The organism is Lysinibacillus sp. NPDC056185 (assembly GCF_047737915.1).
In the GTDB taxonomy this organism is placed as follows: domain Bacteria; phylum Bacillota; class Bacilli; order Bacillales_A; family Planococcaceae; genus Lysinibacillus.
In genome coordinates, this window is record NZ_JBLLLQ010000024.1 from 1 (window position 1) to 88,963 (window position 88,963).

Consider the following 88,963-nt stretch of genomic DNA (forward strand, 5'->3'; position numbering starts at 1 on the left):
GACACATATTGTTTTACCGATAGCATGAATTAGGCTATCGAACCGCATACAATATCCAATTTTCAATGAACGAGCGTGTTTTATAGACTTTTACTTGTCTATACATGAAATATAACACCCTTTCAGACAATTAAGGTAGCAATAGTTACCTCATGTCTGACCTCACTTTTATCCCATGTCTAAAGACGGGCTACACCCTGCATAGGCTTTCTCGTTCGGAAAATCTGTAACAAGCCTTCATATTTGTAAGTTGCATTTGACTAGCTTCATACATAGACAACTTTATGTTAGGAGGTTTTTAGTCTAATAGCACTTTATTATCCTGCTATGCTTATTACTTATATTGTCTCAAAATAAATAAGGAGAGCATGTAGAAAAAATGATTGATACAAAATTTTGAAACTGTACCTGTAGATTATTATTTTTTTAATCTAATTGTCAGGCATTTCACTATACAAACATAGCTACTAAATCATATTAATAATAGTGTAAAGCTAACTTAGCTTTGCACCTCCTAGTTTGTGGTTTAGGGTCACTTTGGTTCGAGTGACCCTTATTTATTTATCTTTCATTGTTATTTTCATAACTGTACTGATAAAAATATAAGCATGATCCAATGAGTTATCTCAGATTTTGTATGATGGAATTTTCTTCAATGTACTTCCCGACATAAGTTCCACATACAATAACTTTGTGGCTTTTATATCCATCCCTTCCCCTTGAAGTCTTTTTTAGATTAATGTCACTCTTATATTATTTTGTAATTCCATCGTTTAATTTGACTGTAGCGATCTTATAGACACCTTCAGTAATATTTTGGAAAACCTTTTCTTATTATATTCGTATATTTATTAGAACTAATATAAATGAGGTGACGAAAATGATTGCTGGATATATTACTTGTATTGTTCTTGCATTCATTATTATTTTCATGGGTTATCTGATCCATATAAAAAAGAAACTGTGGCTCATCGCAGGTTACCAAGAAGAAAGTTTTATTGCTGATAAAGATAAACTGGCTAAGCTATTTGGTGTTTTCTCATACATAGTAGGTATCGCTACTTTTCTATTACCTTTTGGACTAGAATTTTGGGGTCTCATTAGTGGCATTTTATATGCGGTTGGTATATGTGTAGGAACAGTAGCCACTTTGGTCTGGAAACAAATTATAAATAAGCCACTTTAAAAAGAGTCTTTAAAACGAAGACCTTTATAGAAATTATAAAAATATCCCCTTGAATTTAGACACGGACAACATTGTCTACTTCAAGGGGAACATTTTTATGCCATGTGTAATTCTAAAACATTTCGTTAGTCATTCCACCACTTTTATCTAAACGATACTTTTCTTTTATCTTTCCGAACAATGAAAAACATGTAAAGGCTAAATAATAAAATGATCATGACTGTTACTGCTAAAAAATATGTATCTTGAATCTTAAACAAGAAAGTATTCAAAGAATTTAATAATCCAGCTGACATCAACAATAACCAATAATTATTCTTTCTTTTTGATTGATCACCGTTATTTAGATAACTAGCAGAAAGCCAGATAAAGAAAGGTAAATAACAGACAATTGAAAAAGTTAGAATAGCCCATCCAATAAACGACATAGTATAAACACCTCCTAGAGCCTATCTTATTTTATACGATTGACATTTGTAATAGTTTCAATTTTATTATTCTGTAAAAATGTTACTTACAGAGTTTTCAAAATTTCGTGGAACACTATTCAAGCTATCCCTTTCCCTTTTTGAAATTGAGTAATTCCTCATCATTAATTTTCCGGATTTTTAATTCAAGCTGAGTAAAACCAAGATGAATACCTCCCCTCCATTCTAGACCTAGACATATTATAGATTGTAGAAGGGAGGGATATTTCATGGGATATTACGGCGGAAATTTTGGTAGCTGTTGTGGCGGTGGCTACGGTGGTTACGGTGGTGGCTATGGCGGCGGCGGCGGCTACGGCGGTGGCTGCGGTGGCGGTTACTATGGACATGGCGGAGGCCATGGTTCAGCATTCGCATTAATTGTAGTTCTATTCATTCTTTTAATTATTGTTGGTACAACATTCATGTATTAATTTTTCCAGTACTTTAGATTCTATTCAGATCTATAATGAATAAAGTTAATGCTATTTATCATTGTCACAATTAATCATTTCCATAACCTCTGTTACTAAATATCAAATACCTAGTAATAGTAGGATAACTAACCAGCCTAACATACTACAGTGAAAACAAAAAGGTCACTTTTGTCCGAGTGACCTTTTATTTTAGATTGTTCAACTTTTCTTTCCATTCAATATCATTTACTTAAATAATAAAATAAAACCGCTACAATAATATTTGGTAAAGCAATGTATAAGGAATGTAAAGTAATATTATTGCGTTCGTCCCGATGTTCTGTTGTTTCGGTAGCAAAATTTGCTCTCATCCGATCCCCACTAACCATGGACCCTGAAAAAATCATTGAAATGACAATGAAGATACAGCCAACCGTGCCTGAAACTAAATAAATCTTTTCCATTCCCCACAACATCATCGAGATCAAAACACCGCAAAGTGATAAGAAAACCCCAATTAGTAAATATTTCACCTCAAATCCCCCCTATCCTTATTTTACGTTTGATTACCATACTTTGTTTCACTTTTGTAATCATTGCTTAATTTTCTTTTCAATTTTAGGAGTGACAGTGTTTGGCTTTGGAGATAGTACCAGCCAAATATTTATAGTTGTATATGTACTTCTTTACGTTTTTATGCCAAAAGGATTTTTAAAATAGATTACCCACACAAAGAATAATAACCAACACAAATATCATAAATAAGGATGGTTGCTATTCAACGAACGAAGCAGGTTAGTTGAATAAGCATTTTGGCTAGTTTTAACTTGTTTTGACAGCATCAAACAAGGAAGAGCAATTAGATATTTCTGAAGGGATAATGAGTTAATCATAAGATACTTTTATTGAAAGGAAAATGAATCATGTTTTTCATAGCATATTTACCTATTTTTCTTTACTTATTATTAGAATTTTATAGAAGTTCACCTATTAAAGAAGAAAAACGAAATCTTGGTTCTAGTTTTTTTATCGGGGTAGTTTTAGCCTTGATGTTAACCATTCCAGAGATTATTTATTTCTTTACAATAAATAAGATTAATTCATTGCTGTTTTTTGGTGTTATTGTCGGGCTAGTTGGTGTATGGATAAGATTTTATTCAATGAAAATCTTAGGGAGATTTTACAGTAGGAATGTCGGAATGCAGGGGGAACATAAGTTAATTCAAAACGGTCTATATAAATATATTCGCCACCCTGGTTATTTAGGGTCTTTTTTGACCTTTTTAGGATTTGCTATATCTTCATCTTCGTTCATTGCCATTATTATAAATATCATTTTATTTTTCCTTGCGTATTCGTATCGTATAAAAATTGAAGAGAGAATTCTTGTTACATTGTTTGGTGAACAATACAAACAATATCAGTCCAATACTTGGCGAATTATTCCGTTTCTATACTAGAGATTTTAGGATAAAGTAGATTAAATCTGCCTCTTATTTTTAGGCTGTTTTCTAAAAGATTGTTGCTGTTAAAACATAAAAACAGAGTTAATCTACAAAATGTGTAGAATCAACTCTGTTTTTATGTTTGATATTTCGAAAATCGAATATTTAACTAAGCAGCCGTTAGTTGAATATAGTCGTGAATTATGTTGTTCTGTTGTTATATCTTTTTATTATAGTTACTAAAATTGCAATAATGAAAACGATGATACTATTGAATAATAAATATTGTGCTAGTTGCATTCCGTAAAATACTGCAAAAGCATCACGAATAATAAATATTGCTAATGCACCACCGATTGCCCCAAAGAAAACTGCTGATAACAATATTGTAAAAGCAGCAGAATATAAATTTTTCTTTTTTTTGTAGAATATAAAGCCAATGATATTTGCAATAACGATAAAAACTCCCATAAGTGGTAATAAAAAATTAGCCATTTAAATCCCTCCTATTATAAACATATTTTACCACTAAAACTAAAACTTTATTGAATTATTCTGCTCCGATAGTTTAATAAGAAAAAATGGGGCTGCTAATGCAACTCAATGTTCTTCAAGTAAAGCACCCCTATAGTTTAAGTAGATTTCTTCACAAACTTGTCTTTTTTAAACCTAATTAATTATTACTATTTGAGTTAATTTCATAATTCTAATCCCTTTAGCATCAGGGGTTCCGATACAATAAAAAACGGGCACCTCCCCAAATTCGGTATAATGGTAGCGTCTAAACTAAACCATACTGAATGAGGTGAATGCCCTATGACTATTGTAAAACAAATGAGCCTATTTGACATCCAAGAATTATTGAAAATGGAAAGTTCCCGTCGTTTCGATGCGATTTTTGCCACTTTCGACGTACAACCGATTTTTCAGTTGTTTTTAAAAAGGACATTGCGTGGTGCCCCACGTGAACTAAACTATGGTGCGATGATTCAATCACTGATTATTCGTATTGTCGAGCGTATTCCAACGATCAAGGATTTAATCAAACGTTTGGTCAATGATCCTTTATTCCGTTTAGATTGTGGGTTTCTTGTTTCGGATGTTGTGCCTTCTGAAGCGTCTTATTCCCGTATGAATGAAAATAAGCCTTTTCAAGATCTGATTCTTGAAAAAGCTTATTTTTTGAAGTTGTTATATACTTCCTAAATATTCTACAGCTAACTCTACCTCATTGATATCATTATCCAAGGATACCTTATATGCTTTACCATTAGGTTTTGAACTAACGATTTTATGTATTTCTTGATCGATAAAATGAACGGCTACTCCATCATCAGCGGCAATTCCAGATGAGAGTTTATTAGCTTTAACCAAATTATGATAAGCAGGTCTTCGATTGATTTCTCCATCATAATGAGGGCAATTACTTCCTGGGAGAAAACCTAAACATAATATCGGCTCTAATTCTCCTCCAAATGAATCCGTTATTCCTTCCTCGAACCAACAAATTGAACCAGCGCTTATGCCTGTTAAAAGGATTCCCTCTTGCCATGCCGTCTTAAAAATGCTATCTAACGACCACTCTTTCCATAAAGCTAAAAGGTTTTTAGTATTTCCTCCGCCAACATAAATAATATCTTTTTCCATAATAAAACTTTCTAAATCTCGAGTTGGAGGAGAAAAAAGTGATAAGTGGGACGGAATACATTGTTGTGAGTTAAAGAAAGAATAAAATTTTGCAATATAATTTTCCGAGTCTCCGCTTGCAGTAGGTATAAAGCAAATCTTTGGATTGGCTTTGTTAGATTGCTGTAAAATATATGTATCTAATAATGGATTATGAGGCTCCATAGAAAAGCCCCCTCCTCCTAATGCAATAATTTGTTTCATCTTCCCCCACCCCTTTTTGAAAATACTGTATTTTCTAATTATATAAAACTTCTAGAGGAAACGCACCCATTGGATTAAGAACTTTTTCATTTTATTATTGGTGTAGGTATACCATTTCTCCAATCCTTAATAAATGAGGATTGGTGAGGATTAAGATTTAAAGGTATTTCATCTCTCGATAAAAAGTACAATTCGCTACTTTCATCATTGATTAGTAAAGTACCTTTATAATCGCTTGAGTAAAAAATTATTTGAACACTAAATACTTTATCTCCATTTGAATACTCTGCAAAACCATTTTTACCAGAATATAATCCAAACAATGTTATATCGTTCAGAATAAGATTCGTTTCTTCAAAGACTTCCCTTTTAACGGTCTCTTCAAAAGTTTCTCCGATTTCCAAGATACCTCCTGGGATTCCCCAAATATCACCGTCAGTCCTTTTTTGTAAAAGAATACGTCCCCTATCATCTTCAATTATTGCTCCACAGCCAATAGTCAATAGAGTTTCATGCCCGATCATCTGTCTCATCGTTTTAATGTAATCATTCATAATTGATACCTTCTTTCCTTGTTGTAGATTCCTAAAACATTCTTTTTCACAATTTACTATTTCAGCCCATTAAAAAGCGAAATAACCATAAACATCCTTATTTTACATTGTTTCTCCAATTATAAATATACAGGGTTCAATAATGCAAAAAAGCAAGGCTCAGATCACATAAAAAAACTGAGCCCTGCCTATATTTATTATCCATCCTTATTACTTAACTTTTGAATCTCGAGTAGCTCAGAAATCGTTACAAATTTATATCCCTGCTCTTCAAGCTCTGGTAAGATTTTTTCTAATGCTTTCACAGTTTGCTCACGATTTCCACCGCCATCATGAAATAACACGACACTTCCAGGCTTAGCACCTTTTAAAACAGTATTGACAATTTTCTTTTCTCCAGGACTTTTCCAATCAAATGTATCTAAATGCCATGACCACATGACAACTTTATACCCTTCTTTTGCTATTGCATCAATCATGGAATCCGTATATTGGCCTTCAACTGGTCTAAATAAAACAGGGACATAACCTGTAATACCATAAATTGTTGCATGTGTTTGTTTTATTTCTTTCATCAAATTGGAAACATTCGTTCTAAAAGGATGCGTATATGTGTGAATGGCTAGTTCGTGACCTTCTTCATGTATACGTAAAGCGAGCTCTGGATTTTTTTCTGCATTTTCACCCACAATAAAGAATGTAGCCTTTGCATTGTACTTGTCTAATATATCTAAAATGTCAGGTGTGTACTTTTTATGAGGACCATCATCAAAGGTTAAGGCGATTACTTTTTCATCCGTATTAATATCCCACAAAATTTGTCCTGCCTCTTCGTAATACTTCCTTCCCTTGTCTGCAAAAGATTTTTCATTTACAAAAAATAAAAATACCCCGAAAAAGCATAAACCAATCAGCAGATAGTATTTCCTCAAGTTTTCACCTCCTGCAAATAATTATTTCTAATCATTATTATTTGAGGTTTAAAGTAAAAAATGCTTTTATTTTTGTTCTTTTAATTGTATATAAAACCAATAACAATCCAAAATGAATATAAATAACGCTGCACATTCTAATCCTAAAAATGTTATATTATTTGGAAGGAGTGTGATTATTTTGATAATAAGTGTAAAGAAAGAGGATTTAGATTTTAATTGCTCCAGTTTAAGTCAAAGGTGTTTCGAACCGCTCATTAAGATTTATAAGGTAAGAATGTCTGAAGAAACTAATATCGGTGTAAAAGAACGTTTTTATGAGGAACTTACAGAAGGTCAAAGAGCATTATTTATGTTTCATGTTTATTATAACCATATTAATAAATCTCTTATCGAATTTTATTGGTGGAGTGCTTATTTCATGGCACAGTCTAAAAAATGGGCAGCTCTCAAAGCCTGTTTTAAGTATTTTAATGATGAATCTTTTCTTTTACTCCTTGAAAATATTGAACAGGAACTAAAACAACATAATCACCCTACTACATTAGAGAATTTTACAATCACTCGAGAAGAATTAGATCAAAACAAAGAGCTCCATGCATCATTTGAATCGCTATATGCAATATTCGAAAACATTTATCCAGCTACTATAGAAAAAATAAATATTTTCATCGAAAAAAATTTACAAGACTTTATACAAATTGAAAAGTAAGGGGTATTTTTTATGGCAACTATAGAAGACTTTATAAACCTTGATATTAGAATTGGGACAGTTATCCAAGCGGAAGAGCTTCCGAAAGCAAGGGTTCCTGCTATTAAAATGATAATTGATTTTGGAGAAGATATTGGCATCAAGCAATCCTCTGCTCAAATTACTAAACGCTATACGCCAGAAGGAGTTGTTAATAAGCAAGTAGTTGCGATTGTTAATTTCCCACCGCGTCGTGTAGCAGGCTTTAAATCTGAAGTTTTAGTGATTGGCGGAGTTCCTGTAGAAGGAGATGTGATTTTATTAGCTCCTGATCAGCCTGTACCAAACGGAACTAAAATTAGTTAAGTTTAGGATTTTATGATTTAATATTAAATTTTTTTATGAATCTATTTCACAGGCACAAAATCTAATTTAAATTACATCAACATCATATATTTAATAATGTAAAGCTAATTTAGCCTTACACCTCCTGACTTGATACTAAGGGTCACGAATGTGTGGCCCTTTTATTATTTTGTAACATCTAGTACCACATGTTACAATTTTTGTTACATATAAATTGTAAGTAGAACAAATCCCCTAAATCGAGAGGATCATAGAAAATGAAAATTTATTTTGATTGGTGTTACATCATTAAAATCTTCAAATAAAAAATAGAAAGGAGCCTGATAATCAAGAGAAAAAGGAGAGAACATTATGATTAACAGACAAGCAACAACTAATGACTATGAAACTATTATAAATCTTTGGGATAGATCCGTTTCCAAAACCCACGATTTTTTAAGTTTAAAAGATAAGGAAGACATTAAACAGGAAATTCCTATGTATTTCCCACATCTTGATGTGAGACTTTGGTTTATAGAAAATGGATTGATAGGTTTTTCAGGCACCAATAATCAGCACTTAGAAATGCTGTTTTTAGAACCTACTGAAATAGGAAAAGGTTATGGAAAACAAATAATACAACAACTCATTAAAGATTTTAATATAAGGTCTGTTGATGTTAATAAAGACAATGAAAATGCAAAGATATTTTATTTAAAAAATGGTTTCACGATTGTCAGTGAAGAACCAACAGATAGTTCAGGCCGCCCTTATCCAATATTACATCTTGGATTGAAGTAACAAGAGAAATTGCCCTCCCTTCCACAGGAGCAAACTGAAATACTTAGAAACATTTCAGATAAGTTAAATCGATATAGTTAAATGTGAAATCTGACTGAAATCAAACTTATAACAACAAGTTTGACTTCAGTCTTTTTTGTAATTAAGCACGAAACTTACCTTGAATCCCCTATTTTATACAACTGATAATATCCAAATTAATTATGTACTTAAACAGAATTTTCCAATAAAATGATATGTATAAATAACGATGAAAAGAGGAATTTTTGTGGAAACTGAAAAAAGCTGTAAATCCCTACTCAGGTTAAATGCTTTGTTTGCACTTTTCTTTTTTCAATTATTTTGTGGTATTATGGCCATTTGTATGGGCATCGTTTTAAGAAGTGATTATCATGCTAAGAAGAATGGACTTGTCTTAATTATTGTAGGAATTATAGTTGGGATTGCCGGATGGGTACTCAATTATTTATTTATGTAGGCTATGAAAAGTTTTAAGCAAGAAAGCACTAACATGTATTCGTCCGTCAGTGCCTTCTCGTATCAATATGGTGCTTATTTCTTCACTTTTGAAAGTGTCATACCATCACCAATTGGAATAATGATCGACTCTAATTGAGGGTGGTTCGCTACTGCTTCGTTGAATTTCTTCATTATTTCCGTATATCGTTTTGGTTTGGCAGTTGGATCTGCCACACTTCCTGCAGCAAGCACATTGTCAGTAACTATGATCGCATCAGGATTTGCTAGTTGTACACAGTAATTTAAATAGTTTTCATAATTATCCTTATCAGCATCGATAAAGAAAAAATCGAATCGTTCATTACTTTGCACTAGCTTTTCAAGGCTTTGCAATGCAGGTCCTGTTATATATGTAACTTGTTCACCAAAACCCGCCTTCGATAAATTACTGTAAGCTAACTGTGCGTATTTTTCCTCTAATTCTAGAGAAGTTAATGTTCCATCACTGCCGAACCCTCTAGCTAAACAAATTCCACTATATCCACCGAGAGCCCCTACTTCAAGAATGTTTTTAGCTCCTGTCATTGAGACAAGCATTGTTAAAAGTTTTCCAGAGGAAGCTGAAACGGAAATGGCGGGCATTCCGTTTTCTTCAATAGATATAATGACCTCCTCTAAAATCGAGTCTTCGTTATGAAACACGGAATCAATGTAATGATTAATTATTTTCATTCAGGTTCTTCCCTTCCTCATCATGATTTAAAGATTTTTCATCATCTTCTTGACTGTCGGATGTAGCCATCGTTTCGGTTTCGTGTAATTCAAATAATTGAATGAACTCATTGATGACCATATCAATGGCTTTTAATTCACCCACTAATATTGGCTGAATAGATTGAAACTCCGGTTGTTCTAATTGCTGCTTAATCGTTGCACGCTTTAGATTCATCATTTCTAAAAAAGCAATGGCTCTTCCACGTCGGAAAGTTTTAGCTCCACGTTGTTGAGAGCCGTCTCTTCCTCTATGACGTCCTCCACGATGATGTCCCTCTTCTCTAAATTCCTTAAATTTTTCGCTTCTCATTTTTATCCTCCTCACAATGTATACATTTGCATACACTTCGTTTCAATTTGATTGTATACAAATGTATACACCTTGTCAATCATCCTTCTCTTTAATTTCCATTATTTCACCGCAAACATTTAAGAGGTTTGTAATATTTACCTCTGCCAGTTTTTCCATTAAACTGTAAATATCAGCTAAATTAATTTGGGAGTGAAATTTATTGAAGAAAAAATCCTGTTTATTATTTGTGGTATTGTTTAGTTTATTTTTAGTTGGTTGTAATGAAAAAGGCACAGTAGCTACTATTAAATCTAAAAAACCTGATGCAGCAGAAGTTTTAAGATTGGACAACCAAGCAGATATTTTTCAATGGAACGGTAACATTTTAAAAACCAATATAGAATGGATTGATGAACTTGAAGTCAATGAAGATAAAAATATTGGTGAGATAGAATTTAATGCAACTAAAGCTGAAGATTTTAAAAATGGTACAGCTAACCTTTTACCCATTGGTACAAAAATTTATTCTGTAAAAGAACGTGATGATATTTTCATCGTGAAATATGACAATGTGGTTAAACGATATTTAGTACTATCTGAGGGCTAATTTACTAGAAGGGAGACGAATATGTTCATTCATAATACAGTTACAGATTTTACCGATAATTATGTGCCTACCATTGATTATTTAAAGAAATATTATAAAAAGCATGCGAGCCATTTTGAAGAATACTTTCGATTTCATTGCCATAATGTAGATGAAAAAATGAAAATGGCTATTCCAAAGCACCAGGAAAAGATTTCAGCGTTAATTGAAATAAAAGATAAAATGCCTAAGCTTATTCGTGATATTGCAAGGGACTTTGAACAGATGTACGATATTACATTTACAAAGGATGTACATCTGATTGTAGGTTTATATGGCAGTAATGCTTTTACTTACCGACAGTTCATACCAGAAATTGCATTTTGCTTAGAGAAACTTTCCCCTCTAGATCGCCATTTACAAATTATTATTGCTCATGAGTTTGGGCACGCTGTACACCATTTATTATCCGAAAAAAGAGGTATTAATTGGGCAATGGTAGACTGGGAGAGCCCATTCACTTGGCTTTTACAGGAAGGCATTGCAACGCATTTTTCTACAAAGGTGGTAAGTGCGAGGAAAGATGAATATTTTGCATTTGAAGAAGACTTAGAGTGGCTAACATTTGCTTCAAATAATAAACAAATAATTATTGAAGAGTTTTTAAGCGATGTAACTTCGCTCGATGCAAGAGCAGTGTTTCTTGAATGGTTCTCTATTAATGGAGGTAAACGATTTGGTTTTAATCGCTTAGCTTATTTTATCGCTTATGAATTCATGCAAAGCAGCCTTCAAGAACTCACAGAATTGGATGTTATTACATTATGGCGAGACGTAAACTATCAAGATGTTATTTATCAACAATTAACCAGAATGGCAAAGAAAAATGTATGATTCGTCCATATCTTTTTGGGGAGGTCACCTTTCATTTTTGAAGGTGACTTTATTTTTTAGCCTATGGGCGAAAAGAAAAGACGTCATAAGACGCCTTTTATTCATTTAGTTTATCGTTCATCTCATTAATTAGTTGAACAGCTTCATCAATATGAGACACATCCAAAATTTTTATGTCGATATTTTGTTCCTTTTGAATCTGTGCGGCTTCTTCTGCATTTTTAGTGGGAATAATTATAAACGGTAAACCGTATTTTTCTGCGATTAGCATTTTTTCTTTTAGTACCCTTATTGGTAAGACGTCACCCGTTTCGCTTATTGCCCCAGTCACTGCAATGGCTACGTTGTTTTGTAAATCGCCTCGTATAATGAGTCCTGTTAATGCTAGCCCTAACCCAGCACTATTTCCACCAATATTATCCTGATTAAAAAATTCATTAATACGTACATCTTCTTTACCTAGATAATAATTAACGTTGTCTTTCATTTGCTCTACTTCATCCTTCTGAAGATGAAGCCACTTTAATATTTGCTGATTTTTGCTCTTGTACAGAACAAAATTCGTAATTTCATCCACATTTATAAAAGGAACTTGCTGTTTATTTAAAAGATCTTCAACAGATTGAATACTCTCCATTAATTGAAAATCTACTCTATTTACGCCTATTAAATAGATTTCACTACCTTTGGCATTTAATGGCTCAGTGTATATGTATGCGACATGAGAAGTTCCTTCATAAAATATAAGAGGCAATTCGAAGCAAAACAGCAAGAACATCATGCAAGTAGCGAGCGTGATTTTTCTTTTATATATTTTGTTTCTCAGTAAGATCCGAGCTATTAATAAGATGATAAAATTAATCAAGAGTATAGCAACAAAAGAAATTCCACCTATCACGTCTTGAAGATACAAAAATAAAATTACACCATAATAAAGAAATATTAAAAAGATAGTCACGATATAAAGCAAACTTCTTTTACGATTAGAAATATTATCCACTCCTTACTTTAATATTCGTCTATTTTCAAACTTTAAGACATTACATGTAATTTCACATCTCAGTTTATTTATTCCAGAAATACGCCGAGAATCCTTCTTATTCGAAAAATGAGTCATTTTCTATAGCTAGCATCTTTTTAACAACTGAGTCCATTAGAGCTTTAGTTTGCGTTCAATCAACATTTCTAATTGATTGTTACTTATTCCTATTTTTAGGTAATCATTCTTTCAACAAAAAAAGCGTTAATCCTTATCGATTAACGCCTCCAAAGCTCTACCAACCTTTTTTCAGTTTCTTTTTGTCCTCTTCTTATTTAAAATCTAATATGCAATACCTACACGCGATTTCACATATTCCTTACTCTGAATTTGTTGATATGCAAACTCTGCGGTATCTGCTACAGATATTTCTACCCCACCATCCGGTAAAAAGTCTCGTTCGATACGATAGCTACCTGTGTATTCACCATCAGGTAAGTATGTCGGACAGACGATTGTCCAATCAGTATTAGAGTTCTTCAAGAAATGATAAACTTTATGATGTTCCGCTGCCGCAAAAGTTGTTTTTCTTTTGGATTCGCTCGATTGATAACGTAAAATACTTGGAGTCAATCGACTTTGTAGAATACCAGCCGTTCCGACAGTTATAATTCTTTTTACGCGCTCTTTTTCCATTGCATCAAGAATTAGCGGCATACTTTCAGTTAATGTATTAGTGCCATCTGTGTTTAATGCACTCATCACAATATCAACATTCGCCATGACATTTTCTATATCTTGTTTTTCTAAAACATTTCCTTGTACAATATGTAAATTTTCATCATTTATTTGTAGCTTATTTGGGTGACGAACTAAAGCTGTAACGCTATGTTCATCTCGTAACGCTAGGGAAACAATATGGCTACCCACGCGCCCAGTGGCACCTAAAACTAAAATTCTCACTATGATCACCTCTTTTCTTGATTATAGCATACAAATTTTTTGTAACTATTTAGAAGTTTCTTAGCGTGGTTAATGAACATCAGTAAGTCTGATATTAACAAGAAACTGTTGAAGATCATTAGTTTCTGCAATACTGTTGACGATATTTTGAATTTCGCTTTCTGTACTCTTTTCAAGTTTATCCAGATTATGTAATTGTATAGTCATTACTTGATTATTTGGAGATTCAATTAAGTAGCTAATCATACTATCTGGAAAATAGCCTGCTGCTCGTAACGCTACTATAATTTTTTGTGTAAAATTCGTGCTTTGTAATTTTTCACCAATTTCTTCACTATAATTTGTATCGGGATTTTTTTGAATGGGTCTTTCATATGAAGGTTGATTATACTTAAGCAATGCTGCAGTTACTAACATCAAGGAAAATAAAATAAAAAGGCCTTTTATTAATCCTCTCATATTTTCACTCCATTTCATCTTTTTAATAGAATACGCTTATCATATTAAATAATGAATAAATCACACTGGCTCAGTATGAACTATTTGTTTAATAAACCTTATAATATTTGCCAGGCTAACATTTAGATAGCCTGACAAAGGGACAACATTCATCCTAATCGTTTATTCGTTTACGATGACTTTCACAACAGGTTCTAATTTTCCTACATATGCATCTCCAACATAATCAACATCTATTACTATAGCTCGTGGCACGAAACGTTGAATGCTTTCCAAAAGACGTGCGGTATTACGTCTTTTGACAAGCTGGAAAGGTGGAAGAGTGTCTAGTTTTAAACCAAAATCTCTGTAAAAAGGGCAAGATATTACGAAAGTAGATAGTATATAAGCTACATTTTGTAATATTTCATCAACGCCTGTAGCATTAAAATCAATATTGCTTGTGGCGGTCACTTGATGTGTCATCCTATCAACCTTTCTTCTACGATACATGGAAAGATGTCAGCAATCTTTCTTAATATGAGCTTTTCATCGAAAAAAGAGCACTTAGTTATTTATGCTAAATGCTCAAATGTTATGAATAGCACACATTCACTATTGTATGTATATGATGCAATGTATCGCTAAACAATTGCACAGCGTCAGGTTCAACTTCATCCCGCTTCTTTGATTGGATTCCACATGCTAGTCATTATTTATGTTAGTAGCGTGCTGCATAATAGATGACATACAACCAACTAAAACAACCATGTATGATTGCCCATAATATCGAATGATTAACACTCCAAGAAATAGTAATGGCCAATACGGAGCCAAAACTAATACCGCTCTTTATAACTGTTTTGTTTTCCATTTTCTTCACCTTCTTTACTCTTCTAATTTCGGAAGTTTGCCTCCTCATCATTATTCCTCCTAATCATGTCAACACGGATATATCTAAAATACTTTTACCGCTAATAAAAATCACAATGAACACGCCATTCTTTTAGTTCTGGATTAAAAAAGAAATAGAAATTTCCATTATCGACGATATTGAAATATGCCTTCTCGTCTGAGGCAATCTGTAATACAAAGGGAAAGTCCTCACCGTAATCATGACCACTTTGACAAAAAGCTGGATAGCCACCTATTTTATGTATGGCATATATTTCCTCTACGATATCATCGAAGTATTCAAAATCCTCCTCGTGCTCTAACCTCAAAATTTCATCCTCCACATCAGATGGAATCCCTCCTCCATCCCATGTCGGATAATCATTATCAATATGTTTTGGAATAAGCGGGAAAGCGCGAATACGGTCATGCTGCCAATTTTGCTGGATTAATCCTTCTATAGATGTATATGCTCTTATTTCAAAAAAACGGCTTAAATCATCTTCTATGAGGTGATCAAATATTTTTTCATTCATAAATAATGTTAGTAGCTCAATATGCTTTAGTGATGCGGGCACAAAAGAAAGGTCCTTTAAAAATAATGTCGCTAATGGCTGAAACCCTTGTGGCCTCTGTTCTCCAGGTAATGACCATCCTACATAGCCAATCCAGCTTTCTAGCATGTCATGTGTAGGTCTAACCCCACCTGTTTTAAAGATTGTTGCCTGTCTCACTAGCTGTGACTTAATTTCATCAATTTTCATTAACTGAACCCTCACTGCGACAAATACAATCTACGACATGATCATTAACCATCCCAGTAGCCTGCATAAATGAATAGCAAATCGTACTTCCAACAAATTTAAAGCCGTCTTTTTTTAATTGCTTGCTCATTCGTTCACTAATTTCTGTTGTAGCAGGTACATCTGCTATGGACGACCATTCATTGATGATCAGCTGATGATCCACAAAGCCCCAAATATATTCAGAGAAGGATCCATATTTCTCCTGTATCCGTAGAAAAGCTTGAGCATTCGTCACGACACTAGCAATTTTAAGCTTGTTACGAACGATCCGAGAATTCTGACGAAGCTCCTGTAGCTTGTCATCCGTATAGAGTATGATTTTCGAAGCATCAAATTGATCAAAAGCTGCACGATAGCCCTCTCTTTTTTGTAGAATTGTCCACCAGCTAAGTCCAGCTTGTGCCCCTTCTAGACAGAGCATCTCAAATAAATGCTGATCATCATAGACGGGAATACCCCATTCCTTGTCATGATACTCAACATATAAAGGTTCATCTAACTTTACCCAGTCACATCTTTTCATTTATATCCTCCATTTTATGTATCATTTAATCCCTGTTATACAAAGCCATCCTTTTTGTGTGTTTTCCCTTATAGTAACGGTTTGAAACCCAACACTTTCAAATAACTGCTTGATTTCAGGTTTTGTTTTATAGGCTTTCATATGATAATTAATTTTATAGAGCTCCGAAATTATAATAAACTTACCATCGTCCTTCAACACTCTAAATACTTCTTTCACATCATTTGCCAAGTCTGGCCAAAAATAATGCGTTTGGAACGCTGTAATCGTATCGAAAAACTTATCTGTGTACGGAATGCTTGAAACACTTGCTTGCGTCACGATCACTTTTCCATTTGCTACATCCATTTGATTTGTTTTTACGGAGTCTTTGACAGCCTGCGCAGAAAAGTCTATACCATAGATTTTACCACTCGGATTACTTTTCGATAAGGATTGAAGTGTTTTTCCGCCTCCACAGCCAATATCTAATACAATATCACCATCATTTATGGCTTCATATTTCATTAGCCAAGTATTCATACCACTATGTGCCTTATTCATAATTCGTAACATCATTGAGCCTACGAATCCTCTTGGGTTTTTAGCTTGCTCAATTAATCGTTGTATAAGCGTCATTTCAAATTTCCCCCTTGTCATTTTTACTTATCAATTATGCCTCGGTATAATTGCGTCCGCTTTATTTTTTTGAAAAACAGACACCATTAGATCTTAATAATCATTCATCCAATTCAGCACCTTTACTGCCTTTTAACGCAGTGAATTTTCGTAAAAGGTTGGAAAGTAATTGCATTCGCTCAAATCCATTCCTAATATAGAGGATAGGGACATTTGACTTTTCAGCTCTTTTTATCAGGTCATTAATGCAATTTATAGTTGACTCAATTTGTTGCTTGGCGATAGGCATTCGAGCTTGATCACTAAAGTAATCATTTTGAATATCAAGTATCATTAACGTTGCTTCAAAAATAGTAACCTCCCTGTATTTTTATATCTTATATTTTTTACGTTTAATAAAATCAAAAGTTTCAATTTTTACCATTTTATAAAAAGGAGACTCAATATGATTAAACAAGCCACTATGGAAGATGCTCAAACAGCAGCATTATTAGCACTACAACTTTGGCCAAATCATTCGTTAGAAGAATTTAGTGAGGAGATGACGAAACTAATTAATGCTGAAAACGCTACGATTTTCCTTGCCTACGAGGATGAGGAAGCAGTCGGTTTTGCACAATGTCAACTCCGAACAGATTATGTTGAAGGTACCCACTCTAGCCCAGTTGGCTATTTAGAAGGGCTCTTCGTAAAAAAACAATATCGACAGCAAGGCTTTGCAAAGCTGCTTATTGAGAGCTGCGAGCATTGGGCTAAACATAAAGGATGTAAAGAATTCGCGAGTGATTGTGAAATACAAAATCTCGAAAGTTTAGCAGTCCATCTTAAATTAGGTTTCACCGAGGCAAACCGCATTATTTGTTTTACGAAGGAATTGTAAAAACAAGGTCATCCTTCTATGGGATGACCTTATTCAAATGTCAATACTTATCTGTTATAACTCCGATTGAGGATGCTTTAATATAATCAAGATTTTGTAAGCTTGAAAGTGTCTTCGTATTTCCAGTTACGACAGCCCCATATATCACAAGATCTTTTACTGATAGACCATCCGCACCACCAATTTCTTTTTCTAACCGTTTATACTCATCTTGTAAACTTGATTTTTGTCTAGTTCCACTAGTTATTTCACGCACAAATAGCTCAGCTGGGTTCTCTTCTAAATCACTGTTCATGTTTAAAAGTGAAAAACCATATACATTTTGTTCTGAACGCAAAAGATAATCCCCTTTCGCAACTGTTCCATCACTATTGATAATCTTAACAATATTGTCATCTGATTCGTTAATATCCTTCACCCATAACCAAGAAGTAGTCACATTTTTCGGCAGCTTTGCAAGCGCTTCTTGCACTGTGTAGCCTTTATCAAAAGATAAAGCAATCTCCATAATTTTATCGTCACTAATTTGAGGCAACAACGCTAAATCATTTCGTGTCTTTTTATAATTTAAAAATGGATAGAAAAACAACATTTCGCGCTGTCCAAGCTCATTGTAACGTTGAACATCTAAATCTTCTTCACTGCCGCTCTTTCCAAATGGGAGAGGAGAAATAGAACCTTCATAAAGTATCTCATCTCGAAAAAGACCGTAGCCATACGTGTCATCTCCAGTAGGAACGATTTTACCTTCAATGTATTTAAACGTTTTATAATGTGTTTCACCACCTAAAAGGCCAGGGTAATTCTTCGTTGTCCCAATAAACTCATTCGCTCCTTTTACTTGATGTAGTGTATTAAAGGAATTCTGTGCATGGCTTTGCAAAAAACTAGTAATTGCATCATTAGCTATTTTCCCAGCAAACGATGTCACAATGATGACGCATAACGTAATAATGATTGTTTTCCATGTTGCACAACGTTGTGCTTTTTTCATTGTTTTTTTCATCTGTTCTGTATTAAAAAGGTTGTCCATCTTCTAACGCCTCCCATTGTTTTTTAAATGCTTTACGTGCTCGCTGTAAATAAGTTTTTACATGCGACTCACTCACCGCTAGAATCGTAGCAATTTCTTTATAGGATAACTCCATATCGTATTTCATTAAAAGCAATTGCTGAAATGTTGGCTGTAGCGCCAACAAGGCTTCATTAATCTTTGCATTTTTCTCTTTTTGTAAAAAATGTTGCTCTGCATCATCTAATACAGTTTTTAATTTTTCAATTTCATCATCACCAATTAATGTTGCGCGCTTTTGCTTGTTATACAACGTATAGTAACGATTAAGGGCGACCTTAAATAACCAAGCTCGTAAATTATCATGTCGAATTGTAGACAAACATTCAATTGTTTTAATGATTGCTTCTTGCACTACGTCCTCTGCATCTTCTTTTGTAGCCCCTATTTTTATCAAATATTTGAAAACGACTTCTGCATGCGCTAGCAATAGACGCTCCCACTCATTATTCATACTTCACCAACTTTTGGATATCCATTTCGTAGTTAACTCAACTATATAACCAATTAAACCCTAAAATGTATACAGATGTTTTTTAAAAAAAAAAAAAAATCACAAGTGCTCTTCTTTACACACTTGTGATTTATATTTTTTCAATATATGAAGGATCTATATAGAGCACAAACCTTAAAAATCCTTTTATTTTGGATACTAAATAATATGTAATTTGTCAAAAAGTTAAATTTCTTTTTCTAAGTCATTTTTAATTTAAATATGTATTGTTTGAAATATTTCTTTCGCGTTCATCAATTACTAGGTCGATAATAAATGCAAGTTGTTGCTCTATTCGCTTATTGTTAAGATGCATGATGTTCGCTATTGCATTTTTTTGTTTTTCTTCTAATCCTACCTTCTCTAGCAATAACATAATTTCTTCTTTCGAAAGCCCAAACATACTTTTTTCACCTCCAGTTCATCCATTCATTATTTCACAATCATTACTCAAGTTTCTTAAACAATTAACTAATACAGCCATTTTATGACCTATTTTCAGGATAACATATGGACTTAATTAATCCAAATTTTACTTTATTTTAATAAAATTCCAACCTCTATAAAAAATCATTATTATTCAATAATAATTTTTAATGAAGTATATGTAACGATTTTTGGTATTCACTTAATTCTATTATAAAAATAACAATCCCTTTTGTCGAATTTTCGCATTCTGCAGCACAGCTTAAAAGTCTAAATACGAAAGCATGATTGAATGAATAAAGACAACAAATAAAAATAATTATTTTTTAATATTTTTTTATATTAATGATACATTACCAGCAGTTCTCACAGTACTTTTAACTCATAAAAAAAGTAATTTCAAAATAATTGAAACTACTTATCCTACTTTATTATTCGGTTATTACATTGTTTTATTAATATTTTTCTTCAAAATATTTTTGTTAAATTTTTGTAAATTTTCAACTGGTATTCGTAATTTTACATCCAATTTTCTGATATCAACTATATCTACTTTATTTAATATTACGTTCTTTGTCTGATCACTAGTATTGACTGGCAAATTAACTATTCTCGACGTTGCATCAGTCTTCCATATTGTCTCGTTAGTGTACCCTTCGATAAATAACTGACTCTTCCCCTGTACAATAGCAGGTATTTTTACAGCAGTTAGATCAGTGTACACCATTTCAAGTAAAGATTGATTGGACATCGCTAAAAATGGACGATCTCCTTTATCAATCGTACAATGCTCAATACGCCCCATTGATTTATCAGACCATACTATTGCATATGGGCCATCATAACAGTTGTTAAATTCACTATTCACAACTTCAAAAATAGCATCAATACAAGTAATCGCATTTCCGCTAATGTGATCAAAAGTACAATTATCAGTAAATAGTCGAGCATTATTTATATAAATATGATGACTGTGAAGCTCTTGAATTATTGTGTTGTGCAGCGTAATCTTGGCGTGATCATTGCCATAAATACCACCAGCCTGTCCAAATTGGATCTTGCACTGATTGAGCTTTAACCCGCTTGAGTCGATAATAAAGTGAAATTGGGGGTGTTCTTGGAGATCACACTCAGTCATCGATACATCGGCTTCGTTGACAATCGTAACGCCTGTCGCCTTTCCCTTATCTATGCTACATGTACGAAACTCCGCTTTACTATTTTCAATTAACAACTGCGATTTCACATGTCGATGGATCTTACAATCATATAATATCGCCTTAGATTTCTCACCAAGATAAATTCCATTCCCCACGCCATCAGACAAGATAGAATCTGTCATCAACAACTCACTTTGATGAACAACCAGTTGCGCGTCTTGATGATGTTTGATTTCACAGCCATCCATCGTTAGTTTCGAGCTATCGAAAACTTGCACCCCTACATCTTGCCCTTGGTGAATAAGTGTATTGGTCATTGAAATTGTACTGGAGGCTGCTACAATTTGTGCCTTTTTATGTCCATGAATTTCACAATCCACAAGCTCCATTTTTACATCCCGTATTGCATAAATGCCATTCGTTCGCCCTTCTAACAGCATGCAATTAGTCAATGCGATTTCACTATTTTGCACATTAATTTGAGCTTTAACATGATGCTGGATCGTTGTATCCACTAGAATAACGCTTGAGCTATTATCGATATTTAGGCCAAAATGATTGATTGGGCTTGCTAAAATATCAACATTTTTCATCATTAAACTACCGAAGCTTACGGTCACTTGTGCCTGCACCATTTGTTGCTCAATAATACAGTTTTCTAGCTGTAAATCGCCCTTTACGTAAATTCCCTGCCCTTGAGTAAAACGCAGGTTTCGCATATTTACAAGTGTCTGATAGCGGATAAATACGCCACCTTTAATGATCACATTCCCCACTCCATAAAGTGTCAGCCTTTTGGAAATTTCGAAGCTTTCTTCATATATCCCATCCCGGATTTCAATGAAATCCCCCGGCTCTGCCACTTGAATCGCCTGCCCAATACTTTGGTAACGGTGCATAATACTTCTCTTTACAACAAGTGTCGCCATCTCTACACTCCTATTGTCGGTTTTCTTTTATTTATATCCCCATTGAACTTCCTATTATTCAATTTTGTACAAATAATTTACAACCGGTTTTTATTTAGAACGATGACAATACATATATCTTCTATTTCATCCTTCTAAACCAAACAATAAAAAACCAGCAATTAAACGTTTTTCTCGTCAATTGCTGGTTTAACTGATTCTTAATTTTCGATGGAGCATTTACTGTCTAATTATGATTCTGCATTAAATACATGTCCAAAATTACAATTTAAATTTCCTAACAAGGTCGTTTAAACTCTCTGCCATTTCCGCTAAATTGGATGAACTGTTTTTGATTTCATCCATCGAGCTGGCTGCTTGTTCGATCGTTGCGGAAGTTTGCTGTATGCCTGCAGCGGATTGCTCTGAGACAGCAGCAATTTCATCTACTGATTTATTAATATTGACAGTGTTTTGTACTACGTCTTCTAGCTTTGTCGTCATGCTATCAATGTTTGTTGACATCGAGTACACTGCCTCTGCAATGTGGCCGAATGTTTCGTTTGTAGATGTAATTTGATTTGTACCTTTTTCAACTTCTTCATAGCCGTTTTCCAGTGAAGATGTCACCATGTTCGATTCTTTTTGGATTTTTTGTACAATATCCGTGATATCGTCAACTGAGACTGCTACTTGTTCAGCGAGTTTACGAACCTCATCTGCAACGACCGCAAATCCTTTACCATTCTCCCCAGCTCGCGCCGCTTCGATCGCTGCATTAAGTGCCAGTAAATTCGTTTGTGCAGCAATACCCTGTATCACTGCCACGATTTTTGAAATGTCCTGAGTTTGTTTACTTAGTTCGTCCACCTTACAAACTGCATCCTTCACAATATGATGAATGGATGTCATTTGCTCTGTGGATGCGTCCATTAAATTTTGGCCCTCTTTCGTTAAAGCCATAACATTTTGGGAATATTGCTGAACATCCGTACTGCTATTATTGACATCTGTTATCTTCAACGTAAATTCTGTCATTGTTGTAGCTACATCTGATGCATTACTTGCCTGCACTTCTGTGCCACTCGCGATTTCAGTGACTGTGTCGACAATTTGTTCCGTACCAGTTTTCACCTCTGTTGCTGATTGCATGAGCTCCTCACTATGCGCAGCTACATCATTAGACACGGTTTGAATTTGCTTTAATAAACGGTTCAAAATATCGGACATCGTATTAGTCGCTTCTGTAAGCCGTCCTACTTCATCTTTTGATTTCACAACAAGTGCAGGCTCACTTAAATCACCTTCAGTAATTTGTTGCATACGTTTTGTCACAGCAATGATTGGTCTAGAAATGATTCGAGCACTTAATAATGCAATCACGATAGCAATGATAACAATCATAATACCTACGATTATACCTGTAAGCTGCTTAGTCTCGCCTGCACTGACAATGTCTGCACCAGTCGCATTAATCGATTGCTTACGATGCTCTGCTAACCCCTCAAAGCCTTCACGTATTTCCGTAGCCTTATCACTCATAGTTGCTAAATTTTTTGTTGCTTGTTCAATTTGGCCTTGGTCATAAACAGTAAATACTTCTTTTTCAACATAACTGCTCCATTCTTTAGCCATTTCCGCAAATTTGTTGAAATCACCTGTCTCTGATATTGCTAAACGTAGTTTCTCATTGTCATCAGCATGCTTGACATTATCTTCAAAAATTTTCTTATACTTTTCATCACCAGAAAGTACATACCCTCTAGCTGCTGCAATTCTTAGCCCTATCGTCTGAGCTTCCTCATAATCTGTAATTAATAATTGCATTTCTTCATCAATAATTTGTTCCGTTGCGCTGTTGCTTTGGTTGACTGCATAAAAATTGTAACCAATATATAAAACCACTACTGCTACTACAATGCTGAAGGAAAAAACGATTCTCTTACTTATTGACTTAAAATTCATTTCAAATTCTCCTTACTTTCCAAATGCAATCTAATGTGCATTGTTATAATTTGCACACCATTAGTAATTTAACACTCTCGAGCCAAGTTTGGATTGATTTGGAATTTTCCCTAGATTAAATGAAATAACTAGGTGATTTTCATGTAATTTTCAGCGGATTATTAAAGCCATAATTTTCAGACAGATGGACTACCATAAAAAAACCCAAACAGGACTTTTGACACACAAAAAGAACAGCCTCAAAAGTAAGCTGTTCCTTCTATTTAAATATTAATCCCAATAATTAAACATAACATCTCCGATTGTTTTACTATCAAAGCGTGAAATGTATTTCCATTCCACATCAGATAAACTGTGCAGCTCCTTTTCCTGCGTCAACAATGTGTTTAGTGTATCGGCAGTAAGGCATTTACGCATCGGGAAATATTTGTGTAATGGAGCTTTTGTTAAAAATTGAAAGCTTAACTCTTCATCAAACTTAGCAAACGCAATATAAGGCATCAGCCTATGATGAAGTATCGTCAAACGTTCATCTTCCAGTTGAATCACCGCTTGCATATAAACAAAATGAGGCTGATCAATAAATTGGATAGCTTTTGCTCGTTGTTCACTTGTAACTAAATGATAAACCATCGACTGGAAAGATCGCATATCCTGTTCAATTAGATGTCCTGCATCAAAACCTGAAATCCCTTTAGTTAATCGCAACGAATCACCCCTTTATTATTATGTCTATATGACCTTCTAGTAAAGATAGGCAGATTCCTTCAATAAGGATCTATTTTCTTGTTATTTGATAGTTTATTTCTAAAAAGGGAAGTCCGAAAATACGCATCTTGTGCACAGCCGTTAGTGTTGTTTCATCTTCTGCCTTTATCTTAAAATGCTCCTGTAAAGGTAGTTGAAATAAAAAACGGTTAATGGCTAAATAAATCCCAGCATCCCCATCGTAATTACTCGTTAAATATAAAGCACCATTATCTTCATGTAAATGTAACACCCCAATCATTGTTGAGAAAGGCAGTGGAAGTGCAATATTCATATAGGTGGTTTGTCCTGTTGTATGCTTTGAATAGATTGCGACAAAGGTTGTTTGTTTGTCTATTTTACGGATCCATGCACGTGGAGCTGGACGTCCATCGCGCAGCTCATCTACTTTAACAACCATTCCTGTCATCTCAATTTGCTTACTGGAGAAGGGTAAATTCAGCTGTTGCATGAAGCGACTTAAGCCTTGATAAATCAAAGCAAACGGTTTAAACCAGCTTTTCCACTTTACAGATGCCATTAAACGATACTGATTGGTTTCTTCATAAAAATGTGGAATGATGTGTGGCAGCTTTGTCGTATCCACAAAATCACTAAGCGCATCGACTAAACCAGGGTGCGGGTCTTTTCGTTCTCGCAATTTCCCCCTAATTTGGCTAACTGGAAAATGAAATGGTTGAAATTTAGTTTCCGGAATAGCTATAGCCCAAGCCAGCACCCCTACACTACCGAAGAAAATACCATTCATAAATCCATGGAATTTTAGCATTTCTGGTATCCCTACATATCCAAATGCATATATAAACGACCATAATATCGTAATACATAGAGACCCATAGGAAATGCGTAACAGTAAACCTTGTCCACGAGGAAGTTTCGTTTTTAGAGCAAGGAAAAATAAACTGTAAATCGCAGCGATATAAAGTGTCACTGAAATAATTTCTATTATTGTAGAGAACGTTATACCAATTGCAACAAGAAGTGGGCCTGTCAATAAAATAACAACGACTGCATTGTACCATCTACTATTATGTATTCGCCCAAAAAGACCTATAGAAATAGCTAATAAACAAGCTGAGTAATGAAAATGGATGGCTGTTAACCACGTTATTAACGATGAAAAACCTGTATCGATGTTTGCGATAAAAGCAAAAAACCATAGTCCACCGATCAATATATAAATAAGTCCCACATCAATCGATATCTCCGCCATGTTTGTAAAGCCTCGTTGTAAAAATCGCTTCACACCTTGTATAGCTATAAACGCCGTATAAAGAACATAAATAAGTACGAGAACGATGGCTATCCAACCTTCAGAGCACCAATGTAGCATCGTAATCGCAAGCATCATCGCGACAATAATAGCATCACCGGCTTTGTTAAAGGAAATGACCATTTTCACCATCGCAGGAACAAAGATCAGCTGTGCAACTGTGAGTAGCAACATATATCCAGGCTGCGGGCTAAACAAATAACAAACGACCGACAGCATAAGCCCTACTATTAGGACAGGACTACATAGATTGTTGCGTAAATTCACCAGCATACATCATCAGCCTCCCTATCAATGGATTATGGATGGACACATGAATCGTAAACACATTCCTTTTGTCATCAAATCCTTCCTCGACGATTACACGCCCCTCTAATATTTTTGGTATTGGACATTCCATTTTGGAAACTACAAACCGTTGGACACCAGAACGAATGATTAATCTCCCCTCCCGTGTCACTGCAAAATGTAAATCTGAATAAAAAAGAGCTGGTGATCCTAAGTAATCCTTGACTATTTTTCGGACTGGATCAATCGTCATTCTCGCATCAAAATGTCTAGTTCTGTTTGAAAAATTGAAAGTACGCTCCCATAACACTTCAAGTTCTCCACTTGGTAATACTCGACAAGTATTACAAATTGAGAATGGAACATCGTCGCTTGATTCAGGAAACAGGAATTTAGTTTTGGTAGCTATCGCATAAAAAGGACGTAGCCACTTTGTACCAGATTCAATTTTATGCATTACGCCAGTAGCATAAAAAGGTTGATCTACAGGTAACATATAACGCTTCTGCAGCATCGGATGGAGTCGAGTAAAGTCCTCGCCCAATAAAGTTTGATAAATCGTCATGTTGTTTCTCCTCGCTTTCGTTTACAGCTTTTGGCACTAGGCATATCTTTACTTAGAATCAACCCGATAATGGACAATACCCACAATGCTACATTAAGTGTTACAGGATTAAACGGAGCAGTAGCAATCGTTTTATCTGCTAGAACGGCACCCAATGTTAAAAACGGAAATAACACTATTTGCACACCAAACAATAAACGCTTTCCTCGAGGCAATAGCCAACACAGTGCAAAGATTATCTCTGCAAGTCCAATCCAGTTTACTATTTGGCTAGTGTTACTTGATCCATTCAACTGACTATAATCCCCACCTAGTAATTTCTCAATCATCATCACCTCAGTAGGATGTTGTACGATGATTTTCGGTACAAGACCGTGGTACAACCACACAAAACAAAAAAGCACACTAATGAGCATAGTTAAAAAGAAGCGACGATACTGAGAAAAAGGATTTTCTCCTTTTTCAAGCCATCTTTTTAAAACATCGAAGCTAAGAGCTGTTGCCCAGCCCATTACGGGACGAAACACAGCATCAAATAATTTCCCTAGTTTCCCGTAGCGAACATCATAGTCATACTGGGTTAAAAATGTGAGCCCCTGGTCATCAGGAATATATCGCCAGTACCCTTTCCCCTCTGCAATTGGAGATATTTTTTGGGGTGTACCAAAATGTAACGAGGATGTTTTCGTACCATCTTTTTTATGATGCTCTCCTTTACTCTCACCCCAGCCACTAACTGCTATGCCCGGCATCACCTTCGTTTCATAGGTAAAGCGCTGAGGTTCTTCAGGAGATTTTTTATCGATATAAGTAATAGAAGTAAAACGTAAATCCCATTGCTCATGCAGCTTAGGGTTTTGGGTATAATTCCAAGCCTCGTCGATAGGTGCTCGTATATCCACCTCCACATAAATAGGCTTTTTCTTCATCTTTATTTCCTCCTTAAAACAAGCTTATTAGTTATTTTAGTTTACTTTCCATGAACTTCCATAACTCCCACTCTATTAATGTTATTATAGCAATAAATTAATCTTTAACCATAAATTGGACTTTATCTATTAAATTGGAACAACACCATAACATAGGGTTATTTCCGTTCCTAACTGCGCGCTTTCGCACAGATAAAACTTTGTTGCAGCTGCTACGTTAGCTCTACGCCTTTTGCACAGAAAACACCCGCTTCGCTCCAGGGTCTTGGGCTAACACGATGTTGGTCACGAAAGCGTTATCACAGGTTTAGCCTCCTTTGCCCTATCGCTAATCCCCAAGGAGTCGCCAAGAACGAAGATCAACTGATATGCATTGTATAGTCTTTAACAAAAGTAATCTCCTGTTTCCGGAAATGACCCATTAAATTCCCATAAAATAAAAAAAGTTGAATCGAAATGATAGTTTGCCAAGTCTAATAGTCGGAAGGAGGCGTTTTTCATTACTACAAAGCAAGAATCATTGGTACAGTTAGCACAAAACGGAGATGAGCAAGCTTTTTATCAGCTTATTGAGCAGGAGCAACATAAGTTATATCGAATCGCTTATGTTTATGTCCAAAATGAAAATGACGCCGTAGAAGTTTTTCAACAGACCATTATCCGTGCATATGAGGGCTTACCTAAATTAAACGACCCTCAATATTTTTCTACCTGGTTAACGCGCATTATTATAAATTGCTGTAAAACCTACCTTGCCAAGAAAAACTCGGTACAGCTTGTTGAACCACATACATTAGAGGATCTCAATAGTACTTCACCTACATATATCGAAGAAGAACTTGATCTATGGCATTCTCTCTGCGAGCTAGAGGAAAAATACAAAACGGTTTTACTATTACGTTTTTATCAAGACTACTCGGTAAAAGATATTGCAGCGATTTTACAATGTCCTGAGGGCACTGTGAAAACGCATATTCGCCGAGGCTTACAAGCTTTACGACAACAATTAAAGGGGGCATATATAGATGAATGGGTTCAATCCGTTGAAAGGAGTTATTAATGCGATTCCGATCCCCGAAGGACGTTTAACAGAAGTGTTACGCATCGAAGGGATGTCAAAAATCTTTCAACAAAAGCATCATACGGTCAATGCTTTGAAAAATATCCATTGTACAGTTTATCAAGGTGAAATGGTGGCCATTATGGGGACGAGCGGTTCTGGTAAAAGTACACTGCTCAATATGATTAGCGCCATCGATGAACCGACTGAAGGAGCGTTATTCTTATTTGGAAAGGAAGCGCATGATATTTATCAAGAGCCAAAAGCATCGAAATTCCGCAAAGAGAATATCGGCTTTATCTTCCAATCATTCCATCTGTTAAAGGATTTATCAGTTGAAGATAATATTGCGCTCCCTCTTATCCTCAATGATGTACCAAGTAAAGACATCAAAGGACGCGTACAGCAAATGATGGAAAAGCTAAATATTGCTGCCTGGGCAAAGCATCGACCAAATGAGCTTTCTGGTGGTCAAAAGCAACGAGTGGCCATAGCCCGCGCTATTATTGCAAACCCACCAATATTGCTGGCAGATGAGCCGACTGGTGCATTGGATGTGAATACGACTGATGAAATTTTAGGGCTGTTAGTAGACTTGCAAAAAACTATGAATCAAACCATGTTACTCGTGACACATGACCCTTATGTTGCGACTTATGCAAATCGTGTATTATTTTTCCATGATGGTGCCATTGTGGATTCCTATCAAAATACGCAAACAGCGGAGGATTTAGATTGTATTTTAGCGAAGTTCAAGCTGATTACTAGAGGTGATGTGTAATGTTTACGATGCGTACCATTGCTCTGAAGCTATTTCGTGCAGCATGGGCCAATGTATTAACGAGTATTAGTATTATTACCATTTCCATTTGCCTTGTCATGACAATGAGTGTTTACATATGGAATGCCCATAGTCAAATGAAAGAAGACATACAAGCATTATATGGCGAAATGGATTTAATGGTCGGCTATAACCCCGATCAAAATAGGCTGTTAACTTCACAGCAAATCGAAAATTTCGAAGCAATGCCTGGTGTTACAAAAGTTTCGAGTGTGTCACTAGCTCAAACTAATGTTGAAAATGAGAAAAATACATCATTTTATACAGTTGGTGTGGAAAACGACGACTTAGTGAAAAGCCGCTATCATTTTAATGTCGATCTTGGCCCTAACGAAGTTGTGATTACTGAAAATGTGGCACGTCTTTTCCACAAAGAGGTCGGCGATACGCTAAACGTTACTTTCAATAAAACGATTGGAGATTCTGTTGAAGCAAATACAGGTAGCTTTACGATACAAGAAATCCTTTCACCCCTTAAAGGCACAGATAGTCCTAATTTTATCCTTATGCAAAATGATGAGTTGAAAACTTGGATGAATAATAGTAATGCACAAACGGCCGGTATGTTTGCACTCATTAAAACGGAAGATAATATGGCTACCTCAGTTGGTACAGATTTGAAACAACTTGATGAAACATTACGTGTAGATGTCATGAGTGACTATGATGAATTTAAGAGAAATTTACAAGCATTAATCATTTTTATGGTTGTACTTTCATTCTTTATATTACTTATTTCAAGTGTTTTACTGCTATCAACGTTCCAGCTATTATTTTACAAAATTAAAGAACAGCTTATGGTATTTCGTGCACTTGGCGCCTCTACCAAGCAAGTAGGACGCATTGTACAATTGCAATTATCTACAATTATTGGCGTTGGCGTATTGCTTGGGACAGCGGTCAGTTTATTGATAATAAAAAGTTGGTTACCACAGCTCATTAGTTTGATGAAAATGCCAGATGCAAAAACTGATTTACCGATGATCTTTGTATTGGCGATTGCTATTGTAAGTTTTTTATTGCTCCAGCTAATCACACAGTGGCAAGTTCATAAAAGCTCAAGTCTATTACCTTTACAAATCGCAACAGAGAATGAAAATTTAAGTTTACGGTGGACAAAATGGAAAACGATTATTGTGAGTGGCGTTGCGTTCATGTCCCTATTCTTGTTTTTAAATGCTTATAAAGTCGGAAAAAATAGTGGACAAGGTGCACTTATGATTTTAATAGCCACATTACTCGTCAGTGGAATCTTCCTTTATCTGATGCCATACCTCTTTACAGCATTATTTAAATTTTCATTGAAGCCTATTCGTACTGTGCTCGGCAAAGAAGCATACTTAGCGTGTCAGCAGCTTATGCCACAAGTACGAAGAAATATGCCGATTATACTTAGCATTATCGGCTTAATGGTCATTTTAATTTTCGGCAGCTCTTTATTTAAATCAGTTCAGCAAAGCTCTTATGAGTATATTAACTCTCAATATGAAACATCGATTAAAATTGATAATGAATTAAATGACCCAACCATTACACCGGATCTAATAAAAGAAATTGAGGCATTGCCGAGTGTGGCCTATGCCTATGCACGAAGTGAAGCACCTTGGATCGCGCTTCAAGGCGAAAATGGCTGGGAAGAAGGTAGTAACTTCGAGGCCATTGATGTCGAAAAATACGTCCAGTTAAAAAAGCTTGATGCTGTTAAAGGAGATTTGAAAAATGGAGTGATCATTACAGAAAGATTTGCTAGAAAACATCAATTAGCAGTTGGTGATCGTATAATGGCAGGGACATTTGATGAAACACTTCAACAAAATGTGCCAATTGGTGAATTACTAGTAATTGATGTAGCTCTTGATTCTTATAATAAATATATAGATTTATTTGTGGATTGGTCCTCTTTTATAGTATCTTCTGATTCAACAATCATTACAAACATAATGGTGGAAGCAGATAATACAGAGCAGGCATTAGCCGATCTCTCATACTTACAAGAACGTTGGTCAGCTTTAAAAATTACTGATAAAGAGACATTTATCAAGCAATACGATGAAATGACCTTCCAGCGCTGGAGCCTTTTTGTTGGAGTCTTTGTTATTTTAATTTCTGCAACTTGTCTCGGCGTATTGCAAACACTGCTTCACTCCATTTACTCAAAACGTGCCGATTATGCAATTCAGCGCCTTATAGGTCTTTCACCGCGAGGATTAATCAAGCTGATTTTGACGCAAGTGTTATCCTTTGTACTTTATGGACTGGCTGTTGGGACATTTCTCGGACTTCTAGTTACAAAATTACTGTTCACGATTGACGGAGGATCTTATGACTTCGTTACATTAGGTGTTACGAGTATCGTCTTTTTAGGCGCGACACTTATTGTCTTTACGCTACAAGGTTACTGGATAAGTCGTAGAAAATTAGCGAATGAAATGCTTGATATTTAAATGAAAGTAGACTCTCTTAAGTAGCAGAGGGTCTGCTTTTCATTTATCGCCCAACTAAACAGAGTTTTATTAAAAATAACTTTCCTCAAAAATAGCTTTCTAAGAAATAAGCTATTTTTTTATGCTAATCCGACTATGAATGTGTGAACTTTTGTACTTAAACTAAACGAACGTAGCAGATTAGTATAAAAGATGTTCGCTTCTTGTGTAAGATTATGTAAAATATATGTAGACTAATACAATTTTACTTATAAAACTAACTGAGCTAATAGAATAGTTATTAGGAGGAGATACCGTTGAATCAGGCTGTGGAAGCTTTTCTGAATAAGGTATGGAAGGAAATCACTACACTTTACGAACAAGAAGGCAAAAGAATCAATGAGTTTAAGGATAAAAGAACGTTGCAAGCTGGAGTGCACAACTACCTCCGGGTGGCGTGGAGAAAAGGCAAGTTTACCTGGTCTAAGGGGAAAATTTATATCGATTTCTCCAAATTATTATCCAGCTCGAACAAATTTGGAGCGGATACTTACATCATGGAGTTGACCGATGAACTTCTGACTGAGGAGTTCTTTCCTACCTTGTGCGGGCTTGTAGACGACCTGTTCCGCTCGGAAAAACTGGGGCCCGATTTCTTTGATTACAAGTTTGAAGTTGTGTTTGAGTTTGAGTGGGAGAATTCGAAATTAACCCTTAACAAACAGCTATATAATGAGCCCAAGTTGATTCAACTCCAAAAGAGGCTGGATCATTTTATTCAAACAATGATTCTTTCTGACTTGCCTGTGTTACCTGAAGAGAAAGACGTTTTCTTTTTCGCCTATCACTTGGTCAATCCTGATTTGATGAAACAGGAAGTGGAAGTAGTCGATCCGTTGATTCGTCGTCTCTCCGACAAGCTGAATAATAATCAAGAACTCAAAAACGGTTTGATTAGCCGTTATATTTTGGCGTTAAAAAAATGGGCATGTGATTACTTTTTACTGCAGCATTTTACCCGATCCGGTGATTATGGAATGATTTGGACTTTGAAAGAGGATCATCCTTCCGTAGATGCCAAAGAAATGGATTTCTTTCTTTATGCTTCATTGCAGATTGGCTTCACAGAACCGGATATCCCGCAGGAGTATATGGAACTGGCGGTCCAATTGGGTTCCAAAAAAGCTGCTGAATATTTGAAAGTCGGCAGCGGAAAATTTGTACGGACATATCGAGGAGAGCTCGTAGAAGGCAGAAACAACGATATTACACAAACGATTGAAATTCGAATTCTCTCCGAAGAAGAACTAGCTTATAAAGAAGCGTTGGATTATATTATCAATCTTTTGAAACAAGAGTTTCCTAAAAGTTATCAACTAAAGTTAGAGAGTTGCCAAAAGAACTTCCTTCCCGTGGAGGAACTGGCGAAGTCCGAGCTACATCAGTTTTTTGCAAATGCACTTAGCTACCCTAATTTGTTCCCGAAGATTGCAGAATATGTAGATACAGCAATGGAAGAGTTCGCGTGGTACGGGGACGTGGAGCCAAGCGAGGAATCGGTCATGCCGGGCACTTATGCAGTATTGGGCCTTGGCTTGTACAGCGAAGCTTATTTTCCGCTATTGTGCCGCTATATGGAACTGGTAGATACAGAGCATCAGTCAGCGCAGGATGGATATACAGAGGCGTTTATTGATGCGCATGGCGTGAAAGTAGAGCTTATGCCAGTGATTGTATCCATTTTACAGGGAGGAATTGATGAAGGCACGTTGGTCACCAATTTAACCATCGACACTCCTGAGCTAGCCGAGGCGCTATTCAAGGCGCTAAAAGGCAAGGAGATTTATGAAAGCGAAATGGTACTGCACCGGGTTTTTGGGAGCATAGAGGAACTTGAAGAGGCAGCCCGAGAGGCACAACCGCCATTAAAAGAAGGATTGGAGCAGCTGATGGCTCTTCAAATCGAAATGACCTGAGAGCTTTATCTTCTAATAAATTAAGGTTTTTTCTCAAAGATTGTTGCTGTTAAAAACAAAAGGCAGTTTAAACTACAATATAGGTAGATTACATTCTGTCTTTTTGTTTTTATATTTCGCGAATCAGAAATTTAACCAAATCATCCAGTTAACGCTAAATCTAATCTTGGATTTCTATCGTAACATTCAACCGTTTTAACAAATTTTCAACAATCTCTATCGCTTCGTCTTTTTGCTTATAGTCAGAAGTACAAAATCTAATCATTTCTAAATCATTCATAGCTTGTTCAACAATTTTGTTTATCTTTTTCGGAACATCAATCCAAGATAAGTTATGTTCTAAATCTGCAATACTATACACTCCTTCTTTAAACTTTCTACAAGCTAATCCCAACTCATACAAATAATCCTTATACGCTTTCCAATTAGGATCTCTTTTATCTTGTGCATTAGGCTTTCTAACATTTTTAACAAACCTTTTCTCACAAGCACCATACCTAATATAATTTTTTTGTGCTTCAACAAGAGGCACTTGGTTAGCACCTAAATCGTACTCATTTTCTTTTTGAAATGGGTCGTCCTCCCAAAAACAAATTGGGCATATATCATACTTACCATCACTATCCAACATTCTATAACCACAACAAGGGCACGTAATTTTGTTCATAAGACCACCTCTCGACTTAATTCTATAATCATATTCTACAAAAATTCTTATTGCACTATGCTGCTCCATTTGTTGAAGAAGAAAAAGATGGATCTCTTTGGATTCCCATCTTGAAGTTAGACACCTGTTAGCTTAATAACAATTTAATCTATCGTTAAAAATCCTTTAAAACGCAGTCGCTCTTCTTTGTCCCTTAGCAATTTTCTAACCATCTTTCTCGATGATAAATATCGTCTAATTTCTTCATCTCCTTCTATCAATTTAAGTATAGAAGGTTCAGTATTCATTAGTTCTTGGAACCAGTATTTGTCTTTAACTAAACTTATATTAATTTCAGTCTTTTCTTCTTTTGAAAGGGTGAGGTATCTAACATAAGAAAAAATGTTTTTAATTATTCCCCAAACTGCTTCTTCGTTCGTCTTCATTTAAATCCCTCATATATATTTTTATTGTTCAACAAACCTGTCTCGTTAGTTGAATAGCAACAATCTTTTCGAAAACAGCCTAAATTAAAAAGAGCATGAATTGAAAAATAACCAAAACATGCTCTTTAGTTTTGTTCTCAAATTATTACAAAGATTTATCGCTTAACATTTTTAGTTTATCGCCCAACTTTTTCATTTTATCGGACACTTTTTCAAATTTACCGACATCTTACGCTCCTACAAACAGCACTGCCTGTCCAATTGCAATAAAAAAGGCTTCATGCTGTATCGGGCTGTTGTCTTCAATTTGCAGAGTAATCTCAAAATGAGTCTCACAAAAGACAGCATGCCAGCGTGCAATTGGTTGATCCTCTAACGAAAATACGGACCAGTCCTCCATTTCCTTGTTGAGTTTTATAGTTTGAACATCATCCGTGATAATTAAGTCAGGAATCATAATTTGCCAGCCATCATAGGCAATCATATACTCTTTGCCTGTGACGTAATCTTTCCCTTTAAAATGCACTCGACCACGACGCGACATCTTCTTACATGTGAAAAGAGGCTGACCAGTGACATCACTGACATCAAAACGTACAAAGTAGCGATAGTCCATTGTGCGGTCAAATGCCTTTTTCAGTCCATTCGAATAAACACGTTGAACAGTAGACGATACCTCCCCCGCTTCATTTAAAATGGCTACTGCCTCTGTTGATTCAATGGCCGCTGGTTGTTTATATGTATAAATCTTCAATCCGTTCGCTCCTTCATTCAGTTGCTTTCTATAAACTAACATAAAATAAGCGCCAAATACAAAGGTTGTATTTGACGCCTGAATGTTTATTTATTTTGCTTAGGTAATTCTACTGTGAATGGTTGGAATTTCACTTCTTTTAGTGATGACTTATCGAATGGTATTTTTGTTTCTGCGCCATTCTTATCAATTTGTACACCGCCTCCGCCTGAAGGAAGCATTAAATATGGGGTAATCGTTAATTTTTGAACATTGCTTGAAATCGGGTCAAAGGACTTGGTACTGCTAAAGTTCCATTCACCATTATCGAAATGACCTTCTCCTCCACCAGAATGCGAAGTAATCTCCTTGCCATTCTGATCGGTAATACGGAATTCTATAAACGATGCACCTACTTGTGAATTATCAATTGTCCCCTTTTCAGAAGCTTTATAGTCAAGTGCTATACCTGATGGGCTTAATGAAATTTTTGACACATCCAGTTGAATGCCCTCTGCTTGTTGCTGATGGCTGACAGGAACATAAACAATATCCGTAATTTTTTTTACCGGCGCTTTGAATTCCCATTTTTCCCCTCCTTTGCCTTCCAGCACTAAGCCCATTTCAAAGGAATCTGGCATGTTATCCTTTACATCAAATGTCGAGATACCTGTAAGAACTGTAGGACTTAAAACTTTTTTACCATAGGAACCAGAACTCGCCTCAGGATATTTACCATTTATAGTTAAATCAAGCCCTGACCCAAAGTATTCCATACTTAATTCCTTTTCAGAATCAATTGTAAATCCAACTGAAATATTAGATTCGTCATAAAGGACTTCGTCTATCGTTACAGAAATACCGTTAATTGTTTGTTTTTCTCCGATAGTGCTCGTTAGACCTAGTTCACTTGCTTGTTTTAGCCCAAGTAAGCCTGAGTTACTAAATACCGACCCGACAATTGGTAGCTGTGACAATGTGCTTGCGAAAGTTGGTGATACATACGCGGCAGAACCTACCATAATACTAAATGCGGCTGCCGCACTTGCTACATATAATAATGGTTTACGTTTACTTTTTCTTTTAATTTGTACAGGTGTTTGAGTCATATTTTTTTGCTCCTCTGCTTGTTTTATTCCATTGGCAATCGCTGTTCGTACCTCATTTCTTGGGAATTCCGGAAGGGTACTGTTTTCATTAAATGGCTTTTTCATTGAACGTTGCACTCCTTTCTAATTCTCGTTTCAATTGTTTTTTTCCACGATGCAAATACGTTTTAATCGTGCTAACCGGCTTTTCCATTACTTCTGAAATTTCTTTAATCGGTAAATCATGGTAATAAAATAAAATGATGGCCATTTGCTGAGAATGATTCAAAAGCTGTATAGCATCCGATAAATCGATTGGATTCGCCATAACATTTTCTTGCTCCTGTAAACGATTTAATAATTCACTTTCTTCGTAAGGAATGATTTTCTGCCCTTTTTTTAGCAAACGATAGCATTCATGTATTAAAATACGAAACAGCCATGTGGAGAAAAATTCCGGATGCTTTAGCTGATGCACGGTTAGAAAGGCTTTACATGCTGCTTCTTGAATAGCATCCAATGCATCTTCTTTTTGGCCAACATAAGAAAGCGCAGTATAAAATAATTTTTCTTCCTCTAGAATGAGTAGCTGCTCAAACGCTTCCTTATTCCCTGCAATAGCCTGTTTGACGATCGATAAGTCATGTTCCACGCTGTCTCCCCCTTTCAATACTTAGAGTAATTAACTCTATCAAAAGGTTTCACTTTGATAAAATTCTTTTTACAAATAGATAAAAGTGGCTCTGCTTTAAATATTGGGGTGACGTTCAAACCGTCATTCCGGCACTTTTATCGTGCATTTTATTCGTTCTCTCCACGGCTTTGGCTCCTCTATCCACGACTTTGGCTCTTCTATCCACGTCTTTGGCTCTCCTATCCAAGATTTTGATCGTTCTATCCACGTTTTTGGCTCTTCTATCCACGTTTGGCTCTCTATCCACGTCTTTGGCTCTCCTATCCAAGATTTTGATCGTTCTATCCACGACTTTGGCTCTCTATCCACGTTTTTGATCGTTCTATCCACGTTTTCGGCTCTTCTATCCGCTACTTTGCTCATTCTATCCGTCACCTATGTTTCTACAAAAAAAAGTAGACTACTTCACTTAAAGTAGCCTACTAAATTTTTCATTATTTATCCAATTTGAAAGTAATGTCGCCTACTCCTATTTCGGAATTGACCTCTATTTTTACATCTGCTTTGTCATACGCTTCGTTTACATAAACCCCTTCTCCTTTAGAAATGAGGCCTTCAATATTTGATGTGCCGATGCCTTTTTCTGTCGTAAGCTTTACCCCAACCTTTGACGGTAAAGTGACAGTAGTGTTCCCAACACCTGTTTCAATATTCGTTTCGAAGCTTTTTTTCCAATCGCCACCTAAATTTACTTCAAGATCGCCAACACCTGTGTTAATATCTAATTTTTCCAGCTGCAACCCTTGTAAATCTAGTTCTGCATCCGATGCTCCCGTTTCGATTGAGAGATCCATTGGAATATCTTCATTCAGTTTAATATCCCATATATTTTTTATTTTCCCTAAACGCACGCTAGTTGAACCTTTATGATCAATCGATATTTTTCCTGTCTTGCCACGTAAGTCATATTTTACTTTTGGTGCCAGTTTATCAATATTGTATTGAGCAGTACCTTCAACCCAATCCTTAGCACCTTTTTCTACAGTTATTTCTCCGATTCCAAGTTGTAATTCAACATCTAACTTTTCTGCTTTATCCTTTTCGACTAAAATCGTTTCATCTTTGGTTTTACCTGGCATGACTGAGTTGCACCCCGATAACGCAATTAATGAGGCGCCTATTACCAAACCAAGTCCCATAAATTTTTTCAATGTAATTTCCTCCCGCTATATAATATTCCAATAAATTCATTATATAGGAATTTTCATTTATAAAAACGACCCTCCGCTTTAAATTCGTCTAAGACCTGAGACGTAGTGAGCACTCCTTCCATGGATATGTCAAGAATGAACCCCGTATGAAAGTATCATATTCATACGGGGTAGCTGTTAATAGGTGAAAATACGTGAAGCATTATAAAGCATAGAAGTCTTTCCTTCATGATCCAATGCATGTATCAGCAATTGAGAAGTAGCTATTTCGGATTTTAGAGGCACTGGTATTAATTGCGCATCATTCGAATCAACTGCTTTCTCAATACGCTCGGTTCCAGTGTCTATTATTAATTTTTCAATGTTATGATTGTTAAGTAACGGAATAACAAGATTGTGGATGTCTTTCAAATAAATAGCAACCATTGTATCTAGTTCACTCTGGATATATTGATCCAGTGCATAGCCTTTTCCATCATGCTTGAAAATTGCAATACCTTGAAAGCCATTCTCCGAAAAATAACCAATTCTATACTGTTGTATCGTTATTGTACCATTCATTTTAACAGTATCTGGATGAAACGGTCCCAGTACAGTATTTCGAATGTCCGCTTCATTCTGTACGTAAACGCGATAGCCAATTCGTTCAGACATATTCCCTAAAATGGCAATAATAATGACGATACATAGTAGTACGCGCCAAAACCATTTTTTCATAAATGCTAATATCGCAAAAATAAATAAGAACACAGAACTCACTAATCCTACTACCATCCATGGTCGTGTTAAGACGCTATAGTCTTTCACCCTTCCAGACTTTTCTGGATAGAAATTGGAATCGATAACCGTCGAAGTCGTTGATTGGATATCATGTTGGAATAGCATCATCTTTAAGCCAATGATCAGACAAGCTGATACGACTACTGTTAGGATAATTGGCATTAATGGTGTTCGCTTCTTCGTTTTTTGATTGATTTTTTTAAACGTTTTCACGTGACTTTCATGAGAGAATTTGCCTTCCTTATACATTTCGTTGATGGCATTACGAATCTGATCCATATTCGAACCCCTCCTCCAATAGCGTGATGCCAACCATTTGACGCGCTCTCCTTAATCGTGTTTTGACCGTATTTTCTGGTAGCTTTAGCAATTCTGCCACGTCCTTTAAGGAAAATTCGGCAAAGTGAAATAGTAGTAATACATCTTTGTATTTCGTCGGGAGTTTCTCAATCGATGCCACTAGCAATGCGTCCATCTCTCCCATCAATACTTCTTTTTCAGGATTATTGGAAAGGCTCTTTAATTTGCTCCAATAATCAATGACTTGTATTTTTTTATATCGCCAGCTTGAAAGATAACTATGACAATTGTTAATCGCAATTCGATATAAATATGTTTTGATGGAAGCTTCTTCACGGAATTGCTCCATTTTCTCATAATATTTAACAAAGGTATCTTGTACTAAATCTTCAGCCACTGCCCAATCTTGTACATATGTAAAGCATACGCGTAATAAATAATCCCCGTACATTGTCATGGCTCTAGATAAGTGAGCGTCCTTTTGTTCTTTTAACATTTTGCTCGCCCCCACAAAAGCATTTACAGTTAGACTGATGAACAATAAAAAAGTTTCATGAAAAATGAAAATTTCCATGAAACATACAAGTTAACAGATTTCATTTCCCTCCACTAAAACTTTTAAGTTAGCGAGAGAAGCCTCGTAGCCGTTCGTATTAAAAGTGACCGTGGTGCCATTTTGTTCTTCCTTTAAGACAATAGCGATCAGCGTTTCTTCTACACCTAAGTAAAAAGAAAACTCTCGATTTGGCGTTACATTTTTAATCGTTAACATCATCGGTAATTTTTCTGCAAGCTGATTTTGTTCATTCGGCATTATCGAGAAAATCATCTCTTCTCCTGCCTCTAATTTGGGGATTTCCCAAGTTGAAGCTGGGGCGTACCATTGCGTCAGTAGCTGTTCCTCTGTGACAGCCTGCCAAACTGTAGCAATACTTGCATCAATCCAAATCGAACTTTTTTCTGGATCCATCATCGCATTCCTCCGTTTGTTGAATTCATTCCTTTTTCCATCATTTTATCCTATTATAGGAATCAGCAACAGTTACAACTTTAATTCTCGCAACAATCCAAAATAAAAAGCGTGTTTTGACAATTGCTTGATCAAAACACACTCTTTAAGGATTTTTCTTATGTTCTACGCATATAAGCACGAACTGTCAGTGGTGCAAAAATGATGACAACAATTGCCGCTCCAATAAGTGAAGCTGACAAATCCCAACCTATAGTTCCTGAATTTGCAAGTTCTCTAACGGCTGTGACGAGATGTGAAATTGGATTAAATTTCACAAACCACTGCAGGAAATTTGGCAAAGTCTCTGCTGGAACAAAAGCGTTAGAAAGAAATGTCAGTGGAAACAGAACGAGCATGGAAATTCCCTGTACACTCGAAGCTGTACGTGCAATGACACCAAAGAAGGCAAAAATCCAGCTAATAGCCCAGGCACAGACAATAACTAAAAGCCCCGCAAGTACAACGTAACCAAATCCACCTTCTGGTCGATACCCCATGATATATCCCATAGTAAAAGTAAGTACAGTTGCAATTGTATAACGAATAGTATCCGCCAATAGGGCCCCTGCCAGTGGAGCAATGCGGGCAATCGGTAGTGATTTAAATCGATCAAACACCCCTTTATCCATATCTTCCCGCAATTGGACTCCTGTAACGATTGAGGTAGTGATGACCGTTTGCACGAGAATTCCTGGAATGATGACTGGCAAATAGTTTTGCACATTGCCCGAAATGGCTCCCCCAAAAATGTAGGTGAACATGAGAGTGAAAATAATCGGCTGAAGCGTTACGTCAAATAATTGCTCAGGTGTACGTCGAATTTTTAATACGCCTCGATAGGCCATCGTTAACGAATTTCTTAAAGATTGATTGAAGCTCGGCTTCTTTAGCAATTGACTTTTCATACTCTTTCCCCCTCTACTTGCTCAGAGCCTTTGAGTTCTTGGGAAACATTCTCACCAGTAATGGTCAAAAACACTTCATCTAAGGTCGGTTTTTGTACACTAAACTCGTCAAGCTGGATTCCTTTTTGGCGAAGTGCAATTAGTAAATCAGTAACAGCATCAACATTTGCCATCGGGGCCGTAATCTTCCCAATATCCTGTGAAACTGTTGTTTTTACGTCGAGTATTTGTTCTACGGTTTCACGAGCAACTATGATCTCCTGAGGATTTTGAATGTTCAAATGTAAAGATGATGTACCTACAGATGCCTTTAGCTCATCGACCGTTCCCTCCGCAACAACTCGGCCATGATCAATAACGGCAAGTCGATCTGCCAGTTCATCAACCTCTTGCAAATACTGTGTCGTTAATAGGACGGTTGATCCTGTATCTACTAATCGACGGATTGTGTCCCACATTTGATTGCGTGTTCGAGGGTCTAACCCTGTAGTCGGCTCATCTAAGAAAATCAATGGTGGCTGTGCGATAAGACTTGCAGCCAAGTCCAAGCGACGTCGCATACCACCAGAGAAATTTTTCAAAGGACGTTTGGCAGCTTCTGATAAACCGAACTCTTCCAGTAATTCAGCTGCTTTATTTCGAGCCTCTGTACGTCCCAATCCTAGCAAACGAGAGAAGATTATCAAATTTTCCGTTGCACTAAGTGACTCGTCAACCGAAGCATACTGACCAGTGACTCCAATTAATTGACGGACAATGTGAGGCTCTTTCACTATGTCATAACCGAATATTCGTGCCGACCCCGCATCTGCTCGTAGAAGGGTTGCGAGCATTCTGATCGTAGTAGTCTTTCCCGCTCCGTTAGGGCCAAGTACACCATAGATAGTGCCAGCACGTACGTTTAGATCGACACCATCAACAGCACGATTTCCTCCAAAATGTTTGATGAGACCATGTGCTTCAATGGCCCATTCACTATTCCCTATCGTGCTTTCCATTCTATTCATTGTATTTCCTCCTTCGCTTATTTCCACCGTTTCATTTTTCTTGAAACAGATGAAAATCACTTTTCTAAGTTTTTCATAGATGTTGTCTATAAACGGATAATACAACAAATATATGAACTGAATGTGAACCGAATTTGGGTTTATTTTTGCTACGATACTACAGCGTTTTTGTTTTGGGTCACTCTATATAAATTCATTGCACCGAGAGCGACAAATATGGCTACAATGTCCAGCGCCAATTGATAACTTGCAAAAAAAGTTACCATGAATCCAAATAACGAAGGGGCGATCACAATAAATAACTGATTCAACGTCAAGGCTGCACTTACAGTTAGACCAACATATTGTGGATTCGATTGCTCTGTTACACAAGCGATAAACAGTGAATACCAGCCAAGTGCTACGAAGCCTAATAAGAAACAACCTAATAGCATCAACATTTTTGCATGTAGCATAAGCGGCAATATGACGATAAGAATAACTGCACTAGCCATTACGATCATTAATAAAAATTCCCGCTTCTGCGCAAAAAATTGATCACTAATCCACGCAATTGCTACCCTTCCAATCATTCCACCAATTAATACAACGCTTAAATATTGCCCCGCCTCTGTTAAGGAATAACCTCCTTCTTGATGTAAATAACTCATGAAATGAGCAACGAGTATCATTTGTAACGTCATCATCACAATCCCAACAATATAGATTGGATATAAATCTTTATTATTTTTAATAGCTTCTAGCTTCTCTTTAAAAGTGACAGAGGTTGTAGCTACTGCTTCGCGATTTTTAGGCTCCTGATAAATCAGTAAAAAAAGCAATCCACCAGCAATAGCCACCAATCCTTGTACAAGATGTACCGATATTAGGCTATGATGATAGTACATATATGTGAGAATGGCTGACGCTAAAGCTCCACCGATAGGAATGCCTGTTTGTCGAATGCCAATCGCTAGTCCGCGATGTTTGTCTGGAAACCATTTCACAATTGCGGTGCTGCCCCCTGTTTGTGCACTTCCGTACCATACGCCCACGATTAATAATAAAAATAACAACACTGCATAATTATTGACCAACATGAGAAGTAAAGCTGAGAACCCTAATAAAATAGAGCCCCATCCGATAATTTGTTTTTCTCCTCTTTTATCCATTAAATAGCCGAACAGCATCATCGAAAAAATTGGCCCAATATTAACAGCAGAAACGATAAAACCTGTTTGAAACGATGATAAATCCCATTCAATTTGATAAAATGTAGCAATTGGCCCCATGCCGTACGTCACAAAAGTTGCCGCAGTTTGGGACAGTGTCGCTACTAATACGATGATCCATTTATAATATGTATTCATAAAAATTCCTCCAATGCTGTTTCACTGATTCATTAACTTTACGTATTTGAGTTTACGCTTGCTCAATGAATGCGTAAAATGGAGGAAAATGATAGTAGCTATCAAAAAATTTTATAGGTGTGTGACATACAACATGAACATAGAAGAAATAGCATTAAAAATCGAAATTTTAGAGAGGCAAAATCTTAGTAAATCCGCTGAAATTACGAATTATACGCAATCTGCCTTAACCTCTAAAGTGAAGAAAATGGAGGGAGAGATTGGTCAGGAGGTGTTTAAGCGTACACCGCAGGGCTTGAAGATTACAAATGTAGGGACACAATATTTAAAATTTCTAAAGCTTATTACACAGGAGTACGATGAATTTTTACAAGAGATTGGTTTGACACAAACTAAGTCGAAAGTTACCCTTGGCACTTCTCATACAACGATTAAAATTTATGGCGCATCCATTATGAATGCCTTGCAGACAAATAATATTCCTTTAGATGTCGATTTCACTGTGGAGTCTAGCACTTCCTTAAATGAAAAAATACATAATGCCGAAATGGATTGTGCACTGACGAGTAATCCTATTAAACACTACCCTGATGTAAATTATGACATGATTGCAACAGAAACATTTGAAGTCATTTCGAACGATTCACATATTATTGATTTTGGGAAACGTTCGCCTGTCACACTCCTTGTGTTAAGTAGAGGCTGCATGTATACACGGGCGATGGCAGAATGGTTAAAAAAGAATGAAGTTCCATTTACGATGAAAGAAATAAAATCGGTCAGCAGTATCCTCGATTTCCTACAAATTGACAATACGATTGCTGTGTTAAATACAAAACTAATTGACCTTTATAACTACTCCAACATTCACTATTACGATTTGCCGCAGTTAAATAAAGTGATCGAGACTGTCTTTATTTACAAGAAGAACGCAAGTCAACAAACATCTATTTTCCAATTAAAACATGTAATTGAATCATTGTTGCTGGAAGACCCTATCGAACGAAGCTAGTTCGATAGGGCCTTCTAGTGATTTATCGGAACAATTTTTAAATTTATCGCTTAACTTTTAAAATTTATCAACCAACTTTAATTTATCTACTAACTTTTTTAATTTATCTACTAACTTTTTTAATTTATCTACTAACTTTTAAAATTTATCAACCAACTTTAATTTATCGCCTAATCTTTTTTATTTATCAACCAACTTTTTAAATTTATCTACCAACTTTTTTTATTTATCAACCAACTTTTTTAATTTATCAACCAACTTTTTTAATTTATCTACCAACTTTTTTAATTTATCAACCAACTTTTTAAATTTATCAACCAATTTAATTTATCACCTAACTTTTTAAATTTATCTACCAACTTTTTTATTTATCTACTAACTTTTTTAATTTATCTACTAACTTTTTTAATTTATCTACTAACTTTTAAAATTTATATACCAACTTTTTAAATTTATCTACCAACTTTTTAAATTTATCTACCAACTTTTTAAATTTATCTACCAACTTTAATTTATCGCCTAACTTTTTTTATTTATCAACCAACTTTTTTAATTTATCACCTAACTTTTAAAATTCATCACCCAACTTAACTTTTTATCGCTCAACTTAAAGTCAAAGAACCGCTAATCCCTGCGAGCCAAAATAAGGGAGTTGAGTCCATGCAGCAACCTGCAATCTAACTAGACTTCCATCCCCTTGAATAGCAAATACGGAGACTGTTCCTTGATTTCCGTTCAGGGTGTAAAAATGCCGCCCATCTTTGCTCACTCCAACATCCATTGGCAGTCCTGGAGCTGTACCTTGCGGTGTACTAGTAATATGCCCTGCCACTGACAGTTCACCATTGGGATCGATTCGGTAGGTGGAAATAGTGCCACTTAAAGTATTTGTTATGAATGCAAAACGTTCATCTCTAGTTGTGATTACCCAGCATGCAGTTTTATATCCGTTTGGTACAGAGCCACTGATCACATGGAGAATCCCGTCGTTGTTCATTGAATAGGATGACAGGGCATTTGAACTCGCTTCAGTAACTAAGAGGATTCCAGAGGATAGAAAATAGGCACCTAATGGACCGTCACCATATGAATCATTAACGATTGGTTCTGAAACTGTACCATTTTGATTTACGTTGAAAACGCTAAGACGGTTTGTAGTATACTCGGTTACTAGAAGCTTACTGCCATCACGTGTGAAAAGAACCTGAGCGGGCTCAGCATCGAAAGTGCTGAGAGAACGTGAGGAGCCAGCAATTGGAGTAAGGCGCCCGTGTTCATCTATGCGAAAACCCATGATGTTAGATGCAAAATTGTTTGTGCCATACCCTACATTGGCAACATAGATAAAATCACCAAACACATCTACACTATTTGGCTGAGCACCTCCCGATGGCTGCACGTCAACGAGAACGGGTACACCGCTGTCACTAATGATAAAACTGCTGATACTATGGCTGCCTGCGTTCACTGCGAGAAGAAAACGACCATCACGGGATAAGGTTAATGCTCCTTGTGACGTCAGGGGATCGACACCATTGTTTGGGGTTGCCGCTGAGACTTTCCTTATGCCAGTACCTCTACCATTAGTTGGATAGGCACCCACAAAGGCGAGCATTCCATTTGTGTCCCTGTAAAAGGCAATGACTTGATTCATGACTTCATTATTCGTCATCATGTAAACCATACTTACACTTGCAGGGGAATTTTTGTTCATATAAACTTTCCTCCTTTTATAGCTTTATATGGTTCTTTAACGGTTTCAATTCCCTGTTTTTTATTTAAAAACATCAACTAACTTTTTTCGACGTAATAAAAAACAACGGCAAAATGAAAAAGCCGTTGTTTTTATGTTGAAATAGAAAAACAAAATGATGTCCCTTCTTCGGTTGAATGAAGTGAATAGCTTACTTGAAGAATTCTAGCGATGTCATCAATGATCTTCAAACCTAGACCCCCACTTAAACGATTTTGTTCAAAGCCAATACCGTTATCAATCATGAAAATCATACTATCTGTTATTGTTATCTCAAGCTTCGTAGCATTGGAATGTTTCAATGTATTTTGGAACACATTATCGAACATTCGTTGAAGCCATAGCTCATTACTAGTCCATGCTAAATGAGTATCCTCTGGATGATAGATTAATTCAATGTTATGCATTCTATATAAATAGCTCCATTTTTTTATCATCGTTTCTAACAGTATCGCGAGTTGTACTTGTTCCGTCACTATATAAGAATTCTCAATAGCGTCTAAGGACTGCAAATTAAATTCATTCGTTAAGCTAGCGATATACTGTATTTGCTCATTCAAGGATTCTACCAATTTTGGTTGTTCCTTATAGTAATCTTCTAGATAAAATAATTGTAAACGGAGCGCTGTTAATGGTGTATTAATGTCGTGCCTCAGCTTTTGTAGTAGCTCTTTTTGTTGCTCTTGCTGTTGTTTAAGCTCTAATTCCCGATAAGTAGTTCGCTCAATTAGTATATTCACCGACTGAATTAGCTGTCCAATTTCATCCTCACTGCCAGCCTCTAATGTACTCGGTGTTCTTTCATTACTCGCTAAGTCACGAATCGTTTTGTTTAGCATATTAATTTTCGCTAGTAATGAATTGATCGATTTCGAAAATAAAAATGCTAGCAAACATAAGGATAGGAAGAACACAATCAGCATCGTTGGATAGGCGAAAGATTCATGGAATGGAGTGCCTTTATTTCTAGTTTTAAAAGCAAATTCGTAAATAATAGACATCGACACACTAATCCCTAACAAGACGATTGGAACACTAACTATAGCAGTAAATAATAATAATCGATATTTTGTTTTTAATGTCATTTCTTTATGTAGGTATTTAATCTATACCCTTCTCCGTAAATATTTTGTAGGATGGTACCTGATGAATCATTCATTTTCGTTCTAATCTTTTTGATGTGAACATTGATGATATTTTGATTTCGATCTTCAAGTGGCCATAAATAGTCAAAAAAGTGATCCTTCGTTAACACCCTATCCTTGTTGTCAAATAAATAAAAGAAGATTTTACGTTCGATTGCTGTTAATGAAATTTCATCATGTATATTATTTTTAAATAATTTACGATGTTCGGTATCAATTAATAGATGCTGGATTTGCGTAAATGTTCCATATTGCTGCTCTAGCATTTTCTGCATTCTTAAAAGGAGCTCTCTCGGATCAAATGGTTTTGTCATATAATCTTCACCAACTGTTAACCCTTGAAGCTTGCTCTCTATATCGTTACGAGCCGAAAGAAAAATAATGGGGATATTTAAGCCTAAGCTTTTAATGTTCTTTGTTAGCTGATAGCCATCCTCCCCTGGAAGCATAATGTCCATTATGACTAAATCGATTTGATGGATAAGATTCATAATTTCTCGTCCATCAGTTTTCCATACAACGTCGTAACCTTCACGTTGTAGTATTTTTTGCATCAAATCGCCAATCATTTGGTCGTCTTCTACTATTAAAATTGTAAATCCTTTCATTACCTCGACCTTTCTTTGTTGCCAACTTTTGTCTTCATAAATTCTATCGCAAGATTATAAATTTCATCAGGTTTATATAAATAAATACTATGAGTACCACTTATTTCTTTCACTTCCGCTATATTAATTTGCTCGGCAAATTCAGCATATTTCTGGCGATGGTACTTCGTAAATTCCAAATCTTTATTTTGTTCAGCAATGGCATCTATTAATAATATCGGAGTGTCTTTTGGTTTCGGAAGCTCTTCTGATTTTAAACTATTTTCATACACATGTAGTAGCTCATTTTTCATATCATTATTAAAAACTTGTTTATAGGATAGTGCTTTATAAATTTCTTTTTCTTCCCCCGTTAAAAACGATTGTTTTATTACTTCTGGATTATACACTTGCGAAGGTGTTAAACGATGTACGCCCAATTTCGTTAGCAAATTCATTCCCCTAACAGTCCATAAATCGACTACTCCCATTTTATGCTCCACATATTGACTTGGCAAACCAATATCAAGCGCAATAATCCCCTTAATTTCTTCAGGATATTTTTGAGCCCAATAAATAGCTTCAACCCCTGAAATGGAATGAGGTACTAATATATAAGGAGGCTTATTCCCACTTTTCAGGAGCGCTTCCCTCATCTGTGCTAACATTGTATCAACATCTCGTTCGTCCTTCGAGACATCGCTATAGCCATATCCCGCTCTTTCAATAACAGCAATCTTATGTTCTTGAGAAAATTTACTGTACAGTCCTTTCATTTCATAAATAGGTGCTGCAACCCCTGAGCCTGCCATAAACACATAAGTTTCCTGACCATCCCCCTCAGTGTAAACATTGATTTTTTGATGATCGACCTCAACAAGTGTTCCTTTAATATCTAAAAGTTTGGATTCCTTACTTAGCTGATATCGATGATAGCTGAATATCGCCACTAGTCCAATAAGCATGAACGCGATAAAGTAGATGACTATTTTCTTAAACATTTTTTTCATAAATTTCCCCTCTCAGTTGATAATGAAAAGGATAAACAATAAAAATAAATTTCCCATAAATTTTTTGCAGAAAATAAAAAGCTGTCTATTAAGCTTACTTAATAGACAACCTTCTATATTATTATTCCACTTGCTCCAGCAAAAGTTTTTGTTGGAGATTACTATAAATGCCTTGTTTTTTCATGAGCTGCTCGTGATTGCCCTGCTCAACAATTTCACCTTGTTGAATAACAAGAATTTGGTCAGCATTTTCGATTGTTTTTAGACGGTGCGCAATAACAAAGCTTGTGCGCCCCTGCATTAAATGCTGGAGACCTTTTTGAATATCGACCTCTGTTTGCGTATCCACACTGGATGTAGCTTCATCTAAAATCAAAATATCCGAATTTTCTAAAATTTCCCGGGCAATAGCCAATAATTGTCGTTGACCTTGACTTAAGTTCGCCCCACCTGCCTGTACAGGTGTATCGTATTGTGCTGGTAAATATTTAATGAAGTTGTGCGCATTCGCGATTTTCGCCGCTTCTTCCACCTCTTCATCTGTAGCATCCAGTTTACCGAAACGAATATTTTCTCGAATCGTTCCGGAAAATAAATACGTATCCTGCAATACAACACCCACTCGTTGACGGATCGTTGCCATTTTAAAGTCCTCAATGTTATGACCATCAATCAAAATTTCACCTGCATCGACATCATAAAAACGAGTTAACAAATTGATTATCGTTGTTTTCCCTGATCCGGTTGGGCCAACAAGTGCAATAGTTTCACCAGCCTTGGCATGGAAGCTAATATTTTTCAGTACTGGCTTCTCTGGTACATAGCTGAAGGATACATGTTGAAATGACACGTCCCCTTTTAAACTTTGACAATCAATGGCATGCTTTTTATCAGCTACTTCCGAAGGTTCATCTAAAATTTCGAAGACTCGTTCGGCCCCAGCAATCGCTGACTGGAAAGTATTCAAAAGGTTAGATAGCTGATTCAGCGGACGGAAAAATTGACGTGTATACGTGACAAATGCGGCGATAACCCCAATTGAAACGATTCCTTTTACCGATAAAAATGCTCCTGTACCAATAACAACAGCTAAACCTAAGTTATTCATAAAGTTATTAATAGGCCCGAGTAGACCAGAAGTAATTTCTGCTCGCTGTGCCGAGTTACGGAGATTTTCATTCTGTTTATGGAACGTCTCAATCGTTTGTTGTTCTGTTCCAAAAAGCGTCACAACCTCCGCCCCCGTAATCATCTCCTCAATCGTACCGTTCAGCTTTCCTAAATCACGTTGACGTGCCGCATAGTTTTTACTACTACGTTTGACAATTTGCTTCGTCGTAAAAACAATGAGTGGAATAATGATCAACGTCACGATTGCTAGCTGCCAACTAAGCGAGAACATAGCAATACTAACACCGATTACCGTTAGGACCGACGATACGATTTGTGTCACACTTTGTGCAAGTGCCGTATTTAAATTATCAATATCATTCGTTACACGGCTCATTAAATCACCGAGCGCTCGCTGATCGAAAAATCTCAGTGTTAATGTTTGTAGCTTTTTAAATAGTTCCAGTCGCAATGTTCGAATAGTTTTCATCGCCACATGAATCATGACATATGTTTGTAGCCAAGTAAAAATAGACGCTGCAGTATAGATAACTGCTAGCACAACACCTAGACGAATCGTACCAGCAATGTCCTTTTTCATAATATATTCATCAACGATATGTCCAATTAAGTACGGCCCTGCTAAGCTTAAAAATGTAGAAGCTACTACAAAAAAGATAGAAAAATAAAGGCCTATTTTTTGTTGCTTCACATATTGCCACACACGATTAATCGTTGCTTTTTGATTTTCAGCCTTCTCAGCTGGCCCAGCCATACGTGGACCACGTCCGAAATTCATTTGCTTTGGTTGACTTTTACTCATTGTTGTACACCAGCCTTTTGCTGTGAAGCGTAAATTGCTTGGTAAGGTTTGTTATTCTGCAATAACTGTTGATGTGTACCTTGACCAACAATTTCGCCGTCCTCTACTACTAGAATCAGGTCCGCCTGTTGAATAGAAGCAATTTTAGACGCTACGATAAACGTCGTTGTGTCTTGATATTCATTGCTTATAGCTTGCTGGACATGTTTTTCAGAGGAGCTATCAAGAGCAGATGTTGTATCATCCAGCACTAAAATGGCAGGTTGTCTGACGAGTGCACGCGTTAACGCCAATCGCTGCTTTTGACCGCCAGAGAGATTGGTTGCCCCCTGTGAAAGTTCATATGCTAAGCCTTTATCCAACCGGTCCACAAATTCAGTGGCACATGCTGCATCTAGAGCTTGCTGAATTTCCTCTGACGTTGCATCCTCTTTGCCAAGACGGATATTATTGTCAATTGCACCTGAGAACAGTAATGCTTTTTGAGAGGTAAAGCCGATATGTTTGCGTAAAGTGGATAATGCATAATCCTTTAGAGGCTTTCCATCCAAGTGTATTTCTCCACTTGTTGGATCAAATAAACGTGGTAATAACTTCACTAGCGTTGATTTTCCACTACCTGTTTTTCCGATCAGACCCACCGTTTGCCCCGGCTTTACGGAAAATGTAATATTTTTTAGCACATCCTCAGCCGATTCATAATAACGATAGCTCACATTTTGAAAGTCAATCGCCCCTTGAATTGGCGATGTAAGTGGATTTTCCGCTTCCTTAACCGCTACTTCTTTATTTAAGACGTCTACGATACGCTCCCCTGAAGGAATAGCACGTGCAATTTGCATTAGCACCATGCTAGAAGTCATCAAACCATTAAGTATAATCGTTAAATAATTAATAAAAGCTAGAATGACCCCAACTTGTAATGTACCGGCTTCTACTTTAATTGCCCCAAGCCAAAGCACTGCTACAATTCCTAGATTAACAACGAACATCGTAAACGGCACAAGTACGCCAACAATTTGCTCGGCTGTAATAAAGCGCTTCGTCAGCGTATCATTAAGCTCACTAAATTGTTCAATTTGTTGCGTTTCACGACGGAACGCCTTCACAACACGAATCCCCGCTAAATTTTCCTGAAGCTTCGTATTAACACCATCAATTGCCTCCTGCACTCTACGGTATAGGACACCTGAGTACTTTGTGAAAAAGTACATCGCAATAATCAATATCGGCACAATAATAAGTAGGATCGAAAATAGCTCACGTGCCGTCACAAAAACAATAATGACCGCTCCAATAAATAATAGAGGACCACGTACAAAAATACGCAATGTCATCATAAACGCACGCTGAACACTTTCCACATCATTCGTTAAAATCGTAATAAGCTTCCCTGTTGTAAAAGCGTCACGTTCCTTTGCCGAATACGTCATCATTTTTTCATACAGTGACTGACGAACATCCGATGCAAAATGGATCGCTGCCTTCGAACTATAATAGGAGCAGCCAATCCCACCAACAAGTCCAAACACTGCACTCATTAGCATCCAGACGAACATTTTTAACACATATGGATTGTCGCCATTAGCAATACCCGTATCAATCATATGCTGCATAATAGTCGGCTGAAGTAAATCCATCGTTACCTCTAGTACCATTAATAATGGCGCAATCAAGGTAAAAAATTTATAGGGCCCTAAAAACCCTCCTAACTGTTTAATTGCCTGCATTCTTTCGTCTCCGTTCTTTTCTTTCACATCCGCTCTTAATTATAACTGAAAATCATTCTCAAATGGTAATTAATTTTTTCGTGTTTCGTAATATTCGGGACACGTTTAATCATGTAAATGAACTTCTAGCTTAAATAAAAGGATGTTTTATCCTATTTTTCCAGTATAATAATTATAGGTGATTAATTGGCTCATCATCATAACTTAAGGCTGAATTCTGTTCCGACTGAGCGCTTTCCTGAGGGCGTCCAGTTGCCCACTGCAATAAATTTTTGATATGAGCACTTAAATCAAAGCAGAAACGAGGATGAATCATGGAAAACACAATACATAGAGCATTACAACTACGAAGCCAAGGAAAACTACAAGAATCGAAAGAAATGTTTTTGACATTATTATCAAATGATCCACTCAATCCTTCCCTCCACTTTCAATGTGCACGAAGCTTTGATATTTTAGCTGAAGAAACAAAGGCAATGCCATTTTATGAGAAGGCGATTGAATTAGGCTTAGCAGATGATGAACTAGAGGACGCATTTATCAAATTAGGCTGCATTTATCGAACACACGAACGCTTTGTAGAGGCGAAAAAGCTATACTTAGAAGCGTTGAGTAAATTTCCGAAAAAAGAACAAATGAAAATATTTTACGCGATGTCATTATATAACTTAGGAGAGCATGCTGAAGCAATGGGTTTCTTAATTAGCAACATCGCTTATACGACAACTGATCAAGATATATTAACGTACTATCGAACAATTACTTATTTAGGTCATCGATTAGATTCTAGTAGCGATGAAATTATCACACTTGATAAAAATCAGCAATTACAGCCTTCTACAAAATCTATTGTAGAAAAAGTAACAGAGGGTCTTAAAGGTTTTGGTATTGGAGGTTTTTATACTAGTGGAGGTTTTGAGTATGATGAATATTATCGCTTTTTTAATGATCGAGATTTAGAAACACGGAGATGTGCCCTCGCCGCTTTTACAGTAATGCTCGGTGCATGGCATGCTCTCAGTGGCTTTACTTTTATTCCACAGCACGATCGAAAATATTTATATGGATATGATCCAAATGAACCGTTTTATGAATTGAATAATTACATTGAAGCCTTCGTTGCTCATCATCAACAAATTAAACAAGATTTCCCTGTGATGTTTAACTATATGATTAGGTTTTTTATTTCTATTGAAGAAGAAAGAAAAGTACCATATGAAAAATGGTTTCCAGAATTAGATGCTCTTCTCGTCCAACGATTGAGAGATGAAGTATTACTTCCCAACAAATCACTTTTAGACGTCCCTACTGAATACAAATACTTTTTAAAGGAAGCTGGTATTCAACCATTTTTCGAAGACGATTTTTTTGAATAACTAGAGAAAAGCCATGTTAGCATGAATCACGCTAATATGGCTTTTTTCATGTAAGAACGCTGAACTCTCGGATAAAGGTTCTTTAATTATTATCACTATGTTAAAATGAAAATTAGAATGATATAAATATTACCAATAATGTAAGAGATTCTATTAAAGCATCTAAAGGGGGATGAGAAATAGTGCTTCCAATCTTTTATTCCATTGGTATGCTAATCGTATTACCTGCCAGCTTTATTATTTCGCTATGGAAAGCTGCTTTTAAAAGTAAACTGGAATGGTTGTTGGACTCATTGGTGACGGCAACACTAATCGTTTGGTTATTTCAAGCAGGAAACTGGGGTTGGGTCGGATATTATGTTCGCTTTCTTTGGTTGGCTCTCTTGATTGTCACTTTCATTTTTTCTTGGAAAAGGGTAAGAAATTTACCGTTTACCACAAAATATACTCTATCTCAAAAGTTTTCAATTGGTATTTATATTGTCCTTATTTTGGTTTTTGGTACTTATAATGCTTTGGTCGTGAAAAGCTATACAGTAACCGAAAAAGGAATTGAGTTATCTTTCCCACTTAAGGATGGCACCTATTATGTCGGACAGGGTGGCAATCAGGTGTTAATGAACTATCATCAAGCCTATCCAGGTCAAAAATATGCTTTAGACATTTTAAAATTAAATACGCTCGGAACCCGTGCAAGTGGACTATATCCAGAACAATTAGATAAATATCAAATATTCGCAGATGATTTATATAGTCCTTGTAACGGAAAAGTAGTCAACATACAAAATGATTTACCTGACCTCACTCCTCCGAAATCTAATCCAGAAAATCCTGAGGGAAATCATGTCACTCTTTCATGTGAGAACCATAATGCTACTGTTTTATTAGCTCATATGAAAAAAGGCAGCGTAGTGGTGGCACAAGGCGATAAAGTAACAACGGGCCAAATACTTGGAAAAGTAGGAAACTCGGGTAATACAAGCGAACCACATTTACATATTCACGCCGAAAAGGATGGGAAAGGTGTACCGATAACATTTAATGATCGATTTTTAGTGCGAAATAGTTTAGTACGATCATATTAACGATAAATAAAAAATGCTTAAATTCTTAAAAGAGGGCAGATAGCGAATGTCTGAAAAAAATCAAACAAACAATAATTCTGTAATTTCTTTAACGCTTGGAATTCTATCATTGTTTATACCTTTTATTGGCTTGATCTTAGGCATCATCGGAATAGTTTTTTCAAATAAAGCTGTAAAAGAAATTAATACAACTAATGAAAATGGTAGAGGATTAGCAACTGCAGGTTTAATTTGCAGTATAATAGGGATTATTTTACAAGTCCTTGCGATTTTGGGGTATGTAGCCTTTTTCTCAATGACGGTGGTAAATAATAACGGCTAACATGAGCACATTTCGTGCTCTTTTTTTAATTCGTGCGATTTCTATTGTTTTTGTCCCCAGAACCCGTTTGTTTGACCCGAGCAATTTTTTTCTTTTACTTAAGCGGCCCCCCTATTCTCACAAAAAAATCCACCTCCATGTTTTTTCAACATGGAGGTGGACTTGGCATTACAAATCATCAAAGCCGTTATCTTCTACATTAACCTTTACATACTGGCGAGAACGTTGCTCGAAGAAATCTGTCTTCCCTAAATCAACATCCTCATACGCTTTAACCCACTTTAATGGATTTTTGCGATAGCCTTCAAATGGACGCTCTACGCCAAGCTGATTACAGCGTACATTAGCATAGAAATGTACATAATCATGCACATCTTCCACATCGAGGCCAGCAATTTTATCGCCAATCACTTCATTGGCCCAATCGATTTCTAGTTGAACGGCTTCACGGAAGATTTCTTGTACACGAGCTGCTCGTTCAGGTGTATCGTATTCAGGATATTCCTCTAATAGCTCCTGATAAATTTTCACAAATAAATCGACATGTAGCTGTTCATCACGATTAATATAATTAATCATCGTTGACGAGGCCACCATTTTTTGATTGCGTGCTAAATGATAGAAGAACGCAAAGCCAGAATAGAAGAATAAACCTTCTAAAATCACATCATAAACAATCGCTTCTAGCATATTTTCAACAGATGGCTCCTCTGAAAATGCTTGGTAGCCCTTAATAACGAAGTCATTACGACGCTCTAGCACTGGCTCTGTACGCCAAAAATCAAATGTACGATCCTGTTCGTCTTTGTTGACAATACTTGATAGCACGTAGGAATAAGAGTGATTATGGATTACCTCTTGTTGCGCTAAAATAATCATTAGTGCATTTAAACTTGAATCTGTTAAATAATCCGCTACTTTCCCCGCAAAATCGGTTTGTACACTATCTAATAGTGCTAGCAAGCCAATGATTTTTAAAAAGGATTCCTGTTCATCTGCTGATAGCTGTGGAAACTGTTTGACATCATTGCTCATATTAATTTCAAACGGTGTCCAGAAGTTCCCTAGCATTTTTTTATACTTAGGATATGCCCAGCTAAAACGCACATCATCCCAGTTTAAAATGTTAGAAGAACGTCCGTTGACAATTCCTGTTGAACGGTTCGGTGCATCTTTATCCATAATTTGTCGTTTTGTAATAGTTGTCATTGTTACTTCCTCCTAGCTCGCGCAAGACTCACATTCTAGCAATTCTACAGACGTTGAGCGCACATAATAAGTCGTTTTAACACCGCTCGCCCAAGCATTCATATGCAATGCTAGTAAATCTTTCGCCTTAATCGTATTTTGAACGTATAAATTAAGTGAAATGCCTTGGTCGATATGACGTGCTCGTGCAGCATTTTGCTTGATTGTCCAATTTTGATCGATGAAATAAGCAGATTTATAATACCAAGTTGTCACAGGTGATAGATCAGGTACTGTTACTGGAATTTTGTAATCCTTCTTCTCTTCTGAATAACTCTTTTGGAAGATCGGATCAATCGTAGCCGTACTGCCTGCTAAAATAGATGTTGATGAGTTCGGTGCAACTGCCATTACATAGCCGTTACGCATACCTTTCTCAGCAACCGCGGCGCGTAATGCATTCCATTTATGACTGTCATAGCCACGTTTGTCAAAATACGCACCCGTATGCCAATCTGAGCCTTCAAATAATGGGTAAGCTCCTTTTTCACATGCCAAATCGTTAGAAGCACGAATCGTTAAATACGCAATTTCTTCATATAGCTTGTCCGCAAACTCTACAGCTTCCTCAGACTCCCATTGAATTTCTTTCAAAGCTAATAAATGGTGCCAGCCAAATGTGCCAAGTCCAATACCACGGTAGCGTAGGTTCGTACGCTCTGCTTGTTTTACTGGAATTGTATTTAGAGCAATAACGTTATCTAACATACGTACTTGAACTGGGATTAATCGTTCTAGAACGCCAGCCGGTACTGCTCTACCTAAATTGATAGACGATAAGTTACATACAACGAAATCTCCAGGCTTGCGACGTGTTACGATGACATCATCTTCAAGGGTAATAGACTCAAATTCAGTAGCTGACATATTTTGGAATATTTCTGTACACAGGTTCGAGCTGTAAACCATCCCTTCATGCTTATTCGGATTCATGCGATTGACTTCATCTCGATAGAACATAAACGGCACGCCTGTTTCAAGCTGAGAGCGCATAATACGCTTCATAATATCAATGGCTGGTACAACTTCACGACTTAACAATGGATTGGCGATACATTCCTCATATTTAGTACGGAAAGAGCCGTCACCCTTTTTCTCATCATAGAAATCCTCTAGTGAAAAGCCCATAACTTCTCGCACTTCATGTGGGTCAAATAAATGCCATTCCCCGCGCTCTTCTACCGTTTCCATAAATAAATCCGGTAAGCATAGCCCTGTGAAAATATCATGGGCACGCAGACGTTCATCCCCATTGTTTAAGCGTAAATCTAAAAACGTAAAGACGTCTTTATGCCAAACATCTAAATAGACAGCAATAGCGCCTTGTCGTTGACCAAGCTGATCGACTGAAACCGCCGTATTATTAAGTTGTTTAATCCATGGTAAAACACCACTTGATGCACCTTTAAAGCCTTTAATAGATGAGCCTCGGCTACGAATTTTACCCATATAAACACCAATACCACCGCCGTACTTCGATAATGTTGCGACATCTGTATTCGTGTCATAAATGCTTTGTAAACTATCATCTACTGTATCGATAAAGCAACTTGATAGCTGTCCATGTGTTTTACCTGCATTTGATAATGTTGGTGTGGCAACAGTCATATATAAATTACTCATTGCCCAGTAAGATTCACGCACTTTTTCTAAACGATTTTCAGTTTCATCCTGCATCAGAGTCATCGCAATGACCATCCATCGTTCCTGCGGTAGCTCCACTGGTGTTTTTGTGTAATCACGGACTACATAACGGTCCATTAATGTTTTTAAACCTATATACGTAAACAACTCATCTCGACTTGATTCTAGATAAGAAGCAAGTTCCTGAAGCTCCTGCTCACTATACTTTGTTGTTAAACTTTCATGATACAAACCAGCTTCTGTATAGTGTGCTAAATGTTCAGGGAAAACCTTATAAACATCTTTCACTGAGACACCACGACGCGTTGCAAATTGATCATATAGTTTTTCTAAATAAATTTGAGCTGCGACAAATGTCCAGTATGGCTCCTCCTCATCAATTAAGCTAAGCGTTTGTAAAATCATCGCATCCGCCCATGCTTCAAATGTCGCATTGTCGTTTTTTCGTAGCCATCGATCCGATAATCTTACAAAACTTTCGAGTTCATCCTCCGTGTAATTTTTCTTGAGCTTAGCAATTTGCTGTTCGATTTGAATTGTCATGTACACATTCTCTCCCTTTCCTTCTCCAGCAACACAAAAAGCGATCACGCAACATCTATCGGTTACGTGATCGCAGTAAAATCGGAAATGGAAATGAAGGATAAGCGCACAAAGAAGTGAACAAATCTCTCGCCTCCACTTCTCAATCCCCGAAGAATGTGTTGCTGTCTTGAACATATCGGCAGGTCTCCTGGCTCATGCTTCCTCCAAATGATCACCTTCCCGTTCTTCACAGTGGCCTACTCATCATTTGTCAGCACTTACAGTTGCGGGGACAGCTTCGGCCTAAGATGACTCTTTTTCCGAATTCCCTTTTAAACCATATTGGTACCGCTCGTCCAAAATACTATATATTGTGTTTTAACTCCTAAACAAATCTAACATATTGTGTTTATTGTTGCAATAGGCGATTTGCCCCTTGCAAGTTATAAAGTGCTACATTTTCTCGAAGCAAGCCCAATTACAATGCAGTTTTACGTAGTTTTTCAAAATTTCTAGGAAAATTTTTTTGTGCTAGCTGCTCTTTTTCTGGCTGTATTCCTAGCAAAACTACTGCACATGGACCAGCCGATTTCTCAACATCTAACGAACTTTTGACCTGTTGCTCGCTAAAAAGGCGGGTAAATTCTGCTTGTAGACCTTTTGATCCAACTGGCCATACTTGCTGCACAATCCCCTCTTTCCACGCCTGAAAAATAGGTTGGAGCTGTGCGACATCTTCAGGCTGAGCAAGGATTTCATTGCCTACAAGCGGTAATCCATAGGTGTACCAACTAAGCTGTTCATGCTTAGTTGCTGTGCGTTTTTGCTGCTCACCTAGCATCGTAATAGACAAACCTGATTGTAGAGTCGGCATATTCGACTCTGTACTACCGTCTATTGGCGGACAATTAAGACCCGCCTCATCAAAAACCTGCTGAATGCCTGCAACATAACGAGACCATGCAGCATCTCCTGAAAAATTAGCGAGTAAAATATGGTTTGGTAAAGCATTTGCAGCAAGCTGCTCTAAAAAAGTAACACGCGCCGTGAAGTATGCCGTTAGTTTGTCTGGAGCAGACACAACATCTTGTGGTTTTTCGCCAATGGCTGCGGCATTATCTGTTGTAGCAAACAGCTCACCTATTTTTATTGCATTTCTCAATGTACTCGACCTTCCTTACGCACAAACACCTTTGACAGAATTGGCATCACAATTGCAACGATCACTAGATTTACGAGTGTTGCCAATGGAAGACTAGTCAGTGACGCCCAGTAAAATGCCGGACTAATGATAAAGTAAAATGGTAAAGGTGCTACAACACCATTTAAAATAAGTGCCACGGGCCATTTCCAGAAATGCATTCCTTTTTTATGCATGACCCCAAAGACCCATACAACAATAAACATTTCTACTGCGATAATAATATGTAGTGGCCCTAGAGGGAAGCCAGTAGTTAAGGCTGAAATAAAATGCCCAATGACTCCCGCAACCCCAGCTAATACTGGAGATAAAAAGACAACGCTCAACAATGCAGGTGCAGAGTCAAGCGCTGCAGTTGAAATAAATGTTGGAATTTTAATGACTGCACCCACTGCACAAATTGCCGCAACCATGGCAGTGAGCGTCAATTTCATCAATCTTTGTCGATCCATCCCATTTCCTCTTTTCTTTAAATTTTTTATAATAGCGTGGGGTTGATTTCCGTTCCGGTTGGGCGCTTTCCTGGGGGCGTCCGATGAGCCGCTTCGTTGCTGCCGCTACGTTAGCACTACGCTTTCGCACAGAAAACATCCGCTGCGCTGCAGGGTCTCGGGCCAACACGATGTTGGTCACGAAGGCGTTATCACAGGACGTGATGGTTTTAGCCTTCGTTCCTCTATTGCTAATCCCCAAGGAGTCGCCCAACCTCCACTCCAATCAACTTATTTACAAAGCATACGTCCTTGGAAATCTTATCCCCAAAATGAAAAGCCTAATAAAATTTTTTTAAAACTATATTATTTGATTTGTTCCCCGATACCGTACCAAATGCGTACGACTTGTTCAGCTTCAGCGAATAATGCCTGGTACAAACGCCCACATGTATCACGCAACAATCGTGCCTGTTTTTCCATCGGCACAACTCCACGCCCCATATCGGTCACTATTATATAGACGGCACAATTTTCTTCAAGAGTCTTTAGTCTTGTCAAAATGGTTTTGACAAGGGGTTCATCCTCCTCAAGATCTTGTGTCACGAGCCACTTCTCTATGTTTTTAATAACTAGTACATCACAGGCTGGGCTGTCATTAGGTAGATTGCCATCTACTAGCTCAACTTTTTGACCTGCAAGCAAGTTCATGACATAGTCGGTTTTTCCACTATAGGCGCCTCCGATAAAGACATGCATCGCGCTCCCTCCTCCCAAGCTTTTCTTGTAAACGTTAAAGAAAACATTTTATCATGCGGTGTTTGATACGACCAAAAAGTTTGCTCAGTCGGTGCAAATTCTACAAGAAGTGCTCGAATAACTCCACCATGGACAACGAGATGATAAACATCTTCGTCTTTTGGTAATGCCGTAAACCCTTCAATGACACGCGCACAAAAAGCATCAAAGCCTTCTCCTTTTGGAGGCGGTGACTGAACGGGGTCATCTAACCATGCACAATAACGACTATCTGATTTTAAGTCATCATATGTAAGCCCTTCAAATTCCCCGAAGTTCGATTCTCGAAATCTCCTATCAGACACATATGTTGCATTCGGAAAATAATGGGCTGCTGTTTCCCTACAGCGCAGCAAATCACTACCATACACCTTCGTGACATCTGGATCTACAGTATTCAGTAAAGATGCATCAGCTAATGAAGAATCTGTCCAACCGATATAACGCTTCTCCAAATTTTCCTTTGTTGGTGCATGTCTCATTAAGTGCACAATAACAACGTCACCCACAATACAACCTCCATTCCTTCAATTGATGCACCGAGTAAATCTCCAGAAACGCCACCAAAGTTGCGCACTGTAAATTGACGAAAGACTAAAAAGGCAATCGCTAATACAGCCATCAACACTAATGGAACAATGGAGAAACCTATGACAAACAACAAGCTACTATAAGCCACAACTAATGTGATAAGCATAAAGCAGATAAGTGATCTCGGCTTAATATGTGTTTTAAAAAAGTAGGCAAGCCCCTTTTCCTTTGAGCATTTGAGCGACATAAAATAAAAGCTCATGCCTACTCGTGTTAATAACGGAATAAACACAGGCATCCATAGTGCAAACTTATGCTGCACGAATAACTCATGCAGTATCACAAATTTGCCAAGCACTAGAAATAACACGGACAGCACTCCAAATGCGCCAACACGTGGATCATCTAAAATTTCAAGCCGCTTCTCACGATCTCGATACGAAAAATAAGCATCTCCCATATCAATAAAACCATCTAAATGTAAACCACCTGTAAATAAGGCAAATAATCCGACAATCACAAAAGTAAGCAAAACCTCACTGCTTGCCGTCCATTCTGTTAAACTATAGATCACCGCCGCCACTGCGGTGCCCATAAGAGCCCCTATCCATGGTAAAAAGGCGAACATCCCGGTAATCGTTGCCTTCGTTAAAGGAATTTCTTTATGTACTGGCAAAACTGTAAAAAATTGAAACGCAAGTTGTATGCTATGCCAGAAATTTTTCATCGTCTTGCCACCTTCTTCATTTATTATTTCCACTTCTTTACGACACCATAATTTATTTCATATGCCTCATCCGCTATAAAAACGAACCATTGATGTAATTTCCCAAGCATTTGTCGATATAATTCTACTTCCTCACTAGAATAAGGTGGCTCATCAAATAATTCGTTTGAGACGATAAAAAACGTCACCCTTTTCTCAAGTAACGTCTTTACCGCCTTTTTTAAAACATCAAGCTTTTGTTCTAAACAGCCAGGTTGTTCCACACAGGGAGTTCCCGTACCAAAACCCTCGTAAAAAGCATTTGTCAGCCATGTCGTAACACAGTCCCATAACACAACATCTCCATCAGTCAGTTTACGTAATGTATTTGCAATGTCATAAGGTGCTTCTATCGTCAGCCATTCAATATTTTGTGCTCGTCTATCTGCCTGATGGCGCACTATTCGCTTCTCCATCTCATGGTCCAACGCTACTCCAGAAGCAATATAAATAAGTCGTCGCGCTTGCTTAAACGCTGTTTGATAGTGAGAAACAGCCGCTTTTTCAGCAAAGTGGGATTTACCACTGCGTACTCCCCCTGTAATGAAAATCAGTGGCATAGTTACGCCTCCTATTGTAAATGTTGAATGTTCCCGATATCTTTCACGAGCCATTGTTGCTCGACTTTCTCAATAATCGTGACACTTGTACCATGAATAAATGGTTCTGCCCACAGCTGATTGATGCTTCGCCCTAAAATGGCATTAATGACACATTTAATCGTTACAGCATGGGACACAATTAAAACATTATTCTCGGGATATTTTTCTGCAATTTTCTTTAACGTAAACATCGCTCGCTCTGTTACCGTACCAAAGCTTTCCGTATGGGTTGCGACGAATTGTCCAGGATAATCGGTATATAATTCATAATCAAGGCAGTGCGTAGTCATAATGTCCTCAACGGTTTTCCCTTGCCAATCTCCTAAAAAAATCTCCCGTAAATTATCCTCATAATAGTTTGGAAGCTGTCGATTACCTAGAAGAATATGCATCGTTTCCTTAGCACGGCCACTTGAACTGCTATATGCCGCTGTAAAGGAGATATTTTTCAAATGATCTCGAAGTTTTTCTGCATGTAAAATGCCCTTTTCCGATAACGACGAATCTAACCATCCCTGTAGCCGCTGCTCTTTATTCCACATCGTTTCACCATGTCTTATTAAATAAAAAGTCGTCACCTTTGTCACCCCTAATTTGCGTTAAACCAAGCTTGCAAACAATTCTGTAAATACGTCATAGCCACAATATCTTTAATTCCTATACGGAACCATTCACCATTTAAGCCCATAAAGTTTTTTGTATGGCGTAGCACGACGCCCTTTGATAAACAGTATGTAAAAAATGTATCTGGTTGCTGATTTTTCGGTAATGCAAAACATACATAATTCGTTACACTATTCGTCACCTGACAACCATTCTCTTGTAAATAGCTCTGCAGCGCTTCCCGTTGATTTTTAGCATAGGCAATAGCTTGCTCACAATATACATGTTCATCTAAACAGCCTGTACCTATAACAAGGGCAAAGGCATTCAAGTTCCAATGCGGTAGGATATTCTTTAGCTCAGTAACAACTACCGGACTTGCTACTAAATAGCCTAGGCGTAATCCTGGGATCGCATACATTTTTGTCATCGAACGAACAACGATCAAATGAGGATTTTCTGCCACATATTGGATCAAAGAACAGGCTTCATCTACCCAGTCAATAAATGCCTCATCAATGACAAGCTCACAATTGACCTTTGCACCGTGGGAGATTAATTCGAGAAGCTCTTCTTTCTTTGGAAGCACCCCCGTCGGATTGTTCGGTGTACAAATATATAATGCATCTGCGTTCGCCATTTCGCTCTTCAGATGCTCCATCGGCAATGTGTAGTGGACAAAATCCTCGACAATTATCGGCACAATTTCAGCGCCTGCCGCTGTTAATGTTCGTTCATATTCTGAAAAAGTTGGATGTACGATAATAACACGCTTATTGGCGTAGCGTCTCACTAGAACACTAAAAAGCTCGGATGCACCATTGCCTAATAATATAGAATCTTTCTGAACTTCATGAAAAGCTGCCACCTTTGATAAAAACGGCTCACCGTCCGGATCTGGATAACGTTGAATAAGCGGATAAAATGTCCGCCAACGCGCTTCAACAAACGGGGGTGGCCCTGCCGAATTAACATTTTCGCTAAAATCATACACCTTTTCGGGCATATTAAGTCCTAGCTGATGATAAACATTTTGCGGATTTGCTCCGTGATTAGGTAATTGCAAAAATTAACACCTCCACTGCTAACATAACAAGCGTAAAGAGCAAAGTCGCAATGCGCATATGAATTACAGACGTTGCAATATGCTCTTTTGTTAATGGAACTAATTTCTCGCCCATTATTGCTCGATAAGAAACGACACCCTGATATGTATTTTTTCCACCAAGCTGTACTCCTAATTGAACAGCTGTTGCTGCTTCTAAATAACCACTATTTGGACTTGGATGCTTTTTCGCATCCTGTGCCCAACGTTTTAAGCGGTTACCTAGAGATACGTTTGTTTCATTTTTCGTCCCAAGCACCATCAGTAGACCTGTTAATCGACTTGGAATAAAATTCAGTACATCATCTAGCTTTGCAGCAAACATACCAAAATCTTTATATTTTTCGTTTTTATAGCCAATCATAGAGTCTAACGTATTGACGGCCTTATAGCCCCACAACCCTATTGCGCCAAATAAAAAGGCATAAAATAATGGAGCGGTTACCCCATCACTCGTATTTTCAGAAACTGTTTCCACAACACCACGAACAATCTCATCCTCGTCAAGTTTCTCCGTATCACGGCCGACAATCCAAGAAAGCTTCACACGAGCTTCAGCAAAATCACCTTTGACAAGCGGTTCATAGACAGCCATCGCCGCTTCCTTCAAGCTACGTTGTGCTAGTCCAATCCCAATTAATAAGCCCTCAACCAAGATGCCAAATAGTGGGCTAACTTGATAGCTTAGTAGCATAATGGCTGTCACAACAAACATTGTTGTTCCTACTACAGCTAGTGCCATCACCATGCCACGGAATTTTCTCATTCTTCCTTTATTCCATAATTCAGTTTGAGATTGAATGAGCTTCCCAATCCAGCGTACTGGATGAGGCATTTTAGGAGGATCACCCACGATTAAATCAAAAACAAGCCCAATGATACAGGCAATTACCAGTGCCATCATAAAGGATTCTCCTCTTTGTCTTTTTTATATTTTTGAATGGCCTCACGCATCGTTTCATAAACTCCATGGCCAATGACTTTTCCTAGCATCGTAATCGGTCCAGCATATTGATGGTAGTCGCCTTCCTCTGTTGAAGCAATTAACAAACTATCCGTTGAAGTACCTGTAGCTAGTGTACCCGTTGTAGGATCTGTAATCCCCTCATCAATAAGTGCTTTGACCTTAGCCTCTGTCGTAGAAATCATTGCTTGAAATAAAGCTTCATCCGACAATCTTCCATTGATCAGTACCCACGTATTAATAGTCCCCGCATGATACTGCTCCTGACGATGAAAGGCACGCGTAATATCGACGGCATTACCAAGACCTGCCGTAATCATTATGACAAGATGAATTCCTTCATATGTAAACTCACGAATTGTTGCATATCGGGCATAGACGGCCGTCATCATCGCAACTGTATTGTCAATCGGAAAACCCTCAGACTGTAAAAACCGTTGTAATTCTAACTGTGGTTTGCGTTCATCATACGTATAAGGCACTGAACGATTCATCAAATGTGTATAAAAGCCAAAGCCTGGATTATGTACTGCCGACGATACGACCTTCATTGGTGAATCTGTTTGTATGGCAACATAATGGTCGGAAATATGAATATCTTCCTTACGTAGTACTGGCATTATCTCGCCTCCTATTCAAAGAAAAAAAAACAAATTCTTACAAAGAAGAATTTGTACTGTTTAGTCTTTAATTAATAACCTATCCCAAATATAAACCTTTTGAATTTGCGTACAGCATCACAACTTCATCATACTCAAATTATTTATTTTTTTGAAATTGTATCACAAATTCACGTTTTATCACAATTCAATTTTGAGACATTCCGTTATTGCCTTTGTTTTAAGGTTTTAAAACGAATAATAGATCCCGCAATGATAAACACCCAGCCAATACCGATATAAACAATTTTCATCGTTTTTGTCGAGGATGGTAAAATATCCATGATCGTTAAACAAACAAATAGTATGCCAATCATTGATAGCAACATACCAATCGATAATTTTTTCAACAGAAATACCTCCAATCAATGTACGCCCTTGATTTTACCGTATTCCCGCCAAAAAGAAAACACCAATCCAGTTTAAGGATTAGCGTTTACACCACATTAACGGGCAGCAATTGATCTGTACCGTAAGTGAAACGTCAGGTACACAAATCTGTACCGTAAGCGTAGCGGCAGGTACAAGACTCCCACCTAAAAATTTAGCGAAAGCAAAAAAGTTAGGGAGAACATTAGCTGCCCTTACAGTGGGGATGAAGACCCCCACTGATTAAGTTACACTTTATTCCTTTATACTCTCACATGTGCAAAAAATTCCCCATATAGTGCTTGTAAAATTTGATTTTCATATTCTTGTAGCACACCGAATACTAGACTAACTTCAGATGAGCCTTGATTAATCATCTCTATATTTGCACCTGTTTTTGAAATCGCAGTTGCAGCACGTGCCGCTAGACCCGTGTTATTACGCATGCCTTCGCCTACTATAACAATCATAGAGAAGCCATGACGCATTTGCACATCATCTGCATTCAACTCATTTTTCACACGAGCTAGAATTCTCTCTTCATTATCAAGTGTTATTTGATTTGAACGCATAATGACAGAAATATCGTCTAAACCAGAGGGTGTGTGTTCATATGAAATATTTTCATCTTCTAAAATTTGTAGAAGCTTACGGCCAAAGCCTACTTCCCTATTCATCAAATATTTTGACACATATAAAGTTGAAAAGCCACTATCTGCCGAGATACCAGTAACCGGACGTCCTGTTACAGAGCGTCTTGGTACAATACGAGTACCCGGGGCTGATGGATTATTTGTATTTTTTATGTTAACTGGCACCCCAATCTTGTAAACAGGCATTAACGCTTCATCATGGAAAACTGAAAAGCCTGCATAGGATAATTCGCGCATTTCGCGATACGTAATTTCTTTAATTTCCACTGGATCATTCACGACTTTCGGATTCGCGGAGAACACACAGTCCACATCCGTAAAGTTTTCATAAAGCTCTGCTTCAACAGCAGCTGCTAAAATCGAGCCTGTAATATCAGAGCCACCGCGGTCAAATGTACGCAGTATGCCCGCTTTAGTGTAACCGAAGAAACCCGGGAATACAATAATTTCCTTGGTATATTTTAGGGAGGCTAAATTTGCATAAGCCTCTGGTAAAGCATACGTGCGTTCAGGTAAATCATTGACGACCAAACCATCTTTAGGACTTACGTAACGTGCCGGCATACCGATTGAATTAAAATAAGCAGCGATTAGCTTCGCGTTATTGTCTTCCCCTGCCGCTTTGATGCTATCGATAAATAATTCCTCATTGGATTTATCACCTTGTACGCGTTCACGTAAATCTTCAGCGATCACGTCACAAATTGTATGATCTAATTCCAAACCATCCGCAATCGCCATAAAGCGATTGACAACGATTTGCAGTTCATCTTCAATCTCTTCATTTTTTAATGCTGCCATTGCTAAGTTAATTAATAAATCAGTTACCTTTATATCGTCACCAGAACGCTTCCCAGGTGCAGAAACGGCTACGATTTTACGTGCCGGATTAGATTTTACAATGTTTGCTACTTTTTGAATTTGCTCTGCGCTTGCTACAGATGTTCCACCAAATTTACATACGATCATAACCATCAAATCCTAACTTTTTAAATTAAATGTATTCCTCCAAAAAACAATTGAATGTACACAGTGTACAAATTATCGTTCCTCACGTCAATACAATTTAAAAAATTCACGCAATTAATCGATAGAAAATGGACAATTTTCACACTGTTTGATTTATTATACGGATTTCGTAGGAAATAGTTAAGGTTTTTGCAAATTTTTTTCGTAAAATTCCTATAATCGTACAAATATTCGTCTGAACTAGCTGAAATCATCAAATTTACAGAATTTTTCGATGCTCGATCTGACATGACAAGCCAAATCGTCTTTTCGAAAATAAATATGGATGTCAATATAAACAATTTTGCTTGTATAAAGATAAGATGTATCAATTCAACAGCAAAATGTGGGTCATTATTACAACATCTACAGCCGAAGCTCTTCGGACATGACTATCACAAGATAATTAGCCAACCAAAGTTTTTAGTGTCGTAATAAACCAAGTTACGAAATGTGCCTCATGTAAGTGTTTTTCAGCAAACTTGATTAAGTTGTAGTGCCTTTCTTCTATATTAATTGAAGAAAACGCTTTCCCCATTATGATATGCAGAAAAACTTGTGATGTTTGTGCTATTTCGAATGATGTCAAGCTATTCTTTTTTTTGATTTTTTATCTGTTTTAGGCGGGTATTGCTTTGATTTGCGTTGGTTTCCGCTTTTATTCTGTGGAGGGCTGAATTCGTAGGGACCTGAGCAGTTCTTTGAGGGACCCGATCACTTTCTTCTTGGACCGGAGCAGTTTTTTAAGGAACCCGATCGCTTTCCTCTTGGACCTGAGCAGTTTTTTGGGGGACCCGATCACTTTTCTTTTGAACCGGAGCAGTTTTTTGGGGGACCCGATCACTTTCTTCTTGGACCGGAGCAGTTTTTTGGGGGACCCGATCACTTTCTTCTTGGACCGGAGCAGTTTTTTGGGGGACCCGATCACTTTCCTCTTGGACCGGAGCAGTTTTTTGGGGGACCCGATCACTTTCCTCTTGGACCGGAGCAGTTTTTTGGGGGAGAGTGAAGAATACAAAAAAATAACTCCAACATCAACTTTAATTTATATTTTGGAGTTGCTTTCAGATCATTTTATAACAAAAAGACCCTAACATAATGCTATGCTAGGGCCTTTTGCATTGTATTTTAAATCAATCCAATTACATTTAAAAATACGATAATAATTGCAATTGGTGCTATAAAGCGAAGTAAGAATAACCATAAAACGAATAATTTATAACCTTTATTTTTACTTACACCCAGTTCTTGCATTAATACTTCTTTCTTCATTTTAAACGGTACGAAAATCGCCACTAATAATACACCGAGTGGCATAAGAATATTACTTACTGTAAAGTCCGCTAAATCAAAGATTGTTTTTCCAAACAATTGCACATCGCTTAATACGCCATATGATAGCGCCGATGGAATCCCTACAACAAAGATTAGTAATCCGACCATCAATGCCATATTTTCGCGTTTCCCTTTACCTTTTTTCGTTAAAGAGGCCACGCTAATTTCCAACATGGAAATGGCTGATGTTATTGTTGCAAAGAAAAATAGTAACAAGAAAATAATGAAGAACAATTTCCCGAATGCCATTTTACTGAAAATTGCTGGCAAGACAATAAATAATAGACCAGGTCCTTGAGATGGTTCCATTCCAAATGCGAATACTACCGGGAAAATAGCAAGCCCTGCAAGTAATGTAATCACAAGCGTTAAACCGACGATAGAAAATGCGGAACGTGGTAAACTTTCTTCTTTCGGTAAGTATGAGCTATACGTAACCATTACGCCTACACCGACAGATAACGAGAAGAACGACTGCCCCATCGCATATAAAATAATTTCAGATGTAACATTTGAGAAATCAGGTTGCAAGAAGAAGCGAACCCCTTCTCCTGCCCCATCTAATGTAAGAGCACGAATAATTAATACAAAGAATAAAATAAATAATGCTGGCATGAAATACTTATTTACTTTTTCAACACCGTTTTGTACACCTTTACTTACGATAAAAATAGTCATAAGAATAAATAATAGCTGTGATCCAACCGCTAATAATGGATTAGAAATAATTTCACCAAAGGTTGCTTCGTAAGAGCCATTTCCTTCCCACAGTCTACCTGTAATTGCGTTCCATAAATATAATAAAATCCATCCTCCTACAACACTGTAGAATGAAAGCAAGATGAAACATGTGACGATCCCTAATTTACCGACCCACGGCCATAGCGTATTAGGAGCAATATTTCTATAGGCATCAACAGCCTCTTTTTGCGTACTTCTTCCAACTACAAATTCTGCCAATAATAACGGTAAACCAATTAATAAAGTAAAACCGATGAAAATAAGGAAGAACGCACCGCCACCTCCAATACCGGCCATATACGGGAACTTCCAAATCGCGCCAAGACCGATTGCCGAGCCTGCTGCTGCTAAAATGAAACCTAATTTCGATGTCCATTGCTGTGATTCCATCTCTTTATCTCCTCTCTTTTTCTGTTTATTACAATTCGGTCTTTATTCATATTGGTCTATCGTAAGTCCTTTCAAATAAAAATCGCCTCAACGAAACGTAGGGAAAATAAAAATATCACAATAAAAAACGTCCCTACGCAAATACGTAGGGACGATTATATATCGCGGTACCACCCTAGTTATGAAGATACAACAAGCGTAAAACTTTAATAAAAAACGCCCCTACGCAATTACGTAGGGACGATGTAATATCGCGGTACCACCCTAGTTATGAAAACACAACAAGAATAAGACCTAAATAAAAAACGTCCCTACGTAAATACGTAGGGACGATAGATATCGCGGTACCACCCTAGTTGTGAATAAAAATTCTTCACCACTTTATTTGATAACGGTATTCACTACCGTCTTCCACTTCCTCACAACGTGTGATTTATGAAAGATGCTCCAGGTCGAAATTCATGATCATCTATATACTGATTCGCACCAACCATCAGCTCTCTGAAATAGGGAGATTTTCACTACTTAATCCTATCATTGCCCAAATATTAATTTTCCGAATTGATACTATCATTTTTATCACACATTTAATACTAGCGTCAATTAATTTTTTGAATTTTTATGTATTATCCTCTTTTTTTCGCTATAAAAATTCGAAATATGACTTTTGAATGAATAATTTTGCAATACTTATGATTTATACTTTATTAAATACTGCGACAGGTTTATAGTTTTTTAGTTCAACTTTTCGATCATTAATCCATTAAACCAACAAAGGCATTTTTACTATCTTTATTAGGAAAATCACTTGGGAATATAGGGCAAATAATACTACCACTTAATACATCATGGAGAAAACCAGTCATAGAGCCCTTATATTCAAAATAATCACCTGATCCATCATCTACTAAAATAGCCCAATCACCTTGAGTATTCACAATCCAATTTAATGTATCCCCATTTTCAGTTCGTCCCCAGGTCAAGATTCCTCCATTTGTTGGGTATACCTCATATGGAAAGTCCTCAGGGAAACTCTCCTTTAAAGTTAAATATGCATCTTTATTCAAATTTTGTTGAAAAAAGAAATTCATATTATCATTTTTTGCAAAAGGACAATATATCATTATAAAGTTACCAATATTACCTGAACCATATAAAGCGATAAACTCTTTATAGTCTGAAGGTAATACTATACCTAATTTATTTTCAACTTCGCTCCATTTCGGAGAGTCATCTAAAGAAATTGCAAAATTGGGTGGTGAAAGAATGGATTTTAATTTTTTAAAAGACATTGTTGCCTCCTAATACTTCCTGTTTATATTAGATTATGTGCTGACTTCTAACGAGAGGATAGCTACTTCAGAAAGAATCTTGAATTCTATATCCCGCTTCTTGCGCCAACTTCTTTATTTCATCAATATCAGATGATGGAACAGTGATTAGAACGTAACAGTCACTATCAATATCCAAATATGCCAAAGAAATTCCCTCTTCCTTTAATTTTTCGGAAATTTCATTTAAACATTGGGAAGTTGGTAGCTCATCAAATTCTCCATCTTCAAAATCTCCCCAACTTATGCACGCCATTTTTTTCCTATCTAGCAATTCATCAACAACATCACAAATGTATAACCCGTCTTCATCTTACCATAAATATTATGCTCTGCTACCCTAACTATAGTTCGACCGAAAAGTTCTTTTGCTGAACTGAGCATTTCTATAGCTTACCTATTTCCCTGTTTCACACAGGTATTCATTCCCCTTTTTGTGGGAATTCTCTTCTTTCTCATTCATTCTTATAAACAACAAAAAACTAGGCTCACATTCTGTGTGAAACCTAGCTTTTCTCTTTTTATTAAATAGCTGTCCAACCACCATCAATAACTAATTCTGCACCTGTCATAAAGCGCGATTCGTCAGATGCTAAAAATACAACGCCATAGGCAACATCCTCTGGTTCACCAAAGTATGGAAGCTGCGTATAAGTTTTATAGAAAGAAAGAGCGCCTCCTTCTTCCATCGTTGGTGCTGTCATTGGTGTTACGATGATACCTGGATGTACGGAATTTACACGGATTTTATCTTTTCCGTATTCAATTGCAGCTGATTTTGATAGTACTCGTAGTGCTCCTTTAGCCGCTGTATATGGACTTGTGCCCGCCATACCAACAATACCGCCAATTGAAGAAATATTGATAATAGAGCCGCCACCTGCTTTTTGCATTTCAGGAATCACATATTTCATACCAATAATGCAGCCATTTAAGTTAATGTCCATTATTTTATTCCATTCGTCCATTTCCATGTTGGCAATCGTTTTTGGTGAAGAAACACCGGCATTGTTAACGAGTACGTCGACTTTACCATATGTCTTCACCGCTTCGGCAATGACAGACTTCCAAGCATCTTCTGATGTCACATCATGCTGGATTCCTATAGCATCCCCGCCATTTTCTTTAATTTCCTTTACTAATTGGTTCAATGGCTCGATTTGAACATCTGTAGCGATAATTTTCGCTCCTTCTTGAGCAAATAATTTTGCTTCAGAAGCACCCATCCCCATTGCTGCCCCTGTAATAATGGCTACTTTCCCATTTAAACGACCCATTTTAAAACTTCCTCTCTATATTTGTTAGATATCTATTCCAATTAATAAAACGACTAATTCATGAACATATTAACAACTAGTTGTATTATCGACATCGTGTCGTTAATATAAGTATATCAATCCTCTTCAAAAGAGCAAACAACACATTTCATAGATTCGACGCTTTATCAACGAACTTATAGCTAGTGTTGTAAAAATAGAAAAAATAAGACAAGGAGCTTAAAAATGTCGAATAAGAAACAGACAATGGACCCTCGGGTTATGAGGACGCGCCAACTACTAAGAGACGCACTTGTGGAATTAATTGAGGAAAGAGGCTATGACAAGATTACGGTACAAGATATTACAGAGCGAGCGACCTTAAATCGTGCTACTTTTTATCTACATTATAGCGATAAACTTGATCTTCTCTATCAAAGTACAAAGGAAATATTAAATGATTTAGTGAGCAGCCTAAACGTTACATTTGAGGGCAAGTTGGAATTTGATTTCTCAAAAGATGCAGATGAGCCACACGATACATTTATGCATTTATTCGAGCAAATTTCTTTAAATAGTAAATTATATAAAGTGTTTTTAACTGAAAAAGACATTCCTTATTTCTCTTCAGGTTTGAAGGAAATCATCATCGATTTTGTCTCAAATGGGATAAACTCTATGCAGCCCGATGACAAAAATCTTACAGTTCCACGTGAAATGGCTGTCAGATATTTTGCTGCCGCTTTTCTTGAGGTGATCGTTTGGTGGTTAGAAAACGATATGCCTTATTCACCGAAATTTATGGCTACTCAGCTATTGAGAATTACAGTGAAGGGTCCATATGTTGACCATCCTTTTGGAAAATAAAAATAGTTTTTCAGCTAACAACTTCTTAAGAAGAAACATCTATTAGTATCACAAAGCAAAGTAACTATATAAATAAAAAAGAGAGAATTTCAAATATAAATTGAAATTCTCTCTTAAACAAGATTTGATATATTGTTCGTGATGCGCTGCAATTGTTTAACATCTTACATATTTGCGTTTGAAACCAATTCTCCCTTTATCTACATCCTTTTGAATACTTTCGTAAGCATGCAAGAAACTACTTTTTTTCTTATCTCGTTTTACTTCTATTGGACCTATTTCCTTTGCAATTTCGACAGCCTTTTCATGGAGCGGTAAATATGAAAGCCCAACAGTGTATAGAAAATTATTCATAGCAGATTTCGTTCGTTCTGGCGATTCATGAATCGTATTTTTCACAATTTCAATCATGTTCGCAATTTTGCTCTCGGAAAATTCATCGTCTAAACGATTCCCTAAAAGCCAACAGTAGCAACTCCAGCCCGCTGACATTCTCAGCTCTTCACCGCTTGCGATCCATTTATCAGCAACTTCTTGTGCAATATCTGCTTCCGCTAAAGTTACTGCTACCACATAATCCGACAGCATATAAAAGTATGCCGAATCCATCCAACGATCAAAATCTGACACAGTCATCGCCTTTGGATCTGCAATAATGCCTGCAAAGTACATTGCGTCGTAATTCCCTGTGGCATAAAGTTCTTCAGCTAATGGTTGATTTAGTTTTATTTTCTTAGCTATTGGTTTCATTGCACCTGTTGCCACGCCAAAAAGCGGCTCATGCGCACCATTAGACATATACATTTTTTTAGTTCGTTCCTTGCCAAGAGCCTCAAGCTCCTTCATTACCATTTCTAGATTCATTTTCCTCACTTCCTTTTTGGAGTATTCCCTCTAAGATTTTGCCATTTAATATATAATCATTATCCTATATACAATTAAAGATCGAAAACATTATTTTTTCACAATATGTGTTAATCTTTAATAATAAGGGGTGGTACTTTGTTAAACTTTTTTAACAAATATTCAAAATATGTAGTATTACTCATTTTTATATATGAAATAATTTATTTTGGAATTCCCGATTATGTAAAGCCTGTTTTTGTTTATGAGTATTTTATACTTTTCGGCTTGTCTTATTTATTTGCTATTATTCAAGAATTTTTTTATTCCAAGCGAAAAAACAGATATATTATTCCGTGTTGTCATCATTATTAGTTCTCTTGTCATATTGATTACATCTATCTACTATCACTTATTTTTTCTGTGATAATGTTTATAGCGATTAGTTTCACATTATATTTAGCAATCAAGCAAAACAAAATGAACAAGCAACAGAATTAATAACTGTTGCTTGTTCGGCTGGATGATTGTTATAGTGAAAAATTCAAGACTGAATACATTTTTCAATAGCCAATTAACTTTTTACTATTGTTCTTTGAGCCTTTTTAATGATTCTCTCAGTTGCCTTAGTTGGAGATTTTTTTTGCCATTCATCACATAGGTTTATTACCCACTCTGGTTGAGTTTTGCTAGCATCATTTAACCAGTTGCCGACAGAATCTTGAACATACTTAGCCGGATCAGATTTAAGCAAATTTAGAATAGGAAGTGCCATTTGCGGTTCTTCCTTTAATATTTCTATATGCTTTGTCCATACTCCGCGAGGACGGATTGATTCTAAACTGAACCTACGAATGTTGTCATCTTCATTTTTCGCCCACTCCGTTAACAAATCTACACTATTCTTAATATTTGCCGAAAGGTCCTCCCTAATTGACATCCATGCAATTTCCCGAACACCAAAATGATGATCTGCTGCGAAAGGTTGAATATACAAAAGCTTTTCCTCTAAAGAATAATCATTGTTTTTATTCATAAATGCCGCCCAACATCTGACACTATCAGATACGTGATGAGCGCATATTGTAATTAGCTCCTCTTTTTTTGTTGCACGCTCATCCATTAAGACTGTATCTAACAAACTTCCAATTAAACGTATGGCCTTCATTCCCGTTTCAACTTTTTGCTTCTCTACCTCAGTCAGTATAACTTCTAACTTTTCTTCTAGCCCAATGGATGGTAGAACATTTTTTAATAAAGTAATATGGTGAACAGCTTGCCACTCTGTTAAATTAACACTCTCTATTTTCCCTTGATTCAACAACGTTAAAACGTCACCAGGGATATCGCTAGCCTTTCTAGCTCCCTTTCTATGTATAATATCTTCTTTTACTACCATTTTAACACCCTCCTATAATTGATCTGACCTGTTGAAATGAATAGATGTTTATTTTTATATTATTTCTTTTCACAGATTATTTCTACTATTCCCTCTAATCGATTGAATCTCGCCATAAATGTGTATCGAGTGGCTTGATAGAGACGCCTATGATACGATTACAAAATAAACAACCTCATTTGTTTTTTATTAACTATAGTGAAATCAAGTGAACAACAATATAAAAGGATGGTAATCAATTGAGCAACGAGCAAAATAATAATAAATTTATATACACATATGTACATCATGTTGACGAATACGATCTATGTAGAATGGAGATGCGTTCATTTTTTAGTTTTGATTCCCCTTCAAACTATATCATAAGCAATAATAAAATTGATCCAAGCCGTAGCCCTTTTATACAAGAACGACTTGAAGTGCTATATGAAGATAATAGCGTAGAAAACATCAAGACATTGGTGAAGGGTATAAATATAAATGAAGCAACTTTTAAAGTGGTTTGTTTAAATAGTATGGATATAGGTGAAACGAAGAAAATTCGTCAGTCAGAGCGTCGATTGTTAGAACGTGAGATAGGGTTGTGCATTGAGGGAGAACCAGACCTAACTCATCCCGAAATTGTATTTGGTCTAATTTTAATAGATGGAATATGGTATTTTGGAAAGTATATGAAGAGTGAATCCATTTGGCTTAAACATTTACACAAACCAAACAGTTATTCAACGGCACTTAGTACAAGAGTAGCTCGTGCTGTTGCGAATATCGCAGTTCCCCAGCCTCAAAATATTCGAGCGATTGATCCTTGTTGTGGTATTGGGACAGTCGTTATTGAAGCCCTTTCCATGGGAATTAATATGGAAGGGCGAGATATATATTACAATGTTTGTAAAGGTGCCCGAGAAAACATCGCTTATTTTGGATTAACAGGCAAAATTACAGTAGGTCCAATCTCGGAGGTAACGGAACACTATGATGTCGCCGTAATTGATTTACCTTATAACTTATTTACGCATTCATCACCAGAAGATCAATTTGATATTATAAAACACGCTCGCCGGATTGCCGATAAGGTTATTGTCGTTACAATTGAAACAATTGATGACATGATAAAGGATGCAGGTTTTGTGATATCAGATCGATGCGTTGCTAAAAAGCAATCGTTTTTACGTCAAATTCTATTATGTGAATAACTTAGTTTTTGGGGTACGACATAAGCGGCAATTTACTGAATATCATTTCAAAAAAATCTGCTACATAAAACAGAGACCTGGACAACTATCTAGGTCTCTTTTTGTTAGTTTTATTAAAAATGCCTAAGCTTCTTCGGATCCATTCACAGCCCTGCTTAGTAGTCTATGTCCTGTAATCCAAACTGCCACCCCGGTCCCCCACAATATCAGAGCTGAACCAAAACCAACAGATGTCCACCATACCATAATTTGATAATTACTCCAGGTAACATTAATAGGGAAAGTAAACAGCGCGATTGCCGAAAGCAGACAAAGAAGTGAACCCGTAATATAATAGATCTTCACCTGGAAAAGGTGCGCTAGTGGAAAGAAATGAGCACCGACAATAAGAGCCATAACAGGGACAAACAAATCCAAATGATTGGTAGATCCACAAATTCCGGCAGCAATGGCTATCAATACGCCTTCTAAACCGAAAATAATACCGAACCACATATTCTTTCGTTTCCAACGCTGAGAATTCCCTTCCGCCCTCTCGTTTGATAACCTTTTTGAATTCGTTATCAATACGATTCCTCCAATAAGCAATATGACACCAATCAATAGGGAAAAGATCAACAGCCAGAGAAATCCCCAACCTTGCAGTCCTCTAATTCCAATTCCCGCCCATAGAGTACCGAAAAATGCCATGAAGATAACTCCTGAAGCTGTCCCGCGCACAGCGGCTCTAGGAATGATGTTTTGCGACATATCATGAACCCTCCTCTTTCAATTTCATTCTAAAAGGCTAAAAGATTCTGTCTCACCATTACGGATAATTTCGCCAAAGTAAAGATAATAATAATATTCATTATTTTTGGAGTTCATACATTGTACATTCCATACGGTTGTAGTTTATATGAGATACCATTATTAGAGGAAATCCAAAACCATTTGTCAGGATGGTCTTACAGTTACCATATCGCAACCCTTTTAGTAATTCCTCATCAGAAGCCCCCTTTGTGTTGCTTCGAAATAAAGTTTGATCAAAAACATCCTCACAAGCCAGCATTTTTGAATAAAATAAAAAGAATCCACTTTGAAAAAAGATTGATCAAAATGGATACTTCCTTAGCAAATATTTAAGTTTGATTTTTATAAAAAAATGAATCGCTCAATAGATCATAAACAATCGCGCCTGCGGTATAAATATTATATTTTTGCTAAAACTGAGTTAACAAAATCGGTTTTTTCTTCGACATTTCTTTCCGAGAGATTCTATTCTACTACGGCTTCTGTTATTTTCCCATCTAGATTTTTAATCGCATGCACCGAATTATCCTGAATGATGCCTGTTTCTATAAAACCAAATGAAGCGTATAATTCTTTAGCTATGACATTACTTTTATCATAGAAGAGGTCTACATATTGTGCTTCCCCATATGGCATAGTTTTAATATCCGCCAACATTTTTTCAAAGGCAAGCTTGCCATATCCTTTCCCCTGATATCTCTTGTCAATCATAAAATGCCAAATGAAATAGGCCTTCTCCCCGTAATAAACTTCATTTTGAAATGATTCATGATCCGTCGTATCATAAATATACATCAAAAATCCAATCATCGTATTATTCGCATAAATAGCTAATGGAGAAGCTGGTATACCATCTGTGTTCAACATATGAGCGTCTGCGAAGCATCTAAGGTTAGTAGTTTCTAATATAAATTCTTTCTGGTTTTCTTCAACATCAAGCGCTATTACTTCATCTATGTTATCCCCGTCTATTTTTCGTAATTCAATCATCTTTTTATCTCCTCTCTAAGTCAAGCCACTTCCACACATGGCCTAAAACATTCCAAATATCATTTCCATATTTCTCAAAATAGGGTACACAAAATATTCACCAATGCTAACTCTACTAAAGGGTTTTGTAACCTTTAGTTCTAAGAAATAGATAGGAGAAATAATAAACAAAACTCAAATTATTCATTAATGGATAATTAGTTATTTTCATTTATTTTCTCTACTTTCTTATTTTAAAATTGTTAAATTCCATATATTAAAACGATACATCAAACAGATACATTCAGTTTTTTATATATTATGACACAATAGTTATATTTATTTACACATTTCTCATCTCATGAATTTTTTGCAAGGTACTAAGGTGCAATGCTTTATCTTCGGGCGACTTAGCGAATTTATACCACTCCACGAGCCTGTATCCGAACATAGCAAGAATTAGTTCATAGATACAATGCTCGGATATATGGGACACATCCGCATATTCCGAAAAACCCCTGTAATATGCAGGAATGCATTTTTGGTAGTAGTCAATCATATGACAGATGTCCGCTTCATCAGTTATTAAACTCGCGATATCCTCGCCCATGTACCCCCATCCGGCGGTATCCCAATCGATAAGTACGATTTTATTGTCCGAATAGAATATGTTTGCCACCCAAAAATCCCTGTGGCAAAGCACTATTGGTAGCTTTTCAATTCGACTGAATATTTCGTCCGCATTGCTATCTAAGTCTATGAGCATTTTACACAGGTGCTTCGGGATTTCACAGTCATCGGAGCGTATATAATCATACAAAACATCCCATGACCGATAACGCAGATAGTAGTTTTTCATAAACTCCACCTTGCTTAAATTGGGTAAATTCTGCAATATGTTTGGTCGTTCAGTGTACAACTTGCCTTGAAATCGCCCCAATTCCTGGGCTATACGTTCATACATTTCCGAGGTTAGATTTAAGCCTGACACACCATCAATATATTCCATCCACAGTTGAATCTCATCGCCATTTATTTCGGCGTGATAACACTCCGGCCAACGGAACGAGTTGGAGAAAACCTTTTTGAAATCCGATGCGTAGAGGTCGTATTCCCTACGCCATGAATCCGGATCACCATAACGCTCAAATTTTTTCTGTGTTTTCCAAACTATCTTATACGGCAGATTTTCACCATCAGAAGTTTCAACCATGCCTGTTAAAAGCCGAACAATTCCTATTGTCCCGCCTTGCAACTCTTTAAGTTGATAATCTGCGCGGATTATCGTCTTGTCGAGCATTTTACTCAAAACAAGCGTCAGTATTTCGGGCTTTACAAAGTTTTCATCATGGTTGTTCATTTCTTGTTTCCTCCCTTTTTACCCTTATGTCGCATGGCAATCGACTTTTGCCACGGCCGTTTATCTATGAGATACCCCGATTTATCATCCACAAATTTGTTTTCCCGCTTCTGTACAAGGTAACGCTCCCAATGCTCTTGTGCCAATGAACCATCGGCAAGGGCGGCAAGAACTGCGCAGCCCGGCTCCGTCTGATGGCGGCAGTCATTGAAGCGACACTGTGTGAATAATTCCTCCACATCGTTAAATCCCGCGCTGATCCCGTCGTCCGCACCGAACAGCCCAAGTTCACGCATACCAGGCGTATCAATAACCATCGCACCGGAAGGGAGCATGAAAAGCTGGCGATGCGTTGTTGTGTGCCGGCCCCGGCTGTCGGCCTCGCGGATAGCCTTGACAGTCATCACTTCCTGATTCATCAAAGCGTTTAGCAGCGAAGATTTCCCCACACCAGACATACCGAGTAATACTACGGTTTTTCCTGGTTGGAGATATTCGCTCAACCCGTCTAAACCATTCCCGGTGTGGCTAGAAACTGCGTGTACTGGCACATCAGGAGCGGCTTTCTGAACTTCAGCTATCGGTGTGTTGAAATCCGTAGCCAAGTCAGCTTTTGTTAAGATTACGACAGGCTGGCTGTTGCTCTGCCGTGCCTGTGTCAGGTAGCGCATGATGCGGCTGACCTTGAAATCCCAGTTTAAGGACGACACGATAAATACGTAATCAAAATTCGTTGCTACGACTTGCTCCAGTATAGTTTTGACATACCCTACTGCGTGTCCCGAATAGTCCGCGCGGGAAAATTTCGAGCGGCGAGGCAGCAATTTGGCAATGAGCGAAGCACCGTTTTCGTTGTATTGCAGAAATACAAAATCGCCAACGCACGGAAAATCTTCCCGAGTCACCGCAGTGTGGTAGAAAGCGCCCTTCAATACAGCGGTCACTTCTCCTTGTTCGGTGATAACGGTATATTGCTCTCGCTGTAGTTCCGTAACCCTTCCAGGTATTAAACCTATCGGCGGCGTTTCGGCTTCGATATAACCGTATTGTTTCAAATCAATCATTGAACCGATCCTCTCCTAAAAGTTGTTTTTGGGCATAAAAATACCGCGAACAAGCAGCCTCCTAAGAAGCTGCTGTTTCGCGGAGAAAAGTCAAAAATCGACTATAATCAAAAAGGAATACGACTTTCATCGTATCCCGCTAACAGCAGTATTCACGAAAGGTTACTGTTTACGGCATAGCAAAAAACACGGGTGATATTCCCGGTTGCTCTCATTCCAAGCTATAATCAAAAATTGGAATTTACTATGCCCGATATTCGGTTAAGTTAAAACCACCAATACCATATAAGTTGTCATTAAAAAACATCTCCTTTCGCAGAAAAAAGTTGGAATATAATCCCACCATTATAGTGTGACATAACCCTTCGTGAAAAATCAACAGAAAATTTGTATAATTCGAATTTTATCGGTCAGCTACCTCTCCAACTCCATCCCCCAACTATCGCAAATAACATGAGAAAAGCCACCCTCATTCTCGATTTGAAGGTGGCCTCTCATGTCGCTTTGCTGCCTTTACATTTTTTGTGTAAAAGTAAACGACAATGCAATTACAGAAACAATAAGCGATGAAAAGCTTATTGCAAACACTTTATCAAGACATTTTTTAAATGGGACTATTATTGCTTTTTAACTTCACGAAATAATAAACAGGGAGGAAATCACCATCGATTTACTCCCTTTTAGATTCTCAAAAGCGATGGTTATTGCAATGTAAGATTGATTAAAAATTACCTTCAACCTTTATTTATCAGCAAATGCAAAAACTCCATTTTGAAAAAAGTTTGATCAAAATGGAGTTAATCTTTCTAACTAAGTATGAGATTTTTATAAAAAAGTTTGATCAATTAAATGAGCCTTCTTCAACTAAAGCTCTGTTAGTTCAATAAGCGATGCTTTAAAAATTATTTCAAAAAGATAACCGCCCAACGTTGTTCTTCTAACCTTTTTTTATTTTCAACATCGAATTAGCATTTTCTTGAAATTCATATGGAACTTTTACTTCTTCAACTGTACAGTTATTGTCAGCAAGATAACTTATTAGTTTATCTAAATGCTTATATCTTTTTCCCTCTAAATCAACTAAAGGAAAAATACGAACTTCCTCTTTTGTAACCCTCAACAGCTCGTTTAGCGTTTCTAAGTGAAATTGATAATCTAACCTATCTGCATACATAAATAAAAAATGTGCTGAGAGAAGAATCTCAAATTCATCATTCTTAAATGGCAAAGAAGGCAATGTAACGGGTATATATCTTTCACTCGATTTTTTCATATCATTATCAAAATCTTGTAAAGCCGTTAAACGAAATTTTCTAAGACCTTCTATATCCTTAAAATAGTCCCATTTATAGTTGTTTTTAGCTTCTTCCATATGCTTCATTGCGTGTTCAATATCTTGAAGACCTTTATTTTTTAGATCTTCACCAGAATGATAATAGGCAATGTCACAAGCGGTTACATCGAAACCTGATTTGTTGCCAATGGCTGTAAATGAACAAGCTCCTGCTGGACAATCAAGTATTTTCTTTCCTCGTAGTTCTTTTTCTGAAAGTAAGAACATATCTAAATACTCTTCAAAAGTTCTCCCAATGAAAACTATTCTCTCTAAATCTAACTTTGTACTCTGCTTCATTTTACTCAACTGAACTCGCCCCACCCTTCTAAAAGCACATTCATAATACCACAAAAATGGTAATTTCAACCTTTTTCCTTATTGAAGTAAAGCTCCGTTAGTTGAACAAGCGTTTATCTTATTATTGGACATTATTCATCTTCATCGAACTCACCGTTTTCAGAATCCAATTTAATAAAATCCTTTAAATTTGAGGTATATTCCTCTATTTCTGCGGTCTCGTGGTTCCAAATATAAATTTCATCATTCATTTTCCCGTTTATAACTTGAAGACATAATTTATCCCCTGTACCATCATCACCAATAGCTATTAGGTCACCGGACATTTCTTCATCTTTTGCATCCTGGTTTTGCCTCACGACATCATCCCAAGTTTTTTTAGGATTCTTTTGGTCTTTGATCGAAAAAAGAGTCCATTCGCCGATTTCGGCATTATTAACTAGTCGAAAAAGTTCCTTGTATTGTTCAGGAAAAACTGCACCTAATTTTTCTTCTGCTAATTTTATATCAAAATCTGTAACGCCAGGTTTTCTTGTTGAAATCAAGTCTCTTAATTCTTTCACTTAAAACTTACCGCCTTTTCTTGTGTCATCCTATGTAACAATCCTGTATTGTTAGTTCTAGAAATACTTAAAAGAGCTACGTATGTAACTTAATGATTTTTAATCAACGCACCCGTTAATTTAAGTACATTTCTTCACAAACTAAAAAAATAAGAAAGTAACGAAGAGTCGTACTTTCATTTTAATTAACATAACTTATTTGATTTCCTCAGCCAACTCCAAAATAATTCCTTCTGGACCGCGAACGTAGCATAATTTATAACTTTCTTCATATTGCTGTATCTCACTAAAGATTTTCGTACCCTTCTTTTTCAATTTGGCAACAACAGCTTCAATATCTTCAACAGTAAATGCAATATGTCGGATACCCAGTGTATTTGCAAATGGTTGCTGAAAATCTTTTTCATCTGACGGTGAATAAAATTTGATTAGCTCTATCCATGTCTGACCGTCTGTCGTTCCCAATCCTACACACGCTACTTTAACGTCATTAAGACCAACTGCATATCCCATTAAGTCTCCTTCCATTTCCCATTCCCCTTTTACCTCAAGTCCAAAATCGAGAAAAAACTCTTTAGCGGCAGGGAGATCATTTACGATTACACCCACATGATCTATTCTTCGGATCTTCAAATTTCATACCTCCATTGTTTCTGTTATTTTGGAATATCCTGTATTCAAATTCTAATATTAATAAAGGGAAAAAAGATACCAGCATCGCAGCTTACAAAGCCAATTAGATGATGCACATCGCAAGAAGGATATTACCAGCAAACCAAACTATGTGCCATTTTATAAATGGCTTGATGAACATGAATGAATAACTAAAAAAGGTGGATTTACAACGCTAAGAAATATACATGATTTTATGCACACTAAACAGTAAGCCATAATCGTGTAAATATTGATGTTTCAAGTGTTTGTGCTGCCTGCATAAAAAGCTGTATAAATAATGTGCATACAAAAAGCCACGAAACTGTTGATTTCACAACATTCGTTGCCTTTAAGTCTGTTTCCAAACTTACATTTGGGAACGTTTATTATGATTGTTTTGTATAGCTTATAAGTCCTTGTTGCACTAAAGCGCCCGATTGCTTAGGAGAATATTGGTACAAATAGAACGTCAAGAAAAATGTCTGCCGATATTAATGTGTATTAATGACCCATATTATCGTTATTACCACTAAGTGGTTCTACTACTTCTCCATCTTTATCTATTACAATACTGTCGGTTTCCTTATTAGCCTCGGTCAAAGACCCATAATAAATAAAAACACCAAAAGTAATGATAGCTATCGTTGTTAATACTATAGAAATTTTCTTTTTCATAAAGTAGTCATCTCCCTACATATAAATTTATTTTGTTCGAATTTTAACATACACTTTTTTTCAATATAATCCAATTATAGCACAGCGCTTATTCAACAACTGCACCCGTTAGTTAAAGTATAACCTTCCCAAAGCGTCCTTTGGTAACTTTTCATTGAGATTCTATTTATATGTTACCGCCATTCAGAACAAGTGGATCGAACAGTCTTCTTTAAAATGATTTTTCGCAGCGTCTCAGCGTGTTATTTTTTATAAAAAACAGCGACAAACACCGATTTAACAGTGTTTGTCGCTGTTTGGAATGTTACCAACCTTGTATTTGGGAACGTTTATTAAATTTATTTTGTATACTTTATAAACCCTTATTGCACTGAAGCCCCCGTAATATAATATCAGGTGCTGTACAGGAAAATGATATGGTAAATATGGTGAATCCAGATTTATATATGGATGTTGTTTATGTAAATAGTAAGAAACAGAATTTTGGATTGTGGATAGTGAAAAAGTGCATTAATGAAAACAGATGATACTCATACTATTTATACGATTTCCAAAGAGATGACAGATAAATTAATTGATTTAATTGAATAGCAGTATTATTTTTTTTTAATTTTGTGGATCTATACCGATTTCTTCCATTTCGTTTGCAAATCTTTTCACTACATCAGATTTCATTTCTTCGTGTTTCTCTTTGTCAATTTCATGTCCATGTTCAGAGATACTTTGAATCTTATCATTACTTTCTAAATTAAATCTACCGTTATTCATATTGATAATGCTATATTCACCAAAAGTATTTTTCTTTAAATATAGAATGTACATTTCCCCATCAGTTAATTCAGCATAATTTTCAATTGATAATTTCTTTTGTTCATCGTAACTAATTGGCTCTATAATTGTTAGATTATCATTTTCAGTTATTGAAGAAGATTCATCTTGCTTCAATAACTTAGAAATTGTGATTGGTGTTTTCGTATAGAAATCTTCAATTACTGGAGGTAAACCAGCGTCAGATTCATTGTTTGATGAAATGTACTTTACGACATGTTCTCTATCTTCGAATTTTTTGTCAGTTTTCGCCATTACAACAAGTTCAGCATCATTAAATAATTGGCTTTCAGCATCATACGCAATATAGCTTCCATGAGTTACTACGGTTTCTATTTCTTCGTTTTTCTTAGGTTTTTCAGCTACCTGATCATTACCACATGCAAATAACAACAAAGAAAATGAAGCTATAGTTAAAAATTGTGACTTTTTCATAGAAATCCTCCTATTACCATTTTTTATTAATTTCACCTGAATCATAACTTGTTAAACCAGAAGGGATTTCCCACCAACCTTGAACCATTACTGAATCGTGAGGTATACCTACATGTGCCATTTTAATAGTATGACCTACTTCGTGAGCAGCATTAAAATTTATACGAGATGCTGTATAATTTGACTGTGCTCTCATCTGATTATCATAAATAATTGATGTAGCGTAATCCCAGTTACTATCTAATGATACTGCACTCCCTGAACTATTATATCCACCTGCTTGTCCTAAAAGTCCACTTACAGAAGTAGTTCCGACAGAATAAATATCAGGACGACCTGCAGATGAAGTAGTTTTAGTAATATTAACTTTACTGCTACCATTCCAATAACTTCTTGCTTTATCATAATTAGCTGCATATCCATAAGCAGCTACAGATGAATGATAAAAAGCATTTGGCATAGCGTTATTTTTTTTCCACCAGAGAACATATACACCAATCAGTGTAAATTTATATTGGAATATTGTCTATTTTCTGAATTTCACAAGGGGTTTTAACTTATTATAAGAAACTGCCTAAATAAATGTGGCAACAAAGGACTAACTGTATATTAAAATAGCTGAAATCTATATTACTTAGCTTTCTATGCATAACATCCTACCTAACTTTTAATTATTAACCTGCTACATTAGCTAAAGAAAAGTTACCAAACCATCGTTTGGTAACTTTTCATAAAAGGTTGTTATTCAATAATATGGCCCGATTGTTGAACAACAAGTTAAACAACACTCTTCAACTAAACTGCCACGTTAGCATAAGAAGCGACTGTGTTTATGATACAATCGCTATAGAAAAATTTTTACTTTTCAATTCTTTGGAAAAATACCTGATGTAACTCTATTTAATATTTTTCTAAATGGCCATTGGCATAAAGATATTGTGATGACTATTATCAAAATGAAAACAACTAATTGCAGAAAACGATTTGAAAATTGTCCAGCAATCCAATTACCTCCATAATAAATACAAATAACCCCCAATAGCACCGTGGAAAGATAGGAAAAAGAAGCGAGAATTAATTGTTTAGCCGTTAATTGTCTTATTGATTCTCTATTTTTGTGTATAAGATTGATTACCACAAATATACAGTAAGCTATAATAATAAATGAAAACACACAAATACACCTTCCATTATCAAATCTACTTTTCAACCATATCCATATTATAACATTTATTCTTTAACCAAACCGCCCCATTAGCCATCCATGTAGCGCAAAAAATGAAAGATGATTAAGTTCTTTCATGGGAGTTCAATAAGGATTATTTATATTTTTATCTTTCTAATACTATACAATATTGTTCTTTATATTTTTCATGGTTCCAATTGTACATTTGTACTAAATGATTTAGAGATAATTCTTCATAATAACATCTAATATACGGTATATTTATTTCATTATAGTATTGAAGTTTAGATATTGTTGG

Annotated in this window: 95 protein-coding genes, 2 pseudogenes, 1 riboswitch and 1 other annotated feature; of the genes and pseudogenes, 22 read left to right on the plus strand and 75 right to left on the minus strand. The window is 36.6% G+C overall.

Features of this window, described 5'->3' with window-relative positions; genetic code table 11:
- Nucleotides 1-880: 880 nt before the first annotated feature.
- Entirely contained in the window at nt 881-1,186 is a 306-nt protein-coding gene (locus ACMZ42_RS19705; protein ID WP_415732477.1) for a DUF3784 domain-containing protein, read from the plus strand.
- A 143-nt stretch (nt 1,187-1,329) separates the two neighbouring features.
- Here ACMZ42_RS19705 and ACMZ42_RS19710 read toward each other — a convergent pair whose 3' ends face one another.
- Nucleotides 1,330-1,614 (minus strand): hypothetical protein, encoded by a 285-nt coding sequence (locus ACMZ42_RS19710; RefSeq protein WP_415732478.1) that lies wholly within the window; start codon nt 1,612-1,614, stop codon nt 1,330-1,332.
- A gap of 269 nt (nt 1,615-1,883) precedes the next feature.
- Here ACMZ42_RS19710 and ACMZ42_RS19715 point away from each other — a divergent pair, with 269 nt between their 5' ends.
- Complete coding sequence (locus tag ACMZ42_RS19715) at nt 1,884-2,087, plus strand: YjcZ family sporulation protein (protein WP_415732479.1); 204 nt, start codon at nt 1,884-1,886, stop codon at nt 2,085-2,087.
- Between the two features lie 224 nt (nt 2,088-2,311).
- On the opposite strand, the gene ACMZ42_RS19720 is transcribed toward ACMZ42_RS19715, so the two are convergent.
- On the minus strand, nt 2,312-2,602 hold the full coding sequence (locus tag ACMZ42_RS19720; RefSeq protein WP_415732480.1) for a DUF5316 domain-containing protein: 291 nt from the start codon (nt 2,600-2,602) through the stop codon (nt 2,312-2,314).
- Nucleotides 2,603-2,992: 390 nt separating this feature from the next.
- Here ACMZ42_RS19720 and ACMZ42_RS19725 point away from each other — a divergent pair, with 390 nt between their 5' ends.
- On the plus strand, nt 2,993-3,529 hold the full coding sequence (locus ACMZ42_RS19725) for a methyltransferase family protein (protein ID WP_415732481.1): 537 nt from the start codon (nt 2,993-2,995) through the stop codon (nt 3,527-3,529).
- A 186-nt stretch (nt 3,530-3,715) separates the two neighbouring features.
- Here the strand turns inward: ACMZ42_RS19725 and ACMZ42_RS19730 are convergent, their stop codons facing one another.
- Nucleotides 3,716-4,009: a 3-isopropylmalate dehydrogenase gene (locus ACMZ42_RS19730; protein ID WP_402871669.1), complete on the minus strand. Its 294-nt coding sequence runs from the start codon at nt 4,007-4,009 to the stop codon at nt 3,716-3,718.
- Nucleotides 4,010-4,330: 321 nt separating this feature from the next.
- Here ACMZ42_RS19730 and ACMZ42_RS19735 point away from each other — a divergent pair.
- Nucleotides 4,331-4,648: pseudogene (locus ACMZ42_RS19735) on the plus strand (transposase); the annotation flags it as partial.
- 57 nt (nt 4,649-4,705) lie between these two features.
- Here the strand turns inward: ACMZ42_RS19735 and ACMZ42_RS19740 are convergent.
- The 3 genes from ACMZ42_RS19740 to ACMZ42_RS19750 form a co-directional block, all read right to left on the minus strand.
- Entirely contained in the window at nt 4,706-5,404 is a 699-nt protein-coding gene (locus tag ACMZ42_RS19740; protein WP_415732482.1) for a Type 1 glutamine amidotransferase-like domain-containing protein, read from the minus strand.
- Nucleotides 5,405-5,490: 86 nt separating this feature from the next.
- Complete coding sequence (locus tag ACMZ42_RS19745) at nt 5,491-5,958, minus strand: NUDIX hydrolase (protein ID WP_415732483.1); 468 nt, start codon at nt 5,956-5,958, stop codon at nt 5,491-5,493.
- A gap of 197 nt (nt 5,959-6,155) precedes the next feature.
- A complete protein-coding gene (locus ACMZ42_RS19750) occupies nt 6,156-6,890 on the minus strand; it encodes a polysaccharide deacetylase family protein (RefSeq protein ID WP_415732484.1) in 735 nt (244 codons plus the stop codon).
- Nucleotides 6,891-7,071: 181 nt separating this feature from the next.
- Between ACMZ42_RS19750 and ACMZ42_RS19755 the strand changes: the two genes are divergently transcribed.
- The 4 genes from ACMZ42_RS19755 to ACMZ42_RS19770 all read left to right on the plus strand — a co-directional run bounded on the left by ACMZ42_RS19755 (nt 7,072) and on the right by ACMZ42_RS19770 (nt 9,205).
- Complete coding sequence (locus ACMZ42_RS19755; RefSeq protein ID WP_415732485.1) at nt 7,072-7,602, plus strand: hypothetical protein; 531 nt, start codon at nt 7,072-7,074, stop codon at nt 7,600-7,602.
- 12 nt (nt 7,603-7,614) lie between these two features.
- Nucleotides 7,615-7,947 carry a chaperone CsaA gene (gene csaA, locus ACMZ42_RS19760; RefSeq protein ID WP_415732486.1) on the plus strand — a complete coding sequence of 111 codons (333 nt, stop codon included), beginning with the start codon at nt 7,615-7,617 and terminating at the stop codon, nt 7,945-7,947.
- Between the two features lie 351 nt (nt 7,948-8,298).
- A complete protein-coding gene (locus ACMZ42_RS19765; RefSeq protein WP_415732487.1) occupies nt 8,299-8,727 on the plus strand; it encodes a GNAT family N-acetyltransferase in 429 nt (142 codons plus the stop codon).
- A gap of 268 nt (nt 8,728-8,995) precedes the next feature.
- Entirely contained in the window at nt 8,996-9,205 is a 210-nt protein-coding gene (locus ACMZ42_RS19770) for a hypothetical protein (RefSeq protein WP_415732488.1), read from the plus strand.
- 74 nt (nt 9,206-9,279) lie between these two features.
- On the opposite strand, the gene ACMZ42_RS19775 is transcribed toward ACMZ42_RS19770, so the two are convergent.
- Nucleotides 9,280-9,918 carry an O-methyltransferase gene (locus ACMZ42_RS19775; RefSeq protein WP_415732489.1) on the minus strand — a complete coding sequence of 213 codons (639 nt, stop codon included), beginning with the start codon at nt 9,916-9,918 and terminating at the stop codon, nt 9,280-9,282.
- Nucleotides 9,905-10,270: a hypothetical protein gene (locus ACMZ42_RS19780; protein WP_415732490.1), complete on the minus strand. Its 366-nt coding sequence runs from the start codon at nt 10,268-10,270 to the stop codon at nt 9,905-9,907. The genes ACMZ42_RS19775 and ACMZ42_RS19780 overlap by 14 nt, the downstream gene beginning before the upstream one ends.
- A 202-nt stretch (nt 10,271-10,472) precedes the next feature.
- Here ACMZ42_RS19780 and ACMZ42_RS19785 point away from each other — a divergent pair, with 202 nt between their 5' ends.
- Together ACMZ42_RS19785 and ACMZ42_RS19790 are read left to right on the plus strand one after the other, a co-directional pair.
- On the plus strand, nt 10,473-10,859 hold the full coding sequence (locus ACMZ42_RS19785; RefSeq protein ID WP_415732491.1) for a hypothetical protein: 387 nt from the start codon (nt 10,473-10,475) through the stop codon (nt 10,857-10,859).
- 21 nt (nt 10,860-10,880) lie between these two features.
- Nucleotides 10,881-11,732 carry a hypothetical protein gene (locus tag ACMZ42_RS19790; RefSeq protein ID WP_415732492.1) on the plus strand — a complete coding sequence of 284 codons (852 nt, stop codon included), beginning with the start codon at nt 10,881-10,883 and terminating at the stop codon, nt 11,730-11,732.
- A 97-nt stretch (nt 11,733-11,829) separates the two neighbouring features.
- On the opposite strand, the gene ACMZ42_RS19795 is transcribed toward ACMZ42_RS19790, so the two are convergent.
- From ACMZ42_RS19795 to ACMZ42_RS19835, 9 genes are all read right to left on the minus strand, one after another.
- A complete protein-coding gene (locus tag ACMZ42_RS19795; RefSeq protein ID WP_415732493.1) occupies nt 11,830-12,369 on the minus strand; it encodes a S16 family serine protease in 540 nt (179 codons plus the stop codon).
- A gap of 684 nt (nt 12,370-13,053) precedes the next feature.
- A complete protein-coding gene (locus ACMZ42_RS19800; protein WP_415732494.1) occupies nt 13,054-13,674 on the minus strand; it encodes an NAD(P)-dependent oxidoreductase in 621 nt (206 codons plus the stop codon).
- 69 nt (nt 13,675-13,743) lie between these two features.
- On the minus strand, nt 13,744-14,133 hold the full coding sequence (locus tag ACMZ42_RS19805; protein ID WP_370078662.1) for a hypothetical protein: 390 nt from the start codon (nt 14,131-14,133) through the stop codon (nt 13,744-13,746).
- 162 nt (nt 14,134-14,295) lie between these two features.
- Nucleotides 14,296-14,586: a hypothetical protein gene (locus ACMZ42_RS19810; RefSeq protein ID WP_370078660.1), complete on the minus strand. Its 291-nt coding sequence runs from the start codon at nt 14,584-14,586 to the stop codon at nt 14,296-14,298.
- A gap of 247 nt (nt 14,587-14,833) precedes the next feature.
- A complete protein-coding gene (locus ACMZ42_RS19815; RefSeq protein WP_402871711.1) occupies nt 14,834-15,034 on the minus strand; it encodes a hypothetical protein in 201 nt (66 codons plus the stop codon).
- A 52-nt stretch (nt 15,035-15,086) separates the two neighbouring features.
- Nucleotides 15,087-15,770, minus strand: a complete 684-nt coding sequence (locus ACMZ42_RS19820) for a DUF1963 domain-containing protein (RefSeq protein ID WP_415732495.1) — start codon at nt 15,768-15,770, stop codon at nt 15,087-15,089.
- Nucleotides 15,760-16,335 carry a DNA-3-methyladenine glycosylase I gene (locus tag ACMZ42_RS19825; RefSeq protein ID WP_415732496.1) on the minus strand — a complete coding sequence of 192 codons (576 nt, stop codon included), beginning with the start codon at nt 16,333-16,335 and terminating at the stop codon, nt 15,760-15,762. The genes ACMZ42_RS19820 and ACMZ42_RS19825 overlap by 11 nt, the downstream gene beginning before the upstream one ends.
- A gap of 21 nt (nt 16,336-16,356) precedes the next feature.
- Nucleotides 16,357-16,953 (minus strand): class I SAM-dependent methyltransferase, encoded by a 597-nt coding sequence (locus ACMZ42_RS19830; RefSeq protein WP_415732497.1) that lies wholly within the window; start codon nt 16,951-16,953, stop codon nt 16,357-16,359.
- 100 nt (nt 16,954-17,053) lie between these two features.
- A complete protein-coding gene (locus ACMZ42_RS19835; RefSeq protein WP_415732498.1) occupies nt 17,054-17,287 on the minus strand; it encodes an isochorismatase family protein in 234 nt (77 codons plus the stop codon).
- Nucleotides 17,288-17,398: 111 nt separating this feature from the next.
- Here ACMZ42_RS19835 and aac(6') point away from each other — a divergent pair, with 111 nt between their 5' ends.
- A complete protein-coding gene (aac(6'), locus tag ACMZ42_RS19840) occupies nt 17,399-17,833 on the plus strand; it encodes an aminoglycoside 6'-N-acetyltransferase (RefSeq protein WP_415732499.1) in 435 nt (144 codons plus the stop codon).
- 40 nt (nt 17,834-17,873) lie between these two features.
- Here the strand turns inward: aac(6') and ACMZ42_RS19845 are convergent, their stop codons facing one another.
- From ACMZ42_RS19845 to ACMZ42_RS19885, 9 genes are all read right to left on the minus strand, one after another.
- Nucleotides 17,874-18,866, minus strand: coding sequence for an anti sigma factor C-terminal domain-containing protein (locus ACMZ42_RS19845; RefSeq protein WP_415732500.1), 993 nt, complete (start codon nt 18,864-18,866; stop codon nt 17,874-17,876).
- On the minus strand, nt 18,850-19,359 hold the full coding sequence (locus ACMZ42_RS19850) for an RNA polymerase sigma factor (RefSeq protein ID WP_402871730.1): 510 nt from the start codon (nt 19,357-19,359) through the stop codon (nt 18,850-18,852). The genes ACMZ42_RS19845 and ACMZ42_RS19850 overlap by 17 nt, the downstream gene beginning before the upstream one ends.
- A gap of 250 nt (nt 19,360-19,609) precedes the next feature.
- The gene (locus ACMZ42_RS19855) at nt 19,610-19,801 is read right to left on the minus strand and encodes a hypothetical protein (protein ID WP_370078642.1); all 192 of its coding nucleotides are present in this window, start codon (nt 19,799-19,801) and stop codon (nt 19,610-19,612) included.
- Between the two features lie 465 nt (nt 19,802-20,266).
- The gene (locus tag ACMZ42_RS19860; RefSeq protein ID WP_415732501.1) at nt 20,267-21,913 is read right to left on the minus strand and encodes a right-handed parallel beta-helix repeat-containing protein; all 1,647 of its coding nucleotides are present in this window, start codon (nt 21,911-21,913) and stop codon (nt 20,267-20,269) included.
- Nucleotides 21,914-22,174: 261 nt separating this feature from the next.
- Nucleotides 22,175-23,857: a methyl-accepting chemotaxis protein gene (locus ACMZ42_RS19865; RefSeq protein ID WP_415732502.1), complete on the minus strand. Its 1,683-nt coding sequence runs from the start codon at nt 23,855-23,857 to the stop codon at nt 22,175-22,177.
- A gap of 270 nt (nt 23,858-24,127) precedes the next feature.
- Nucleotides 24,128-24,565: a hypothetical protein gene (locus tag ACMZ42_RS19870; protein ID WP_415732503.1), complete on the minus strand. Its 438-nt coding sequence runs from the start codon at nt 24,563-24,565 to the stop codon at nt 24,128-24,130.
- 70 nt (nt 24,566-24,635) lie between these two features.
- Nucleotides 24,636-26,171, minus strand: a complete 1,536-nt coding sequence (locus tag ACMZ42_RS19875) for a YndJ family protein (RefSeq protein ID WP_415732504.1) — start codon at nt 26,169-26,171, stop codon at nt 24,636-24,638.
- On the minus strand, nt 26,140-26,751 hold the full coding sequence (locus tag ACMZ42_RS19880; RefSeq protein WP_415732505.1) for a DUF4166 domain-containing protein: 612 nt from the start codon (nt 26,749-26,751) through the stop codon (nt 26,140-26,142). Before ACMZ42_RS19880 ends, ACMZ42_RS19875 begins: the two co-directional genes overlap by 32 nt.
- Nucleotides 26,748-27,680: a DoxX-like family protein gene (locus tag ACMZ42_RS19885; RefSeq protein WP_415732506.1), complete on the minus strand. Its 933-nt coding sequence runs from the start codon at nt 27,678-27,680 to the stop codon at nt 26,748-26,750. The genes ACMZ42_RS19880 and ACMZ42_RS19885 overlap by 4 nt, the downstream gene beginning before the upstream one ends.
- 520 nt (nt 27,681-28,200) lie before the next feature.
- Here ACMZ42_RS19885 and ACMZ42_RS19890 point away from each other — a divergent pair.
- The 4 genes from ACMZ42_RS19890 to ACMZ42_RS19905 all read left to right on the plus strand — a co-directional run bounded on the left by ACMZ42_RS19890 (nt 28,201) and on the right by ACMZ42_RS19905 (nt 33,980).
- Entirely contained in the window at nt 28,201-28,740 is a 540-nt protein-coding gene (locus ACMZ42_RS19890) for a sigma-70 family RNA polymerase sigma factor (protein WP_415732507.1), read from the plus strand.
- 52 nt (nt 28,741-28,792) lie between these two features.
- The gene (locus tag ACMZ42_RS19895; protein WP_415732551.1) at nt 28,793-29,521 is read left to right on the plus strand and encodes an ABC transporter ATP-binding protein; all 729 of its coding nucleotides are present in this window, start codon (nt 28,793-28,795) and stop codon (nt 29,519-29,521) included.
- Nucleotides 29,521-32,025, plus strand: coding sequence for an ABC transporter permease (locus ACMZ42_RS19900; protein WP_415732508.1), 2,505 nt, complete (start codon nt 29,521-29,523; stop codon nt 32,023-32,025). The genes ACMZ42_RS19895 and ACMZ42_RS19900 overlap by 1 nt, the downstream gene beginning before the upstream one ends.
- 296 nt (nt 32,026-32,321) lie before the next feature.
- Nucleotides 32,322-33,980, plus strand: a complete 1,659-nt coding sequence (locus ACMZ42_RS19905) for a DUF6138 family protein (protein ID WP_415732509.1) — start codon at nt 32,322-32,324, stop codon at nt 33,978-33,980.
- A 418-nt stretch (nt 33,981-34,398) separates the two neighbouring features.
- Here ACMZ42_RS19905 and ACMZ42_RS19910 read toward each other — a convergent pair.
- The 5 genes and pseudogenes from ACMZ42_RS19910 to ACMZ42_RS19930 all read right to left on the minus strand — a co-directional run.
- Nucleotides 34,399-34,647, minus strand: a pseudogene (locus ACMZ42_RS19910) (CPCC family cysteine-rich protein); the annotation flags it as partial.
- A 143-nt stretch (nt 34,648-34,790) separates the two neighbouring features.
- Nucleotides 34,791-35,072 carry a hypothetical protein gene (locus ACMZ42_RS19915; RefSeq protein WP_415732510.1) on the minus strand — a complete coding sequence of 94 codons (282 nt, stop codon included), beginning with the start codon at nt 35,070-35,072 and terminating at the stop codon, nt 34,791-34,793.
- A 229-nt stretch (nt 35,073-35,301) separates the two neighbouring features.
- Nucleotides 35,302-35,826 carry a hypothetical protein gene (locus ACMZ42_RS19920; protein WP_415732511.1) on the minus strand — a complete coding sequence of 175 codons (525 nt, stop codon included), beginning with the start codon at nt 35,824-35,826 and terminating at the stop codon, nt 35,302-35,304.
- Nucleotides 35,827-35,912: 86 nt separating this feature from the next.
- Nucleotides 35,913-37,019: a DUF4179 domain-containing protein gene (locus ACMZ42_RS19925; protein WP_415732512.1), complete on the minus strand. Its 1,107-nt coding sequence runs from the start codon at nt 37,017-37,019 to the stop codon at nt 35,913-35,915.
- Nucleotides 37,003-37,545, minus strand: coding sequence for a sigma-70 family RNA polymerase sigma factor (locus ACMZ42_RS19930; RefSeq protein WP_415732513.1), 543 nt, complete (start codon nt 37,543-37,545; stop codon nt 37,003-37,005). The genes ACMZ42_RS19925 and ACMZ42_RS19930 overlap by 17 nt, the downstream gene beginning before the upstream one ends.
- Nucleotides 37,546-37,687: 142 nt before the next feature.
- On the opposite strand from ACMZ42_RS19930, the gene ACMZ42_RS19935 reads away from it, so the two are divergent.
- Nucleotides 37,688-38,005 carry a hypothetical protein gene (locus tag ACMZ42_RS19935; RefSeq protein ID WP_415732514.1) on the plus strand — a complete coding sequence of 106 codons (318 nt, stop codon included), beginning with the start codon at nt 37,688-37,690 and terminating at the stop codon, nt 38,003-38,005.
- 16 nt (nt 38,006-38,021) lie between these two features.
- Here the strand turns inward: ACMZ42_RS19935 and ACMZ42_RS19940 are convergent, their stop codons facing one another.
- The 7 genes from ACMZ42_RS19940 to ACMZ42_RS19970 form a co-directional block, all read right to left on the minus strand.
- Nucleotides 38,022-38,738 (minus strand): toast rack family protein, encoded by a 717-nt coding sequence (locus ACMZ42_RS19940; RefSeq protein WP_370078614.1) that lies wholly within the window; start codon nt 38,736-38,738, stop codon nt 38,022-38,024.
- Between the two features lie 177 nt (nt 38,739-38,915).
- Entirely contained in the window at nt 38,916-39,797 is an 882-nt protein-coding gene (locus tag ACMZ42_RS19945; RefSeq protein WP_415732515.1) for a hypothetical protein, read from the minus strand.
- Nucleotides 39,781-40,314 (minus strand): sigma-70 family RNA polymerase sigma factor, encoded by a 534-nt coding sequence (locus ACMZ42_RS19950; RefSeq protein WP_415732516.1) that lies wholly within the window; start codon nt 40,312-40,314, stop codon nt 39,781-39,783. Before ACMZ42_RS19950 ends, ACMZ42_RS19945 begins: the two co-directional genes overlap by 17 nt.
- 90 nt (nt 40,315-40,404) lie before the next feature.
- A complete protein-coding gene (locus ACMZ42_RS19955) occupies nt 40,405-40,791 on the minus strand; it encodes an SRPBCC family protein (RefSeq protein WP_415732517.1) in 387 nt (128 codons plus the stop codon).
- 155 nt (nt 40,792-40,946) lie between these two features.
- Nucleotides 40,947-41,735 (minus strand): ABC transporter permease, encoded by a 789-nt coding sequence (locus ACMZ42_RS19960; RefSeq protein ID WP_370078606.1) that lies wholly within the window; start codon nt 41,733-41,735, stop codon nt 40,947-40,949.
- A complete protein-coding gene (locus ACMZ42_RS19965) occupies nt 41,732-42,742 on the minus strand; it encodes an ATP-binding cassette domain-containing protein (protein ID WP_415732518.1) in 1,011 nt (336 codons plus the stop codon). Before ACMZ42_RS19965 ends, ACMZ42_RS19960 begins: the two co-directional genes overlap by 4 nt.
- A 149-nt stretch (nt 42,743-42,891) precedes the next feature.
- A complete protein-coding gene (locus ACMZ42_RS19970) occupies nt 42,892-44,091 on the minus strand; it encodes an MFS transporter (protein WP_370078602.1) in 1,200 nt (399 codons plus the stop codon).
- Between the two features lie 133 nt (nt 44,092-44,224).
- Between ACMZ42_RS19970 and ACMZ42_RS19975 the strand changes: the two genes are divergently transcribed.
- Nucleotides 44,225-45,103 (plus strand): LysR substrate-binding domain-containing protein, encoded by an 879-nt coding sequence (locus ACMZ42_RS19975; protein WP_415732519.1) that lies wholly within the window; start codon nt 44,225-44,227, stop codon nt 45,101-45,103.
- A gap of 613 nt (nt 45,104-45,716) precedes the next feature.
- On the opposite strand, the gene ACMZ42_RS19980 is transcribed toward ACMZ42_RS19975, so the two are convergent.
- The 6 genes from ACMZ42_RS19980 to ACMZ42_RS20005 form a co-directional block, all read right to left on the minus strand.
- Nucleotides 45,717-46,817, minus strand: coding sequence for a lactonase family protein (locus tag ACMZ42_RS19980; RefSeq protein ID WP_415732520.1), 1,101 nt, complete (start codon nt 46,815-46,817; stop codon nt 45,717-45,719).
- Between the two features lie 131 nt (nt 46,818-46,948).
- The gene (locus ACMZ42_RS19985; RefSeq protein ID WP_415732521.1) at nt 46,949-47,941 is read right to left on the minus strand and encodes a histidine kinase dimerization/phospho-acceptor domain-containing protein; all 993 of its coding nucleotides are present in this window, start codon (nt 47,939-47,941) and stop codon (nt 46,949-46,951) included.
- Complete coding sequence (locus ACMZ42_RS19990; protein ID WP_402871779.1) at nt 47,938-48,609, minus strand: response regulator transcription factor; 672 nt, start codon at nt 48,607-48,609, stop codon at nt 47,938-47,940. Before ACMZ42_RS19990 ends, ACMZ42_RS19985 begins: the two co-directional genes overlap by 4 nt.
- A complete protein-coding gene (locus tag ACMZ42_RS19995; RefSeq protein ID WP_415732522.1) occupies nt 48,609-49,598 on the minus strand; it encodes an alpha/beta fold hydrolase in 990 nt (329 codons plus the stop codon). Before ACMZ42_RS19995 ends, ACMZ42_RS19990 begins: the two co-directional genes overlap by 1 nt.
- A gap of 121 nt (nt 49,599-49,719) precedes the next feature.
- A complete protein-coding gene (locus ACMZ42_RS20000) occupies nt 49,720-51,531 on the minus strand; it encodes an ABC transporter ATP-binding protein (RefSeq protein WP_402871782.1) in 1,812 nt (603 codons plus the stop codon).
- Nucleotides 51,528-53,261, minus strand: a complete 1,734-nt coding sequence (locus tag ACMZ42_RS20005) for an ABC transporter ATP-binding protein (protein ID WP_415732523.1) — start codon at nt 53,259-53,261, stop codon at nt 51,528-51,530. Before ACMZ42_RS20005 ends, ACMZ42_RS20000 begins: the two co-directional genes overlap by 4 nt.
- Before the next feature lie 314 nt (nt 53,262-53,575).
- On the opposite strand from ACMZ42_RS20005, the gene ACMZ42_RS20010 reads away from it, so the two are divergent.
- From ACMZ42_RS20010 to ACMZ42_RS20020, 3 genes are all read left to right on the plus strand, one after another.
- The gene (locus ACMZ42_RS20010) at nt 53,576-54,637 is read left to right on the plus strand and encodes a tetratricopeptide repeat protein (protein WP_415732524.1); all 1,062 of its coding nucleotides are present in this window, start codon (nt 53,576-53,578) and stop codon (nt 54,635-54,637) included.
- Nucleotides 54,638-54,819: 182 nt separating this feature from the next.
- Nucleotides 54,820-55,722 (plus strand): M23 family metallopeptidase, encoded by a 903-nt coding sequence (locus ACMZ42_RS20015; protein ID WP_415732525.1) that lies wholly within the window; start codon nt 54,820-54,822, stop codon nt 55,720-55,722.
- Between the two features lie 46 nt (nt 55,723-55,768).
- A complete protein-coding gene (locus ACMZ42_RS20020; RefSeq protein ID WP_370078582.1) occupies nt 55,769-56,044 on the plus strand; it encodes a DUF4190 domain-containing protein in 276 nt (91 codons plus the stop codon).
- Nucleotides 56,045-56,212: 168 nt separating this feature from the next.
- Here the strand turns inward: ACMZ42_RS20020 and ACMZ42_RS20025 are convergent, their stop codons facing one another.
- From ACMZ42_RS20025 to ACMZ42_RS20115, 19 genes are all read right to left on the minus strand, one after another.
- On the minus strand, nt 56,213-57,253 hold the full coding sequence (locus ACMZ42_RS20025; RefSeq protein WP_370078580.1) for a ribonucleotide-diphosphate reductase subunit beta: 1,041 nt from the start codon (nt 57,251-57,253) through the stop codon (nt 56,213-56,215).
- Between the two features lie 12 nt (nt 57,254-57,265).
- Nucleotides 57,266-59,479, minus strand: a complete 2,214-nt coding sequence (locus tag ACMZ42_RS20030) for a ribonucleoside-diphosphate reductase subunit alpha (RefSeq protein ID WP_415732526.1) — start codon at nt 59,477-59,479, stop codon at nt 57,266-57,268.
- Between the two features lie 162 nt (nt 59,480-59,641).
- A riboswitch (cobalamin riboswitch) is annotated at nt 59,642-59,829 on the minus strand.
- 110 nt (nt 59,830-59,939) lie between these two features.
- A complete protein-coding gene (locus tag ACMZ42_RS20035; protein WP_415732527.1) occupies nt 59,940-60,623 on the minus strand; it encodes a hypothetical protein in 684 nt (227 codons plus the stop codon).
- Complete coding sequence (locus ACMZ42_RS20040) at nt 60,620-61,114, minus strand: ECF transporter S component (RefSeq protein ID WP_415732528.1); 495 nt, start codon at nt 61,112-61,114, stop codon at nt 60,620-60,622. Before ACMZ42_RS20040 ends, ACMZ42_RS20035 begins: the two co-directional genes overlap by 4 nt.
- A 345-nt stretch (nt 61,115-61,459) precedes the next feature.
- Nucleotides 61,460-61,852 (minus strand): bifunctional adenosylcobinamide kinase/adenosylcobinamide-phosphate guanylyltransferase, encoded by a 393-nt coding sequence (locus ACMZ42_RS20045; RefSeq protein ID WP_415732529.1) that lies wholly within the window; start codon nt 61,850-61,852, stop codon nt 61,460-61,462.
- Nucleotides 61,801-62,400, minus strand: a complete 600-nt coding sequence (locus ACMZ42_RS20050) for a histidine phosphatase family protein (RefSeq protein ID WP_415732530.1) — start codon at nt 62,398-62,400, stop codon at nt 61,801-61,803. The genes ACMZ42_RS20045 and ACMZ42_RS20050 overlap by 52 nt, the downstream gene beginning before the upstream one ends.
- Nucleotides 62,373-63,149: an adenosylcobinamide-GDP ribazoletransferase gene (gene cobS, locus ACMZ42_RS20055; RefSeq protein ID WP_370078568.1), complete on the minus strand. Its 777-nt coding sequence runs from the start codon at nt 63,147-63,149 to the stop codon at nt 62,373-62,375. The genes ACMZ42_RS20050 and cobS overlap by 28 nt, the downstream gene beginning before the upstream one ends.
- A 23-nt stretch (nt 63,150-63,172) precedes the next feature.
- Entirely contained in the window at nt 63,173-63,748 is a 576-nt protein-coding gene (locus ACMZ42_RS20060) for a bifunctional adenosylcobinamide kinase/adenosylcobinamide-phosphate guanylyltransferase (RefSeq protein ID WP_415732531.1), read from the minus strand.
- Nucleotides 63,749-63,759: 11 nt separating this feature from the next.
- A complete protein-coding gene (locus ACMZ42_RS20065) occupies nt 63,760-64,368 on the minus strand; it encodes a histidine phosphatase family protein (RefSeq protein ID WP_415732532.1) in 609 nt (202 codons plus the stop codon).
- Between the two features lie 11 nt (nt 64,369-64,379).
- A complete protein-coding gene (locus tag ACMZ42_RS20070; RefSeq protein ID WP_370078562.1) occupies nt 64,380-65,459 on the minus strand; it encodes a pyridoxal phosphate-dependent aminotransferase in 1,080 nt (359 codons plus the stop codon).
- Nucleotides 65,446-66,402, minus strand: a complete 957-nt coding sequence (gene cbiB, locus ACMZ42_RS20075; RefSeq protein WP_370078560.1) for an adenosylcobinamide-phosphate synthase CbiB — start codon at nt 66,400-66,402, stop codon at nt 65,446-65,448. The genes ACMZ42_RS20070 and cbiB overlap by 14 nt, the downstream gene beginning before the upstream one ends.
- Complete coding sequence (locus tag ACMZ42_RS20080; RefSeq protein WP_370078558.1) at nt 66,399-67,082, minus strand: adenosylcobinamide amidohydrolase; 684 nt, start codon at nt 67,080-67,082, stop codon at nt 66,399-66,401. Before ACMZ42_RS20080 ends, cbiB begins: the two co-directional genes overlap by 4 nt.
- A 206-nt stretch (nt 67,083-67,288) precedes the next feature.
- Nucleotides 67,289-67,471 carry a hypothetical protein gene (locus ACMZ42_RS20085; protein WP_132358490.1) on the minus strand — a complete coding sequence of 61 codons (183 nt, stop codon included), beginning with the start codon at nt 67,469-67,471 and terminating at the stop codon, nt 67,289-67,291.
- 282 nt (nt 67,472-67,753) lie between these two features.
- Nucleotides 67,754-69,112, minus strand: coding sequence for an aspartate kinase (locus tag ACMZ42_RS20090; RefSeq protein ID WP_370078556.1), 1,359 nt, complete (start codon nt 69,110-69,112; stop codon nt 67,754-67,756).
- A gap of 697 nt (nt 69,113-69,809) precedes the next feature.
- A complete protein-coding gene (locus tag ACMZ42_RS20095; protein WP_415732533.1) occupies nt 69,810-70,169 on the minus strand; it encodes a hypothetical protein in 360 nt (119 codons plus the stop codon).
- Between the two features lie 110 nt (nt 70,170-70,279).
- Entirely contained in the window at nt 70,280-71,617 is a 1,338-nt protein-coding gene (locus ACMZ42_RS20100) for a sodium-dependent transporter (protein ID WP_415732534.1), read from the minus strand.
- Between the two features lie 322 nt (nt 71,618-71,939).
- Nucleotides 71,940-72,164 (minus strand) — a binding site (T-box leader).
- Nucleotides 72,165-72,372: 208 nt separating this feature from the next.
- Nucleotides 72,373-72,909 carry an SMI1/KNR4 family protein gene (locus ACMZ42_RS20105; RefSeq protein ID WP_415732535.1) on the minus strand — a complete coding sequence of 179 codons (537 nt, stop codon included), beginning with the start codon at nt 72,907-72,909 and terminating at the stop codon, nt 72,373-72,375.
- Nucleotides 72,910-72,976: 67 nt separating this feature from the next.
- Nucleotides 72,977-73,204 (minus strand): hypothetical protein, encoded by a 228-nt coding sequence (locus ACMZ42_RS20110; protein WP_415732536.1) that lies wholly within the window; start codon nt 73,202-73,204, stop codon nt 72,977-72,979.
- Between the two features lie 268 nt (nt 73,205-73,472).
- Entirely contained in the window at nt 73,473-74,225 is a 753-nt protein-coding gene (locus ACMZ42_RS20115; protein WP_415732537.1) for a glucose 1-dehydrogenase, read from the minus strand.
- 225 nt (nt 74,226-74,450) lie between these two features.
- Between ACMZ42_RS20115 and ACMZ42_RS20120 the strand changes: the two genes are divergently transcribed.
- Nucleotides 74,451-75,071, plus strand: a complete 621-nt coding sequence (locus ACMZ42_RS20120) for a TetR/AcrR family transcriptional regulator (RefSeq protein WP_415732538.1) — start codon at nt 74,451-74,453, stop codon at nt 75,069-75,071.
- Between the two features lie 156 nt (nt 75,072-75,227).
- Here ACMZ42_RS20120 and ACMZ42_RS20125 read toward each other — a convergent pair whose 3' ends face one another.
- Both ACMZ42_RS20125 and ACMZ42_RS20130 read right to left on the minus strand, forming a co-directional pair.
- Complete coding sequence (locus ACMZ42_RS20125) at nt 75,228-75,935, minus strand: DNA alkylation repair protein (protein WP_415732539.1); 708 nt, start codon at nt 75,933-75,935, stop codon at nt 75,228-75,230.
- Between the two features lie 553 nt (nt 75,936-76,488).
- A complete protein-coding gene (locus ACMZ42_RS20130; protein WP_415732540.1) occupies nt 76,489-77,313 on the minus strand; it encodes a DNA alkylation repair protein in 825 nt (274 codons plus the stop codon).
- Between the two features lie 239 nt (nt 77,314-77,552).
- Between ACMZ42_RS20130 and ACMZ42_RS20135 the strand changes: the two genes are divergently transcribed.
- A complete protein-coding gene (locus tag ACMZ42_RS20135; RefSeq protein WP_415732541.1) occupies nt 77,553-78,506 on the plus strand; it encodes a TRM11 family SAM-dependent methyltransferase in 954 nt (317 codons plus the stop codon).
- Between the two features lie 123 nt (nt 78,507-78,629).
- Here ACMZ42_RS20135 and ACMZ42_RS20140 read toward each other — a convergent pair whose 3' ends face one another.
- From ACMZ42_RS20140 to ACMZ42_RS20185, 10 genes are all read right to left on the minus strand, one after another.
- Entirely contained in the window at nt 78,630-79,256 is a 627-nt protein-coding gene (locus ACMZ42_RS20140) for a DUF7010 family protein (protein ID WP_415732542.1), read from the minus strand.
- 507 nt (nt 79,257-79,763) lie between these two features.
- The gene (locus ACMZ42_RS20145) at nt 79,764-80,288 is read right to left on the minus strand and encodes a GNAT family N-acetyltransferase (protein ID WP_415732543.1); all 525 of its coding nucleotides are present in this window, start codon (nt 80,286-80,288) and stop codon (nt 79,764-79,766) included.
- Between the two features lie 322 nt (nt 80,289-80,610).
- Nucleotides 80,611-81,627: an aminoglycoside phosphotransferase family protein gene (locus ACMZ42_RS20150; RefSeq protein ID WP_415732544.1), complete on the minus strand. Its 1,017-nt coding sequence runs from the start codon at nt 81,625-81,627 to the stop codon at nt 80,611-80,613.
- Nucleotides 81,624-82,691, minus strand: coding sequence for a ribosome small subunit-dependent GTPase A (rsgA, locus tag ACMZ42_RS20155; RefSeq protein WP_415732545.1), 1,068 nt, complete (start codon nt 82,689-82,691; stop codon nt 81,624-81,626). The genes ACMZ42_RS20150 and rsgA overlap by 4 nt, the downstream gene beginning before the upstream one ends.
- A gap of 937 nt (nt 82,692-83,628) precedes the next feature.
- The gene (locus ACMZ42_RS20160; protein ID WP_415732546.1) at nt 83,629-84,333 is read right to left on the minus strand and encodes an SAM-dependent methyltransferase; all 705 of its coding nucleotides are present in this window, start codon (nt 84,331-84,333) and stop codon (nt 83,629-83,631) included.
- Between the two features lie 122 nt (nt 84,334-84,455).
- Nucleotides 84,456-84,887, minus strand: a complete 432-nt coding sequence (locus ACMZ42_RS20165) for an SMI1/KNR4 family protein (protein ID WP_415732547.1) — start codon at nt 84,885-84,887, stop codon at nt 84,456-84,458.
- A gap of 195 nt (nt 84,888-85,082) precedes the next feature.
- Nucleotides 85,083-85,520 (minus strand): VOC family protein, encoded by a 438-nt coding sequence (locus ACMZ42_RS20170; protein ID WP_370078510.1) that lies wholly within the window; start codon nt 85,518-85,520, stop codon nt 85,083-85,085.
- 522 nt (nt 85,521-86,042) lie between these two features.
- Nucleotides 86,043-86,216, minus strand: coding sequence for a hypothetical protein (locus tag ACMZ42_RS20175; RefSeq protein ID WP_415732548.1), 174 nt, complete (start codon nt 86,214-86,216; stop codon nt 86,043-86,045).
- A gap of 606 nt (nt 86,217-86,822) precedes the next feature.
- Nucleotides 86,823-87,479, minus strand: coding sequence for a hypothetical protein (locus ACMZ42_RS20180; protein ID WP_415732549.1), 657 nt, complete (start codon nt 87,477-87,479; stop codon nt 86,823-86,825).
- Nucleotides 87,480-87,492: 13 nt separating this feature from the next.
- Nucleotides 87,493-87,939: a hypothetical protein gene (locus ACMZ42_RS20185; RefSeq protein ID WP_415732550.1), complete on the minus strand. Its 447-nt coding sequence runs from the start codon at nt 87,937-87,939 to the stop codon at nt 87,493-87,495.
- Nucleotides 87,940-88,963: the final 1,024 nt, after the last annotated feature.

Bases quoted from the DNA above. Each gene is read 5' to 3' on its own strand.
- ACMZ42_RS19880 (WP_415732505.1), bottom strand. From the start codon at position 26,751: ATGACGATTTATCAAACTTTATTGGGCGAGGACTTTACTCGACTCCAT.
- ACMZ42_RS19815 (WP_402871711.1), bottom strand. From the start codon at position 15,034: ATGAGGAGGCAAACTTCCGAAATTAGAAGAGTAAAGAAGGTGAAGAAA.
- ACMZ42_RS19845 (WP_415732500.1), bottom strand. From the start codon at position 18,866: ATGGACAACCTTTTTAATACAGAACAGATGAAAAAAACAATGAAAAAA.
- ACMZ42_RS20175 (WP_415732548.1), bottom strand. From the start codon at position 86,216: ATGAAAAAGAAAATTTCTATAGTATTAACAACGATAGCTATCATTACT.
- ACMZ42_RS19945 (WP_415732515.1), bottom strand. From the start codon at position 39,797: ATGGATCAGATTCGTAATGCCATCAACGAAATGTATAAGGAAGGCAAA.
- ACMZ42_RS19900 (WP_415732508.1), top strand. From the start codon at position 29,521: ATGTTTACGATGCGTACCATTGCTCTGAAGCTATTTCGTGCAGCATGG.
- ACMZ42_RS19715 (WP_415732479.1), top strand. From the start codon at position 1,884: ATGGGATATTACGGCGGAAATTTTGGTAGCTGTTGTGGCGGTGGCTAC.
- ACMZ42_RS20185 (WP_415732550.1), bottom strand. From the start codon at position 87,939: ATGCCAAATGCTTTTTATCATTCATCTGTAGCTGCTTATGGATATGCA.
- ACMZ42_RS19995 (WP_415732522.1), bottom strand. From the start codon at position 49,598: ATGAAAAAAATGTTTAAGAAAATAGTCATCTACTTTATCGCGTTCATG.
- ACMZ42_RS19740 (WP_415732482.1), bottom strand. From the start codon at position 5,404: ATGAAACAAATTATTGCATTAGGAGGAGGGGGCTTTTCTATGGAGCCT.
- ACMZ42_RS19895 (WP_415732551.1), top strand. From the start codon at position 28,793: ATGTCAAAAATCTTTCAACAAAAGCATCATACGGTCAATGCTTTGAAA.
- ACMZ42_RS19820 (WP_415732495.1), bottom strand. From the start codon at position 15,770: ATGAAAATTGATGAAATTAAGTCACAGCTAGTGAGACAGGCAACAATC.
- ACMZ42_RS20005 (WP_415732523.1), bottom strand. From the start codon at position 53,261: ATGCAGGCAATTAAACAGTTAGGAGGGTTTTTAGGGCCCTATAAATTT.
- ACMZ42_RS19805 (WP_370078662.1), bottom strand. From the start codon at position 14,133: ATGAGAGGATTAATAAAAGGCCTTTTTATTTTATTTTCCTTGATGTTA.
- ACMZ42_RS19705 (WP_415732477.1), top strand. From the start codon at position 881: ATGATTGCTGGATATATTACTTGTATTGTTCTTGCATTCATTATTATT.
- ACMZ42_RS20040 (WP_415732528.1), bottom strand. From the start codon at position 61,114: ATGGATCGACAAAGATTGATGAAATTGACGCTCACTGCCATGGTTGCG.
- ACMZ42_RS19725 (WP_415732481.1), top strand. From the start codon at position 2,993: ATGTTTTTCATAGCATATTTACCTATTTTTCTTTACTTATTATTAGAA.
- ACMZ42_RS19765 (WP_415732487.1), top strand. From the start codon at position 8,299: ATGATTAACAGACAAGCAACAACTAATGACTATGAAACTATTATAAAT.
- ACMZ42_RS19855 (WP_370078642.1), bottom strand. From the start codon at position 19,801: ATGTTTGGGCTTTCGAAAGAAGAAATTATGTTATTGCTAGAGAAGGTA.
- ACMZ42_RS19875 (WP_415732504.1), bottom strand. From the start codon at position 26,171: ATGCTGGTGAATTTACGCAACAATCTATGTAGTCCTGTCCTAATAGTA.
- ACMZ42_RS20030 (WP_415732526.1), bottom strand. From the start codon at position 59,479: ATGACAATTCAAATCGAACAGCAAATTGCTAAGCTCAAGAAAAATTAC.
- ACMZ42_RS19790 (WP_415732492.1), top strand. From the start codon at position 10,881: ATGTTCATTCATAATACAGTTACAGATTTTACCGATAATTATGTGCCT.
- ACMZ42_RS19860 (WP_415732501.1), bottom strand. From the start codon at position 21,913: ATGGCGACACTTGTTGTAAAGAGAAGTATTATGCACCGTTACCAAAGT.
- ACMZ42_RS19850 (WP_402871730.1), bottom strand. From the start codon at position 19,359: ATGAATAATGAGTGGGAGCGTCTATTGCTAGCGCATGCAGAAGTCGTT.
- ACMZ42_RS20110 (WP_415732536.1), bottom strand. From the start codon at position 73,204: ATGGCGTGCATAAGTTGGGGAGATTTTGAAGATGGAGAATTTGATGAG.
- ACMZ42_RS20100 (WP_415732534.1), bottom strand. From the start codon at position 71,617: ATGGAATCACAGCAATGGACATCGAAATTAGGTTTCATTTTAGCAGCA.
- ACMZ42_RS20150 (WP_415732544.1), bottom strand. From the start codon at position 81,627: ATGAACAACCATGATGAAAACTTTGTAAAGCCCGAAATACTGACGCTT.
- ACMZ42_RS19985 (WP_415732521.1), bottom strand. From the start codon at position 47,941: ATGACATTAAAAACAAAATATCGATTATTATTATTTACTGCTATAGTT.
- ACMZ42_RS20060 (WP_415732531.1), bottom strand. From the start codon at position 63,748: ATGCCACTGATTTTCATTACAGGGGGAGTACGCAGTGGTAAATCCCAC.
- ACMZ42_RS19975 (WP_415732519.1), top strand. From the start codon at position 44,225: ATGAACATAGAAGAAATAGCATTAAAAATCGAAATTTTAGAGAGGCAA.
- ACMZ42_RS20130 (WP_415732540.1), bottom strand. From the start codon at position 77,313: ATGGTAGTAAAAGAAGATATTATACATAGAAAGGGAGCTAGAAAGGCT.
- ACMZ42_RS20045 (WP_415732529.1), bottom strand. From the start codon at position 61,852: ATGCATGTCTTTATCGGAGGCGCCTATAGTGGAAAAACCGACTATGTC.
- ACMZ42_RS20115 (WP_415732537.1), bottom strand. From the start codon at position 74,225: ATGGGTCGTTTAAATGGGAAAGTAGCCATTATTACAGGGGCAGCAATG.
- ACMZ42_RS19885 (WP_415732506.1), bottom strand. From the start codon at position 27,680: ATGAAGAAAAAGCCTATTTATGTGGAGGTGGATATACGAGCACCTATC.
- ACMZ42_RS19865 (WP_415732502.1), bottom strand. From the start codon at position 23,857: ATGAATTTTAAGTCAATAAGTAAGAGAATCGTTTTTTCCTTCAGCATT.
- ACMZ42_RS20090 (WP_370078556.1), bottom strand. From the start codon at position 69,112: ATGATCGTATGTAAATTTGGTGGAACATCTGTAGCAAGCGCAGAGCAA.
- ACMZ42_RS20125 (WP_415732539.1), bottom strand. From the start codon at position 75,935: ATGAATCTAGAAATGGTAATGAAGGAGCTTGAGGCTCTTGGCAAGGAA.
- ACMZ42_RS20140 (WP_415732542.1), bottom strand. From the start codon at position 79,256: ATGTCGCAAAACATCATTCCTAGAGCCGCTGTGCGCGGGACAGCTTCA.
- ACMZ42_RS19780 (WP_415732490.1), bottom strand. From the start codon at position 10,270: ATGAGAAGCGAAAAATTTAAGGAATTTAGAGAAGAGGGACATCATCGT.
- cobS (WP_370078568.1), bottom strand. From the start codon at position 63,149: ATGAAAAATTTCTGGCATAGCATACAACTTGCGTTTCAATTTTTTACA.
- ACMZ42_RS19775 (WP_415732489.1), bottom strand. From the start codon at position 9,918: ATGAAAATAATTAATCATTACATTGATTCCGTGTTTCATAACGAAGAC.
- ACMZ42_RS19970 (WP_370078602.1), bottom strand. From the start codon at position 44,091: ATGAATACATATTATAAATGGATCATCGTATTAGTAGCGACACTGTCC.
- ACMZ42_RS20025 (WP_370078580.1), bottom strand. From the start codon at position 57,253: ATGACAACTATTACAAAACGACAAATTATGGATAAAGATGCACCGAAC.
- ACMZ42_RS19745 (WP_415732483.1), bottom strand. From the start codon at position 5,958: ATGAATGATTACATTAAAACGATGAGACAGATGATCGGGCATGAAACT.
- ACMZ42_RS20145 (WP_415732543.1), bottom strand. From the start codon at position 80,288: ATGATTGAATTACGAAAAATAGACGGGGATAACATAGATGAAGTAATA.
- ACMZ42_RS19830 (WP_415732497.1), bottom strand. From the start codon at position 16,953: ATGACGCTTATACAACGATTAATTGAGCAAGCTAAAAACCCAAGAGGA.
- ACMZ42_RS19730 (WP_402871669.1), bottom strand. From the start codon at position 4,009: ATGGCTAATTTTTTATTACCACTTATGGGAGTTTTTATCGTTATTGCA.
- ACMZ42_RS19825 (WP_415732496.1), bottom strand. From the start codon at position 16,335: ATGAAAAGATGTGACTGGGTAAAGTTAGATGAACCTTTATATGTTGAG.
- ACMZ42_RS19990 (WP_402871779.1), bottom strand. From the start codon at position 48,609: ATGAAAGGATTTACAATTTTAATAGTAGAAGACGACCAAATGATTGGC.
- cbiB (WP_370078560.1), bottom strand. From the start codon at position 66,402: ATGATGGCACTGGTAATTGCCTGTATCATTGGGCTTGTTTTTGATTTA.
- ACMZ42_RS19980 (WP_415732520.1), bottom strand. From the start codon at position 46,817: ATGAACAAAAATTCCCCTGCAAGTGTAAGTATGGTTTACATGATGACG.
- ACMZ42_RS20180 (WP_415732549.1), bottom strand. From the start codon at position 87,479: ATGAAAAAGTCACAATTTTTAACTATAGCTTCATTTTCTTTGTTGTTA.
- csaA (WP_415732486.1), top strand. From the start codon at position 7,615: ATGGCAACTATAGAAGACTTTATAAACCTTGATATTAGAATTGGGACA.
- ACMZ42_RS20020 (WP_370078582.1), top strand. From the start codon at position 55,769: ATGTCTGAAAAAAATCAAACAAACAATAATTCTGTAATTTCTTTAACG.
- ACMZ42_RS20105 (WP_415732535.1), bottom strand. From the start codon at position 72,909: ATGTCTTTTAAAAAATTAAAATCCATTCTTTCACCACCCAATTTTGCA.
- ACMZ42_RS19835 (WP_415732498.1), bottom strand. From the start codon at position 17,287: ATGATACTTGATATTCAAAATGATTACTTTAGTGATCAAGCTCGAATG.
- ACMZ42_RS20000 (WP_402871782.1), bottom strand. From the start codon at position 51,531: ATGAGTAAAAGTCAACCAAAGCAAATGAATTTCGGACGTGGTCCACGT.
- ACMZ42_RS19965 (WP_415732518.1), bottom strand. From the start codon at position 42,742: ATGAATAGAATGGAAAGCACGATAGGGAATAGTGAATGGGCCATTGAA.
- ACMZ42_RS19710 (WP_415732478.1), bottom strand. From the start codon at position 1,614: ATGTCGTTTATTGGATGGGCTATTCTAACTTTTTCAATTGTCTGTTAT.
- ACMZ42_RS20080 (WP_370078558.1), bottom strand. From the start codon at position 67,082: ATGCCAGTACTACGTAAGGAAGATATTCATATTTCCGACCATTATGTT.
- ACMZ42_RS20010 (WP_415732524.1), top strand. From the start codon at position 53,576: ATGGAAAACACAATACATAGAGCATTACAACTACGAAGCCAAGGAAAA.
- ACMZ42_RS19925 (WP_415732512.1), bottom strand. From the start codon at position 37,019: ATGAAAAAGCCATTTAATGAAAACAGTACCCTTCCGGAATTCCCAAGA.
- ACMZ42_RS19950 (WP_415732516.1), bottom strand. From the start codon at position 40,314: ATGTTAAAAGAACAAAAGGACGCTCACTTATCTAGAGCCATGACAATG.
- ACMZ42_RS19915 (WP_415732510.1), bottom strand. From the start codon at position 35,072: ATGAAGACGAACGAAGAAGCAGTTTGGGGAATAATTAAAAACATTTTT.
- rsgA (WP_415732545.1), bottom strand. From the start codon at position 82,691: ATGATTGATTTGAAACAATACGGTTATATCGAAGCCGAAACGCCGCCG.
- ACMZ42_RS20120 (WP_415732538.1), top strand. From the start codon at position 74,451: ATGTCGAATAAGAAACAGACAATGGACCCTCGGGTTATGAGGACGCGC.
- ACMZ42_RS19795 (WP_415732493.1), bottom strand. From the start codon at position 12,369: ATGGAGAGTATTCAATCTGTTGAAGATCTTTTAAATAAACAGCAAGTT.
- ACMZ42_RS19955 (WP_415732517.1), bottom strand. From the start codon at position 40,791: ATGATGGATCCAGAAAAAAGTTCGATTTGGATTGATGCAAGTATTGCT.
- ACMZ42_RS19960 (WP_370078606.1), bottom strand. From the start codon at position 41,735: ATGAAAAGTCAATTGCTAAAGAAGCCGAGCTTCAATCAATCTTTAAGA.